Genomic DNA, 83918 nt, shown 5'->3' on the forward strand with positions numbered 1-83918 from the left:
TTCGGGGGGTGGGCGGCCGGGGGGGCGGGGCCCCCGGGCGGACCCCCCCCGGCCGGGGCTCGCCGGGGTGGCGGCCCCCCGCCTGCGGCGGGCCCCGGCGGGCGCGCCCGGCCCCGCGGCCGGTGGAGCACGACCCGCTGGGCTTCGCGGACACCCGCCCGTACGCCGAGCGGCTGCGCGAGGCCCGCGCGGCGACCGGCCTGGACGAGGCCGTCGTCTGCGTGCACGGCACCGTCGAGGGACAGCCGGTCGTGGTCGCCGCGATGGACTTCCGCTTCCTCGGCGGCAGCCTCGGCCTGGGCGTCGGCTCGCTCATCACCCGGGCCGCCCGGAGCAGTCTGCGACGGCGCGTCCCCCTGCTGCTCGTGACCGCCTCCGGCGGCGCCCGTATGCAGGAGGGCGCCCTGTCGCTGATGCAGATGGCCAGGACCGCCCAGGCGCTCACCGAACTCGACGAGGCGGGCGTCCTCGTCGTGTCCCTGGTCACCGACCCCACCTACGGCGGCGTCGCCGCCTCCTACGCGACCCTCGCCGACGTCATCATCGCCGAGCCCGGCGCCCGGATGGGCTTCGCCGGGCCGCGCGTCATCCAGCAGACCACCGGCCAGCGGCTCCCCGAGGGCTTCCAGACCGCGGAGTTCCTCTTCGCGCGCGGCCTCATCGACGACGTCGTCCCCCGCGCCGCGCTCCGCCCGACGCTGGCCCGGCTGCTGCGGCTGCGCTCCGGTGGCGCCGCGGCGGACCGCGGGCCCGCGGTCCGCGTCGTCCGCACGGCGGACGAACTGCCGGAGCGGGACGCCTGGGAGGCGGTACGGCTGGCCCGGCACCCGCTGCGGCCCACGGCGGCCGACTACGCGGCCCATCTGCTCCAGGACTTCCACGAACTGCACGGCGACCGGCTGGCCGCCGACTGCCCGGCCGTCATCGGCGGTCCTGGCCTGCTCCACGGCAGCCCCGTCATGCTGATCGGCCACCACAAGGGCGGCCCCGGGCTGGAGGAGCGCAGGCGGCGGCACTTCGGCATGGCCACCCCGGCCGGCTACCGGAAGGCCGCCCGCCTGATGCGCACCGCCGCCAAGCTGGGCATGCCGGTGGTGACCCTGATCGACACCCCGGGAGCCAACCCGGGTCCGGAGGCGGAGAGCGGCGGCCAGGCCCTGGCCATCGCCGAGAACCTGCGGCTGATGGCCCGGCTGCCCGTGCCGGTCGTCGCCGTGATCACCGGCGAGGGCGGCAGCGGCGGCGCACTGGCGTTCGCCGTCGCCGACCGGGTCCTGGTCAGCGCCAACGGCATCTACTCCGTGATCAGCCCCGAGGGCTGCGCCGCGATCCTGTGGAAGGACGCCGGCGCCGCCCCCGCGGCGGCGGCCGCCCTGCGGCTGCACGCCCGCGATCTGCTCCGGCTCGGCATCGTCGACGGTGTGGTCCCCGAACCGCCCGACGGCGCCCACGGGGACCACGCCCACGCGGCCGCCCTCGTCGGCGGCGCGCTCTCGGCCGCCCTGGACGAACTGCGTCCCTGGACCCCCGACCGGCTGCTGGCCGAGCGCCGCGACCGGTTCCACCGTTTCGGCCGACTGGAGGAGGAGGCAGCACCGTGACACTCCACGGCGACGACAGGACGGCCCGCCCGCCGGGCGCGGGCAAGGCCCTCAACGGAACGTCCCCCGGCAGTGCGCCGGCCGCGCTCCCGGTGCTGGAGGCGGTCTGCCGCAGCGCCACCGAGCTGGCCCGCTCCATGCCCACCCCGCCGCAGCGGATCAGGCTGCGGCACGGGCAGACGGCGGTCGAGATCGAGTGGCCGCAACCGCAGGCGCAGCCCCCCGCGTACACCGCCGCGCACACCCCCGCGCCCGCTCCGGCGGCGGTCCCGGCCGCGGCACCGGCGACCGCTCCCGCGGCGGCTCCCGCTCCGGCACCGGCGTCCTCCGCAGGCCGGGCCCAGGGCGCACCGGAGGCGCAACAGGCGCACGGAGCGCGCGACTCCACGTCGCTCCACTACATCTGCGCCCCCACTGTGGGCACCTTCTACCACGCCCCGGAACCCGGCGAGCGCCCGTGCGTGAGCGTCGGCGACCTCGTCCGCCCCGGCCGGCCCGTGGGCGTCCTGGAGGTCATGAAGATGATGAGCATCGTCGAGGCGGACGTGGCCGGCCGGGTCGTGGAGGTCGTCGTCCCGGACGGGCAGCCCGTCGAGTTCCAGCAGCCGCTGATCGCACTGGAGCCGATACCGGTGGGGGAGTGAGGGCCGGTGTTCTCCACCGTCCTGGTCGCCAACCGTGGCGAGATCGCGCTGCGGGTCGCGCGCGCCTGCCGGGAACTGGGCATCCGGACGGTCGCGGTGTACTCCACCGCCGACCGCGACTCGGCCGTCGTGCGCTTCGCCGACGAGGCCGTGCACATCGGACCGCCCCCGGCGAGGGCGAGCTACCTCAACATCCCCGCCGTCGTCGAGGCCGCCCGCCGCACCGGCGCGCAGGCCGTCCACCCCGGTTACGGCTTCCTGTCCGAGGACCCCGACTTCGCCGAGGTCTGCGAGGCCAACGGCCTCACCTTCATCGGGCCCTCCCCCGAGGTGCTGTCCCGGCTCGGCGACAAGGCCGCCTGCCGCGCGCTGATGGCCGAGGCCGGACTGCCCGTGCTGCCCGGCAGCACGGGCCCGCTGGCCGGGGCCGCCGACGCGAAGGAGGCGGCCCAGCAGACCGGTTACCCGGTGATCCTCAAGGCCGTCGCGGGCGGCGGGGGGCGCGGCATGGCCGTGGTCACCGATCCGGACCGGCTGCCGGACACCTACAAGCGCACCGCGGCGCACGCCCGCGCCGTCTTCGGCGACGACCGGCTCTACCTGGAGCGGTACGTCGAGCGGGCCCGCCACGTGGAGGTGCAGGTGCTCTGCGACCGGCACGGCGCGGTCGTCCACCTCGGCGAGCGCGACTGCTCGGTGCAGCGGCACCACCAGAAGCTGGTCGAGGAGACCCCCGCCCCGGACCTGCCGGCGCGGCTGAGGTCGCAGATGTGCGACGCGGCGGTGCGCGGCGCCCGGGCGGTCGGCTACACCGGCGTCGGCACCTTCGAGTTCGTGCTCACCCCGGAGCGCGACTTCCACCTGATGGAGGTCAACTGCCGGCTCCAGGTGGAGCACCCGGTCACCGAGATGGTCACCGGGATCGACCTGGTCCGTGAGCAGATCCTGGTCGCCGCAGGCCATTCGCTGACCCTGCGCCAGGAGGACGTCGTGCACCGCGGGGTCGCCGTCGAGTGCCGGGTCAACGCCGAGGACCCCGCTAGGAACTTCGCGCCGACCCCGGGTCCGCTCACGGAGTTCGAGGTGCCCGGCGGGCCCTTCGTACGGGTGGACACCCATGCCTTCCCCGGCTGGCGGATCGGCCCCGACTACGACTCCCTGCTCGCCAAGGCCGTCGTCTGGGCCCCGGACCGGGAGCGGGCGCTGGCCCGGATGGACCGGGTCCTGGAGGAACTGCGGGTGCGCGGCGAGGGTGTGTGCACCACGGCCGGCTTCCTGCGGAAGGTGCTGGCCCGCCCGGAGTTCCGGGCGGGCCGGCACACCACCGGTCTGGTGGGGGAGATGACCGGCTAGCGGGTCACCGCGCCCCGCCGACCGTGCTGTGCAGGGCGTGCAGGTAGGCGTTGACCGGGGCCACCTCGCCCACCTGCAGCCCGGCCTCCGTCATCAGCTTCACCATGCTGTCCCGCGTGTGCTTCTGGCCGCCGACGTTCAGCAGCAGGAGCAGGTCCATGGCGGTGGTGAAGCGCATGGACGGCGTGTCGTCGACGAGGTTCTCGATGACGATCACCTTCGCGCCGGCGCCGCCCGCCGCGACGACGTTGCGCAGCGTGCGGCGCGTGCTGTCGTCGTCCCACTCCAGGATGTTCTTGATGATGTACATGTCGGCGGCCACCGGGATGTCCACCCGGCAGTCCCCGGGCACCAGCCGGGCCCGCGCGGCGAGCGGACCGCCCTCGCGCAGCCGCGGGTCGGCGCCGGCCACGACCTTCGGCAGGTCCAGCAGCGTGCCCTGCAGCTCGGGGTGCTTCTCCAGCAGCGCGGCCAGCACATGCCCCTGGCCGCCGCCGATGTCGGCGACCGAGCGGACGCCGGACAGGTCGAGCAGCGCCGCGATGTCCTCGGCGGACTGCCGGCTGGAGGCGGTCATGGCGCGGTCGAAGACCCGGGCGCTCTCGCGGGCGTCGTCGTGGAGGTACTCGAAGAACTCCTTGCCGAAGACCTCCGGGAAGATGTTGCGGCCGCCGCGCACCGCCTCGTCCAGCCGCGGCCAGACCTCCCACGTCCACGGCTCGGTGCACCACAGCGCGATGTAGTGCAGGGTGTTCGGGCTGTCCTTGCGGAGCATCCGGGACATCTCGGTGTGGGCGAAGCGGCCGTCCGCCTGCTGCTCGAAGACCCCGTACGCGGCCAGGGCGAGCAGCAGCCGGCGCAACTGGCGCGGCGCCGTGCCGACCATGGCCGCGAGCTCGTCGACGGTCGAGGGCTCCTTGCCGAGCGCGTCCGGCACGCCGAGCCTGGCCGCGGCCCGTACGGCGGCGGCACAGGCGGCGCCGAAGACGAGCTCGCGCAGGCGCATCGCCGGCGGCGTGGCGGACTCGGCGGGCGCCGCGGTCGCGGTGCCGTCCGCGTTGGTGGCTTCTGTCAAGGTCATTCCTCGCACAACCCCTTCGGTTCGGAGACGCGGCACGTGTTGTCACGGAGGACATTCGCGGTGCCCTGGTCACGGTCGGCCAGATCGGCCGGGCGGTTGCCCAGGGTCGTGTTGCCCCGGACGGTGTTGCCGGTGTCGGGGGCGCCCACCACGCTGCGGAAGAGCACGATCCCGCCGGACATCGGTGAGGTGCCGTGGTTGTCCACGACCCGGTTGCGGACCACCAGGGTCCGCTCTGCCCCCGTCAGCACGATCCCGGCACCCTGGATGAAGGGGAGCCGGGCGTTGGGCGGGCAGTACTTGTTGTTCGCCGCCACGAGGTTGTCGGAGACGGTCAGGCCCCCGGCCCGGGGGACGCCCTCGTCCCCGACGACGAAGACGCCGCCGCAGTTGGCGGTGATGTGGTTGTCGACGACCCCCAGGTTGCGCACCCGGCGCAGCACGACCCCGATCCGGTTGCCCGTCAGCTCGTTGCCGCTGATGCGGGCGCGCTCGGTGTCCAGCGCGCCGCCCTCCGCGTCCGCGGTGTTGGCCAGGAAGATCCCCGACTCGCCGTTCTGCCGGGAGACGTTGTCCCGCAGCAGCGTCCGCACCGAGTGCTGGACGCCGATGCCCTGGTGCCCGTTGTCCTCGGCGGTCACGTCACCGACCTCGAGGCCGTCGGTCCACGAGGCGTCGACGCCGTTCTTGCGGAAGCCGGAGACCGACAGCGACATCAGCCGCACACCGTCCAGCCCGCTCTGCTCCGTTCCGGTGACGCACAGCCCGTGGCCCGCCAGGGCGCAGGCGTTCTGGTCGCTCCTCGCGGCCGGGGTGAGGACGGTGTCGGTGCCGTGGCCGATCAGCGTCAGCCGGGGCTTGGTCACGTTGACGCTGCCCGGGTAGGTCCCGGGGAGGATCTCGATGACGTCGCCCGGCCGGGCCCGGTCCACCGCGGCCTGGACGGACTCCCCGGGCCGGACGACGAGCGCGCCCGGCGCGGCCTCGGCCCGGGGAACGGCGCACAGCCCCAGCGCGCCGACGACCGCGACCACGGCGGCCGCGTGGGGCCGACGAAGTGTCATGACTGCCGTACCTGCTTTCCGGGTGACGTCCCGAGTCACCTGAAATCTGACGCTATGAGTGGTTCTGTCGTATCGCCACTCTGCCGGGGCATCAGAGGCGGCAGCGGACGGAGGGCCGCACGGGCACCACCACCCGGTGACCGAGCACGCCCGCGTCCACCGTTCCGTCGGCCGCCGCGTACCAGCGCCAATGGGCGCCCGGGACATGGCCGACCGTCAGGACCGTCCAGCCGCCGCCCTTCGGGCCCGCCAGCGTCGCCAGCAAGCGGGCCTCCTCGGTGTCCGGCCGGTGCAGCAGCACGACCAGCCCCGCCGGGACCTGCGGCGTCCCCGCGCCGCGCAGCGCGGCGATCTGACGGGCGGTCCGGACCCGGACCACGGCGGGCGGCCCCGGCAGGTCACGGGCGCCGGGACCGACGGCGACCACCACGGTGCGCCCCGCGGGCGCCGCCTCCAACACCCCGTCCACCAGGGCGAGCACCGCGTCCCGCGCGACGGCGGGATCCCCGAGCACGCTGAGGACGCCGCCGATCCGCGCGAGGTTCACCAGCAGCTGCCCCCGGCCGACCGCGCCCAGCCTGGTCAGTTGGGGGAGCGGCCCCGGGCCGGTGGCGGCCGTCTCGGCCGGTACGGGACCCGTGCGCTCCCAGCGGGTCGGGGTCAGCGCCGTCCACGGCGCCGGGGCGGGCCCGCACGCCGAGACCGTGGCCAGCACCCGGCCGGGCTCGGCGAGCACGCCCCGCACCCGGACCGGGCTGCCGGGCCGTCCGGCCAGGGCCAGTTCACGCAGTGCGTGCCGCACCAGCAGCGGGGTTCGGGTGTCCGCGGCGAGCCGTCGGCCGAGCGCCGCCCGCCGGCGCCGTCGCACCGCCCGCAGCAGCGGACGGCGACCCACGGCGAGGCCGGCCAGCAGCACCACCACGCCGGCCCCCGCCGCCGCCGCGCCGTACGGCGGCCGGCCGGCGCCGCCACGGGACGGACGGGACGGGCGGGGCGCACCGGCGGCGGTGGCCGGTCCCTGCGGCACCAGGCGTACGGGGGCGGCGGGGGAGCGGTCCGCGGCGGCGCCGGGGGACGGGGCGACGGCGAACAGCAGGGCGGCCGCCGCCAGCAGGCGGACCGTCCTCATCGCGGGGCTGTACCGCATCGTTCCTCTCCTCCTGTGGACCGGCCGGGCACGCGGGGGCGTGTGACCAGACACGGCCCGCGCCGCCCGGCGGTTCAACGCCGGGCCGCGCGGTGTGAGGCGGCTCACCTGAACCCGCCCCGGGCGGGGGCCGTGTCTGCCTCGAGGCACCGCGGCACGGTCGGTGGGCGGACGGAGTGAGCGGATGGCGGCAACGCGGCCCCGTACCCGGCAGAGCCGGGGCACGAGTGACGAGGCGCTCGTCAGGGCGCTCTACGAAGAACACGGCAGGGCCCTGCTCGCGTACGCGACCCGCCTCACCGGCGACCGCGCCGCGGCCGAGGACGTCGTCCAGGAGACGCTGATCCGCGCCTGGCGCCATCCCGACGCGCTGCTCAACGGCAAGGGCTCGGTGCGGGGATGGCTGCTCACCGTGGCGCGCAACATCATCACCGACCGGCACCGGGCCAGGGCCGCCCGTCCCACCGAGGTGGCCGAGTCGACGGCCACCGGGCCGGTGGAGCGCGACCACGCGGAGGCGGTGGTGGACGCCGTGGTCGTCATGGAGGCCCTGGAACGGCTCTCCGCCGACCACCGCGACGTGCTGTACGCGCTCTACTTCCGTGGGCAGAGCGTCGCAGAGGCGGCCAGGACCCTGGGCATCCCCCCGGGCACGGTGAAGTCCCGGTCGCACTACGCCCTCAAGGCGCTGCGCGACTTCTGCCGGCAGGGGCCCGTCGAGATGGGGGAGGTCGCGGCATGAGCGCGCGGGAGCGGCACGACGGGGAGGCGCTCACCGCCCGTGTCCTGGGGGCGCTGAACGAGGAGGAGGCCCGCGCCGTGGACGAGCACGTCCTGTCCTGCCGGCCCTGCGCGGCCGAACTGGGGGAACTGCGCTCCCTGGCACAGGCCCTGGGCGACGTACCGCCGGAGGCCTTCCTTGACGGCCCGCCCGAGGGCGGGGAGCTGTTGCTGCAGCGGACGTTGCGTCAGGTGCGCGCGGAGCGCGCGGGCGCGCGGCGCCGCCGGTGGGCGGCCGCCGGGGTCGCGGCGGCGGTGGTGGCGGCCGCCCTCCTCCAGGGCGGTGTGCTCATCGGGGAGCACCGGGCCGGGCAGGCGGTCCGGCCGCCGGCCGCGGTCCCGCCGCCGGGGCCCGTCCGCACCGCCTCGGTCACCGATCCGTCCACCGGGGCCCGGTTGACCGTGCGGCTCACCCCGGCCACCGCCTGGGTGCGGCTCCACGCCCGGGTCGGCGGCATCCCGGCGGGGGAGCACTGCCTGCTGGTCGTGGTGGCGCGGGACGGCTCCCGGCAGATCGCCGGCAGCTGGGTGGTGTCGCCGACCGGGGAGGGCCACGGCGTCAGCCTGGACGGCTCGGCGGCGGTGGCCCCGGACGACGTCGCCGCCGTCCTCGTGGAGACCGCCGGCGGCACGGCCTACGTATCGGCCAGGCCCTGACCAGCCCGGGAAACCGGTGGTCGGGCGGCCTGCGATGCGGGCGCTGGAGCCGACGTGAGCGTTCAATCACCCTCGGACAGCGCGTGCGGGTTGAGCGTCGCCAGCATCCGCTGCAGGTCGGCCCGGACCCGCTCGCGCTCGTGCGGGGCGAAGGGGAAGAGGGCCTCCTCCTCCGTGGGGGCGATGGCCCGCTCGGCGTGGAGCGCGAGCTCCTCGCCCTCGGGGGTGACGCTGATCTCGATGATCCGGCCGTGCGTCGGATGTGCCCTGCGTTCGACCAGTCCGCGCTCGGCCAGTCCCTGGACCGCGGTGCCCATGGACTGCGGTGTGACCCCGCAGCGGCGCGCCAGTTCGGCACTCGACATGGCCCCGTAGACGCTCAGTTGCATGAGGGTGCTGAACTGCGCCTGGGTCAGCCGGAGCGGGCGCATCGCCTGCTCGATGCGGATCGCGTAAGCCTGCGAGAGCTGCCAGATCAGGTAGCCGATGTGCTCGCGGGGTTCGCGCAGGGGCATGCCGGGGGCCTCTCTGTTGTCTGTTAACTTATATAAGTCAACTTACATTATAGGAGGGACTCCCCCTGGTGGACACCGTGATCATCACCGATGCGAACCCCCCTGCGGACCCGCCCCCGTCCCACCAGCGGCACCGGCACCGGCACGTCCCGGGACCGCAGACCGACGCACCGCCCGCCCGGGCGGGACTGACCGGCCCGAAGGCCGTGATCACCCCGGTGATCACGGTGCTCGTCGTCGGGCTCTCCTTCGTCAGCGTCTTCCTCGCCGCCTTCCACACGCCCACGGCGCACCGGCTGCCGGTGGCCGTCGTCGCCTCGGACCACTCGGCGGCCCTGTTCGACGTCCGCCTCCAGCGCATCGCGCCCGAGGCCTTCCAGGTCGACCGGTACCCCGACGCGGCCTCCGCCCGGCAGGCCGTGGAGCACCGGCAGGCCTACGCGGCCTACCTGTCCGAGGACGGCGAGCAAAAGGTCGTCTACGCCGGCGCGAACGGTCCCGCGGTGTCCGCCCTGCTCACCCCCCTGGCGTCCGTTCCGCACGGCGAGGGCCACAAGATCCCCGTGGCCGACATCCTGCCGCTGTCGTCCGGTGACAGCAGAGGGCTGTCGGTCTTCTACGCATCCTTCGGGCTGATCCTGGCAGGCTTCCTCTTCGGCCAGCTGACCTACCAGGTCGCGCCACGGCTCTCCTTCTACCAGCGGGTCCTGAGCATCGGCCTCTTCGCCGTCGTCGGCGGCCTGGCCACCACCCTCATCGCCAGTACGGCCTTCGGCGCGATACCCGGCTCCTTCTTCGGGATCTTCGGCGTCGTCACCCTCATGGCCGGCGCGGTCGCCGCCGCCACCGTCGCGCTCATCCGCGTCTTCGGCCCGGCCGGAGTGCTCCTGGGCTCGATCTTCATGCTCATCATCGGGAACGCCACCAGTGGCGGCGTCCTCCCGCCGTACTTCCTGCCGGGCTGGCTGGAGCCACTGGCCTCCGTCATGCCGGCCGGGGTGGGCGTCCGTGCCATGGACGGAATCGCCTACTTCCACCACGACGGCCTGACCCGCGGGATCGTCATCCTCTGCAGCTGGATCGTGGCGAGCGTCGGCACCATGTTCCTGCTCGACCGCATCGCGGCGACCTCGGGGATCGTGCACGCGGCCACCCGCTGAGCGGGAACCACTGCTCCCGGGGACGTATCCGGCCGGCCTCCCCCCGGACGACGACCGCCCATGCCGCCCCCGGCACGCTGGGGCCATGGCGACGACCACCATCCCCACCGCCGGGGCACGGGCGCACGACGGCCCCCGCACGGCCGACCGCCTGTGTCACGCGACCGGCGCCCTGCTGATCCTCTCGGGCCTGTTCCACCTCGCCGTCCTCGCGGTGGACGGCGGCCCGTGGGACGGGCCGGTGTCCTGGCGCAAGCCCGCGACCTTCGGGCTCTCCTTCGGCCTGACCCTCCTCGCGGTCGCCTGGGTCACCTCGTACCTGGACGTCGGCGCGCGCCCGCGCACCGTCCTGCTGGCCGTGTTCGCCGCCGACTGCGTGGTCGAGGTCGGCGGCATCACCGTGCAGGCGTGGCGGCACGTACCCTCGCACCTCGACATGGAGACCGGCTTCGACACCGCCGTCTCCATGACGCTCGCGGCCGGCGGCGCCGTGCTCGTCGCCGTCCTGTCGGCCTTCGCCGTCGCGTCCTTCCGGCACCGCCCCACCGGCCCCGCCGGCATGCCCCTCGCCCTGCGCTCCGGTTTCGTGATCCTGCTCGTCGCCCTGCTCTCCGGCGCCGCCATGATCGCCCGCGGCGTCCAGCTCACCCGCACCGGCCACCAGAGCGCCGCCTACGCCTCCACGGCCCCCCTCAAGCCCCTGCACGGCGTCAGCCTCCACGCCGTCCTCGTCCTCCCCGCCCTCGCCTGGCTGCTGTCCCGCACCCGGCTGGCCGCCCCGGCGAAGACGCGCATCCTCCGCGCCGCCGTCGCCCTCTACGCCCTCGCGGTCGCCGCGACCGGCGTGTGGGCGGTGCTCACGTACCGCTGACGCCCCCCACGGGGGCGCCTTGGGCGATCCGGGGTGGCGTCAGCACTCGATGACGTTGACCGCGAGGCCGCCGCGGGCGGTCTCCTTGTACTTGACCTTCATGTCCGCCCCGGTCTCCTTCATGGTCTTGATGACCTTGTCGAGGGAGACGTGGTGCCGCCCGTCCCCGCGCATCGCCATGCGCGCGGCGGTGACGGCCTTGACCGCGGCCATGCCGTTGCGCTCGATGCAGGGGATCTGGACGAGCCCGCCGACGGGGTCGCAGGTGAGCCCGAGGTTGTGCTCCATGCCGATCTCGGCGGCGTTCTCGACCTTCTCCGGGCCGCCGCCGAGGACCTCGGCGAGGCCGCCCGCGGCCATGGAGCAGGCGGAGCCGACCTCGCCCTGGCAGCCGACCTCGGCGCCGGAGATGGAGGCGTTCTCCTTGAAGAGCATGCCGATCGCGCCCGCCGCGAGGAGGAAGCGGACGACGCCGTCCTCCTTCTCCGCCTCCGTCGACTGCCCGGCCACGAAGTTCACGTAGTAGTGCAGCACGGCCGGGATGATGCCGGCGGCGCCGTTGGTGGGGGCGGTGACGACGCGGCCGCCCGCGGCGTTCTCCTCGTTGACGGCCATGGCGTAGAGGGTCACCCACTCCATGGCGTGCGCCACCGTGTTGCCCTCGGCGCGCAGCTGGCGGGCGGTCGCGGAGGCGCGGCGGCGGACCTTGAGGCCACCGGGGAGGATGCCCTCGCGGGTCATCCCGGCCTTCACGCAGTCCTGCATGACCTGCCAGATCTCCAGCAGGCCCGCGCGGATCTCGGCCTCGGTGCGCCAGGCCTTCTCGTTCTCCAGCATCAGGCCGGAGATGGAAAGACCGGTCTCCCGGGTGAGCCGGAGCAGCTCGTCCCCCGTGCGGAACGGGTACTTCAGCACGGTGTCGTCGAGCTTGATGCGGTCCTCGCCGACCGCGTCCTCGTCGACGACGAAGCCGCCGCCCACCGAGTAGTAGGTCTTCTCCAGCACGGGCGCGCCGGCCTCGTCGTACGCGAAGAGCGTCATGCCGTTGGCGTGGTACGGCAGCGAGCGGCGCCGGTGCAGGATCAGGTCGTCGGCGGCGGAGAACGGGATCTCGTGGGCGCCGAGCAGGCTGATGCGGCCGCCGCTGCGGATGTGCTCGACCCGCTCGTCGGCGGTCTCGACGTCGACGGTGCGGGGGGAGTGGCCCTCCAGGCCCAACAGCACCGCCTTGGGGGTGCCGTGGCCGTGGCCGGTCGCGCCGAGCGAGCCGAACAGTTCGGCGCGCACGGAGGCCACGCCTGCCAGCAGGTCGTCGTTCTTCAGCCGCTGGGCGAACATCCGCGCGGCGCGCATCGGGCCCACGGTGTGGGAGCTGGACGGGCCTATGCCGATCGAGAAGAGGTCGAAGACGGAGATGGCCACGGTGCGATGACTCCTCGGGTTCGCGGACCCCGTTGTCCGCGGGCGGCCGGCGGGGTCGCCGCCGGGGTGGTACGTGGGCGGCGTGGGTGCGCCGCACTTGCTCCAGTGTGCGGGACCGTCCTCGCGGCCGGCCCCGCACACCGGGTGACGCTCGCTACTTCAGGCCGGGGTACAGCGGGTGCTTCTCGGCCAGGGCGGTGACCCGGGCGCCGAGCGCCTTGGCGGCCTCCGCGTCGAAGCCCGGCTTGAGGGCCTCGGCGATGACGTCGGCGACCTCGCGGAAGTCCTCCGTGCCGAAGCCGCGGGTGGCCAGCGCCGGGGTGCCGATGCGCAGACCCGAGGTGACCATCGGCGGACGCGGGTCGTCCGGGACGGCGTTGCGGTTGACCGTGATGCCGATCTCGTGCAGCCGGTCCTCGGCCTGCTGTCCGTCGAGCTCGCTGTGGCGCAGGTCGACCAGGACCAGGTGCACGTCGGTGCCGCCGGACAGCACCGAGACGCCCGCCCCGGTGACGTCGGGCTGCGTCAGCCGCTCGGCCAGGATCTTCGCGCCCTCCAGGGTGCGGACCTGGCGGTCCTTGAACTCCTCGGTCGCCGCGATCTTGAAGGCGACCGCCTTCGCCGCGATGACGTGCTCCAGCGGGCCGCCCTGCTGGCCGGGGAAGACCGCGGAGTTGATCTTCTTGGCGAGCTCGGCCTTGGACAGGATGACGCCGCCGCGCGGGCCGCCCAGCGTCTTGTGCGTGGTCGTGGTGACGACGTCCGCGTACGGCACGGGGGAGGGGTGCAGCCCCGCCGCCACCAGGCCGGCGAAGTGCGCCATGTCGACCATCAGGTACGCGCCGACCTCGTCGGCGATCCGCCGGAAGGCCGCGAAGTCCAGCTGCCGCGGGTACGCCGACCAGCCGGCGATGATCAGCTTCGGCCGGGACTCCTTGGCGAGGCGCTCGACCTCGGCCATGTCGACCTGACCGGTCTCGGCGTCCACGTGGTAGGCGACCACGTCGTAGAGCTTGCCGGAGAAGTTGATCTTCATGCCGTGGGTCAGGTGCCCGCCGTGGGCGAGGTTCAGACCCAGGATCGTGTCGCCGGGGTTCAGCAGCGCGAACATCGCGGCCGCGTTGGCCTGCGCGCCCGAGTGCGGCTGGACGTTGGCGTGCTCGGCGCCGAAGAGCGCCTTGATCCGGTCGATCGCGAGCTGCTCGACGACGTCGACGTGCTCGCAGCCGCCGTAATAGCGGCGGCCGGGGTACCCCTCGGCGTACTTGTTGGTCAGCACCGAGCCCTGGGCCTGGAGCACCGCGACCGGAGCGAAGTTCTCCGAGGCGATCATCTCAAGGGTGGACTGCTGGCGGTGCAGTTCGGCGTCGACGGCGGCGGCGACGTCGGGGTCGAGCTCGTGCAGTGAGCTGTTGAGAAGCGACATCAGGGGGGTCATCCGTCCGGAGGTCGGAGTGGACAGGGCGGAGCGGTCGGGAGGTCCCGAGCGGTCAGTTGCCGGTGAAGGCGGAGTACTCGTCCGCGGAGAGCAGGTCGGCCGGCTCCTCGGAGATCTTCACCTTGAACAGCCAGCCGCCCTCGAAGGCCGCCGAGTTCACCAGCGAGGGGTCGTTGACGACGTCCTCGTTGACCTCGGTGACCTCGCCGGAGACCGGGGCGTACAGGTCGCTGACCGACTTGGTCGACTCCAGCTCACCGCAGGTCTCGCCCGCGGCGACCGTGTCGCCGACCGCCGGGAGCTGGACGTAGACGACATCGCCGAGGGCGTTCGCCGCGTGCTCGGTGATGCCCACCGAGGACACACCGTCCGCGTCGGCGGCCGAGACCCACTCGTGCTCCTTGCTGTACCGCAGCTGCTGAGGGTTGCTCATGGCGTGAATTCTCCTGGATGACGGTATGTGCTGGTGAACGGCTGTCTTGACAGGTGGGACGGCTGTGCCGGATGTGACCGGTGCCTCAGCGCTGCCGCTTGTAGAACGGCAGGGCGACCACCTCGTACGGCTCATGCGTACCGCGGATGTCCACGCCCACGCCGGCGGCGCCCGGGGCGGCGTGCGCGGCGTCCACGTAGGCCATGGCGATCGGCTTGCCCAGGGTCGGGGACGGGGCGCCGGAGGTGACCTCGCCGACCACCTCGCCGCCCGCCACCACCGGGTAGCCCGCGCGGGGGACCCGGCGGCCCTGCGCGACCAGACCGACCAGCTTGCGCGGCGGCGCGGCCTCGGCCTTCGCGGCGGCCGCGGTCAGGGCCTGCCGGCCCACGAAGTCACCCGGCTTGTCGAACTTCACGACCCGGCCGAGCCCGGCGTCGAAGGGGGTGAGCGCGGTGGTCAGCTCGTGCCCGTACAGCGGCATGCCCGCCTCCAGGCGCAGCGTGTCGCGGCAGGACAGGCCGCACGGCACCAGGCCGGCGTCCGCGCCCGCCTCGGTCAGCGCCTGCCACAGCTTCTCCGCGTCGGCCGGGGCGACGAACAGCTCGAAACCGTCCTCGCCGGTGTAGCCCGTGCGGGCGATCAGCGCGGAGACGCCGGCGACGGTGCCGGGCAGGCCCGCGTAGTACTTCAGCCCGTCCAGGTCTGCGTCGGTGACCGACTTCAGGATGCCGGGGGACTCCGGACCCTGGACGGCGATCAGCGCGTACGCGTCCCGGTCGTCGCGGACGGCGGCGTCGAAGCCCGCCGCGCGCTCGGTCACCGCGTCCAGGACGACCTGGGCGTTGGAGGCGTTGGCGACGACCATGTACTCCTGGTCGCCGAGGCGGTAGACGATCAGGTCGTCGAGGATGCCGCCGTCCGGCGCACAGATCATCGTGTAGCGGGCACGGCCCACGGCCAGCGCCGAGATGTGGCCGACCAGCGCGTGGTCCAGGGCCTCGCCCGCGGCCGGACCGGTGACCGTGATCTCGCCCATGTGCGACAGGTCGAAGAGACCGGCCCGGGTCCGCACGGCGGTGTGCTCGTCGCGCTCGCTGGCGTACCGCAGCGGCATGTCCCAGCCCGCGAAGTCGGTCATGGTGGCGCCGAGGGCGCGGTGCAGCGCGTCCAGTGCGGTACGGCGGGGTTCACTCATCGGGCGGGCTCCCAAGGCAAGGAAACGACGGATAGGGCCATGACGGGCAGGCCCTCCCCATCTGTCATCGGAACCTGAGAGGTTCACCTGGACCCTCCGAGCGGAGGAGTCCCGGTTTGCACCTTGGGTGGGACGGCGCCCCGTCGGCCGGGGCGGACTCGTCCGCTTTTCAGATGTGCCTCGGACGCGCGGTATCTGTGCCTGAGAGATTCAAGGGAGGACTTGCTCCTTCGGCGCCCCACCCCGCCGTAGCGGTGCGGAAACTCTCCCGCGCGGCCTCGAACGGCCGGTATGAGATTGAGGCCGCCATCATTGCACGGGCTCCTGCCGTTGTCGCGATCGCGTCCCGGATGTCCCGGTCCGGTTCCGATCCGGTAGTAACCCCGCCGTTTCTCTGGGTAGGAAAAGACACAGGATTTACCATTTCTTGAACGTCGGACCCGGAGGCGAGCTGTGCGGTGGCAGAGTGCGTATGCGACGGCCGGAGGCCCGGCCGTGTCCCGGCCGGTACCGGCGCGGGCCGGGGAAGCGCGCCGCGGGGGCCGGGCCGTGCGGCCGCGCCGGCTCCTCGACCTGCGGCGGGGGCGCCGGCCCGTGCGCACCCTGCGCTACCCGGCGGGCGACGTGTTGATCGTCTCCGGCCTCCCGGGCGGCGGGAAGAGCACCCTCATGCGGCGCGCGACGGGCGGTGCCCGCCTGATCGACTCGCAGGACGTACGGGAACGCTGGCAGGCCCGGGTGCCGCGGCTGCTGCCGTACGCCCTCTACCGCCCCCTGGTGCGAATGGCGCACTACGCGGGGCTGTGGCGGGCGCTGCGCTCGGGCGACAGCGTCGTCCTGCACGACTGCGGCACCCTGCGCTGGGTGCGCGCGTGGGTCGCCCGTCAGGCCCGGCGCCGCGGGCGGGGCATGCACCTGGTGCTGCTGGACGTCCCCTTGCGGACCGCGCTGGACGGCCAGCGTGAACGCGGCCGGGGGGTGTCGACGTACGCCATGGTCCGGCACCGCAATGCCTCCCGCCGCCTGCTGGCGGAGGCGGAGGCCGGCCGGCTGCCCGCGGTGTGCGCCTCGGTGGTCCTGCTGGACCGCGAAGCGGCCCGGAAGCTCGAGGCCATCGACTTCGACGGCTGAGCGGCCGGGCCGCGACGCGTGAGGGACGGTACCGCTACGGAGCCTGCGGTTCCGCCACGCCCTGCGGCGCGAACTGCGCGTCGGGCGACAGCTGCTCCCCTTGGTCGTTCAGGGGGATCGGCAGCGTAATCGGCAGCGGCAGTGCGCCCGTGAGCAGCTTCGGCGCCGCCAGCAGCAGGGCCTGCAGGTCGGCGACGACGGTGGCGACACCGGCCGTCACACCCGCGAGGTCCTTGGCCAGCACCTTGGCCAGCAGGTCCGTGACGTCCTGGACCAGCTTGGTGAGCGCGTTCTTGACGTCGGTGACGGCGTCCGCGGCGCCCTGGTCGCCCGGCCCGCCGATCTGGTCGACGGCGCTCAGGTCACCCGGCTGGCCGGGATCGACCGGCTCCATGCCCGGTTGTGGCGCGCCCGGATCGAACGCCGACGGGTCGGTGACACCGGGAGATACCGCACCAGCCTGGTCGAGGACCGAGGCCAGCTGCTGGCTCGCCTCTTCCAGACCCCTGCGGAGTTCCTCCAGTTTCGCCGAGTCAGGGGCTTCGACCTGGGCTTCCTGCGTGAGCTTGGCGCCGATGGACAGCGTGTCACCCAGCTTGGCGATGAGTTCGGCGTCGCCCGTCCCCGCCGCGCGGGCGGCGAGGTGCTCGACCTCGACGGCCGTGCTCCGGGTGGGGGCGTGGGCACTCGCGACACCGCCGGTGAGGCCCATCGTCAGCGAGGCGCAGACAGCCGCCGCTATGAGGGTGGAGTTGATCCTGGTGATGCGCATGTCGAGATATCTCCCGGTTGAGGGTTTTCTCCTTGCTCGTCCTACCTTCGGAGCCGTCGTGACGCTTCGCAACCGGACGATCGCATCGTGTGACGACCGCGGGATGCGGGGGTCGCGCGCGCCCGCCGCCGGATAGGGTTTCCACGGAGCGCACCACCACAGGAAATTGCGAGGCGAGACGCAGTGAACATCCCGGGGCAGCGGATACCGGACGGCTTCGCCCCGGCGGGCCACGGTGGCGGCGGCTGGCCCGCCAACGAACTCGAGGAAGTGCTCTCCGCGGCACTCGGCGACCCGGGTGCCACGGCCCGCGTCCTGGAGGTGCTCGGGCGCTCGCAGTTGTGGATCCCGCTGCCGAACGGCGGCGGCCCCGACAGCACCGACCTCGACCTGCCGACCCTCGAACTCGAAGGCGGCGTCTACGTCCCGGTCTTCAGCTCCGAACAGCAGTTCCTCGCCGCCGGTTCCGGCATGAGCTTCGCCGTCGCCCCCGCCCGCGAGTTCGCCCGCGGGCTGCCCCCGCAGCTCGGGATCGCCGTGAACCCCGGTGGCGCGGTGGGCATCCCGCTGCCGCCCGCCGCCGTGATGGAGCTGTGCCGCACCGACCGCGAGCCCGGCACCCCGACCGGGGCCCGGGTCCGGCTGTGGGAACCCTCGCCGGACGAGGAGCCGGTCGACTTCCTGGCCGCCGCCGCGGGCGAGTTCGCCGTGCTCCCCGTCGTGCTCTCCGCCCGCCGCGCGCTGGCCAGCGTCGAGGGCGATCCCGCCACGCTCTTCGTCGGCGTCGAGCTCGACCGCTGGCAGGAGGAGGACCGGGCCGCCGCCATGGCCGCCCTCGGGCGCGCGCTCGGCGCCGTACCGCTGCCCTGGCAGGTCAACCTGGTGCTGCTGGACGTCGCACAGGACCCCATCGGCGACTGGATGCTGGAGCGCGTGCGACCCTTCTATGTCGGCACGGGCGCATAACCTGGGTCCGACACGACACCCGAGGCATTCGGCGAAGCAGACGACGCGGACGAGGCAGACGCGGAAGGGCGGGACACGTGAGCGCCGGCGTGGGAGGGGGCGGGGGGCTGGAGCATGCGCTCCGGCAGGTGACGCCCGGTAGGTACGACGCCTACGAGGAAGTGCTGCGGACCCTCGCCGACAGCCAGGTGTGGATGCTGCTCTGGCAGGGCACCCCCGGCGGGTCGGACGCGCAGTACGGCAACATGGAGGTCGCCGGCCACGGCTACGCGCCCTGCGTGACCTCACCGCAGGAGTTCTCCGCCTGCGGCTGGAACCGGGCCCACGAGGTGGTCTCCGGTCGTGAGATCGCGGCCTCGCTCTTCCCCGACCGCTGGGGCCTGTGGCTCAACCCGCACGCCCCCGGCGGCGGCGTCGGCATCCCCTGGCTCGACCTGCGGCGCGTCTGCCTCGGGCTCGACCGCTCCCCGGCCGGACCGCTGCGGATCGGCGAGCCCGCGCTCCAGATCCCCCAGTACTACGCCCTGTTGTCCCAGCAGGCCCATCGCACCCAGGCCGTCCGCTCGCTGCGGCGCGCATGGGTCCAGCCCGCGCTGGGGGAGCCGTACCTCGCGATCGGCGTCGACCTCTACGACGCCGGGCCCCAGGCCGCCGAAACGGTGCGCCTGATGATGCAGTCCGCCCTCGGGGCGGTGCCGCAGGGGCTGCCGGTCGCCACGGTCGCGCTCACGGACGAGTACGACCCGGTGGGCATGTGGATGCGGGCCTCCGCGCAGCCCTTCTACTCCCGCGACGCCCACGGCGCACCGGGTGCGCCGGGTGTCCCCGGCACGACCTACGGCTGGGCCCCCCAGCCCTACTGAGGCCTCCGGCGGTTTCCGGGGGTCGTTGTGCCTGTTCGCCGGCGGCTTGCGCGCCGTCGCGCCTGCGGCGGGCTTTCCCCCCGCCCACGCGTGCGGCGCCCTGGACGGGTGCGGGTGGCCCCTGGGGGTGGTGGCGGTGCGTCGGCGGCTTGTCGCCCGCCCCCGCGTTCAGGCAACGGTGCCGGCGACGGGCGGGCGGGCGGGAGCCGGGCCGCCGCAGGCGCAACGCACCCGCACCCGCACCCGCCCACACACCACACCGACGACGCCGGGCCCGCGGGGGGCCGCCCCTCACAGGACCGAGTCGATGAGCCCCAGCGGCGGGCTCCCCAGCTCCAGCAGCGCCCCGTGGAACCGCTGCAGCGAGAACTCGGGCCCCCAGGCGCGCCGGGCCCGCTCGCGCAGCCGCATGATCTCCAACTTGCCCCAGGTGTAACGGCCGTACGCCGCGTCGAAGGTGCCGCGCCGTGCCTCGGAGGCCGCGCCGGCCCGGGCGAGGTGGGCGTCCCGCATGAAGCGCTGCGTGGCCTCCTCCAGCGTCATCGCCCCCGTGTGCAGCCCGATCGCGCACGCGAGCCGGGTGACGCGCACGAGCGCCTCCAGGGCGACGCCGATCGCGAAGCGGGGGTCGCGGGCCCGGAAGCCCTCCTCGAGGCAGACCTCCTCGACGTAGTGCGCCCAGCCCTCGCAGAAGGACAGCGAGTGCAGGACCCGCCGCACCTGCGTGGGTGCGTGCCGCAATGCCCTGCCGTGGGCGAAATGGCCGGGCGCCACCTCGTGGACGGTGATCGCCGGCAGGCTCGTACGGCTGAAGACCGAGAGCCACTCCTCGCGTTCCTCCTCCGGCCAGTCCGGCTCCGGCGGGGTGACGTGGTACCAGGAGGCGGAATCGGCCTCCTCCGGGGCGGCCCAGGTCATCATCGCCATGGACCAGCGGCGCGACGGCGGTGCCGGCCCGACGAGGCAGTCGCCGTCGAGCCAGGGCACGAGCCCCCGCTGCCGGGTGAACTCGATGACCTCGTCCGTGAGCCGGGCGGCCTCGGGGATGACCCCGTCCGCGTCCGGATGGTCGGCGAGCAGCCGGGGGATGAGCTCGTCCACGGTGGCCTTGGGGTCCAGCCGTCCGCAGGACTCCGTGAGGAGCCCGGTGAGCCGGTCCCGCTCGCGCTCGGCCTCGTCGGCGAGCGCCGAGAGGTCGACCCGCAGGCCTTCCTGACTGCCCATCAGGAGCGCCAGCGCCTCCCCGCCGAGCCGCGGGTCGGGGTCGCCGGTCTCCGCGGCACGGGCGATGTGGTCGACCAGCCGGGCGTGCGCGGCGAGCGCGGGACCGGCCTCCGGCTCCCGGTCCGGGTCGAGGCCGGCGGCCAGGCCGCGGACCGCCCCGAGGAGTGCCCCGGCGACCGGCGCGCTCACCCGGTCGAGCGACGCGATGGCCGCGTCGACGGCGTCCGGCCACTGCTGGAGGTGGCGGCCGCGGGCCTCGGCCAGCTCCTGGCGGGGCGCGTACTCGCGGTCGTACGCGGTGAGTTCGAGGTTGGACAAATGCGGATATGGGTCACGCCGGTGCAGTTCCAGCTCGCCGTACTGGACCTTGAGGGTGTCCTCGAAGACCGCCAGGTGCCGCTCGTCGTGGGGGTCGGGAAGGGCCGGTTCGCGGAGCCGGGCGTGGGTGAGCGAGGACAGTCCGCGGCGGACGCCGTCGGGTGACAGGTCCTGCACCTGGCCGTCGTACTCGTGGAGTCCCGCCATCTCCCTGACCACGGGGACCATCAGGTCGCACACCGAGCGAAGCCGATCATTCATGGCGTCGAAGGTAGCGACTCCCATCGCATCGCGGCGATCTGTCAACGCGCGTAACACTGCGGTAATAACGGACGAAGGCTCACCACATCACGGTTGCGCATCGCTTCCCTGTGGGGTCTGGCGCGTGATCCACGCCCCATGAAGACTCGCGCACCAAGGCGGCTCACACGTCGCCTTAACGATTCATCACAAGCCAAACACACAGCCCAGCGCCACCGCACCACCATCAAGAGCTGCGCCCGACATGGTCGGTCCGCTCCGTCGACCCGGGCGGACGGCCAGGCGAAGCCGGCCACCGCCGGCAGGGGGATGCACGAGGAGACATGACAGCACCGCTGCACGACACCGCCGAGACGGCCGTCGCCGACGTCGCCGCCGACATACCCGCGAAGGCCATCGAGGGGCGTTCGCCCGGGCGTATCGCATGGATGCGCCTCAAGCGCGACAAAGTGGCGCTGGCAGGCGGCGTGATCGTCGTCTTCCTCATCCTGGTCGCGATCTTCGCCCCCCTCATCGTCAGCGCCCTCGGTCATCCGCCGAACGACTTCCACGAGAACAAGATCGACCCGCTCTTCGGCACCCCCACCGGCAAGTGGGGCGGCATCAGCGGGGATTACCTCTTCGGTGTGGAGCCGGTCAACGGCCGCGACGTCTTCAGCCGCATCGTCTACGGGACGCGGATCTCCCTGCTGGTGGCCTTCCTGTCGGCGATCGTCGCGGTGGTCCTCGGCACCTTCTTCGGCATCATGGCCGGTTACTTCGGCGGCTGGGTCGACGCCGCCATCGGCCGCGTGATGGACGTCCTCCTGGCCTTCCCCCAGCTGCTCTTCATCATGTCCCTGGTCTCGGTCATGCCGAACTCGCTGCTGGGCTTCAGCGGCACCGGCGTTCGCATGGGCGTCCTGGTCGTCGTCATCGGGTTCTTCGGCTGGCCGTACGTCGGGCGCATCGTCCGCGGCCAGACCCTGAGCCTGAGGGAACGCGAGTACGTCGACGCGGCCCGCAGCCTCGGCGCCGGCCGCGGCTACATCCTCTTCCGGGAACTGCTGCCCAACCTCGTCGCCCCGATCACCGTCTACGCGACGCTGATGATCCCGACGAACATCCTCACCGAGGCCGCCCTGAGCTTCCTCGGGGTCGGCGTGAAGCCGCCCACCTCGTCGTGGGGACAGATGCTGTTCAAGGCGCTGTCCTTCTACGAGACGGACCCGATCTTCATGCTGATCCCGGGCCTGGCGATCTTCATCACCGTGCTCGCCTTCAACCTCTTCGGTGACGGCGTACGGGATGCGCTGGACCCGAAGGGCTCCCGCTAGCCCTCGCACACCGCCCCTGCCATTCCCGTCAGGTGGCTTCTCACCGAGAAGGACCGCAGGTCCGCCGAAAGTCGCGGACCGCGAATCACGGAGGTTACGAAAAAGTGACATCCCCACGCTCATCGAGGCGCAGGCTGGCCGCAGGGACGGCCGTCGTGGTCGCCGCACTGCTGTCCACCGCCGCTTGCGGCGGAGGCGGCGGTGGCGGCAAGTCCGACGGCAACGCCAAGGCCCCCGGATTCAACGCCGCCGTCAACAAGGTGGCGAACGCGTCCGACAAGAAGGGCGGCACGCTCAAGTTCATCGGGACGCAGGACGCCGACTCCTGGGACCCGCAGCGTGGCTACTACGGCTTCATGTGGGACTTCGCCCGGTACTACACCCGCCAGCTGGTCTCCTTCACCCCGGAGCCGGGTCTCGGCAGCACCACGCTGAAGCCGGACCTCGCCAGCGGCCTCGCGAAGGTCAGCGACGGCGGCAAGACCTACACGTACACCCTGAAGGACGGCTTGAAGTGGGAGGACGGCTCCCCGCTGACCTCCAAGGACATCAAGTACGGCATCGAGCGCATCTGGGCGCAGGACGTCATCTCCGGCGGCCCGATCTACCTGCAGCAGGTGCTCGACCCCAAGGGTGAGTACAAGGGCCCGTACAAGGACACCTCGCCCGACAAGCTCGGTCTGAAGGCCGTCGAGACGCCGGACGACAAGACCATCACCTTCCACCTGGCGACGCCGAACAGCGACTTCGAGCAGATGCTCGCGATGCCGTCCGGCTCCCCGGTCCCCGCGGCCAAGGACACCGGCGCGAAGTACGGCCTCAAGCCGTTCTCCAGCGGCCCGTACAAGTTCGAGTCGTACACGCCGAACAAGTCGATGGTCCTGGTCCGGAACACCAACTGGAGCGCGTCCACCGACGACCTCCGCAAGGCGCTGCCGGACAAGATCACGGTCACCCTGACCACCAACGCCGACGACATGGACAAGCGCCTGATCAACGGCGACTACGACCTGGACCTCAACGCCACCGGCGTCGGCCAGGCCGCGCGCGCCGAGGTGCTCGGCAAGAACAAGGGCAACGCCGACAACCCGGACACCGGCTTCATCCGTTACGCGGTCTTCCCGACCACGGTCAAGCCGATGGACAACATCCACTGCCGCAAGGCGGTCATCCTCGCCGCCGACCACAAGTCGCTGCAGACCGCCCGTGGCGGCCCGCAGGCCGGCGGCGCCATCGCCCCGAACATGCTCCCGCTGGGCATCAAGGGCGCCGACGGCAACTACGACCCGTACAACGTCCTGAAGGACACCTCGGGCAACGTCGAAGAGGCCAAGAAGGAGCTCAAGGCCTGCGGCCAGCCCAACGGCTTCAAGACCACGATCGCGGTCCGCAACAACAAGCCGATCGAGATCGCCACGGCCGAGTCGCTGCAGGAGTCGCTGAAGAAGGTCGGCATCACCACCGAGCTCGACGAGTTCGACGGTGCGCAGACCTCCGGCATCATCGGTGCCCCGAAGACGGTCAAGTCCAAGAACTACGGCATCATCATCATGGGCTGGGGCGCCGACTTCCCGTCGGGCCAGGGCTTCCTCCAGCCGCTGGTCGACAGCCGGTTCATCCTGGAGAGCGGCAACAACAACTTCGCCGAGATCAAGGACAAGTCGATCGACGGCCTGTTCGACCAGGCGCTGCAGCAGACCGACGCGAACGCCGCGGCCGAGCTGTACAAGCAGATCAACCAGAAGGTCTCCGAGGGCGCGTACTACCTGCCCTTCACCTTCGAGAAGAACATCATCTGGCGCAGCTCCCGCCTGACCAACGTCTACACGGCCGACGCGTACAACGGCCGCTACGACTACGCCTCGCTGGGCGTGCAGTAACAACCCTCGAATCGATCGAGTGCCACACCCGCTAGGCACGAAGGGCAGGTGATGGCCGCGTGCGGCGGCCCGGGGAACCCCCGGGCCGCCGCCGGGCCGAGCACAGTGCTTGCATACATCATCCGGCGACTGTTCGCTGTCGTCGTCATGTTGCTGGTCATCACGTTGGTGACCTTCGGGATCTTCTTCCTGATCCCCAAATGGGTCGGAGTCGACCCCGCCACCTACTTCATCGGGAAGCAGGCGGATCCGGCCTCCCTCGAGGGCATTCGGAAGAAGATGGGCCTCGACGATCCCATCCTCGTGCAGTTCGGCAAGTTCCTGTGGGGGCTGTTCGCCGGGCGTGACTACGCCAACGGCGCGGACGTCACGCACTGCCCCGCCCCTTGCTTCGGCTACTCCTTCCGCAACGAGCAGGCGATCTGGCCGGTCCTGACGGACCGTCTCCCGGTGACCCTGCAGCTGGCCGCCGGCGCCTGCGTCATCTGGGTGATCGTCGGCGTCGGCACCGGTGTCGTCTCCGCCCTCAAGCGCGGCTCCGTACTGGACCGCTCCCTGATGACGGTGGCGCTCGCCGGCGTCTCGCTCCCCATCTACTTCACCGGCATGATCGCCCTCGCGGTGGTCGTCTACGGGCTCGGATGGATCGACGGCCAATACGTGCCGTTCGGTGATTCACCATCCGGCTGGTTCGGCGGCATGCTCCTGCCCTGGGTCTCGCTCGCCTTCCTCTACGCCGCCATGTACGCCCGGATGACCCGGGCCACCATGCTCGAGATCATGGGCGAGGACTACATCCGCACCGCGCGTGCCAAGGGCCTGCGCGAGCCGGTCGTCATCGGCAAGCACGCCATGCGCTCGACGATGACCCCGGTGCTCACCATCCTCGGCATGGACCTCGGCGCCCTCGTCGGCGGCGCGATCCTCACCGAGACGACGTTCAGCCTGCCGGGCATCGGCCAGGCGGCGGTGAAGGCGATCTCGGACAAGGACTTCCCGCTGATCCTCGGCGTCACGCTGATCGCGGCCGTCGCCGTGGTGGTGGCCAACCTCCTCGTAGACCTGCTGTACGCCGTCGTCGACCCGCGCGTGAGGCTGTCATGACCGACCTCCCCATCCAGAAGTCCGGCACCGGGGCGGATGCCGCGCCGAACGAGCCGGTGGCCGGGAAGGCGGGGCAGCCCACGGCGTTCCTGGAGGTCCGCGACCTCAAGGTGCACTTCCCGACCGACGACGGTCTGGTGAAGTCCGTCGACGGCCTCTCCTTCCAGCTGGAGAAGGGCAAGACCCTCGGCATCGTCGGCGAGTCCGGCTCCGGCAAGTCGGTGACGTCCCTGGCGATCATGGGTCTGCACCGGGCCGGCCAGTACGGCCGCAGCAGGGCGCAGATGTCCGGCGAGATCTGGCTCGACGGCAAGGAGCTGCTCTCGGCCGACCCGGACGAGGTCCGGCGGTTGCGCGGCAAGGACGCCGCGATGATCTTCCAGGACCCGCTGTCCGCGATGCACCCCTACTTCACCGTCGGCGCGCAGATCGTCGAGGCGTACCGGGTGCACCACGACGTGTCCAAGGCCGTGGCCCGCAAGCGCGCGATCGAGATGCTCGACCGCGTCGGCATCCCGCAGCCCGACAAGCGGGTCGACGACTACCCGCACCAGTTCTCCGGCGGCATGCGGCAGCGCGCGATGATCGCCATGGCGCTGTCCAACAACCCCGACCTGCTCATCGCGGACGAGCCGACCACCGCGCTCGACGTGACCGTGCAGGCGCAGATCCTGGACCTCATCCGGGACCTGCAGAAGGAGTTCGGCTCCGCGGTCATCATCATCACCCACGACCTCGGCGTCGTCGCCGAGCTCGCGGACGACATCCTGGTGATGTACGGCGGACGCTGCGTGGAGCGCGGACCGGCCGACAAGGTCTTCTACGAGCCGCAACACCCCTACACCTGGGGCCTGCTGGGCTCGATGCCCCGCCTGGACCGTGAGCGCACCGAACGGCTCAACCCGGTCAAGGGCTCGCCGCCGAGCCTCATCAACATTCCGTCCGGCTGCGCCTTCCACCCGCGCTGCCCGTACGCGGAGCTCACCGGCGGCGCCAGCACCACCGTCGTTCCGGAACTGCGCGAGGTCGGCAGCCGGCACCACGCCGCGTGCCACCTGGGCGCGGCGGACCGGGAGCGCATCTGGACCGAAGAGATTGCGCCGAAGCTGTGAAAGGCCAGGAGATGACGATCCCCCAGCAGTCGACCGCCGACGGGTCGGATGCGCTGCTCAAGGTGAGCGGCCTGGTCAAGCACTTCCCGATCACCAAGGGTCTGCTGCGGCGCCAGGTCGGCGCGGTCAAGGCCGTCGACGGCATCGACTTCCACGTCAATCCCGGGGAGACCCTCGGCGTGGTCGGCGAGTCCGGCTGCGGCAAGTCCACCATGGGCCGGCTGATCACCCGGCTGCTCGAACCGACCGGCGGGAAGATCGAGTTCGAGGGCCGGGACATCACGCACCTGGGCACCTCGGGCATGCGCCCGCTCCGCCGCGACGTGCAGATGATCTTCCAGGACCCGTACTCCTCCCTCAACCCGCGGCACACCGTCGGCACCATCGTCGGCGCGCCGTTCCGGCTGCAGAAGGTGCAGACGGAGAACGGGGTGAAGAAGGAGGTGCAGAACCTCCTGGAGCTGGTCGGACTCAACCCCGAGCACTACAACCGCTACCCGCACGAGTTCTCCGGCGGCCAGCGGCAGCGCATCGGCATCGCCCGCGCGCTGGCGCTCAAGCCCAAGCTCGTGGTCGCGGACGAGCCGGTGTCGGCGCTCGACGTGTCCATCCAGGCCCAGGTGGTCAACCTCCTGGACGACCTGCAGAGCGAGCTCGGCCTGACCTACGTGATCATCGCGCACGACCTGTCGGTCATCCGGCACGTGTCGGACCGCATCGCGGTCATGTACCTCGGCAAGATCGTCGAGGTCGCCGACCGCGAGGACCTGTACACCAAGCCGATGCACCCGTACACCAACGCGCTGCTCTCCGCGGTGCCGGTGCCGGACCCGAAGCGGCGCGCCAAGCGCGAGCGGATCCTGCTGACCGGCGACGTCCCGTCGCCGATCGCCCCGCCGCCCGGCTGCCGCTTCCACACCCGCTGCTGGAAGGCGACCGAGGTCTGCAAGACCACGGAGCCCCCGCTGGCCCTCCTGGCCACCGGGCACCAGGTGGCCTGCCACCACCCGGAGAACACCGGCGACTCCGGCAGCGGCACGGCCGGGAAGACGGCCGAGAAGGCCTAGCCACCCACCCGGCACAATGAGGCCGGTGCAAACCGAACTGTTCAGCCACTCCGTCCAGCACGTGCTCGACCTCGTCGGAATCTTCGTCTTCGCGATCTCCGGCGCGCTGCTCGCCGTACGCAAGAACTACGACGTCTTCGGCATGGCGGTCCTCGCCGAGGTCACCGCGCTGGGCGGAGGGCTGATCAGGGACCTGATCATCGGGGCGGTCCCGCCGGCCGCCTTCACCGACCTCGGCTACTTCCTGACCCCGCTGATCGCCACCACGGTGGTGTTCTTCCTGCACCCCCAGGTCGAGCGGATCAACACCACCATCAACATCTTCGACGCCGCCGGCCTCGGCCTCTTCTGCGTCGCCGGCACCACCAAGGCCTACGACTACGGCCTCAACCTCACCGCCTCCGCCACCCTCGGGCTCGCCACCGCCGTCGGCGGCGGCGTCCTGCGCGACCTGCTCGGCAACGAGGTCCCCTCCCTGCTGCGCTGGGACCGCGACCTGTACGCGGTGCCGGCCATCGTGGGGGCCACCGTCGTGGTGGTGCTCATCAAATTCCAGGCCCTGACCCCCGGCACCGGGGTGCTCGCCGTCATCAGCGCCTTCGTCCTCAGGCTGCTGGCCATGCGCTTCCACTGGCGCGCCCCCCGCGCCTGGCACCGGCGCACCACCGCGGCGGAGGAGCTCCACCTGTAGCGGGGCACCACCCGGCGCGGTGGGCCCCGGGGCGGGCCTCGGTCCGGGAGGGGGCCGCGGCGCCCGTAGAATCACGCTCATCATGGCCTACCTCGACCACGCCGCCACGACCCCGATGCTGCCGGAGGCCGTCGAGGCGATGACCGCGCACCTCGCCGTCACGGGCAACGCATCCTCCCTCCACGCGGCCGGCCGCCGGGCCAGGCGCACGGTGGAGGAGTCCCGGGAGTCCCTGGCCGCCGCGCTCGGCGCCCGCCCCAGCGAGATCGTCTTCACCGCGGGCGGCACCGAGGCCGACAACCTGGCGGTCAAGGGTCTGTACTGGGCCCGCCGCGACGCCGACCCCCGGCGCACCCGGGTCCTCGCCAGCCCCGTCGAGCACCACGCCGTCCTCGACGCCGTCGACTGGCTCGCCACGCACGAGGGCGCCCGGGTCGAATGGCTCCCGGTCGACGCCTACGGGCGCGTCCACCCCGAGGCCCTGCGCGAGGCCATCGCCCGCGACCCGGGCGATGTGGCCCTCGCCACGGTGATGTGGGCCAACAACGAGGTCGGCACGATCTTCCCGGTCACGGAACTCAGCGCGGTGGCCCGGGAGTTCGAGGTGCCGCTGCACTCCGACGCCGTCCAGGCCCTCGGGCAGGTCGAGGTCGACTTCGCGGCGTCCGGGCTCGACGCGATGACCGTCACCGGACACAAGGTCGGCGGCCCGTACGGCGTCGGGGCCCTGGTGCTCCGGCGCGAGATCGGCCCGGTCCCCGTCCTCCACGGCGGCGGCCAGGAGCGCGGCGTACGCTCCGGCACGCTCGACGTCCCCGCGGTCGCCGCGTTCGCCGTCGCCGGGACGCTCGCCGCGCAGCGGCGCGAGGACTTCGCCCGCGAGATCGGCGCCCTGCGCGACGACCTGGTCGCCAAGGTCCGCGAGGCCGTCCCCGAGGCCATCCTCAACGGCGACCCCGGCCCCGGCGGCCGTCTCCCCGCCAGCGCCCACTTCTCCTTCCCCGGGTGCGAGGGGGACTCCCTGCTGATGCTGCTCGACGCCCAGGGCATCGAGTGCTCCACCGGGTCGGCGTGCACCGCCGGCGTCCCCCAGCCCAGCCACGTCCTCCTCGCCATGGGCGCCGACCCCGACCTCGCGCGGGGCTCCCTGCGCTTCTCCCTCGGGCACACCTCGACGGCGGAGGACGTCGCGGTCCTCGGCGAGGCGATCGCCCCCGCCGTGGCCCGCGCCCGCAGCGCGGGGCTGATGTAGCGCCTGCGGCGGTGGGGGGCAGCCCGCCGCCGGCGCAACGCCCGCACCCGCCCGGCACCGCACCCACCACCACCCGCCCCGCCCACGCACCGCGTTCCCGACGACCGGCCCCGCAGGACGCCCCGGGGGCGCCGTACCCTAGGAGGCGCTATGACTGACTTCCCCGGTGCACCCACAGGCCCTGGCGACGGCCGTCGCCTCCGCGTGCTCGCCGCGATGAGCGGTGGCGTCGACTCGGCCGTGGCGGCCGCCCGCGCCGCCGAAGCGGGGCACGACGTCACGGGCGTGCACCTCGCCCTCTCCGCGAACCCGCAGTCGTTCCGCACCGGAGCCCGCGGCTGCTGCACGATCGAGGACAGCCACGACGCCCGCCGCGCCGCGGACGTCATCGGCATCCCCTTCTACATCTGGGACCTCGCCGACCGCTTCCGCGCGGATGTCGTCGACGACTTCGTCGCCGAGTACGCCGCGGGCCGTACGCCCAACCCCTGCCTGCGCTGCAACGAGAAGATCAAGTTCGCCGCGCTGCTCGACAAGGCGATCGCCCTCGGCTTCGACGCCGTGTGCACCGGCCACTACGCCACCGTCGTGGCCAACCCCGACGGCTCCCGCGAGCTGCACCGCGCCTCCGACGCGGCCAAGGACCAGTCGTACGTCCTCGGTGTCCTCGACGAGCGGCAGCTGGCGCACGCCATGTTCCCGCTCGGCGACACCCTCACCACCAAGGACGAGATCCGGGCGGAGGCGGCCCGCCGCGGCCTGTCCGTGGCGAAGAAGCCGGACAGCCACGACATCTGCTTCATCGCCGACGGCGACACCCAGGGCTTCCTCGCGCGGCGCCTCGGCACCGCCGACGGCGACATCCTCGACGAGGACGGCAACCGCCTGGGCACCCACTCCGGCGCCTACGGCTACACCGTGGGCCAGCGCAAGGGGCTGCGCCTGGGCGTGCCGGCCGCCGACGGCAAGCCGCGCTACGTGCTCGACATCTCGCCGGTGGACAACACGGTGACCGTCGGCCCGGCCGAGGCCCTGGACGTCACGGCCCTGACCGCCATCCGCCCGCGCTGGTGCGGCACCGCGCCCGACGGTGCCGGGCAGCGCGCGTACACCGCGCAGCTGCGCGCCCACGGCGACGACGTGCCCGTCACCGCCGAGCTGGCCGGCGGCGAACTGCGCGTCCGCTTCACCGGCGGAGCCGTCCGCGGCGTCGCGCCGGGCCAGGCGGTCGTGCTCTACGACGGCACGCGCGTCGTCGGCTCGGCGACGATCGCCACGACGGAGCGCAGCCGGCCGGCAGCCGCGAGCGCCTGAGCGGCCCCGGCACCGGGCGCGGGGTACGGAACGAGCCGGGCGGCCCCCTGCCCGGCGCCGCCCGGCGCCATGCGCGAGACTGGCCCGCATGAACATCTGCGTCTTCCTCTCCGCCGCCGACCTCGAGCCCCGCTACACCGAACCCGCCCGCGAGTTCGCCGAGTTGATCGGCAAGGGCGGGCACACCCTGGTGTGGGGCGGCTCGGACGTGGGCCTGATGAAGGTGATGGCGGACGGGGTGCAGGAGCACGGCGGGCGCCTGGTCGGGGTCTCGGTGGACTTCCTCGCGGCCAAGGCCCGCAAGGGCGCCGACGAGATGGTGATCGCGGCCGACCTCGCCGAGCGCAAGGCGGAGCTGCTGGCCCGCGCGGACGCCGTGGTGGTCATGGTGGGCGGCACCGGCACGCTGGACGAGGCGACCGAGATCCTGGAGCTGAAGAAGCACGGGCTGCACACCAAGCCGGTCGTCCTGCTCAACACGGCGGGCTTCTACGACGGGCTCAAGGAGCAGTTCCAGCGCATGGACGAGGAGGGCTTCCTGCCGCTGCCCCTCACCGACCTGGTGTTCTTCGCCGAGGACGGCGTCTCGGCGCTCGCCTATCTGGAGGAGAACGCGGGCATCGTGTGAGCCGCGGGGGATGACAGCATGGAGCCCATGTCGATTCACCTGATCACCGGCGCCGGCTCCGGCATCGGCGCCGTCGTGGCGCAGCGCCTCCTCGACCGCGGCGACGAACTGTGGCTGCTGGCCCGCAACGCCGGACGCGCCAAGGAGCTGGCCGACCGCTTCCCGGGCGCGCGCACCCTCGTCGGTGACCTCGCGGAGCCGGAGCGGCTGTCCTGGGCGCTGGGCCACCAGTCGCCGCCGGACCGGCTGGACTCCCTGCTGCACATCGCGGGCGTCGTGGACCTGGGGCAGGTCGGCGAGCTGACCCCGAAGACCTGGAACCGGACGCTCGCCGCCAACCTCGTGGGCCCGGCCGAGCTGACCCGCCTCGTCCTGCCCCAACTGCGGCTCTCCCGCGGGCACGTGGTCTTCGTCAACTCCGGCGCCGGGCTCAACGCGCACGCGGAGTGGGGCGCCTACGCGGCCAGCAAGCACGGCCTCAAGGCGCTCGCCGACTCCCTGCGCCACGAGGAGCACGCGAACGGGGTGCGGGTCACCTCCGTCTACCCGGGCCGCACCGCCACGCCGATGCAGGCCAAGGTGCACCAGCAGGAGGGCAAGACGTACGACCCCTCGCGCTGGATCGCCCCCGAGTCGGTGGCGACGGCGATCCTGACGGCGGTCGACCTGCCGCGGGACGCCGAGATCAACGACCTGACGATCCGGCCGGGAGCCTGACCGGCGCGCCGACGTAGGCTGCACCGGTGAGCACGGAAGCAACCGAAGCGAAGTTCCGGCTGCCCGAAGGGGCGGCCACCGGTGTGGGTTCGATGCCGGGAGGTGACGCGCGCGAGGCGGCGCGGACGGCGACCGGCGCGCTGGAGGCGCTGCCGTTCCTGCCGGAGCTGCCCGCGCGCGGCCCGGGCGCGGACATGATCGGCCGCACGCTCGGGATGCTCGTCGAGCTGTACGCGCGCGTGGAGCCCAGCGGATGGCGGTTCGGCGACCGGCCGGGCCGGGACACCCGCCGGGCCGGGGCGTGGCTGGGGGAGGACCTGGACGCCCTGGAGGAGTTCACCCAGGGCTACGAGGGCCCCCTGAAGCTCCAGGCGGTCGGGCCGTGGACGCTCGCGGCCTCCGTCGAGCTGAAGAACGGCGAGGCGGCGCTCTCCGACCCGGGCGCCTGCCGTGACCTGGCCGCCTCGCTCGGGGAGGGACTGCGACTGCACCTGGAGGACGTGCGCCGGCGTGTGCCCGGCGCGAGGCCCGTGCTGCAGCTGGACGAGCCCTCGCTCACCGCCGTGCTCCAGGGCCGGGTCAGGAGCGCCAGCGGCTACCGCACGCACCGCGCGGTGGACCGCGGTGTCGTCGAGGGTGCGCTGCGGGACGTCATGGCGGCCGTGGGCGGTGTGGACGGCGTGCCGGTGATCGCGCACTCCTGCGCGCCGGAGGTGCCCTTCGCGCTGCTGCGGCGGGCCGGGGTGGCGGGGGTGTCGTTCGATTTCTCGCTGCTCACGGAGAGTGACTGGGACGCCTTCGGTGAGGCGGCCGAGGCGGGAACCGCGCTCTTCACCGGTGTCGTCCCGGGGACCGACGCCCCATTGTCGGACCCTGCGGGTAGCGTCAGTGGTGTTCGGGCGCTGTGGCGCAGGCTGGGGCTGTCCCCGGGAGATCTGGGCACCTCCGTGGCGGTGACCCCGTCCTGTGGTCTGGCGGGGGCCTCGCCGGCCTATGCCCGTGCCGCCCTGGTGCACTGCGCGAAGGCGGCACGCTCGCTCGTCGACAACCCTGAGTGAGGATGGGATGAGGAAGGACGTGGACGTGGAGGACTCCGTGATCCCCGAGGGCGCCAGGAACGAGGACGTGCCGGCGAAGGCGCGCGAGCTGCACGCCTCCCTGGCCGAGCAGGTCGAGGAGCACCGCTTCCGCTACTACGTCAAGGACCAGCCGGTCGTCAGCGACGCCGACTTCGACAAGCTGCTGCGGCGGCTGGAGGCGCTGGAGGACGAGCACCCCTCGCTGCGCACGCCGGACTCGCCGACCCAGAAGGTCGCCGGCGCGTACGCGACGGAGTTCACCTCCGTCGAGCACCGCGAGCGCATGCTCTCCCTCGACAACGCCTTCACCGAGGAGGAGCTGGACGCCTGGGCCGAACGCCTCGCCGCGGAGCTGGGCCCCCCGGCGGGCGAGGGCGGCACCTACCACTTCCTGTGCGAGCTGAAGGTCGACGGACTCGCCGTCAACCTCACGTACGAGAACGGCCGTCTGGTGCGCGGCGCCACGCGCGGTGACGGCCGCACCGGCGAGGACATCACGCCCAACGTCCGCACGATCGCCGAGATCCCGGACCGGCTGTCGGGGGAGCGCGTCCCCGCGCTGGTCGAGATCCGCGGCGAGGTCTTCTTCCCGATGGAGAAGTTCGAGGAGCTCAACGCCCGTCTGGTCGAGGCCGGCGACAAGCCCTTCGCCAACCCGCGCAACGCCGCCGCCGGCTCCCTGCGGCAGAAGGACCCCCGGGTCACCGCGAGCCGCCCGCTGCACATGGTGGTGCACGGCATCGGCGCCCGTGAGGGCTTCACCATCGACTGCCAGTCGCACGCCTACGAGCTGCTGCACGAGTGGGGCCTGCCCACCACCAGGTACGCCCGCGTGGTCGGCACGCTCGCCGAGGTCAAGGAGGCCATCGCCTACTACGGCGAGCACCGCCACGACGTCGAGCACGAGATCGACGGCATCGTCGTCAAGGTCGACGAGATCCCGCTGCAGGGCCGGCTCGGCTCCACCGCCCGCGCGCCGCGCTGGGCCATCGCGTGGAAGTACGCGCCGGAGGAGGTCAACACCAAGCTGGTCGACATCCGGGTCGGCGTCGGCCGCACGGGCCGGGTGACCCCGTACGCGGTGGTCGAGCCGGTCACGGTCGCCGGCTCGGAGGTCGAGTTCGCCACCCTGCACAACCAGGACGTGGTCAAGGCCAAGGGCGTGCTGATCGGCGACACCGTCGTGCTGCGCAAGGCCGGTGACGTCATCCCCGAGATCCTCGGCCCGGTCGTCGACCTGCGGGACGGCGACGAGCGCGAGTTCGTGATGCCCGCCCAGTGCCCCGAGTGCGGCACCCCGCTGCGCCCCATGAAGGAGGGCGACATCGACCTGCGCTGCCCCAACGCGCGGGGCTGCCCGGCGCAGATCCGGGAACGGCTGTTCTACCTGGGCGGCCGCAAGTGCCTGGACATCGAGAACTTCGGCTACGTCGCCGCGGCCGCACTCACCCGGCCGCTGGAGCCCGCCGAGCCGCCGCTGCGCGACGAGGGCGACCTGTTCGGCCTCACCGCCGAGGATCTGCTGCCCATCCGCGCCCACGTCCTCGACCAGAACAGCGGCCTGCCCAAGCGCGACCCGGAGACCGGTGAGGAGAAGGTCGTCTCGGTCTTCGCCAACCAGCAGGGCGAGCTGAAGAAGAACGCGGTGGCCATGCTGGAGAACATCCAGCAGGCCAAGGAGCGGCCGCTGGCCCGGATCATCGCGGGCCTGTCGATCCGTCACGTCGGCCCGGTCGCCGCCGAGGCCCTGGCCCGCGAGTTCCGCGACCTGGACGCCGTCTTCGCCGCCGACGAGGAGCGCCTGGCAGGTGTCGACGGCGTCGGCGGGATCATCGCGGCCTCCCTCAAGCAGTGGTACGAGGAGGAGTGGCACCGCGAGATCCTCCGCAAGTGGAAGGCCGCAGGGGTCCGGTTCACCGAGGAGGGCTCCGACGAGGGGCCGCGCCCGCTGGAGGGCCTCACCGTCGTCGTCACCGGCACCCTCGCCACCCACACCCGGGACGGCGCGAAGGAGGCGCTCGTGAGCCGCGGGGCCAAGGTCACCGGATCGGTCTCCAAGAAGACCGACTTCGTGGTCGTCGGCGACAGCCCGGGCTCCAAGTACGACAAGGCGGTGCAGCTGAAGGTGCCGATCCTGGACGAGGACGGCTTCGCCGTCCTGCTCGGACAGGGCGCCGACGCGGCCCGGGAGGCCGCCGTGAACCCGGAGGGCTGACAGCCCATCATCACCCTTTCGGCCCATAGTGGAACGATCCGGGAGGGTGGGATCCATTCGGGCAACAGCAGCCGATCGGTGCCCGTGACAGCCTTTATCGGCCTACTGTTGAGAGGCGCGCCTTCCGGGCATGGGCCCTCCAGCAGCCCGGTGGTCAATCCCGCGGGCACGGGCGTGTGGTGGAACGGCACACGCGGCTGCGAGAGGGTACGGGCATGGAACCGACGGACAGCGCCGGACCGGCGCAGCGGCTGCTCGGGCCGGCCGCGCCGGTGCTGCCCGCGGCGGCACTCAGGTACTCGGTCGTGGGCGCTGCGGCGGCGGCCCTGGTCGTGGGCGTCGTCCGGATACTCGTGGACGGCAACGCCTTCTTCCCCGGCGGGGACGTCGGCTGGGCGTTCGCCGTGCTCACCGGCATCATCGTCGGCCACCTGGTCGCCATGGGCCGGGACCGCTGGTGGGGCGGCACCGGCTCCGGCGCCGCCCTGACCCTCGCCATGCTGCTGCTCTACGGCTGGGTGCCCGCGGTGCTGGTCAGCCTGGCCGTCGTCGTCCTGGTCGGCGCGGCCCGCCGGCACCGCTGGCGGGAGGCGCTGCTGCACGGCGCCGTGGACATCCTCGGCATCGGCGCGGCCTCGCTCGCGCTGTCCGCCTTCGGGACCCACCCGTCCGTCGAACAGCCCTGGCAACCCGCCACTTGGGGGATGGCCGCCGTTCCCTCGGTGCTCGCCGCCGCACTCGGCTACCTGGCTGCGACCCGCACGCTCCTGTGGTACGCGATCGTGCCGCGCGCCGGAGCCCTGCCCACCGTGGCCCGCACCGCCCTGATACGCCAGGGCTTCGTCGGCGTCGCACTGCTCGGCATCTCACCGCTGATCATCATCGTCGCGGCCGATCTGCCCCTGCTGCTGCCGCTGTTCGCCGTGCCCCTGATCGCGCTCGACTCCACCCTCTGGATCGCCCACGCCCGCGCCGAGGAACAACTGCGCGACCCCCTCACCGGACTGCCCAACCGCCAGTGGCTGCTGGAGCGCACCTGGACCGCGCTCGACGACGCCGCCCGCAGCGGCGAGCGCGCCGCCCTGGTCCTGATCGACCTGGACAAGTTCCGCTCCGTCAACGACACCCTGGGCCACATGGCCGGCGACCGGCTCCTGGTGCAGATCGCGGACCGTCTGCGGCTGGCCCTGCCGCGCGGCGCCGAGGTCGCCCGGCTCGGCGGCGACGAGTTCGCCGTCCTGCTCCCCACCTGCGACGCGCCGACCCGCGCCCAGCGCATCGCCAGGGCCCTGGTCGCCGCGCTGAGCTCGCCGTTAAGTCTCGACGGCCTGACCCTGGTGCTCGAGGCCAGCGCCGGGGTTGCCGTCTACCCCGATCACGCCGGTGACGCCGAGGGCCTGCTGCGCCGCGCCGACGTCGCGATGTACCAGGCGAAACGTGACCGCAGCGGGGTCGAGGTCTACGAGTCCTCCCGCGACGGCAACACGCCCGACCGGCTGGGCCTCCTCGGCGACCTGCGCCGGGCACTGGACCGCGGTGAGGTCGAGCTGCACTACCAGCCGAAGGTCCGCTTCGACGGACAGGTGGCCGGCCTGGAGGCGCTGGTCCGCTGGGTGCACCCCGAGCGCGGCCGGGTGAGCCCCGAGGAGTTCATCGCGATCGCCGAGACCTCCGGGCTCATGCCGCAGCTCACCGAATACGTCCTGGAGACCGCCCTCGGGCAGGTCGCCCGGTGGCGGGCGATGGGCCTCGACGTCCCCGTCGCGGTCAACGTCTCGCCGCGGGACGTCCACTCGCCCGGTTTCGCCGGGGCCGTCGCCGCGCGCCTGGCCCGGCACGGGGTCCCGCCGGGGGCACTGCAGTTGGAGATCACCGAGCACGTGCTGCTGGAGGACCCGCAGCGCGCCGCCGACACCATGGCCGGGCTGACCGGGCACGGGGTGAAGATGTCGCTGGACGACTTCGGCACCGGGTACTCCTCGCTGGTCCACCTGCGGCGGCTGCCGGTGAGCGAGCTGAAGATCGACCGCTCGTTCGTCGCGCGGCTGTCCGTCGACGCCGAGGACGCGGAGATCGTGCGCTGCACGGTCGACCTCGCCCACTCCCTCGGCCTCCTCGTCGTGGCGGAGGGCGTCGAGGACGACGAGACGTGGGAGCGCCTGCGGGACCTCGGCTGCGACGCGATCCAGGGCTGGCTGGTCGCCGCCGCGATGCCCCCGGAGGAGACCACGGCCTGGCTGCGGCTGCGCGGCCGTTCCGGATGGCGCCGCCCGGCGGAGCTGGAGGCCGCGAAGGAGCGGGCCGCCGTCCCCGACGCGCAGTAACGTTTGCGGGCCCTCGACCAGCGGGCCCGCACCCGCCGCGCGGCGTCGCGGGCGCCCCGTGGACCCCATCCGCCCCGGCGGCACCATGGGCCCGGCCGGCCCCTCCCGGCGCACCCCGGCCGGGCGAAGCGCAAACCGTTTCGCCCCCGGGGCGCCCGCGCCCATAGGATTGGGCGCGAAAAGACCGAACTCACCCCCAGAGGATCGCTGCATGCCAGGCATCACGCGCGAGGAGGTCGCCCACCTCGGCCGGCTGTCGCGTCTGGAGCTGAAGGACGAAGAGCTCGACCACTTCGCCGGACAGCTCGACGCCATCATCGGCGCGGTCGCCCGCGTCTCCGAGGTAGCCGGCGAGGACGTACCGCCGACCTCCCACCCGCTGCCGCTGACGAACGTCATGCGCCGTGACGAGGTCAGGCCCAGCCTGACCCCGGCGGAGGCGCTGTCCGGCGCGCCCGCCCAGGAGCAGCAGCGCTTCAAGGTGCCGCAGATCCTGGGGGAGGACTGATCACGATGACCGATCTGACCAGGCTCACCGCCGCACAGACCGCGGCCGCCGTCGCCTCCGGCGAGACGTCCGCCGTCGAGGTCGCCCGGGCCCACCTCGACCGCATCGGCGCGGTCGACGAGAAGGTCCACGCCTTCCTGCACGTCGACACCGAGGGCGCCCTGAAGGCCGCCAAGGCCGTCGACGACAAGCGCGCCGCGGGCGAGGAGCTCGGCCCGCTCGCGGGCGTCCCGCTGGCGCTGAAGGACATCTTCACCACCAAGGGGATCCCGACGACCGTCGGCTCCAAGATCCTCGAAGGCTGGATCCCGCCGTACGACGCGACGCTGACCGCCCGCCTCAAGCAGGCCGGCATCGTCATCCTCGGCAAGACCAACATGGACGAGTTCGCCATGGGGTCCTCCACCGAGAACAGCGCCTACGGCCCCACCGGCAACCCGTGGGACCTCACCCGCATCCCCGGCGGCTCGGGCGGCGGTTCCTCCGCGGCCCTGGCCTCCTTCCAGGCGCCGCTGGCCATCGGCACGGACACCGGCGGCTCCATCCGCCAGCCGGCCGCCGTCACCGGCACGGTCGGCGTCAAGCCGACCTACGGCGGGGTCTCCCGCTACGGCATGGTCGCCTTCAGCTCCTCCCTGGACCAGGGCGGGCCCTGTGCCCGCACGGTGCTGGACGCCGCGCTGCTGCACGAGGTCATCGCGGGCTACGACCCGATGGACTCCACCTCCATCGACGCCCCCGTCCCTCCGGTCGTCGAGGCCGCGCGCAACGGCGACGTCAAGGGTCTGCGGGTCGGCGTCATCAAGGAGTTCGCGGGCGAGGGCTACCAGGCCGGCGTCATGGAGCGGTTCAACGAGTCGGTCGAGCTGCTGCGCGAGCTCGGCGCCGAGGTCGTCGAGCTGTCCTGCCCGTCCTTCGAGTACGCGCTCGCCGCGTACTACCTGATCGCCCCGTCCGAGTGCTCGTCCAACCTGGCCCGGTTCGACGGCCTGCGCTACGGCCTGCGGGTCGGCGACGACGGCACCCGCAGCGCCGAGGACGTCACCGCCCTCACCCGCGAGGCCGGCTTCGGCCCCGAGGTCAAGCGCCGCATCATGCTCGGCACGTACGCGCTCAGCTCCGGCTACTACGACGCGTACTACGGCAGCGCCCAGAAGGTCCGCACCCTGATCTCCCGGGACTTCGAGCGCTCCTTCCAGCAGGTCGACGTGGTGATCTCGCCGACCACCCCCACCACCGCGTTCCCGATCGGCGAGCGCGCGGACGACCCGATGGCGATGTACCTCGCCGACCTGTGCACCATCCCGGCCAACCTGGCGGGCAACGCCGCCATGTCCGTGCCCTGCGGCCTCGCTTCCGAGGACGGGCTCCCGGTCGGTCTGCAGATCATCGCCCCGGCCATGGCCGACGACCGCCTCTACCGTGTCGGTGCGGCCGTCGAAGCGGCGTTCACCGCACGCTGGGGGCACCCGCTGCTGGAGGAGGCACCGATCCTGTGAGCAAGCTCGAGAAGGCCAAGGGCTTCAAGAAGAGCAAGTCCGGCACCTACCTGTCGATCGGCACGACGCTCTTCGGCGCGGTCGGTGTGGCACGGCAGATGAAGCGCGGCCGGGCCGACAGCGACACGCTGCTGCTGATCGATGCCGTCGTGAGCGCCGCCGCCATCGCCACCGGTGTGGCCCTGCTGGTCCGCCAGCTCCGGCGGCTCGGCGACGATGACGTGCTGTCATCCTGACGGGGAACTGAGAGGTATCGGAACTGTGACCGTCACGGACCTGGTGTCGTACGAGGACGCGCTCGCGTCCTATGACCCGGTGATGGGCCTCGAGGTCCACGTCGAGCTCGGCACCAAGACAAAGATGTTCTGCGGCTGCTCGACGGCACTCGGCGCCGAGCCCAACAGCCAGGTGTGCCCGGTGTGCCTGGGCATGCCCGGCGCGCTGCCGGCCGTCAACGCGACCGGCGTCGAGTCCGCCATCAAGATCGGCCTCGCGCTCAACTGCGAGATCGCGCAGTGGTGCCGCTTCGCCCGGAAGAACTACTTCTACCCGGACATGCCGAAGAACTTCCAGACCTCCCAGTACGACGAGCCGATCGCCTTCAACGGCTACCTCGACGTGCAGCTGGAGGACGGCGAGGTCTTCCGCGTGGAGATCGAGCGCGCCCACATGGAGGAGGACACCGGCAAGTCGACCCACGTGGGCGGCGCCACCGGCCGCATCCACGGCGCCTCGCACTCGCTGCTGGACTACAACCGGGCCGGCATCCCGCTGATCGAGATCGTCACCAAGCCGATCGAGGGCGCCGGCGAGCGCGCGCCCGAGGTCGCCAAGGCGTACGTGACCGAACTGCGCGAGCTGATCAAGGCGCTGGGCGTCTCCGAGGCCCGCATGGAGATGGGCCAGATGCGCTGCGACGTCAACCTGTCGCTGCGCCCCATCGGCCGGGAGAAGTTCGGCACCCGCAGCGAGACCAAGAACGTCAACTCGCTGCGCAGCGTCGAGCGGGCCGTCCGCTTCGAGATCCAGCGGCACGCTGCCGTGCTCTCCTCCGGCGGCACGATCGTCCAGGAGACCCGGCACTTCCACGAGGAGACCGGCTCCACCACCTCCGGCCGCATCAAGGAGGAGGCGGAGGACTACCGGTACTTCCCGGAGCCCGACCTCGTCCCCGTCGCCCCGGCCCGTGAGTGGGTCGAGGAGCTGCGGGCGGGCCTGCCCGAGCTCCCGCGGGTGCGCCGCGCGCGCCTGCAGGAGGACTGGGGCATCTCCGACCACGAGATGCAGTCGGTGCTCAACGCCGGTGCAATCGACCCGATCGTCGCCACCATGGAGGCGGGCGCCGACGCGGCCGCCGCGCGCAAGTGGTGGATGGGCGAGCTGGCCCGCCGCTCCAACGAGGACGGCGTGGAACTGACCGCCCTGCCCATCACCCCGGCCCAGGTGGCCCGGGTGGCGGCCCTGGTGGCCGAGGGCTCGCTCAACGACAAGCTGGCCCGCCAGGTCATCGAGGGCGTGCTGGACGGCGAGGGCGAGCCGGACGAGGTCGTCGAGAAGCGCGGTCTGAAGGTCGTCTCGGACGAGGGCGCGCTCGGCGCGGCCGTCGACGAGGCCATCGCGGCCAACGCCGCCGTCGCGGACAAGATCCGTGGCGGCAATCTGGCGGCGGCGGGCGCGCTCATCGGCGCCGTCATGAAGATCACCCGCGGTCAGGCCGACGCCAAGCGCGTGCGCGAGCTCGTGCTGGAGAAGCTGGGCGTCCAGGGCTGATCCCACGCGGCCGGCAGGCGCACGGCGCACAAGGGGCGGGCTCCCGGTCAGGGGGGCCCGCCCCTTCCGCGTTGTCGCAGGTCCGCCGCTTGTAAGGGCGACATAAATTCCCCGCACGGTATGTGATTAACCGCACGAAAGCGGCCAACGATCTCTTCTTCCTGCTTCAGTCGGGGACGTACGTGGTGTCTTCTTTGCGGGCTCTTCCCCGGCCTGAAAGATCCGCGCAACCCCAGGGAGAGCAATGGCTGCACTCGCCCGCTGGTGCCTCAACCGCCGTCTCGCCGTCGTCCTGCTGTGGCTCGTCGCCCTCCTCGGTCTGTCCACGGCCGCCCTGCTCGCCGGATCCGCCTACTCCAACGACTACGACATCAAGGGCACCGACTCCAGCAAGGCCACCGCCCTGCTGAAGGAGGCCTTCCCCGGCTCGGCCGGGGACAGCGACACGATCGTCTGGCACACCGACAAGGGCACCGTGGGCGTCGCGTCCGTCAGGGAGCGGCTGACCGGCGCGCTGGACGAGGTGGCCGCACTCCCCGGGGTCGCCTCGGTGACCAGCCCCTACAGCGCCGAGGGCGCCCCGCAGATCAGCGAGGACGGGCACACCGCCTACGCGACCGTGATGTTCGACAGGCCCTCGGACGACCTGCACGCCGACCAGGTGCAGAAGGTCGTCGACACGGCCAGGGCGGCGGCCGACGGCAACACCCGGGTCGCCCTCGGCGGTGGCGCCATCGCGCTCACCGAGGGCGGCGGCGGGCACATGAGCGAGGTCGTGGGCGTCGCCGTCGCCGCCGTGGTCCTGCTGGTGGCCTTCGGTTCGCTGTTCGCGATGTTCATGCCGATCATCACCGCGCTGGTCAGCGTGGGCACCGCGTACATGGCGATCGAACTGCTCGGCCACCTGATCAGAGTGGCCGACTTCGCGCCGATGCTCGGCCTGCTCATCGGCCTGGGCGTCGGCATCGACTACGCCCTGTTCATCGTCACCCGCCACCGCAGGGGCCTGAAACAGGGCCTGCCGGTACGGGAAGCCGCCGAGAAGGCGGTCGCCACGACCGGCAGGGCGGTGGTCTTCGCCGGCGGCACGGTCTGCGTGGCCCTGCTCGGCATGCTGATCCTGCGGCTGTCCTTCCTCAACGGCGTCGCCATCGCCGCCTCCCTCACCGTGATCCTCACCGTCGCCGCCTCGGTGACGCTGCTGCCCGCGCTGCTGGGCACCATCGGCATGAAGGCGCTCAGCCGCCGGGAGCGGCGCCGGCTCGTCGAGCACGGGCCGTCGCCCGAGCTGCCGACCGGGTTCGCGGCCCGCTGGTCCGCGTTCGTCGAACGGCACCCCAAGGTCCTCGGCGCGGTCGCCGCCGTCGTCATGCTCGTCCTGGCGCTGCCCACGACCTCCCTCCACCTGGGCGCCTCCGACCAGGGCAACAGCGCCGCGGGCACCACCACCCGCCAGGCGTACGACATGCTCTCCGAGGGCTTCGGGCCCGGTTTCAACGGCCCGCTGCAACTGGTCGCCAAGTCGGGCGACGCCGCCGACCGCGCGGCCCTGGAGCAGCTCACCGTCGTCCTGGGGCGCACCGAGGGCGTCGCGGCGGTGCACATGGAGCAGGCGCAGCACGGCAGCGGGCTGGACGTCATCGACGTCGTCCCCACCACCTCCCCGCAGGACCAGGCCACCGACCGGCTCGTCACCCACCTGCGCGAGGACGTCATCCCCGAGGCCACCGAGGGCACCTCCCTGGAGGTGTACGTCGGCGGAGTCACCGCGGGCTACGCGGACTTCGCCTCGGTGATCGTCGGCAAGCTGCCGCTCTTCGTGGGCTCCGTCATCGGCCTGGGCTGCCTGCTCCTGCTGCTGGCCTTCCGCAGCTTCGGCATCCCGCTCAAGGCCGCGGTCATGAACGTCGTCGCCGTCGCCTCGTCCTTCGGCATCGTGGTCGCGATCTTCCAGTGGGGCTGGGGGAGCGAGCTGCTGGGGCTGGGGGCGGCCGGCCCGATCGAGCCCTTCCTGCCGGTGATCATGGTCTCGGTGCTCTTCGGGCTCTCCATGGACTACCAGGTCTTCCTCGTCAGCCGCATGTACGAGGAGTGGCGCGAGACCGGTGACAACCGCCGGGCGGTCCGGGTCGGCCTCGCCGAGACCAGCCGTGTGATCAACTCCGCCGCGGTCATCATGATCTCCGTCTTCCTGGCCTTCGTGCTCAGCGGCGACCGCGTGATCGCGATGTTCGGCATCGGCCTGGCGGCCGCCGTCGCGCTCGACGCCTTCGTCCTGCGGACGTTGCTCGTACCGGCGCTGATGCACATGCTGGGCGACCGGAACTGGTGGCTGCCCCGGTGGCTGGAGCGCCGGCTGCCGCGGATCTGCATCGAGGGCCCGGCGGAGCCCGCGGCGACGGCCGTGGACGAGCCCGGTTCTCAGACGGCTCTCAGAATCTGACCGTACGGTTGCCGCCCATGGAGACCACCAAGACCCACGGGGCGGCAGCCGACGATCGCGCCGCGGACGCCGAGCTCGACCGGGCCGAGGACGACGGCGCGACGTCCGCGACCGCGACCGACGCCGGACCGCCCGCGCCCGACGAGCCGCGGGCCCTCGACGCGACCGACGACCTTGACACGCCCGACGACCTCGACGAGCCGGACACCCTTGACACACCGGACGCCCCCCGCCCCGCCGGGGTCGTGCCGGGCGCCGCGGCGGTCGTCGGCGCCGCCCTCGGCCTCGCGTCCCTCACCGGCACCTGGCTGGGCACCGTCCTGGCCGAGCGGCGGCAGCTGGTCGGTCAGATCAACACCTCCTCCGGCAGCGCCGCCCAGCAGATCGAGCAGATATACGGCGGCCCCTGGCACACCACGGCCGCCGTCAACGGCGTCTGCGCGCTGATCGCCCTCGTCGTCCTCGGCGCGGTGCTGCTCGCCGGACGGAACGCCGCACCGTGGGTGCGCGCCGTCGCCTGGGGCGGTCTCGCCCTCGGCGCGCTCGGGCTGTGCGTCGCGCTCGGGACGTGGTTCGACCTCTTCGGAGGGCTGCCGAGCGTGGCCGAGGCCCCGGTCTCCTCCGGCGGCTGAGACCTCTGAGGAGGCAGGCCGCGCGGCCCCCGAGGACCTGAGCGGTCCGCCGCGCGGCCTAAGGCATCCTCACCCCCGAAGCCTGGGCGGTTGCCCGATGTGCCCCACCCCCCTTGGGGACGAGGCTGATGGCACGGAGAACGACTCCGGAACATCGGTCCCGAACCCGAGGAGCACGAGATGTACACCCACGAACTGCTGGGCCGCGAACGCACGGAGCAACTGCTGCGCGAGGCCGCCGAGTACCGCCTGGCGCACCAGGCCCGCAAGGCCGCCCGCGAGGCCGCCCGCACCGCAGGCGGCCGGCGCGTGGCCGCCGCCGACCAGGACGAGGGAAGGCGGCACGGAAGGAGGGCCGGCCGGCTCTCCCGGCGGCTGAGGGCCGCCGGATGAGCACCGTGGTGCCGGTGCAAACCGGTACCGCGCCGTCAGGGCCCCGTGCGATGCTCGGGACCGTGCAGAACCAGTCGGTCAGCCCGGTGTTCGTCGGCCGCACCCGCGAACTGACCCGCCTCACCTCCGCGCTCGCCCGCGCTCACGCGGGCGAGCCGCAGGCGTTGGTGATCGGCGGTGAGGCCGGCGTCGGCAAGACCCGGCTCGTCGAGGAGTTCCTCGCCGCGGCGCAGGACGGACCGGGGACCGTGACCGCCGTCGGCGCCTGCGTGGAGATCGGCGCGGACGGACTGCCGTTCGCCCCCGTCGCGACGATCCTGCGCGCCCTGCACCGCAGGTTCGGCGACGAACTGGTCGCCGCGGCCGCCGGCAGCGAGGGCGAACTCGCCCGCCTGCTGCCCGGCCTGGGCGGGACGGACGGCCCCGACCCCCTCGCCGACCAGCGCGACGAGCACGGCCGCGCCCGGCTCTTCGAGCTCACCTCCCGGCTGCTGGAACGGCTGTCGGAGGAGCGCACGCTCGTCGTCGCCCTCGAGGACCTGCACTGGGCCGACCGCTCGACCCGCGAACTCCTCGGCTACCTGCTGCGCTCGCTCTCCCGCGGCCGGCTCGTCGTCCTGGCCACCTACCGCTCCGACGACATCCACCGCCGCCACCCGCTGCGGCCCTTCCTCGCCGAGCTCGACCGGATGCGATCCGTGGTGCGCCTGGAGCTGTCCCGGTTCAACCGCGGTGAGGTCCGCGCCCAGGTGGCCGGCATCCTCGACTCCGAGCCCTCCCCGAGCATGGTCGACCGGGTCTTCGGCCGTTCCGACGGCAACCCCTTCTTCGTCGAGGAACTCGCCTGCAGCATCACCCAGGGCTGCCGCACCGGCCTCAGCGACAGCCTGCGCGACCTGCTGCTCGTCCGGGTCGAGACCCTGCCCGAGACCGCGCAGCGCGTCGCCCGCGTCGTCGCCGAGGGCGGCTCCGCCGTCGAGTACCGGCTGCTGGAGGCCGTCGCGGGGCTCGGTGAGGACGAACTCATCGAAGCCCTGCGCTCCGCCGTGGGCGCCAAGATCCTGCTCCCCACCGACGACGGCGACGGCTACCGCTTCCGGCACTCGCTGGTCCGTGAGGCCGTCGGCGACGATCTGCTGCCCGGGGAGCGCAGCCGTATCAACCGCCGCTACGCGCAGGCCCTGGAGGCCGACGCCGGGCTGGTGCCCGCCGACGAACTCCCGGCCCGGCTGGCCAGTTACTGGTACCACGCCCACGAGCCCGCCAAGGCGCTGCCCGCCGTGCTGCGGGCCTCCGTCGAGGCGCGGCGCCGGCACGCCTACGCCGAACAGCACCGGCTGCTCGAACGCGCCCTGGAGCTGTGGGACGACACCCCCGGAGAGGTCCGTGAGGAACTGCGGCCCGTCGACTACGTCGAGGTGTTCCCTCCTTGCGGCTGCGACCCGGGCAGCAAGCCCCTGCAGTACATGGACCTGCTCGCCGAGACGACCGTGGCCGCACGCCTCAGTGCCGACCGCGAGGGCGCCTACGAGGTCACCAAGCGGGCGCTGCGCCTGCTGGAGCGTTCCGGCGACCCGCTGCGCGCCGCCTGGTTCTGGATCCAGCGCTCCCGGCTGATGGTCGCGATGGGCCGCGGCGACGGCTGGGCGGAGATCGCCGAGGCCCAGGAACTCGTCCGCGGGCTGCCGCCGTCCCCGGTCCACGCCGAGGTGCTGGAGAGCGTGGCCGGGTGGGCGATGATGCACGACCCGGGGCCGGACGGCATCACCACGGCGGAGCGTGCCATCGAACTGGCCCGGCTCGTCGGTGCCGAGGAGACGGAGCTCCACGCACGGGTCACCCTGGGCATCCTGCTCGCCGACACCGGTGACGCCGACGCCGGCATCGCCGCGCTGGAGGCCGCCCGCGAACGGGCCGCCGCCGCCCGGTACGGCAACCTCACGGTGAACGTCGACGCCAACCTCGCCGCCCTGCTGGAGGCCGTGGGCCGCTCGGAGGAGGCGATCGCGGTGGCCCGCCGGGGAGTGGAGGGCGCCACCCGCCACGGGCTGCGCGACGGCGCCACCTTCGCCTCCGCCAACCAGGCGGAGTCCCTGCTCGCCCTCGGCCGCTGGGACGAGGCGGCCGAGGTCGCCGTCCGCGGCCGGGAGAACACCAACCACGCCCTGTACCTCGGCTGGGCCGCGACGCTGCTGGCCCATCTCGCCGTGCTGCGCGGGGAGTACGACCGCGCCGAGGCCGAGGTCGCCGCCGCCCGGGACCACCTGGGCCCCCGGGACCACCAGCCGCAGAACACCCTTCCGCTGCGTCATCTGACCATCGCCGTCGCCGCCGGGCGCGGACGCTTCCTGGAGGCGCGGGCCGCGGTGCGCGCCGCTCTGGAGGCGGGGTTCCCGTCCGCGTTCCACCGCTACGTCTGGCCCATGCTGCACACCGCGGCCGCCGTGGAGGCGGACGCGCTGGGGCTGCCCGGGGCGGAGGCCGGCCGCCCCGAGATGCTCGCCCTCATCCGCAAGGCGGCGGGCCGGCTGCCCCGGCTGTCCCCGGTGTGGGCCGCCCACGCCCTGCTGGTCGAGGCCGAACTGCTGCGCGCCGACGGGAGCACCGACCCCGGGCCCTGGGCCGCCGCGGAGGAGGCCTTCGCCGCCCTCGACCGCCCGTACCCGCTCGCCCTGGTACGGCTCCGGCACGCCGAGGCCCTGCTCACCCTGCACGATCCCGGCGCCCGCGACCGCGCGGCCGCCATGCTGCGCGGGGCGTGCGAGGTCGCCGACTGCCTGGGGGCCGTCCCGCTGCGCGACGCCGTCCGGCTGCTCGCCCGGCGGGGCCGGCTGGTGCTCGAGGAACCGGAGGAGGCCGCGCCCGAAACCGCCGGGGAACCGGAGCCCTTCGGCCTGACCGCGCGCGAGCGCGAGGTGCTGCGCCGGGTCGCCGCCGGCTACACCAACCGCCGCATCGCCGAGGAGCTGTTCATCTCGCCGAAGACCGCGAGCGTGCACGTCTCCAACATCCTCGCCAAGCTCGGTGTCTCGGGCCGCGGCGAGGCGGCCGCGCTCGCCCACCGGCTGCGGCTGTTCGCCGGGCAGCCGGGCTGAACCGGCCGCCGCGGCCGGTCGGCGGACGGCTCGTGGGCGGCTAGCCGCCGGCCCGCGGCGGACGTATCAGCACGGTGCCCGAGTCCAGGTCGACGGGGCCCCGGCCCGGATCCGCGTCGCCCTCCTCGTCGCGCACCAGCTCCAGGCGGTTGCGCTCGTCCTCGGCGTGCCTGCGGCCCGGCGCGAACAGCTCGTCCAGCGCGTTGAACATCGCACCCCCCAAGGTGTCGTGGGTCAGCTCACCCGCAGCCGCAGGATCCGGTCGTCGCCCTTGCGGGGCTCGCCGCGGCCGTCGGTGTTGCTGGTGGTCAGCAGCAGACCGCCGTCCGGATCGGCGACGACGGTGCGCAGCCGGCCGTACTCCCCGACGAAGAACGCCTGCGGGTCGGCCGCGGCCTTCGTACCGGCCAGCGGGATCCGCCACAGGCGGGCGCCGCGCAGCGAGGCCATCCAGATCGAGCCGTCCGCGTAGGCGATGCCGCTGGGCGAGGCGTCGTCGGTGCGCCACTGCGCGATCGGGTCCGCGTAGCCGTCGCGGTGGGCGAGGCCCTCCACGACCGGCCAGCCGTAGTTCTTCCCCGGCTCGATCAGATTCAGCTCGTCCCAGGTGTCCTGCCCGAACTCCGCGGCCCACAGCCGCCCCTGGCCGTCCCAGGCCAGGCCCTGCACATTGCGGTGCCCGTAGGAGTAGACGACGGAGTCCGCCTCGGGATTGCCGTGCGCCGGCTCGCCGTCGGGGGTCATCCGCAGGATCTTGCCGCCCAGGGACTTCTTGTCCTGCGCCAGGCCCCGGTCGCCGCTCTCGCCCGTGCCCGCGTAGAGCATGCCGTCGGGGCCGAAGGCGATCCGCCCGCCGTTGTGGATGGCCCCGTGCGGGATGCCGCGCAGGATCGTGTCCGGAGCGCCCAACTGCTCCCCGGCCGGCTTCGCCGGGTCGTAGAGCATGCGCGCGATGCGGTTGTCCGAGGCGGTGGTGAAGTAGGCGTACACCAGGTGGTCGGTCGCGAAGTCCCGCGAGACGGCGAGCCCCAGGAGGCCGCCCTCGCCGCCCGAGGAGACCCCGGGCACCGTGCCGACCTGCGTCGTGCGGCCGCTGCCGGCGGCCACCCGGACGACCCGGCCGGTGTCCCGGGAGGCCACCAGCAGATCGCCCTCGGCCAGCACGGCCACGCCCCACGGGGTGGTGAGCCCGGTCGCGACGGTGCCGGTCACCTCGGCCGTGCCCTTCGCCGGCGCCGGGGGTTCGTCGCCGCCCCCGGAGGCCGGCGCCGACGAACCGGCGGTGGCGGAGGCGGAGCCCGGGGGTGCCTGGGCGGAGCCACCGTCCGAGGAGCATCCGGTGGCGAGCAGCGCGGCACCTGCCAGCGCGGCGGTCACGACGGCGGCACGGCGTCGCACGCTTCCCTCCCGGGGGTTCTCCGGCTCGGACTCCAAGAACATCACATCCCTCACTACACCGCCCGGCCGTTCGCGGTTCCCGTCGTATGCCGTGGGTTTCCCGTCGCCCTCCCCGCCGGTCCCTCGGGTCCTTCCGGCCCCGGTGGTCCCGGCGGCGCCCTCAGTCCCAGGAACCCCGCGCCGGCGGCAGCGCCGCGATCTCGGCGAAGTCCTCGTCGGACAGACGCAGTTCCGCGGCGCCGGCGTTCTCCACCGTCCACCGCTCCCGCTTCGCGCCGGGGATCGGCACGACCTGCGGTCCCTGGGCCAGCACCCAGGCCAGCGCGACCTGCGCGGGCGTCGCGCCGTGCACCTCGGCGACCCGGCGCAGTCCTGCGACGATCGGCTGGTTGGCGGCCATCATCTCGGCCGTGAACCGGGGATGGCGGGCCCGTACGTCGTCCGGCTCGAAGCCCTGTCCGGGGGTGAGCGTGCCCGTCAGGAAGCCGTTGCCGAGCGGCATCGCGGCCATGAACCCGACCCCGCGCTGCGTGCACCAGGGCAGCAGCTGCGCCAGCGCCTCGGGCGACCACACCGACAGCTCGGCCTGCACGCAGCTGACCGGGAAGACCTGTTGGGCGCGGCGCAACTGCCGCAGTGTCTCGTCGTATATGCCCGCCCCCGGGCGCCGGGCCGCCCGCGCGCCCACCGCGCACCACCCCAGCGCGCGCACCTTGCCGGCCGCGACCAGCTCCGCCATCGCGCCCCACGTCTCCTCGACGGGGACCTCCGGATCGGCCCGGTGCAACTGGTAGAGGTCGATCACGTCCGTCTGCAGCCGCCGCAGCGACGCGTCGCAGGCCCGCTTCACGTACGAGGGACGGCCGTTGGCCACCAGGTGCTGCTCACCGACGAGCAGTCCGCACTTGGTGGAGACAAAGACCTCCCGGCGACGCTCCCTCAGCACCCGCCCCAGCAGCAGCTCGTTGGTGAACGGCCCGTACATGTCGGCGGTGTCCAGCAGCGTCGTGCCGTGGTCGACCGCCGTGTGCACGGCCCGCAGTGACGATTCGCCGTCCTGCCGGGACGCCGTGTACGCCCAGCTCATCGGCATGCATCCCAGGCCGACGGCGCCCACCTCCAGAGCCGCCGATCCGACCGTCCTGCACTCCACCTGGCTGACCTCCGCTGACCTCTCGCGCCGCCCCACTGTGCCATAGCCTCCTGACCATGGCTGACATCACCCGGAACCACCGCCCCACGGTCTGGCTCCCGATCCCCGCAGCGGACGTCGAAGGGCTCCCCTCAGAGCTCGACTACCTCTTCTGGGACGGTGCCGAGGAGTTCCCGGCCGACCCGGCCGACGCCGCGTTCTACGTGGTGCCCTACATGAAGGGCCCCGAGGTCGCCGGCCGCCCGCTGCCCCGCATGTCCGGGGTCGGCGTGGTGCAGACCCTCAGCGCGGGTGTCGACCACGTCCTGCCCTACCTCCGGCAGCTCCCGCCGGGTGTGCGGCTGTGCAACGCCCGCGGGGTGCACGAGGCCAGCACCGCCGAGCTGGCCGTCACCCTCACCCTTGCGGCCCTGCGCGGCATCCCCCGCTTCGTACGCGGCCAGGACGCCGAGGAATGGCACGCCGGCTTCTACCCGGCGCTCGCCGACAAGCACGTGCTCATCGTCGGCTACGGAGCGATCGGCGCGGCCATCGAGGACCGGCTCACCCCCTTCGAATGCCACGTCACCCGGGTCGCGCGGCTGGCCCGGCGCTCCCCGCGCGGCCCCGTGCACGCCCTGGGGGACCTGCCGCGGCTGCTGCCGGAGGCGGACGTGGTCGTCCTGTCGACCCCGCTCACCGCGGACACCCGCCATCTGGCCGACGCGCGGTTCCTGGCCGGGATGAAGGACGGGGCCCTGCTGGTGAACGTCGCCCGCGGACCCGTGGTGGACACCAAGGCGCTCCTCGGGGAGCTGGAGGCCGGCCGCCTCCAGGCGGCACTCGATGTCACCGATCCCGAGCCGCTGCCTCCGGGGCACCCGCTGTGGCACGCCCCGGGCCTCCTGGTCAGCCCGCACGTCGGCGGCAGCACCTCCGCGTTCCTGCCCAGGGCCAAGCGGCTGCTCCGCGAGCAACTCCGCCGGTTCGCGGCCGGCCAGGACCTCGCGAACGTCGTCATGACCACCTGACCGCGCCTTGGCACCGGGTGCCCCACGCGTGGGGCAGGACGCTACGCGTGGTCACGCTGTGTAGAGGAACTATGTCCCTGAGTGACTGAACTGGTGTATCGTCCCGCACTGGGGGAACACGACCGGCGTGGCTCGGCGAGCTGCGAACGGGCGTGGGACGACTCAGGACTTGATGGGGGGCGACGGGCGATGTACGGCCAATGGAGAGAGCATCCGACGCTGGACCACAGCACACCGTGCCGGGGACGCTCACGGCGTCACGGGACGACACCGTGAGCACGCCCGGTGCGGTCCTCTCGCAGGCGTCCGCGCCGGGCAACCGGACCGGCCTGCTGCCCCAGATGCTGCTGGCCGTGCTCTGCGGCGGCTACGCCATCGGATCGGCCTTCGGCTGGGGATCCACCGGGCTGGCCCTGGTCATGGGCGACTTCGGGCTCTCCGTGGCCGCGCTGGCCGCGGCCGTCTCCTGCCTGGTCTACGTCCACAGGGCCCCCGCCGACCGGTACCGCCCCGCGTGGGCGCTGTTCGCCGTCTCCTCCGCCATGGTGGCGCTCGGCAACGGCATCTGGGGCTGGTACGAGGTCGTGCTGCGCGACGACGTGCCGCGCACCTCGGTCGCCGACTTCTGCTTCCTGCTCTTCGCGCCTCCCGCGATCATCGGGCTGCTGGTGCTCGCCAAGCGGCCGGTCACCCGGGCCGGCTGGGTCTGCCTCGGACTGGACGCCTGGCTCATCGGCGGCTCCCTGCTGACCCTCTCGTGGACCCTCGCCCTGGCCCAGACGGCCCTGTGGGAGGGCCGCAGCACCGCGCGCATCGCCCTGTCCCTGGCGTACCCGCTGCTGGACATCATGCTCGTCAGCATGGTGCTGGCGCTGCACTTCCGGCGCTCCTCGGCCAACCGGGCGGCGGTGAACACCGCCATCGCCTCCCTCGCCCTGACCGTGCTGTGCGACGCGCTGTTCACCTCGCCCCTGTTGCGCGAGCACTACACCTCCGGCCAGATCCTGGACGCCGGATGGTTCGCCGGCAGCATGCTGCTCGCCTACGCCCCCTGGGTCGGCGAGCGGGTCGCGGCGGAGCGGGCGACGGCGGAACGGCAACAGGAGCAGGGCCGCCGGGTGAGCGGCTCGCTGGCGGCGCTGACCCCGTACCTGGCCGCCGCGGTCTGCGTGCTCGGCATCCTCTACAACGTCATCGACGGCCGCAAGAGCGACCGGGTGGTGCTCCTCACCGGCTGCACCGTGGTGCTCGCCCTGGTCGTGCGCCAAGGGATCATGCTGCTGGACAACATGGCCCTCACCCAGGAGCTGGCCCAGAAGGAGAACCACTTCCGGTCGCTCGTGCAGGGCTCCAGCGACGTCATCATGATCGCCTCGCCGACCGGCGTGCTGCGCTACGTGAGCCCCGCCGCCAAGGGTGTGTACGGCTGCGATCCCGAGGAGTGGGTCGGCACCGAGTTCGCCACCCACATCCATCCCGAGGACCTGGGCCGGGTGGTGCACGAGGTGCGCCGCTTCCTGGCCGCCCACGCGGCCGAGGAGCCCGCCACCCGCATCGAATGCCGCATACGGCACGGTGACGGCAGCTGGCTCAACGTCGAGTCGATCGTCAACCGCCACCAGGGCGGCCTGATCTTCAACAGCCGGGATGTCACCGAGCGCGTCCGGCTCCAGGCCCAGCTGCAGCACAACGCCTCGCACGACCCGCTCACCGACCTGCCCAACCGGGCCCTGTTCACCGAACGGATCCGCCAGGCGATCGGCGGCCGCCGGGCCGGCGACGGCGACACCGGCACCACGGCGGTGCTCTTCATCGACCTCGACGGCTTCAAGGCGGTCAACGACACCGTCGGCCACCAGGCCGGCGACGAACTCCTCGTCCAGGCGGCGCGGCGCCTGCGGGACTCGGTGCGCGCCGGCGACACCGCCGCACGCCTGGGCGGCGACGAGTTCGCCGCCCTCATCTGCGGCACCAGCGCCGACCGCCATCTGCGCGAGTACCAGGTCCACGAGGTCGCCGACCGGCTCCGCGCCGCCCTCTCCGAGCCGTACCGGGTGGACGGCACCGAGGTCCGGGTGGCCGCCAGCATCGGCGTGGCCTTCGCCGACCCCGGGGTCAGCGCCGGCGAGCTGCTGCGCAACGCCGACCTGGCGATGTACCGGGCCAAGCAGGCCGGCAAGGGCCGGGTCGAGATGTACGCGCCCGCCATGCAGGCCGAGGTGGTGCGCAGGGCCGAGCTCGCGGGGCGGCTGCGCACGGCCCTGCGGGACGGCGAGTTCGCCCTGCTCCACCAGCCCGTGGTCGACCTCGGCACCGGCGAGGTGACGGCGGTCGAGGCCCAGGCCCGCTGGCGCTCCGCGCAGGGCATCCTCTTCACCCCCGCGGAGTTCCTGCGGGTCGCGGAGGACACCGACCGCACCGCGCAGCTGGCCCGCTGGCTGCTGGAGGAGGCGGTCGGCCAGGCCGCGCTGCGCCGCGCCGCGGGCTGCCCGGTCCCCGTCGCCGTACGGCTGTCCACCCGGCGCCTGATGCACCGCGAGCTGCCCACCAAGGACGTCGAGGCCCTGCTCGAACGGCACGGGCTGCCACCGGACTCCCTCGTCCTGCAGATCGGCGACCAGGACCCGCGGATCTCCCTGGACGAGCTGGAGCGACGGCTGACCGCGCTGAGCCGGCTCGGGGTGCGCATCTCCCTGGAGGGATTCGGCAGCGGCTACGCGCCCATGAACGCGCTGCGGCGGCTCCCCGTCGACGTGCTCAAGCTGGACCGGGGGCTCACCGAGGGCGTCGTGGAGTCACCACGGCTGCGGAAGATCACCGCGGGGCTGCTGCGCATCGCCGAGGACCTCGGGATCCGCTCGGTGGCCGAGGGCGTGGACCGTCCCGAGCAGGTGCTGGTCCTGCGTGAGATGAGCTGCACCCACGGTCAGGGCATGGCATTCTCGGGGCCGCTGGACGAGCACCGGCTGCGCTCCTCGCTGACCCGCGGGGGCTACCCGGTGCCCGATGGGCCGGTCCCGCTCGGCAGCAGCCGGATCTCCGTGCGCGGCACACGCAAGGCGGACGAGCTACGCTCAAATAATGAGACGCCCGTCCCACCCGCTTGACACTCCCCGCTCGCGAGGAGGAAGGTCAGTCCCATGCGCACCCGAATTCTCGTACTTGGAAAGCGCGTCGGCTGACCCGGGGCCCCTGACCGCCTCGTGGAACGCACCGACGCGCTCCCCTCGCTTGCCTGCCGGCACGAGGGGTTTTTTGTTGCCTGGGATCCAGACATACCGCCCTCTCCACCCTCAAACTCCTGAGAGATGAGAACCAGATGACCGAGCAGGCCACCGGGGCCCACCACCCGCAGCCGCGGGCCCGCGGCGCCGCGCCGCAGCCCACTCCCGCCGAGCGCGTCACGGGCGCCCAGTCCCTCATTCGTTCTCTTGAGGCGGTCGGTGCCGACACGGTGTTCGGCATCCCGGGTGGTGCGATCCTTCCCGCGTACGACCCGCTCATGGATTCCTCGAAGGTGCGCCACGTCCTGGTCCGGCACGAGCAGGGGGCGGGCCACGCCGCCACCGGCTACGCGCAGGCCACCGGCAAGGTCGGCGTCTGCATGGCGACCTCGGGCCCGGGCGCGACCAACCTGGTCACCCCGATCGCCGACGCCCACATGGACTCGGTCCCCATCGTCGCGATCACCGGCCAGGTGGCCTCCAAGGCGATCGGCACCGACGCCTTCCAGGAGGCGGACATCTGCGGCATCACGATGCCGATCACCAAGCACAACTTCCTCGTCACCGACGCGGACGACATCCCGCGCACCATCGCCGAGGCCTTCCACATCGCCTCCACCGGCCGCCCCGGCCCGGTCCTGGTCGACATCGCCAAGGACGCCCTGCAGTCGCAGACCACGTTCTCCTGGCCGCCCACCGCCGACCTGCCCGGCTACCGCCCGGTCACCAAGCCGCACGCCAAGCAGATCCGTGAAGCCGCCCGGCTGATCAACGAGGCCAAGCGCCCCGTGCTGTACGTCGGCGGCGGCGTCCTCAAGGCCCGCGCCACGGGCGAGCTGCGCATCCTGGCCGAGCTGACCGGCGCCCCGGTCACCACCACCCTCATGGCGCTGGGCGCGTTCCCCGACAGCCACGCCCAGCACGTCGGCATGCCCGGCATGCACGGCTCGGTCTCCGCCGTCGCGGCCCTGCAGAAGGCCGACCTGATCGTCGCCCTCGGCGCCCGCTTCGACGACCGCGTCACCGGCAAGCTCGACTCCTTCGCCCCGTACGCCAAGATCGTGCACGCCGACATCGACCCGGCCGAGATCTCCAAGAACCGCGTCGCCGACGTGCCGATCGTGGGTGACGCCCGTGAGGTCATCGCCGACCTGATCGTCGCCGTCCAGGCCGACCACGAGGCGGGCCGCCGCGGCGACTACGCCGACTGGTGGAAGCTGCTGAGCGGGCTGCGCGACACCTACCCGCTCGGCTACGACCTGCCCGCCGACGGCAGCCTGTCCCCGCAGCAGGTCATCCAGCGGATCGGCGAGCTGGCCCCCGAGGGCACCCTCTTCGCGGCCGGCGTCGGCCAGCACCAGATGTGGGCCTCGCAGTTCATCTCCTTCGAGCGGCCCAACACCTGGTTCAACTCCGGCGGCGCCGGGACGATGGGCTACGCCGTCCCCGCGGCCATGGGCGCCAAGGCCGGCCGGCCCGGCGCCACGGTGTGGGCGGTCGACGGCGACGGCTGCTTCCAGATGACCAACCAGGAGCTGGTCACCTGCGCGCTGAACAACATCCCGATCAAGGTCGCCATCATCAACAACGGCGCCCTGGGCATGGTCCGGCAGTGGCAGTCGCTCTTCTACAACGAGCGCTACTCCAACACCGTCCTGCACGCCGGCGAGACCAACGCCGGCCGCGGCTCCCACCAGGGCGTCAGCCAGACCCCGCCGACCGGTACCCGCGTCCCGGACTTCGTCAAGCTGTCGGAGGCCATGGGCTGCGTCGGCCTGCGCTGCGAGTCCCCCGACGAGCTGGACGAGGTCATCGAGAAGGCCAACGCCATCAACGACCGCCCGGTCGTCGTGGACTTCATCGTCCACGAGGACGCCATGGTGTGGCCGATGGTCGCCGCCGGCACCTCCAACGACGAGATCATGGCCGCCCGTGACGTCCGCCCCGACTTCGGCGACGCCGCGGACGACTGAGGACCGAGAGAGAAGCAGAGGAACGACGCGACATGTCCAAGCACACGCTCTCCGTCCTGGTGGAGAACAAGCCCGGCGTCCTGGCCAGGATCACCGCCCTGTTCTCCCGGCGCGGCTTCAACATCGACTCCCTCGCCGTCGGCACCACCGAGCACGCCGACATCTCCCGCATCACCATCGTGGTGAACGTGATCGAGGACCTCCCGCTGGAGCAGGTCACCAAGCAGCTGAACAAGCTGGTCAACGTCCTGAAGATCGTCGAGCTGGAGCCGTCCGCCGCCGTCCAGCGCGAACTCGTCCTGGTGAAGGTGCGCGCCGACAACGAGTCCCGCTCCCAGATCGTGGAGATCGTCCAGCTGTTCCGCGCCAAGACCGTGGACGTCTCGCCCGAGGCGGTCACCATCGAGGCCACCGGCGGCGCCGACAAGCTCGAGGCCATGCTGAAGATGCTGGAGCCCTTCGGCATCAAGGAGCTCGTCCAGTCCGGCACGATCGCGATCGGCCGCGGCGCCCGCTCGATCACCGACCGCTCCCTGCGCGCCCTCGACCGGACCGCATAGCGAGACCGTAAAACTTGATTCCGCCCGCGGACGTAGTGTGTGGGCAACCCCCAGATCACCAAGGAGAGACCCGAAGTGGCCGAGCTGTTCTACGACGACGATGCCGACCTGTCCATCATCCAGGGCCGCAAGGTCGCGGTCATCGGCTACGGGAGCCAGGGGCACGCGCACGCGCTGTCGCTGCGCGACTCGGGTGTGGACGTGCGGGTCGGCCTGCACGAGGGCTCCAAGTCCAAGGCGAAGGCCGAGGAGCAGGGCCTGCGCGTGGTGACCCCCGCCGAGGCCGCGGCCGAGGCCGACGTCATCATGATCCTGGTCCCGGACCCGATCCAGGCGCGGGTCTACGAGGAGTCCGTCAAGGACAACCTGAAGGACGGCGACGCGCTGTTCTTCGGTCACGGCCTGAACATCCGCTACGGCTTCATCAAGCCCCCGGCCGGTGTCGACGTGTGCATGGTCGCGCCCAAGGGCCCGGGTCACCTGGTGCGCCGTCAGTACGAGGAGGGCCGCGGCGTGCCGTGCATCGCGGCCGTCGAGCAGGACGCGACCGGGAACGGCTTCGCGCTGGCGCTGTCCTACGCCAAGGCGATCGGCGGCACCCGTGCGGGCGTCATCAAGACGACGTTCACCGAGGAGACCGAGACCGACCTGTTCGGTGAGCAGGCGGTGCTCTGCGGTGGTACGGCGGCGCTGGTCAAGGCCGGTTTCGAGACGCTGACCGAGGCGGGTTACCAGCCGGAGATCGCGTACTTCGAGTGCCTGCACGAGCTGAAGCTCATCGTGGACCTGATGTACGAGGGCGGCCTGGAGAAGATGCGCTGGTCGATCTCGGAGACCGCCGAGTGGGGTGACTACGTCACCGGTCCCCGCATCATCACCGACGCCACCAAGGCGGAGATGAAGAAGATCCTCGGTGAGATCCAGGACGGCTCCTTCGCCAACAACTGGATCGCCGAGTACAACGCGGGCCTGCCCCGGTACAACGAGTACAAGAAGGCCGACGAGAACCACCTGCTGGAGACCACCGGCAAGAAGCTCCGCAAGCTCATGAGCTGGGTGGACGAGGAGGCGTAAGTCCTCCGCACCGCGGTCGGAACGGTCCCGGGGGCGCCGCGCCCCCGGGACCGGCGGCTTTGGCCACCCCGTACACCCTCGTGCGGGTGATCCTTCCACGTTGGCGCAGGATGCCGGGCCCGCCGCCGATACACTCCATTAACAAGCGCGTCAGGCTCACAGCGTCGTGCGTCTTCCACGCGGCATGCCATCCCTCTCCACCGCCTTCGGCCGTCGGGACGCGGCCGTAGACCAGGGACTAGTGAGGACTCACGTGAGCAACCCCGTCGTACTCATCGCTGAAGAGCTGTCGCCCGCCACCGTTGACGCCCTCGGGCCGGACTTCGAGATCCGGCACTGCAACGGCGCCGACCGGGGAGAACTGCTGAGCGCGATCGCCGACGCCGACGCCATCCTGATCCGCAGCGCCACCAAGGTGGACGCCGAGGCCATCGCCGCAGCCTCCAAGCTCAAGGTCGTGGCCCGCGCGGGCGTCGGCCTGGACAACGTGGACGTCTCCGCGGCCACCAAGGCCGGCGTGATGGTCGTCAACGCCCCGACCTCCAACATCGTCACCGCCGCCGAGCTGGCGTGCGGCCTGCTGATCGCCGTGGCCCGCAACATCGCCCCGGCGAACGCGGCCCTGAAGCAGGGCGAGTGGAAGCGCAACAAGTACACCGGCGTCGAGCTCGCCGAGAAGACCCTCGGCGTGGTCGGCCTCGGCCGCATCGGCGCCCTGGTGGCCCAGCGCATGTCGGCCTTCGGGATGAAGATCGTCGCGTACGACCCCTACATCCAGCCCGCGCGCGCCGCCCAGATGGGCGTGAAGATCCTCAGCCTCGACGAACTGCTGCAGGTCTCCGACTTCATCACCGTGCACCTCCCCAAGACCCCGGAGACCGTGGGCCTGATCGGCGAGGAGGCGCTGCGCAAGGTCAAGCCGCACGTCCGCATCGTCAACGCCGCCCGCGGCGGCATCGTGGACGAGGAGGCGCTGTCCGCCGCGCTCAAGGAGGGCCGGGTCGGCGGCGCCGGCCTGGACGTGTACGCCAAGGAACCGTGCACGGACTCGCCGCTCTTCCAGTTCGACAACGTCGTGGCCACCCCGCACCTGGGCGCATCCACCGACGAGGCCCAGGAGAAGGCGGGCATCTCCGTCGCCCGCTCCGTGCGCCTGGCGCTCGCCGGTGAGCTGGTGCCGGACGCGGTCAACGTCCAGGGCGGTGTCATCGCCGAGGACGTCCGCCCGGGCCTGCCGCTCGCCGAGAAGCTCGGCCGGATCTTCACCGCCCTCGCGGGCGAGGTCGCGGTCCGCCTCGACGTCGAGGTGCGCGGCGAGATCACCCAGCACGACGTGAAGGTGCTGGAGCTCTCCGCCCTCAAGGGCGTCTTCGAGGACGTGGTCGACGAGACCGTCAGCTACGTCAACGCCCCGCTCTTCGCGCAGGAGCGCGGGGTCGAGGTCCGCCTCACCACCAGCAGCGAGTCGCCCGACCACCGCAACCTGGTCACCGTGCGGGGCACCCTCTCCGACGGCACCGAGGTGGCCGTCTCCGGCACGCTGGCGGGCCCCAAGCACATCCAGAAGATCGTCGCCGTCGGCGACGACGACGTGGACCTGGTCTTCGCCGACCACATGGGCTTCCTGCGCTACACCGACCGTCCCGGCGTCGTCGGCACCATCGGCCGCATCCTGGGCGACGCCGGCGTCAACATCGCGGGCATGCAGGTCGCCCGTGACCAGGCCGGCGGCGAGGCGCTGGTCGCGCTGACCGTCGACACCGCCATCCCGGCGCCGGTGCTGGCCGAGATCGCCGAGGAGATCGGCGCGAGCTCGGCCCGCGCGGTCAATCTCGAGGACTGACGGCCGGTTCGCTCCGCTGGGGGCGGCCGACCCGGGCGATCCGGGACGGCCGCCCCTTCGCCGTCAGCGCCGCCATCGCGGGGGAGCCGGGCCGGAAGCGCAGCGCCACCGCCGCCAGGAAGACCAGACCCAGCACGGGGTACGGGGAGGCGAAGGGCTGCAGCCACCACGCCAGGTGCAGATCGAGGTCACCGGCCTTCGGCACGATCCACAGCGTGCGCGCCAGGAAGGCCACCGCGGCCACCCGCAGCGCCCAGCGGGGCGCTTCGGCGGCGAGCAGGATCAGCATCGGCACGCACCACACCCAGTGGTGCGACCAGCTGATCGGCGTGATGAGCAGTGCCGTCACCGCGCAGCACACCACGCCCCAGGCCTCCCGGCCCAGCCGGCCCATCCGCACCGAGACCGCGAGCCCCGCGCAGGCCACCACGAACGCGGCGACCGCCCACACGGCGCCAGGGTGGGCGGTGTGCAGCATCCGGGCGACCAGGCCCTGCAGGGACTGGTTGTCGACGATCCAGACCTTGCCGATCCGGCTGGTGTCGAACAGGCAGCGGGTCCAGTAGTCGACCGTCGCGCCGGGCAGCGCGAGCGCACCCAGCAGCGTGGTGCCGGCGAAGGCGGCTGCGGCGACCGCGGCCTCCTTGCGCCGGCCGGTCAGCAGCAGGTAGACGGCGAAGATCGCCGGGGTGAGCTTGATGCCGGCCGCCACGCCGATCGCGATGCCCTTGCCGCGTGCGCCGTCCGGCCTGCTCAGGTCCCACAGCACCAGCACCGTGAGCAGCAGGTTGATCTGGCCGTACAGCATCGTCTGGAAGACCGGCTCGAGCCACAGCCCGAGGGCCATCGCCAGGACCACCACCACCCAGCGCGAGCCGCGGGCGCGCGGCCAGCCCGTCGCCCGGCAGGACAGGTGCGCCAGCAGCCCGAGCAGCAGCAGGTTGCCGCCCATGAAGGCCACCTTCAGCAGCGGTACGGGCAGCCACGTCGTCGGTACGAACAGCAGCGCGGCGAAGGGCGGATAGGTCGCGGGGAGCTTCCACTCGGTGACGGTGAAGCCGTACAGGTCGGTGCCGTCGACGGCGGCCGCGCCCTCGGCACGGTAGACCTGCATGTCGGCCATGGGCACGGGCATCGACAGGCACAGCGCGGTGAAGGCGGCCAGCGACACGACCAACAGCAGCCCGGCCAGGAGCAGTCTGCGGTCGGGGCGCGGTCTGCCGGGGACGGCCGGCGGTGTCCTCCACAGCGCTGGGCGTTCGCGTCCGTGGGCCTCCGTGGAATGAGTCACCGGCTCCTGATCCCCTTGTTTCGCTCCGCGGTGTCCGCGCGGGACGCGCGGGTCACCCGCGTCCAGTGCGTGTTGATCAAGCCCCCCAACGGCCTCGCGCCACGTTACTTGTGCCCCCTCGGGTCGGCAACAGTCCCATCAGCCCCCGAGCCCGGCCGTCTTGAGGGCTATGTGGAGCAGCAGCCGGTCCTCCCCGTCGTCGAGGTCGAGGCCGGTCAGCCGCTCGACGCGGGACAGCCGGTAGTAGAGCGTCTGGCGGTGTATCCGCAGTTCCGCGGCGGCGCGCCCGGCCTGCCCCGCACGGTCGAGGTACACCTCGGCGGTACGTGCGAGGTCGGCGTGCGAGGGGTCCAGCAGCGGGCGCACCGCCGGGTCCACCGCCCCGGTGGGCAGTGCGGCCAGCATCCGGTAGGGGCCGATCGCCTGCCACTCCGCCGTGCGTCCGAGCCTGGGCTGGGCACGGGCGGCGCGGGCCGCGGAGACGGCCTCGTGCCATGCCTCGGGCAGCTCGGCGAGTCCCTGGCGCGGGGCGCTGATCCCGGCCCGCGCGTCCGGCTCCGCCGCCTGGCCGTTGCCCTCCATCAGCCGCGCGGCCGCCGTGAGCGCGGGCCCCGACATCGTCGTCGAGCGCAGCCGTACCAGGGCGGCGAGCGCCGCGACCGGGGGCTCCCGGTGCGTCTCACCCGCGGTCTCCTGCGGCGGCACCACGCACAGCGCGGCGGCGCCCGGCACACCGCGCGGTCCCGGGGCGTCGCCGTCCTCGCCGCCCGGCCAGGGCAGGACGCACACCACCGCGTGGGCCTCGTCCGCGTCCGGGCCGAGCGCGGCCCGCAACGCCTCGCGGGCGGCCGTGCGGCCGGGCCCGGGGACGGAGCCGAGGAGATCGCCCAGCGCCCGGCCGGCGTCGGCGCCCGCGCGGGACTCGGCGGCCAGCAGCGCGCCGATGCGGGCGGCGACCGCCATGGCGGCGGCCAGTTGGGCGTCGGTGTGCCCGCTGGTGTCCAGCAGCCACACGTAGCCGTGGACGACGCCGCCGTGCCGCACCGGCAGGCACAGCCGGGGCCGGAACACCCCGGCGTCGGGGGCGGCGGGGATGCGGACCGGGGCCGTGGCGCGGGCGATGCCGAAGCGCTCGAACCAGGAGCGGACCTCGGCGGTGGAGCGGCGGGTGAGGATCGACCGGGTCCGCACCGGGTCCATGGCACTGTCGTCGTCGCTGTCGTGCGCGCCGAAGGCGATCAGCCGGAAGTCGCGGTCCTCCAGGGTCGCGGGGGCGCCGAGCAGCGCCGAGACCTCGTCGACCAGCTCCTGGTAGTCACCGCGCACGCCGCCATTGTCCCTCATACATCTGTATGAGGGATGCCGATCGGATGCGTGACAGCTGTCGATGGCGGGCGGGGTAGGTGGATCCTAGATTTCACGGCGACGCTGCCTGCCCCCTGGGCAGCCCTTCCTCCAGGAGGAGACCGTGCTGGGTCCCGTGCTGCTCGCCGCCTCGCGCAGCGACCGTATGCGCCGCGTCGTCGCGGGCGCGCCGATCACCCGCCCCGTGGTGAACCGCTTCATCGCGGGTGACGAACTGGCGCCCGCGATGGAGACCGTGCGGTCGCTGACCGCCTCCGGCCTGGAGGTCACGCTCGACCACCTGGGTGAGGACGTCACCGACAAGGCGACCGCGCTCGCGACCCGCGACGCCTACCTGCGGCTGCTGGAGGCCCTGAAGGCCGAGGGCCTGGGCACCCGCGCCGAGGTCTCCGTCAAGCTGTCGGCCTTCGGGCAGGCCCTGCCGGCCGGCGGCCACGACATCGCGCTGGAGAACGTCCGTCCCGTCGCCGACCTGGCGAGCGAGATCGGCACCACCGTCACGCTCGACATGGAGGACCACACCACGGTCGACTCCACCCTCGCGATCCTCGCCGACCTGCGCCTGCGCCACCCCGGCACCGGCGCCGTCCTGCAGTCGTACCTCTTCCGCACCGAGGAGGACGCCCGCAACCTCGCCGTCGCCGGCTCCCGCGTGCGCCTGGTCAAGGGCGCCTACAAGGAGCCCGCCACCGTCGCCCACCAGGACAAGGCCGAGGTCGACCGCGCCTACGTGCGCTGCCTGAAGATCCTGATGGCGGGCGAGGGCTACCCGATGATCGGCTCCCACGACCCGCGGCTGATCTCCATCGCCCAGGAGCTCGCCCACCGGCACGGCCGCAAGCAGGGCTCGTACGAGTTCCAGATGCTGTACGGGATCCGCACCGCCGAGCAGCGGCGCCTGGCCGACGAGGGCGAGCGCATGCGCATCTACGTCCCGTACGGCGCAGACTGGTACGGGTACTTCATGCGGCGCCTCGCGGAGCGGCCGGCGAACCTGGCCTTCTTCCTGCGGTCCTTCCTCCCCACCCGCTGAGCCCACGACCCCACAAGGACACAAGGAGATGTCTTCCATGGACGCTGTGACCCAGGTCCCCGCCCCGGTGAACGAGCCGGTGCACTCCTACGCCCCGGGGAGCCCGGAGCGGGCCCGGCTGGAGGCGAAGCTGAAGGAGCTGGCCGGGAACCCGGTGGAGCTGCCGATGACCATCGGCGGCGTGCGGCGGATGGGCGGCGGCGAGCGCTTCGACGTCGTGCAGCCGCACAACCACGGCGCCCGCCTCGGCACCTACGCCAACGCCACGCAGGACGACGCCCGCGACGCGATCGACGCCGCGCTGACCGCCGCCCCGGCCTGGCGCGCCATGTCCTTCGACGACCGCGCCGCCATCATCCTGCGCGCCGCCGACCTGCTGGCCGGCCCCTGGCGCGAGACGATCGCCGCCTCCACGATGCTCGGCCAGTCCAAGACCGCCCAGCAGGCCGAGATCGACAGCCCCTGCGAGCTGGTCGACTTCTGGCGCTTCAACGTGCACTTCGCCCGCCAGATCCTGGCCGAGCAGCCGATCGCCAACTCCCCGGGTGTGTGGAACCGCCTCGACCACCGCCCGCTCGAGGGCTTCGTCTACGCGATCACGCCCTTCAACTTCACCGCGATCGCCGGCAACCTGCCGACCGCCCCGGCCCTCATGGGCAACGTCGTGGTGTGGAAGCCCTCCCCGACCCAGACGCACGCGGCCGTGCTGCTGATGGAGCTGCTGGAGGAGGCCGGGCTGCCCAAGGGCGTCATCAACCTGGTCACCGGCGACGGCATCGCCGTCTCCGAGGTCGCCCTGGAGCACCCGGACCTGGCCGGCATCCACTTCACCGGTTCCACCCGGACCTTCCAGCACCTGTGGCGGACGGTCGGCAACAACATCGACAAGTACCGCTCCTACCCGCGGATCGTCGGCGAGACCGGCGGCAAGGACTTCGTCGTCGCCCACCCCTCGGCCGACCCGGCGGTGCTGAAGACCGCGCTGACCCGCGGCTCCTTCGAGTACCAGGGCCAGAAGTGCTCCGCCACCTCCCGCGCCTACATCCCGCGCTCCCTGTGGGAGAACGGCTTCAAGGAGGAGTTCGCGGCCGAGGTCGACGGCCTCACCATGGGTGACGTCACCGACCTGTCGAACTTCATCGGCGCCGTGATCGACGAGCGCGCCTTCGCCAAGAACAAGGCCGCCATCGACCGCGCCAAGGCCGACCCGACCGTCGAGGTCGTCGCCGGCGGCACCTACGACGACAGCGTCGGCTACTTCGTCCGGCCGACCGTGCTGGCCTCCTCCGACCCGGAGAACGAGATCTTCCGCGAGGAGTACTTCGGCCCGGTCCTGGGCGTCCACGTCTACGACGACGCCGACGAGGGCGCCTTCGAGGCGATGCTGACCCAGATGGAATCGGTCGCCGCGTACGCGCTGACCGGCTCGGTCGTCGCCCGTGACCGCGCCGCGGTCGCCCACGTCATGGAGCGGCTGCGCTTCGCCGCGGGCAACTTCTACATCAACGACAAGTCCACCGGCGCCGTGGTCGGCCAGCAGCCGTTCGGCGGCGGCCGCGCCTCCGGCACCAACGACAAGGCGGGTGCGGCGCAGAACCTCATGCGCTGGACGTCGACCCGGTCGATCAAGGAGGCCCTGGTGCCCCCGACCGACTACCGCTACCCGCACATGGGCTGACCTCCGCGTCACCCGGACGAGCCCGCAAGGGGCAGGGCCCGGTACCCCCGATTCCGTGGGGTGCCGGGCCTTCGCCGTCTCAGATAGTAGGAAGTCCGAGTAATTGTGGAGACAGATCGGCGGAGCTGTCCTAGCTTTGTAGGAGCCGAACGTCTCGCTCCACCAGCGACCGGCGGACAGCCGCGCGCCTGTGGCAGGTCACCCCCTGCAGCGCCGCTCCCCGCCCCGTTCTATGGCGACACAACCCTCTCTTCTTCTCCGGGAGCTGTTCACCATGGACGAGACCGCCCGCAAGAACGCCGCCGAAGCCCTCCAGCGCGCCCTGGACCGCCGTGACAACGGCGGATCGACGGGACACGAGCCGCGTTGACCGGCCACTCCGTTCCCCATCCCCTCCGCCGTCTGCGACGCCTGGCCTACCTGGCCGTCCGCGCGATGGTGAAGTGATCGATCCGTCTGCCGTTCTCGGCGAGCGCCGAGACGACCAGCCGCGCCGTCCCACCGGGCGGCGCGGGCTGCGACTCCACGGCCAGGAACGAGTGGCCGGTGTAGCGGACGCGTGACCACTCCACCGTCTCCGTGGCCTTGTGGGCACCCTTCACCCAGCGGTAGGTCTCCACGCTGTCCAGGTCCTTGACGTGCCCTTCGTGGCTGTCCGGCACCGGGAAGGCGTACAGGCTCTTCCCGGCGCCGCCCGCCGTGACGTAGACGATGCCGTCCCGCTCGGGGTGTGTGGTCGCCCCGATGGGGACGTCCTTGCCCACGGCGTCGCGGCGCACCGCGTCGGTGCGCTCGTAGACGTGGTTGTGCCCGTTCACCACCAGGTCGACCCGGTGCTTCTCGAAGAGCGGCACCCAGGCCTCGCGCACCCCGCCCTCGGAGGCGTGCGCGCTGGTGGTCGAGTAGGCGCAGTGGTGGAAGAAGACGACGACGAAGTCGACGCCGCGCCGCGCCCGCAGCTCGCCCAGCCGCCGGTCCAGCCAGGCGGTCTGCCGGCCGCCGCTGATCCCGTGGTTGGCCGGGATCTCGTACGACACGTCGTTGGCGTCCAGCGCCACGACCGCCACGTTGCCGTAGCCGAAGGAGTAGACGCCGGGGAGCCGTGCCGGGTCCGGGCCGTTGCCCGGCAGCGACCAGCGGGCCTCCTGGCCGCCGTAGCCGTTGGGGGAGTACCAGGCCTCCATGTCGTGGTTGCCGAGCGCGACCATCCACGGGACGCGTGAGGCGACGCTCTCGGTCTGGGCGAGGAACTGGTCCCACACACGCGCGTCGTAGGTGTCGCCCTCCTCGCCCCGGCCCGAGTCGTCGGCGTAGCAGATGTCGCCCGCGTGCAGGTGGAACGCGGGGTTCTGAGCCAGGATCAGACTGTCGTTGGCCAGGGCGTGGTAGCTGACACCCTGGTCGCCGAAGGCCGTGAACACGAACGACCGGCGCTGCCCGGGGTCCGGGGCGGTGGCGAAGGAGCCGATCGTGGCGTAGGCGGGCGCCGACGCGGGGTCGAAGCCCCGGTGTCCCACGCCGTAGTAGTACGTGGTGCCGGGGCGCAGCCCGTCGAGCGCCGCGTGTAGGTAGTACTGCTCCACCGCGGGCAGTTCCTTGCCGAGGGCCGCCGTGTGCAGCGGGCGCACCTCGGCCTCGATCCGCTGCCCGAGGTCCCAGGGCCGCAACCCCACCCGGACGAACGGCCCCCGCACCGGCAGCGGCACCTGCCAGGAGACGCGCATCTGGGTCCCGGGGTCGGCGCCGAAGGCCAGGTGCCGCCCGAACGGGGCCACCAGCGCACCGTCCACGTGGACCGCGGCCGGCTCCCTCCCGGCGTACGCGGACGCGCCCAGCACACCGGCCCCGGCGACGATCCCGGTGGCCGCGACACCGCCCCGGATCACCCGTCTGCGGGAGTGCCGCTCCCGCAGCCAGGCGTGCTGCTCCGCCATGCTCAGACGGCCGGCGAGGTCCTCGTCGATGCCCATGCGTGGAGTGTCCATGGACAGGGAATTCCCTTCCGCCGCCAACTCAGCACGGTCATACGGGTGAACAGCACCCGGCGGGTACAGGAGGCGTCCGCCATGCGGACATCATGTGTCATTCCATGGACGGCAGAGTAGGGTTCTCGCCATGTCTCGCAGCATCAGTCTCGCAGTGATCCCCGGCGACGGAATCGGCCAGGAGGTGGTGGCCGAGGGCCTGAAGGTCCTGTCCGCCGTGCTTCCGCAGGACGTGAAGCTGGAGACCAAGGAGTACAGCCTCGGCGCCAAGCGCTGGCACGAGACCGGCGAGACCCTGCCGGACGCGGAGCTGGAACAGCTCAAGGCCCACGACGCGATCCTGCTCGGCGCCGTCGGCGACCCGTCGGTGCCCTCCGGCGTCCTGGAGCGCGGGCTGCTGCTGAAGCTCCGCTTCGCCTTCGACCACCACGTCAACCTGCGGCCCTCCCGGCTCTTCCCGGGTGTGAAGGGTCCGCTGGCCGGCGAGCCCAGCATCGACTTCGTCGTCGTCCGCGAGGGCACCGAGGGCCCGTACGTCGGCAACGGCGGCTCCCTGCGCACCGGTACGCCGCAGGAGGTGGCCACCGAGGTCAGCCTCAACACGGCGTTCGGCATCGAGCGCGTGGTGCGCGACGCCTACGCCCGCGCCCAGGCGCGCCCCCGCAGGAAGCTGACGCTGGTCCACAAGAACAACGTCCTCGTGCACGCCGGCCACCTGTGGAAGAACATCTTCGACAAGGTCGGCGAGGAGTACCCCGAGGTCACCACCGACTACCTGCACGTGGACGCGGCGACGATCTTCTTCGTCACCCAGCCCGAGCGCTTCGACGTGATCGTCACCGACAACCTCTTCGGTGACATCCTCACCGACCTGGCCGCCGCCGTGACCGGTGGCATCGGCCTCGCCGCCAGCGGCAACATCAACCCGGGCGGCGCGTTCCCGTCGATGTTCGAGCCGGTCCACGGCTCCGCCCCGGACATCGCCGGCCAGGGCAAGGCCGACCCGACCGCCACCGTGCTCTCGGTCGGCATGCTGCTGCGGCACCTCGGTTACACCGCCGAGGCCGAGCGGATCGAGGCCGCCGTCGCCGCGGACCTCGCCGAGCGCTCCGGGACGCGCAGCACCTCCGAGATCGGCGACGCGCTCGCCGCGCGAGTAGCCGGCTGACCGCCGGGTTAGCCTCCGCCAGTCGGCCCGGCCGGTCAGTGACCGCTCCACGACTGACCATGACCTCTCGGGCCGCGCATGTATGTCCCCGGCCCCGCCGCTGCGATAATCAGCGGTGGGGCCGCTGTGCGAGGGGGAACTCGGACGTCCTAGCACCTCGGGACGGCGGGTGCGGTCCGCCCTGACCCTGACGCGAAGGACACGACAGATGACGACGCCCACGATCGAGCTCAAGCCCTCCTCGCGCCCGCTGCCCGACGCGCAGCGCGAGGCGATCCTCGCCAGCCCCGGCTTCGGCCGCCACTTCACCGACCACATGGTGACGATCCGGTGGACCGAGGGCCGTGGCTGGCACGACGCGGAGCTCGTCCCGTACGCGCCGCTCTCCATCGACCCGGCGAACATGACGCTGCACTACGCGCAGACGATCTTCGAGGGTCTCAAGGCCTACCGTCAGCCCGACGGGTCCGTCGCCACCTTCCGTCCCGAGGCCAACGCCGAGCGCTTCCAGGCCTCCGCCCGCCGCCTGGCCATGCCCGAGCTGCCCGTCGAGACCTTCCTCGCCGCCGTCGACGCGCTCGTCACCCAGGACGAGGCGTGGGTGCCCAGCCAGGGCGAGCAGTCGCTGTACCTGCGTCCCTTCATGTTCGCCACCGAGGTCGGCCTCGGCGTCAAGCCGGCCAACGAGTACCTGTTCATGGTCATCGCCTCCCCGGCCGGGGCCTACTTCCCCGGTGGCGTCAAGCCGGTCTCCGTCTGGCTCTCCGAGGAGTACGTCCGTGCCGCGCCCGGCGGCACCGGCGCCGCGAAGGCCGGCGGCAACTACGCCGCGTCGCTGGTCGCCCAGGCCCAGGCCATCGAGCACGGCTGCGACCAGGTCGTGTGGCTCGACGCGATCGAGCGCCGCTGGATCGAGGAGATGGGCGGCATGAACCTGTACTTCGTGTACGGGAACACGATCGTCACCCCCGAGCTCACCGGCTCCCTCCTCCCCGGCATCACCCGCGCCTCGCTGCTGCGCATCGCCGCCGACCTCGGCTACGAGGTCCGCGAGGGCCGCATCTGCGTGGACGACTGGAAGAACGGCAACGCGGACGGATCGCTGACCGAGGTCTTCGCCTGCGGCACCGCGGCCGTCATCACACCGGTCGGTTCCGTGAAGTCCACCCGCGCGGACTGGACCGTCGGTGACGGCAAGCCGGGCGAGGTGACCATGAAGCTGCGCAAGGCGCTGCTCGACATCCAGACCGGCCAGTCCCCCGACACCCACGGCTGGATGCACCCTCTGGGCCGCTGACCGCCCGCCGCCCCCGTACGGCGCCGCGCCGGGCAGGACCCGGGCGGCGCCGTACACCTGTCGGCGCGACGGCGGGGCCGGGCGGGGGAGCCGCCCCGCCTCACACGGTGACCGCGACCCGTTCCGGGGTCCGCGCCGGCGGCACGGGGTGCGGGCGGCCCGCGTTGAGCACGAGGTACACCGCGGCCGTGACGGCACCCGATATCAGGAAGCTGAGGTCGATCCCGCCGGTCATGGACAGCAGGGGCCCGCTGTACGCCGGGGTGTCGACGGCGAGCAGCCCGATGCCGGACCCCGCCGCCCAGGCGAGTGTGGCCTGCACGTTCCAGCCGCCGCGGTACCAGTACAGACCGCCGCGGCTGCGCCGGTTGTAGACCTGGAGGGCGTCGGCGTCGTAGCGGCCCCGGCTCCGGGCGAATCCGATGAGGGTGACGACCGCCCACGGGGTGCCCACGGCGGTGAGCAGCAGGACGAACGAGGTCATCGCGTCCTGCGCGGCCCAGGCGAAGTGCCCGAAGTAGACCAGTGCGGTGGAGACCGCGGCCACCACGTAGGTCGCCTGCGTGCGCGTCGCCCGCGGCAGGATCGCGTCCAGGTCCAGGCCCATGCTGTAGAGCATCAACCCCGCGTTGCCCACCGAGCCCGCCGACGCGTTGGCCAGCAGCAGCACCAGGTACCAGGCGGGCGCCGCCGCGACGAGGGGCCCCGCGTAGTCCTCGCCGGCCCCCACCGCGAGCGCGGTGAAGGTGCCGAAGAGCTGGGGCACGAGCAGTCCGGCGACGAGCCCGGCGCAGGTGGCCCGGAAGACCCGCGGCTGGGAGAAGCGGCGCGGCGATATGTAGCGCGTGTAGTCGCCCAGCAGCGTGATGAACGCGATCGGCCCGCTCAGGCCCGCCGAGACCGTGGCGAGCAGCCAGGTCGGCCAGAAGCCGCCGAGCAGGTACTCCGTGCCGGCGGGCGCGGCCGTCGTGAAGTCCCCCGCGTACGCGAGGACCCCGATGACCAGCAGTACCGTCAGCCCTATGGACAGGGCACGGCTGAGCCGCAGCAGCATCCGGTAGCCGAAGACGGCGGACGTGGCGGTGCAGGCCGCGAGCAGGGCGTAGACCACGGCGTAGCTCCAGCCGCCGGCCGGCAGCCCGACGAGCCGGCCGAGGCAGCCGACGACGGCGTCGCCGCCGACCCACAGGGTCAGCGCGGTGTAGCCGAGCGACAGGAGCAGGCCGATGACCGAGCCGAGCAGCCGGCCGCGCACGCCGAAGTGGGCACCGCTGCTCGTGGAGAGGTTGGTGGCGGTGCGCAGCGAGACCAGCGCGAGCGGGGCGACCAGCACCGTGCCGACCGCGGTGCCCAGGATCAGGGACGTGACGGAGGCCCACCAGCCGAGGCCGAACGAGACCGGGAGCCAGCCGAAGACGATCACGCCCAGCGCGAGGTTGGAGCCCAGCAGGATGCTGACCAGGTCGCGGGGGCGACTGGTCCGTTCCTCATCGGGGACGGTGTCCACTCCGCGTTGTTCGATCTGCATGGCGGGCTCCCTTGCCGTGCCGGGAAAGTTTGAACGCCACTCAATTTCCTCCGACCCCGGGCCGAGGTCAATACTTCCCCCGGGTGGCTTTCAGGTTTAGAGTGGTGCTCTAATCGGTGATCGATGTGGGAGGTGCGGAGGCGTGAGGCTCACCCCGACCGAACGCGACCGGCTGCTGCTGTTCGGCGCCGCGGAGCTGGCCCGGGCCCGCCGGGCGCGCGGGCTGCGGCTCAACGTGCCCGAGGCCACCGCCCTGATCGCCGACACGGTCTGCGAGGCCGCGCGGGACGGCGCACGCCTCGCGGAGGCCGTCGAGGCCGGCCGTGCCGTGCTCGGCCCCGGCGACGTGCTGCCCGGCGTGGCGGACGTCGTCACCGAGGTCCACGTGGAGGCCGTCTTCGACGACGGGTCCCGGCTGGCCGTGGTCACGGACCCGATCGGCGGGGGCTCGCTGGGGGCGGACGCCCCCGGCGCCGTGCTGCCCGGCCCGGCCCACCCCGAGCGGCCCCCGGAGGTGGTGGTGGCCGTGCTCAACACCGCCTCCGTACCGGTCAGCGTGACCTCGCACTTCCACTTCTTCGAGGCCAACCCCCGGCTGGACTTCGACCGTTCGGCGGCGTACGGCATGCGGCTGGACGTGCCGGCCGGTTCCTCCGTGCGCTTCGGGCCGGGGGAGGCGCGGGAGGTCGGGCTGATCCCGGTCGGCGGCGACCGTGTGGTGATCGGTTTCGCCGGACTCGTCGACGGTCCGCTCGACGCGCCCGGCGCGAAGGCGGAGGCGCTGCGGCGGGCCGCCGCCTGCGGATACCTGGGAGCGCGGTCATGAGCATCGACCCGTACGAGTACGCCGCCGTGCACGGGCCGCGTGCCGGGGACCGGGTCCGGCTGGGCGACTCGGGCCTGGTGGTCCGCGTCGAGTCGGACTCCCAGCGGCCCGGGGACGAGTTCCTCGCCGGGTTCGGCAAGACCGCCCGCGACGGGCTGGCGCTCAAGGCCGCCGCCGTCCGCGAGACCTGCGACGTGGTGATCAGCAACGTGCTGGTCATCGACGCGGCCGTCGGCATCCGCAAGGTGTCCATCGGCATCCGCGAGGGCCGCATCCACGCCATCGGCCGGGCCGGCAACCCCGACACCCTCGACGGGGTGGACGTCGTGGTCGGCACGGGCACCTCCATCGTGTCCGGCGAGGGGCTGATCGCCACCGCCGGAGCCGTGGACACCCATGTCCACCTGCTGTCCCCGCGCATCATGGAGGCCTCGCTCGCCTCCGGGGTCACCACGATCATCGGCCAGGAGTTCGGGCCCGTGTGGGGCGTCGGCGTCAACTCGCCCTGGGCGCTGCGGCACGCGTTCAACTCCTTCGACGCCTGGCCCGTCAACATCGGCTTCCTCGGCCGCGGTTCGTCCTCCGACCCGGCGCCGCTGGTCGAGGCGCTCGCCGAGGGCGGGGCGTGCGGCTTCAAGGTCCACGAGGACATGGGCGCCCACACCCGCGCCCTGGACACCGCGCTGCGCGTGGCCGAGGAGTACGACGTCCAGGTCGCCCTGCACAGCGACGGCCTGAACGAGTGCCTGTCCGTGGAGGACACCCTGCGCGTGCTGGAGGGCCGCACGATCCACGCCTTCCACATCGAGGGCTGCGGCGGCGGGCACGTCCCCAACGTCCTGAAGATGGCCGGCGTGCCCAACGTCATCGGCTCCTCCACCAACCCCACTTTGCCCTTCGGCCGCGACGCGGTCGGCGAGCACTACGGGATGATCGTCTCCGTCCACGACCTCAAGCCCGACCTGCCGGGCGACGCCGCGATGGCCCGCGACCGCATCCGCGCCGGGACGATGGGCGCCGAGGACGTGCTGCACGACCTGGGGGCGATCGGCATCACCTCCTCCGACGCCCAGGGCATGGGCCGGGCCGGTGAGACCGTACGCCGCACCTTCGCCATGGCCGGCAAGATGAAGTCCGAGCGCGGCCCCCTGGAGGGGGACGGCCCGGACGACGACAACGCCCGCGTGCTGCGCTACATCGCCAAACTCACCATCAACCCCGCGATCGCCCACGGCCTCGCCCACGAGATCGGCTCGATCGAGGTCGGCAAGCTCGCCGACATCGTGCTGTGGCGGCCGCAGTACTTCGGCGCGAAGCCGCAGATGGTGCTCAAGTCCGGCTTCCCCGCGTACGGGGTCACCGGCGACCCGGGCGCCGCCACCGACACCTGCGAACCGCTCGTCCTCGGCCCGCTGTTCGGGGCCCACGGCGCGACCGCCGCCGACCTGTCCGTGGCGTTCGTCGCCCGGCCCGCCCTGGAGCTGGAGCACGACCGGATGCCCACCCGGCGCCGCCGCGTGGCCGTGCGCGGCACCCGCGGCATCGGCCCGGCCGACCTCGTCCTCAACTCCCGCACCGGGCAGGTCGACGTGGACGGCGGGACGGGCCTGGTGACGCTCGACGGCGACCCGCTGCGCTCCGAGCCCGCGGAACAGGTGTCGCTCAGCCGTCTCTACTTCTTGTGACAAGGACCAGCACCATGCCCACCACCCCCGCCGCCGACGGCTACGCGATGCCGCCCGAGTGGGCTCCGCACACCCGCACCTGGATGGCGTGGCCGTCCCCCAGCGTCACCTTCGACGGCGCCGAGGACCTGGCCGTGTCCCGCGCGGCCTGGGCCGCCGTGGCCCGGACGGTCGCCCGCTTCGAGCCGGTGACCGTCGTGGCGCGGCCCGAGGACGCCGCCGGCGCCCGGGAGCTGCTCGGCTCCGGCGGCGCGCAGGTCACGGTCGCGGAGGCGCCGCTGGACGACGCCTGGATGCGCGACATGGGCCCGACCTTCCTGACCGGTGCCGGACGCCTCGCGGCCGCCGACTGGACGTTCAACGGCTGGGGCGCCCAGGAGTGGGCGGCCTGGGGGCACGACGCGGAGATCGGCGCCTTCGTCGCCGGACGCGCGGGCGCGGCCCGCTACGCCACGTCCTTCGTGAACGAGGGCGGCGGCATCCACGTCGACGGCGAGGGCACCGTGCTGCTCACCGAGACCGTGCAGCTCGACCCGGGCCGCAACCCGGGCTGGACCAGGGAGCGGGTGGAGGCCGAGGTCCACGCCTTCCTCGGCACCCGCAAGGCGATCTGGCTGCCCCGCGGTCTCACCGCCGACTACGGCCGCTTCGGCACCCGCGGGCACGTCGACATCGTGGCGGCCTTCGTCCGTCCCGGCGTGGTCGTCGTCCACAGCCAGCAGGACCCGGCCCACCCCGACCACGCCGTCTCCCGGGAGGTCGCGTCCCTGCTGCGGGCCGCCACCGACGCCAAGGGCCGGCCGCTGGAGGTCGTGGAGCTGCCCGCGCCCCAGGTCCAGGAGGTGGACGGCGAGCTGGTCGACTACTCCTACGTCAACCACTACCTCTGCAACGGCGCCGTGATCCTGTGCGGCTTCGACGACCCCGCCGACGAGGTCAACAAGGCCGTCTTCGAGCGGCTCCTCCCGCAGCGGCAGGTCGTGCTGGTGGACGCTCGTACGATCTTCGCCCACGGTGGTGGTATTCATTGCATCACCCAGCAGCAGCCCCAGGTGTGACCGCCCCGGAGGAACAGTGACCGGACCCGCCCGCCCGCGGCGGCGGCTCAAGCAGCCCCGCGAGGACGTGATGGCCGCCGCCATGGCGACCATCGCCGAGCGCGGGCTGGCCGAGCTGACCATCGCGGGCCTCGGCCGGCAGGTCGGCATGAGCAGCGGCCACGTCCTCTACTACTTCGGCAGCAAGGACGAGCTGCTGCTGCAGACCCTCGAATGGAGCGAGGAGCAGCTCGCCGCCGAGCGCCGGCGGGTGCTGGGCAGCCCCACCGCTCCCCGGGAACGGCTCGACGCCGTCATCGACCTGTACCTGCCCGACGGGCGCCGCGACCCGCGCTGGACGCTCTGGTCCGAGATCTGGAACAGGACGACGGCCGCCGAGGAGGTGCTCCACCGCCAGCTCGATCTCGAACTGGTCTGGCACCGCGACCTGGTCGCCCTGCTCGCCGAGGGCATCTCGCGCGGCGACTTCCGGCCCCTGGATCCCGAGCGCTTCACCGTACGGCTGAGGGCGCTGCTGGACGGCTTCGGCGTGCCCCTGGTCATCGGGCTGCCCGGGTTGGACCGCGAGCAGGCCCTGGAGCACGTCAAGGAGTTCCTGGACGACGCCCTCACCCCGGCGCCCGCCGCCTGACGGCCGGCCCGCCGCCGACCGGGTGCCCGCATCCTGAGACCGTGTCCCACGCCCGCGGGTCCTGTGGCAGACTGCCGATGTGCCCTCGTTCGCCATGATTATCGGCAGCAGGCGCGCCGGTCCTCAGTGATCGCCGAACCGCAGACCACCGCGGAAGCGACCACCGTGTCCCAGACCCGCGCGCAGACCTCTCGCACCCGCGAGGGGTCTTTTCGTTTCCCGGCCCACCCGTGCCGGAGGCGGTGCAGCGCGAGGGAAGATGGGGGCAAGTGGAGCCCGGTCTTCCGGAACCACTCACCCGACAGGAGTTGGAACGAACCATGACGGCCGTACTGGACGACAGCTTCCACGTCTTCGACACCACGCTGCGCGACGGCGCGCAGCGCGAGGGCATCAACCTCACCGTCGCCGACAAGCTGACGATCGCCCGGCACCTGGACGACTTCGGGGTGGGCTTCATCGAGGGCGGCTGGCCCGGCGCCAACCCGCGCGACACCGAGTTCTTCGCCCGCGCCGCCGCCGAGCTGGACCTGTCGCACGCCCAGCTGGTGGCCTTCGGCGCCACGCGCCGCGCCGGCGGCAATGCGGCGGAGGACCCGCAGGTCAGGGCGCTTCTGGAGTCGGGCGCACCGGTCATCACCCTGGTCGCCAAGTCCCATGACCGGCACGTCGAGCTGGCCCTGCGGACCACGCTGGAGGAGAACCTGGAGATGGTCCGGGACACCGTCTCCCACCTGCGCTCCCAGGGTCGCCGGGTCTTCGTCGACTGCGAGCACTTCTTCGACGGCTACAAGGCCAACCCGGCGTACGCCAAGGAGGTCGTGCGCGCCGCCCACGAGGCCGGTGCCGACGTCGTCGTCCTGTGCGACACCAACGGCGGGATGCTCCCCGCCCAGATCACCGCCGTCGTCCGCACCGTGCTCGCCGACACCGGCGCCCGTCTGGGGATCCACGCCCAGGACGACACCGGCTGCGCCGTCGCCAACACCCTCGCCGCCGTCGACGCGGGCGCCACGCACGTCCAGTGCACCGCCAACGGCTACGGCGAGCGGGTCGGCAACGCCAACCTCTTCCCGGTCGTGGCGGCGCTGGAGCTCAAGTACGGCCGCAAGGTCCTTCCCGCAGGCGCCCTCGTCGAGATGACGCGCATCTCGCACGCCATCGCCGAGGTCGTCAACCTCACGCCCTCCACCCACCAGCCGTACGTGGGAATCTCGGCCTTCGCCCACAAAGCCGGGCTGCACGCCTCGGCGATCAAGGTCGATCCCGACCTCTACCAGCACATCGACCCGGAACTGGTCGGCAACACCATGCGCATGCTCGTCTCCGACATGGCGGGCCGTGCCTCGGTGGAGCTCAAGGGCAAGGAACTCGGCATCGACCTCGGTGACGACCGCGAGCTGATCGGCCGGGTCGTGGCGCGCGTCAAGGAGCGCGAACTGGCGGGCTACACCTACGAGGCCGCCGACGCCTCCTTCGAACTCCTGCTGCGCGAGGAGGTCGAGGGCCGCCCGCTGCACTACTTCCGGGTCGAGTCCTGGCGCGCCATCGTCGAGGACCGCCCCGACGGCACCCACGCCAACGAGGCGACGGTCAAGGTGTGGGCCGACGGGCAGCGCATCGTCGCCACCGCCGAGGGGAACGGCCCGGTCAACGCGCTGGACCGCGCGCTGCGCGTGGCGCTGGAGCGGACCTACCCGCAGCTGGCGAAGCTGGAGCTGGTGGACTACAAGGTCCGCATCCTGGAGGGCAAGCACGGCACGGAGTCCATCACCCGGGTACTGGTCTCCACCTCCGACGGCATCTCCGAGTGGTCCACCGTCGGTGTAGGCGAGAACGTCATCGCCGCCTCCTGGCAGGCCCTGGAGGACGCGTACGCGTACGGGCTGCTGCGCGCCGGCGTGGAGCCGCGCCGGAACGACTGACGGCCGCCGGCCGATGAGCGACGCGGACGCGGACGCGGACACGGCACCGACCGCGTCCGCGTCCCCGTCCAAGGCGGCCCAACTGCCGTGCATACGCGCGTAGAACGCCGGGCACACTCCTCCTGCTCCACCTGCTCCAGCTGCACAGCCGCCCCACCGGAAGCACGGTCACCAGCAGGAGGAATCCCCATGAAGCTCCGCTCCGTCCTGAGCGCACTCGTCCTCGCGCTCGGAGTGCTGTTCGCCCCCGGCGTCGGTCTCGCCGCGTCCCACGACGCCTACGCCGTCACCAAACTGACGCACGCTCAGGCCACGACGATGTTCCGCAACGCCGGGATCACCTGGTCCTCGTCAGGTGGCTGTTCCAACCGCAACAACGCGACCTGCACGTCCTTCGACCAGCTCAACCAGGCGACCGCCCAGGGCGCGGTCACCCTGAAGGGTGCCACTGGCTGCGCCCTGAACATCACCGGCGGCACCGAGACCGGCCACGCGAGCGGCACCTACTCGCACTGGAACGGCTACAAGCTCGACTACGGCAAGAACAGCTGCGTCACCAACTACATCCACAGCGCCTTCACCTACATCGGCCTGCGCGGTGACGGCGCCCCCCAGTACCGCTCCGGCTCGGGCAACATCTACGCCGACGAGGGCAACCACTGGGACGTCCTGTACTACAACTGCGGCGGCTGCTGACCCTCGCCGGATGAGCCGCCCGCGGCCCGGTCCCGGCCGAGCCGCGGGCGGTCCCACGGCCGGCTTCCGTGCGGCCGACCGGGAGGGCGGTCACGCCCAGGCCCGCACCTCCACCGGGTCGCCCACCGCGATCGTGCCCGGCCGGAGCACCGCCGCCTTCATCGCGAAGCTCACCTTGTTGCCGTACTCCGGCTCCCGCCGGTAGCCGGCCAGGGTGCGCACCGGCTCCGGGCCGGCCGTACGGCCGGTCCCCTGGTCGACCAGCGGCACGGAGCAGCGCATCGCGCGGACGGAGTAGCCGAGCCGGGTGGTGCCGACGTCCATGAGCCGCACCCGGTCCTCGGTGTGGGGCTCGCTCCAGCCGGCGACCACGATGTTGGGGCGGAAGCGGTCCATGGGCACGGGTGTGCCGCCACGCTCGGTGATGCGCCGGTTGAGGTCGTCGAGCGAGGCCAGCGAGGCCACCGAGAGGGCGTGGGCGTCGGCGAAGTTGACCTTGCCGGGGTGCTCCCCCCAGCCGTCCCGGTCGAAGCCCGGGCGCACGCGCACCAGGCGGGAGGGCGCCCCCAGCGCCTCGGAGAACCAGCGCGCGGCCTCCTCGCCCTGGTCCACCGCCGGTCCCAGCGGCCGGTCGAACAGGACGACCTCACGCGGCGGCCCCGCGTACGCCACCTCCAGCGTGAGTTCCCCGGCGCCGGGCGCCGACAGCGCCAGGTGCTTGCCGTCGTCGGTGACGTCCGCGCGCAGCACGGCCATCCGCGGCAGCGTCCGCTGGCTGCGGAAGGACCCGTCGGCGGCGTCGACCACCATGAACGTACGGTCGTGGGCCAGACCGGTCGCGCCGACGGCGACGCCGTCCAGGGGCACGCCGGCACAGCCCTTGACGGGGTAGCAGGTCAGCGAATGCACGGTCGCGGCGGTCATGGGGCTCGTCCTTCCCGGGGCGGAGAAACCCATTCGATCACGCTCCCGCTCCCGGCGTACGGTCATCGCGTGACCGATGACACAGCGATACGGATCAGGCCCGGACAGGCCGCGGACGCGGACGCGATCACCGCGGTCTTCCTCGCCTCCCGGGCGGCCGCCATGCCCTGGCTGCCCCGGCTGCACACCGATGAGCAGACCCGGTGGTGGGTCGCGAACGTCGTCCTGGAGCAGTGCCGGGTGTGGGTCGCGGAGCAGACCGCGACCGGTGCCGCGACCGGCTTCGCGGCGCTCGACGGCGACTGGCTGGAGCACCTCTACCTGCGGCCCGACGCACGCGGACGCGGCATCGGCTCGCGGCTGCTCGACGAGGTCGTGCGCCACCACCCGGACGGCCCACTGTCGTTGCACGTCTTCCGGCGCAACGCCGCGGCACGCGCGTTCTACGAACGGCACGGCTTCCGGGCCGTCCCCGGCAGCGAGAGCACCGCGAACGAGGAGGGCGAGCCGGACCTGACCTACCGTCTGCCGTCCGTGGCCGACCGGTGACCAACGGCACACGTACCGACCAGTAACGCGAGGGTCCCGCGGATCATAAGGTGAGCGCCGTACGCTCCCCACCCTCGAACCCCGGGAGACCGCATGCGTTCCGCGAAGGACTTCTTCCGACCGCTGGCCGTGGGGGCCCCGGCCCCCGTACGGGAAGTACCGTTCCGGCCGTCGCGGATGATCCACTTCTTCGATCCGAGCAACGAGAAGATGGCCGCGAAGGTCCCCTCCATCGCCCCCAAGGTGGACGTCCTGCTGGGCAACCTGGAGGACGCCGTCTCGGCCGACCGCAAGGAGGCCGCCCGCGCCGGGCTGGTCGCCACGGCCAAGGCCCACGACTTCGGCGACACCCAGCTGTGGACCCGGATCAACAGCCTCGACTCGCCGTGGGCGCTGGACGACCTGCTGACCCTGGTCACCGAGATCGGCCACAAGCTCGACGTCGTGATGGTGCCCAAGGTGGAGGGCGCCGAGGACATCCACTACGTCGACCGGCTGCTCGCCCAACTGGAGGCCAAGGCGGGCATCGAGCGGCCGATCCTCGTCCACGCGATCCTGGAGACCGCCACGGGCGTGGCGAACGTCGAGGAGATCGCCGGGGCCAGCCCCCGGATGCAGGGCATCTCCCTCGGCCCGGCCGACCTCGCGGCGAGCCGCCGCATGAAGACCACCCGCGTCGGCGGCGGGCACCCCGGGTACCTCGTGCGGGAGGACCCCAAGGACGCGGATATGGAGCTGCCGCGGCTGACCTTCCAGCAGGACCTGTGGCACTACACGATCGCGCGCATGGTCGACGCCTGTGCCGCGCACGGGATCCTGCCGTACTACGGGCCCTTCGGCGACATCAAGGACACCACCGCCTGCGAGGACCAGTTCCGCAACGCCTTCCTGCTCGGCTGCGTCGGGGCGTGGAGCCTGCACCCGGTGCAGATCGACATCGCCAAGCGGGTCTTCTCCCCGGCGCCGACGGACGTCGCCTGGGCGCGCAGGGTCATCGACGCCATGGGTGACGGCACCGGAGCGGTGATGATCGACGGCAAGATGCAGGACGACGCCACGGTGAAGCAGTGCCACGTCGTCGTCGAGCTCGCGGAGGCGCTGGCCGCCCGCGACCCGGAGCTGGCGCAGGCGTACGAGGCCGCTTACAAGGAGCAGGAGCAGAACCGATGACCGATGCGATCCTGCGGCCGCGCCGCTCCGTCCTCTACATGCCCGGCGCGAACGAGCGCGCCCTGGAGAAGGCGAAGACCCTCCCCACCGACGCGCTCATCCTCGACCTGGAGGACTCCGTCGCGCCGGACGCCAAGGCCGACGCCCGCAAGCGGGTAGCCGCGGCGGCGGCCTCGGGGGAGTACGGGTACCGGGAGGTCACCATCCGGGTGAACTCGCCCGGCACCCCCTGGCACGAGGACGACCTGCGGGCCGCCGCGGAGGCGGGCCCCGACGCCGTGGTCGTCCCCAAGGTGGACTCGGCCGCGACCGTGCACGCCATCGAGCGGGCCCTGGAGGCCGCCGGCGCCCCGGACCACACCGCCATCTGGGCGATGGTGGAGACTCCGCGCGCGATGCTGGACGCCCGTGCCATCGCGGCGGCCTCGGAACGGCTCGGCGTCCTGGTGATGGGCACCAACGACCTCGCCAAGGAACTGCACGCCGAGCACGTCCCGGGCCGGGCCCCGCTCCTCACCGGACTCTCCCTCGCCCTTCTGGGTGCGCGCGAGGCCGGCAAGGTGATTTTGGACGGTGTCTACAACGACGTCACGGACGAGACCGGCTTCGAGGCCGAGTGCGTCCAGGGCCGGCAGTTCGGCTTCGACGGCAAGACCCTCATCCACCCCAGGCAGGTGGAGGTCTGCAACAGGGTGTTCGCCCCGTCGCAGGAGGAGGCCGACAGGGCACGGCGCATCATCGAGGCCTTCGAGGAGGCCGTGGCCGAGGGCCGCGGGGTGGTCACGGTGGACGGCCGCATGATCGAGAACCTCCATGTGGATGACGCCCGGCGTGTCCTTGCGCTGGCCGAGGCGGTATCCGGAAGGTAGCGGTCCCGTTGCGTCCGGGTGGACGACCGCTACAAAGAAAGTGTCCCGCACGTGCCGTGCGGGGCCTTTCTTGTGTTGGTTCTGTCCAGATGCTCCATGAAGCGGGTCCGGACACTGTACGAAGTCGACGCCGATTATGACGGCCCTCCGCTCGTATGGTCGATGTCATGAGCGTTTTGGACGAGGTGCCGACCCAGCCCGCCGAGGCCGAAGGGGCCGAAGAGGCCGCGCAGCCGGCGAACGACGCCCGCGGGCGCGTCGCGGAACTGCACGCCATCCGCGAGCAGGTCCGGCTCGGCCCCAGCGAGAAGGCGACCCAGGCCCAGAAGGCCAAGGGCAAGCTCACCGCGCGCGAGCGCATCGAGCTGCTGCTCGACGAGGGCTCCTTCAACGAGGTGGAGCCGCTGCGCCGGCACCGCGCCAGCGGGTTCGGCCTGGAGGCGAAGAAGCCCTACACCGACGGGGTCATCACCGGTTGGGGCACCGTCCACGGGCGGACCGTCTTCGTGTACGCCCACGACTTCCGGATCTTCGGCGGCGCGCTGGGCGAGGCCCACGCCAGCAAGATCCACAAGATCATGGACATGGCCATCTCGGCCGGCGCCCCGCTGGTCTCGCTCAACGACGGTGCCGGCGCCCGCATCCAGGAGGGCGTCTCGGCGCTCGCCGGCTACGGCGGCATCTTCCAGCGCAACACCCGCGCCTCCGGTGTGATCCCGCAGATCTCCGTGATGCTCGGCCCCTGCGCCGGCGGCGCCGCGTACTCCCCGGCCCTGACCGACTTCGTGTTCATGGTCCGCGAGACCTCGCAGATGTTCATCACCGGCCCGGACGTGGTCCAGGCCGTCACCGGCGAGAAGATCTCCCAGAACGGGCTCGGCGGCGCCGACGTCCACTCCGAGGTCTCCGGTGTCTCGCACTTCGCGTACGACGACGAGCAGACCTGCCTGGAGGAGGTCCGCTACCTGCTGTCGATGCTGCCGCAGAACAACCGTGAGAACCCCCCGTCGGTCCCCGCCGCGGACCCGGCCGACCGGCGCGGCGACGTCCTGCTGGACATCGTCCCGGCCGACGGCAACCGCTCGTACGACATGCACCAGGTCATCGAGGAGCTCGTCGACGACGGCGAGTACCTGGAGATCCACGAGCGCTGGGCGACCAACATCATCGTGGCCCTGGCCCGCCTCGACGGCCAGGTCGTCGGCATCATCGCCAACCAGCCCGCCTCGCTCGCCGGCGTCCTCGACATCGAGGCCAGCGAGAAGGCCGCGCGCTTCGTCCAGATGTGCGACGCCTTCAACATCCCGCTCATCACCCTTCTGGACGTCCCCGGCTTCCTGCCCGGCGTCGACCAGGAGCACGGTGGCATCATCCGGCACGGCGCCAAGCTGCTGTACGCGTACTGCAACGCGACCGTGCCGCGGATCTCGCTGATCCTGCGGAAGGCGTACGGAGGTGCCTACATCGTCATGGACAGCCAGTCGATCGGCGCAGACCTCACCTACGCCTGGCCGACCAACGAGATCGCCGTCATGGGCGCCGAAGGCGCCGCCAACGTGATCTTCCGGCGCCAGATCGCCGAGGCCGACGACCCCGACGCCATGCGCGCCCGCATGGTGAAGGAGTACAAGTCCGAGCTGATGCACCCCTACTACGCCGCCGAACGCGGCCTGGTGGACGACGTGATCGACCCCGCCGAGACGCGCGAGGTCCTCATCCGCTCGCTCGCGATGCTGCGCACCAAGCACGCCGACCTGCCGTCCCGCAAGCACGGCAACCCGCCCCAGTAAGGGAGAGACGAACCCCGTGAGCACTCCTGCCGACAGCACCTCCGCCGCGCTCGTGCGCGTGGAGCGCGGCCACGCCAGCGACGAGGAACTGGCCGCACTCACCGCTGTCCTGCTCGCCCGCGCCGCGGCCCAGGGCCAGGACGCGACCGACTACGTCAAGCCCCGCTCCACGGCCGGCTGGCGCCGCCTCGAGCGGCAGTCCGGCTTCAGCGCGCCGCACAGCTGGCGCAGCTGACCCTCCGGCTCCGAACGGCGGCGCGGCACCCCTCCCGGGTGC

At 72.5% G+C, this 83918-nt stretch carries 70 protein-coding genes and 2 riboswitches; of the genes, 52 read left to right on the top strand and 18 right to left on the bottom strand.

The genetic code is table 11. The features are described 5' to 3' along the window. The first annotated feature begins 122 nt into the window (after window positions 1-122). Genes accA through ACFV3E_RS31585 form a run of 3 tightly spaced genes read left to right on the top strand, consistent with a single transcriptional unit; the run spans window position 123 to window position 3598 of the window. The gene (accA, locus tag ACFV3E_RS31575; RefSeq protein WP_500537761.1) at window positions 123-1601 is read left to right on the top strand and encodes a carboxyltransferase subunit alpha; all 1479 of its coding nucleotides are present in this window, start codon (window positions 123-125) and stop codon (window positions 1599-1601) included. Beyond that, window positions 1598-2245: an acetyl-CoA carboxylase biotin carboxyl carrier protein gene (locus ACFV3E_RS31580; protein WP_500537762.1), complete on the top strand. Its 648-nt coding sequence runs from the start codon at window positions 1598-1600 to the stop codon at window positions 2243-2245. The genes accA and ACFV3E_RS31580 overlap by 4 nt, the downstream gene beginning before the upstream one ends. 6 nt (window positions 2246-2251) lie before the next feature. Then, window positions 2252-3598: an acetyl-CoA carboxylase biotin carboxylase subunit gene (locus tag ACFV3E_RS31585; protein WP_500537763.1), complete on the top strand. Its 1347-nt coding sequence runs from the start codon at window positions 2252-2254 to the stop codon at window positions 3596-3598. 4 nt (window positions 3599-3602) lie between these two features. Here the strand turns inward: ACFV3E_RS31585 and ACFV3E_RS31590 are convergent, their stop codons facing one another. From ACFV3E_RS31590 to ACFV3E_RS31600, 3 genes are all read right to left on the bottom strand, one after another. Next, entirely contained in the window at window positions 3603-4679 is a 1077-nt protein-coding gene (locus ACFV3E_RS31590) for a methyltransferase (RefSeq protein WP_500366167.1), read from the bottom strand. Next, window positions 4676-5743, bottom strand: a complete 1068-nt coding sequence (locus ACFV3E_RS31595; RefSeq protein WP_500537764.1) for a right-handed parallel beta-helix repeat-containing protein — start codon at window positions 5741-5743, stop codon at window positions 4676-4678. The genes ACFV3E_RS31590 and ACFV3E_RS31595 overlap by 4 nt, the downstream gene beginning before the upstream one ends. A gap of 91 nt (window positions 5744-5834) precedes the next feature. Beyond that, a complete protein-coding gene (locus tag ACFV3E_RS31600; RefSeq protein ID WP_500537765.1) occupies window positions 5835-6890 on the bottom strand; it encodes a hypothetical protein in 1056 nt (351 codons plus the stop codon). Between the two features lie 184 nt (window positions 6891-7074). On the opposite strand from ACFV3E_RS31600, the gene ACFV3E_RS31605 reads away from it, so the two are divergent. Beyond that, entirely contained in the window at window positions 7075-7632 is a 558-nt protein-coding gene (locus ACFV3E_RS31605) for a sigma-70 family RNA polymerase sigma factor (RefSeq protein WP_500537766.1), read from the top strand. Then, on the top strand, window positions 7629-8327 hold the full coding sequence (locus ACFV3E_RS31610) for an anti-sigma factor family protein (protein WP_500537767.1): 699 nt from the start codon (window positions 7629-7631) through the stop codon (window positions 8325-8327). The genes ACFV3E_RS31605 and ACFV3E_RS31610 overlap by 4 nt, the downstream gene beginning before the upstream one ends. Window positions 8328-8389: 62 nt before the next feature. Here ACFV3E_RS31610 and ACFV3E_RS31615 read toward each other — a convergent pair whose 3' ends face one another. Then, window positions 8390-8842: a MarR family winged helix-turn-helix transcriptional regulator gene (locus ACFV3E_RS31615; protein ID WP_500537768.1), complete on the bottom strand. Its 453-nt coding sequence runs from the start codon at window positions 8840-8842 to the stop codon at window positions 8390-8392. 68 nt (window positions 8843-8910) lie between these two features. Here ACFV3E_RS31615 and ACFV3E_RS31620 point away from each other — a divergent pair, with 68 nt between their 5' ends. Both ACFV3E_RS31620 and ACFV3E_RS31625 read left to right on the top strand, forming a co-directional pair. Then, entirely contained in the window at window positions 8911-10002 is a 1092-nt protein-coding gene (locus tag ACFV3E_RS31620; protein WP_500537769.1) for a YhgE/Pip domain-containing protein, read from the top strand. An 85-nt stretch (window positions 10003-10087) separates the two neighbouring features. Further along, a complete protein-coding gene (locus ACFV3E_RS31625; protein ID WP_500537770.1) occupies window positions 10088-10873 on the top strand; it encodes a hypothetical protein in 786 nt (261 codons plus the stop codon). A gap of 39 nt (window positions 10874-10912) precedes the next feature. On the opposite strand, the gene ACFV3E_RS31630 is transcribed toward ACFV3E_RS31625, so the two are convergent. From ACFV3E_RS31630 to gcvT, 4 genes are all read right to left on the bottom strand, one after another. After that, window positions 10913-12295 (bottom strand): L-serine ammonia-lyase, encoded by a 1383-nt coding sequence (locus ACFV3E_RS31630; RefSeq protein WP_500537771.1) that lies wholly within the window; start codon window positions 12293-12295, stop codon window positions 10913-10915. Between the two features lie 154 nt (window positions 12296-12449). Then, entirely contained in the window at window positions 12450-13721 is a 1272-nt protein-coding gene (glyA, locus tag ACFV3E_RS31635) for a serine hydroxymethyltransferase (RefSeq protein ID WP_500537772.1), read from the bottom strand. 64 nt (window positions 13722-13785) lie between these two features. Next, complete coding sequence (gene gcvH / locus ACFV3E_RS31640; RefSeq protein WP_500366150.1) at window positions 13786-14166, bottom strand: glycine cleavage system protein GcvH; 381 nt, start codon at window positions 14164-14166, stop codon at window positions 13786-13788. Between the two features lie 85 nt (window positions 14167-14251). Next, window positions 14252-15364: a glycine cleavage system aminomethyltransferase GcvT gene (gene gcvT / locus ACFV3E_RS31645; protein WP_500537773.1), complete on the bottom strand. Its 1113-nt coding sequence runs from the start codon at window positions 15362-15364 to the stop codon at window positions 14252-14254. A 51-nt stretch (window positions 15365-15415) separates the two neighbouring features. Then, window positions 15416-15542: riboswitch (glycine riboswitch) on the bottom strand. A gap of 1 nt (window position 15543) precedes the next feature. Continuing rightward, window positions 15544-15645, bottom strand: a riboswitch (glycine riboswitch). Window positions 15646-15817: 172 nt separating this feature from the next. Here gcvT and ACFV3E_RS31650 point away from each other — a divergent pair. After that, on the top strand, window positions 15818-16495 hold the full coding sequence (locus ACFV3E_RS31650) for a P-loop nucleotide/nucleoside kinase family protein (RefSeq protein ID WP_500537774.1): 678 nt from the start codon (window positions 15818-15820) through the stop codon (window positions 16493-16495). 34 nt (window positions 16496-16529) lie between these two features. On the opposite strand, the gene ACFV3E_RS31655 is transcribed toward ACFV3E_RS31650, so the two are convergent. Then, on the bottom strand, window positions 16530-17267 hold the full coding sequence (locus tag ACFV3E_RS31655) for a hypothetical protein (RefSeq protein WP_500537775.1): 738 nt from the start codon (window positions 17265-17267) through the stop codon (window positions 16530-16532). Between the two features lie 183 nt (window positions 17268-17450). On the opposite strand from ACFV3E_RS31655, the gene ACFV3E_RS31660 reads away from it, so the two are divergent. Further along, window positions 17451-18233, top strand: coding sequence for an enhanced serine sensitivity protein SseB (locus tag ACFV3E_RS31660; protein ID WP_500330428.1), 783 nt, complete (start codon window positions 17451-17453; stop codon window positions 18231-18233). A 77-nt stretch (window positions 18234-18310) separates the two neighbouring features. Next, window positions 18311-19096 carry an enhanced serine sensitivity protein SseB C-terminal domain-containing protein gene (locus ACFV3E_RS31665; RefSeq protein WP_500366142.1) on the top strand — a complete coding sequence of 262 codons (786 nt, stop codon included), beginning with the start codon at window positions 18311-18313 and terminating at the stop codon, window positions 19094-19096. 291 nt (window positions 19097-19387) lie between these two features. Here the strand turns inward: ACFV3E_RS31665 and ACFV3E_RS31670 are convergent, their stop codons facing one another. Beyond that, window positions 19388-20899 carry a DUF885 family protein gene (locus tag ACFV3E_RS31670; protein WP_500537776.1) on the bottom strand — a complete coding sequence of 504 codons (1512 nt, stop codon included), beginning with the start codon at window positions 20897-20899 and terminating at the stop codon, window positions 19388-19390. Window positions 20900-21222: 323 nt separating this feature from the next. Between ACFV3E_RS31670 and ACFV3E_RS31675 the strand changes: the two genes are divergently transcribed. The 21 genes from ACFV3E_RS31675 to ACFV3E_RS31775 all read left to right on the top strand — a co-directional run bounded on the left by ACFV3E_RS31675 (window position 21223) and on the right by ACFV3E_RS31775 (window position 47938). Continuing rightward, window positions 21223-22215 carry an ABC transporter permease gene (locus ACFV3E_RS31675; RefSeq protein ID WP_500366138.1) on the top strand — a complete coding sequence of 331 codons (993 nt, stop codon included), beginning with the start codon at window positions 21223-21225 and terminating at the stop codon, window positions 22213-22215. A 104-nt stretch (window positions 22216-22319) separates the two neighbouring features. Then, window positions 22320-24095, top strand: a complete 1776-nt coding sequence (locus tag ACFV3E_RS31680; RefSeq protein ID WP_500537777.1) for an ABC transporter substrate-binding protein — start codon at window positions 22320-22322, stop codon at window positions 24093-24095. A gap of 105 nt (window positions 24096-24200) precedes the next feature. After that, a complete protein-coding gene (locus ACFV3E_RS31685; RefSeq protein ID WP_500537778.1) occupies window positions 24201-25199 on the top strand; it encodes an ABC transporter permease in 999 nt (332 codons plus the stop codon). Beyond that, window positions 25196-26311, top strand: coding sequence for an ABC transporter ATP-binding protein (locus tag ACFV3E_RS31690; protein WP_500537779.1), 1116 nt, complete (start codon window positions 25196-25198; stop codon window positions 26309-26311). The genes ACFV3E_RS31685 and ACFV3E_RS31690 overlap by 4 nt, the downstream gene beginning before the upstream one ends. Before the next feature lie 11 nt (window positions 26312-26322). Further along, window positions 26323-27378 carry an ABC transporter ATP-binding protein gene (locus ACFV3E_RS31695; RefSeq protein ID WP_500366131.1) on the top strand — a complete coding sequence of 352 codons (1056 nt, stop codon included), beginning with the start codon at window positions 26323-26325 and terminating at the stop codon, window positions 27376-27378. Window positions 27379-27403: 25 nt separating this feature from the next. Continuing rightward, entirely contained in the window at window positions 27404-28069 is a 666-nt protein-coding gene (locus ACFV3E_RS31700) for a trimeric intracellular cation channel family protein (RefSeq protein WP_500366129.1), read from the top strand. 82 nt (window positions 28070-28151) lie between these two features. Further along, window positions 28152-29321, top strand: a complete 1170-nt coding sequence (locus ACFV3E_RS31705; RefSeq protein ID WP_500537780.1) for a cysteine desulfurase family protein — start codon at window positions 28152-28154, stop codon at window positions 29319-29321. A gap of 150 nt (window positions 29322-29471) precedes the next feature. Beyond that, entirely contained in the window at window positions 29472-30635 is a 1164-nt protein-coding gene (mnmA, locus tag ACFV3E_RS31710) for a tRNA 2-thiouridine(34) synthase MnmA (protein WP_500537781.1), read from the top strand. A gap of 88 nt (window positions 30636-30723) precedes the next feature. Then, complete coding sequence (locus ACFV3E_RS31715; protein ID WP_500537782.1) at window positions 30724-31263, top strand: LOG family protein; 540 nt, start codon at window positions 30724-30726, stop codon at window positions 31261-31263. Between the two features lie 27 nt (window positions 31264-31290). Then, entirely contained in the window at window positions 31291-31980 is a 690-nt protein-coding gene (locus ACFV3E_RS31720) for an SDR family oxidoreductase (protein WP_500537783.1), read from the top strand. Between the two features lie 92 nt (window positions 31981-32072). Beyond that, window positions 32073-33038: a methionine synthase gene (locus ACFV3E_RS31725; RefSeq protein WP_500537813.1), complete on the top strand. Its 966-nt coding sequence runs from the start codon at window positions 32073-32075 to the stop codon at window positions 33036-33038. Between the two features lie 7 nt (window positions 33039-33045). After that, window positions 33046-35274: an NAD-dependent DNA ligase LigA gene (ligA, locus tag ACFV3E_RS31730; RefSeq protein ID WP_500537784.1), complete on the top strand. Its 2229-nt coding sequence runs from the start codon at window positions 33046-33048 to the stop codon at window positions 35272-35274. 215 nt (window positions 35275-35489) lie between these two features. Next, window positions 35490-37598, top strand: a complete 2109-nt coding sequence (locus ACFV3E_RS31735; protein WP_499514143.1) for a putative bifunctional diguanylate cyclase/phosphodiesterase — start codon at window positions 35490-35492, stop codon at window positions 37596-37598. A gap of 211 nt (window positions 37599-37809) precedes the next feature. After that, the gene (gatC, locus tag ACFV3E_RS31740) at window positions 37810-38106 is read left to right on the top strand and encodes an Asp-tRNA(Asn)/Glu-tRNA(Gln) amidotransferase subunit GatC (protein WP_500537785.1); all 297 of its coding nucleotides are present in this window, start codon (window positions 37810-37812) and stop codon (window positions 38104-38106) included. A 5-nt stretch (window positions 38107-38111) separates the two neighbouring features. Beyond that, complete coding sequence (gene gatA / locus ACFV3E_RS31745; RefSeq protein WP_500537786.1) at window positions 38112-39605, top strand: Asp-tRNA(Asn)/Glu-tRNA(Gln) amidotransferase subunit GatA; 1494 nt, start codon at window positions 38112-38114, stop codon at window positions 39603-39605. After that, window positions 39602-39841, top strand: a complete 240-nt coding sequence (locus ACFV3E_RS31750; RefSeq protein ID WP_326572304.1) for a hypothetical protein — start codon at window positions 39602-39604, stop codon at window positions 39839-39841. The genes gatA and ACFV3E_RS31750 overlap by 4 nt, the downstream gene beginning before the upstream one ends. Beyond that, complete coding sequence (gene gatB, locus ACFV3E_RS31755; protein WP_500537787.1) at window positions 39822-41375, top strand: Asp-tRNA(Asn)/Glu-tRNA(Gln) amidotransferase subunit GatB; 1554 nt, start codon at window positions 39822-39824, stop codon at window positions 41373-41375. Before ACFV3E_RS31750 ends, gatB begins: the two co-directional genes overlap by 20 nt. Window positions 41376-41619: 244 nt before the next feature. Continuing rightward, the gene (locus ACFV3E_RS31760) at window positions 41620-43818 is read left to right on the top strand and encodes an MMPL family transporter (protein WP_500537788.1); all 2199 of its coding nucleotides are present in this window, start codon (window positions 41620-41622) and stop codon (window positions 43816-43818) included. 17 nt (window positions 43819-43835) lie between these two features. Further along, window positions 43836-44450 carry a hypothetical protein gene (locus ACFV3E_RS31765; protein ID WP_500537789.1) on the top strand — a complete coding sequence of 205 codons (615 nt, stop codon included), beginning with the start codon at window positions 43836-43838 and terminating at the stop codon, window positions 44448-44450. 180 nt (window positions 44451-44630) lie between these two features. Beyond that, the gene (locus tag ACFV3E_RS31770) at window positions 44631-44843 is read left to right on the top strand and encodes a hypothetical protein (RefSeq protein WP_500537790.1); all 213 of its coding nucleotides are present in this window, start codon (window positions 44631-44633) and stop codon (window positions 44841-44843) included. 50 nt (window positions 44844-44893) lie between these two features. Then, window positions 44894-47938 (top strand): helix-turn-helix transcriptional regulator, encoded by a 3045-nt coding sequence (locus ACFV3E_RS31775; RefSeq protein ID WP_500537791.1) that lies wholly within the window; start codon window positions 44894-44896, stop codon window positions 47936-47938. Window positions 47939-47978: 40 nt separating this feature from the next. Here the strand turns inward: ACFV3E_RS31775 and ACFV3E_RS31780 are convergent, their stop codons facing one another. The 3 genes from ACFV3E_RS31780 to ACFV3E_RS31790 form a co-directional block, all read right to left on the bottom strand. Next, window positions 47979-48149: a DUF6191 domain-containing protein gene (locus tag ACFV3E_RS31780; RefSeq protein WP_500366106.1), complete on the bottom strand. Its 171-nt coding sequence runs from the start codon at window positions 48147-48149 to the stop codon at window positions 47979-47981. Between the two features lie 23 nt (window positions 48150-48172). Further along, window positions 48173-49315, bottom strand: coding sequence for a PQQ-dependent sugar dehydrogenase (locus tag ACFV3E_RS31785; RefSeq protein WP_500537814.1), 1143 nt, complete (start codon window positions 49313-49315; stop codon window positions 48173-48175). 181 nt (window positions 49316-49496) lie between these two features. After that, the gene (locus ACFV3E_RS31790; RefSeq protein WP_500537792.1) at window positions 49497-50489 is read right to left on the bottom strand and encodes an aldo/keto reductase; all 993 of its coding nucleotides are present in this window, start codon (window positions 50487-50489) and stop codon (window positions 49497-49499) included. Window positions 50490-50545: 56 nt separating this feature from the next. Between ACFV3E_RS31790 and ACFV3E_RS31795 the strand changes: the two genes are divergently transcribed. From ACFV3E_RS31795 to serA, 6 genes are all read left to right on the top strand, one after another. Continuing rightward, on the top strand, window positions 50546-51499 hold the full coding sequence (locus tag ACFV3E_RS31795) for a 2-hydroxyacid dehydrogenase (protein WP_500537793.1): 954 nt from the start codon (window positions 50546-50548) through the stop codon (window positions 51497-51499). A gap of 272 nt (window positions 51500-51771) precedes the next feature. Continuing rightward, window positions 51772-54606: a putative bifunctional diguanylate cyclase/phosphodiesterase gene (locus ACFV3E_RS31800; RefSeq protein ID WP_500537794.1), complete on the top strand. Its 2835-nt coding sequence runs from the start codon at window positions 51772-51774 to the stop codon at window positions 54604-54606. Between the two features lie 212 nt (window positions 54607-54818). Next, window positions 54819-56696: an acetolactate synthase large subunit gene (locus ACFV3E_RS31805; RefSeq protein WP_500537795.1), complete on the top strand. Its 1878-nt coding sequence runs from the start codon at window positions 54819-54821 to the stop codon at window positions 56694-56696. A 32-nt stretch (window positions 56697-56728) separates the two neighbouring features. Next, complete coding sequence (ilvN, locus tag ACFV3E_RS31810; protein ID WP_018563397.1) at window positions 56729-57256, top strand: acetolactate synthase small subunit; 528 nt, start codon at window positions 56729-56731, stop codon at window positions 57254-57256. A 75-nt stretch (window positions 57257-57331) separates the two neighbouring features. Continuing rightward, window positions 57332-58330, top strand: a complete 999-nt coding sequence (ilvC, locus tag ACFV3E_RS31815) for a ketol-acid reductoisomerase (RefSeq protein ID WP_499514158.1) — start codon at window positions 57332-57334, stop codon at window positions 58328-58330. Between the two features lie 253 nt (window positions 58331-58583). Continuing rightward, a complete protein-coding gene (gene serA, locus ACFV3E_RS31820; protein ID WP_499514159.1) occupies window positions 58584-60173 on the top strand; it encodes a phosphoglycerate dehydrogenase in 1590 nt (529 codons plus the stop codon). Here serA and ACFV3E_RS31825 read toward each other — a convergent pair. Together ACFV3E_RS31825 and ACFV3E_RS31830 are read right to left on the bottom strand one after the other, a co-directional pair. Next, window positions 60157-61464 carry a glycosyltransferase 87 family protein gene (locus ACFV3E_RS31825; RefSeq protein WP_500537796.1) on the bottom strand — a complete coding sequence of 436 codons (1308 nt, stop codon included), beginning with the start codon at window positions 61462-61464 and terminating at the stop codon, window positions 60157-60159. The genes serA and ACFV3E_RS31825 overlap by 17 nt on opposite strands. 138 nt (window positions 61465-61602) lie before the next feature. After that, window positions 61603-62790: a PucR family transcriptional regulator gene (locus tag ACFV3E_RS31830; RefSeq protein ID WP_500537797.1), complete on the bottom strand. Its 1188-nt coding sequence runs from the start codon at window positions 62788-62790 to the stop codon at window positions 61603-61605. A gap of 142 nt (window positions 62791-62932) precedes the next feature. On the opposite strand from ACFV3E_RS31830, the gene ACFV3E_RS31835 reads away from it, so the two are divergent. Together ACFV3E_RS31835 and pruA are read left to right on the top strand one after the other, a co-directional pair. Next, window positions 62933-63862 (top strand): proline dehydrogenase family protein, encoded by a 930-nt coding sequence (locus ACFV3E_RS31835; RefSeq protein WP_500366089.1) that lies wholly within the window; start codon window positions 62933-62935, stop codon window positions 63860-63862. A gap of 37 nt (window positions 63863-63899) precedes the next feature. Then, window positions 63900-65540 (top strand): L-glutamate gamma-semialdehyde dehydrogenase, encoded by a 1641-nt coding sequence (pruA, locus tag ACFV3E_RS31840; protein ID WP_500366087.1) that lies wholly within the window; start codon window positions 63900-63902, stop codon window positions 65538-65540. Window positions 65541-65956: 416 nt separating this feature from the next. On the opposite strand, the gene ACFV3E_RS31845 is transcribed toward pruA, so the two are convergent. Beyond that, window positions 65957-67525 (bottom strand): purple acid phosphatase family protein, encoded by a 1569-nt coding sequence (locus tag ACFV3E_RS31845; protein ID WP_500537798.1) that lies wholly within the window; start codon window positions 67523-67525, stop codon window positions 65957-65959. A gap of 130 nt (window positions 67526-67655) precedes the next feature. Here ACFV3E_RS31845 and ACFV3E_RS31850 point away from each other — a divergent pair, with 130 nt between their 5' ends. Together ACFV3E_RS31850 and ACFV3E_RS31855 are read left to right on the top strand one after the other, a co-directional pair. Then, on the top strand, window positions 67656-68693 hold the full coding sequence (locus ACFV3E_RS31850) for a 3-isopropylmalate dehydrogenase (protein WP_499514165.1): 1038 nt from the start codon (window positions 67656-67658) through the stop codon (window positions 68691-68693). Window positions 68694-68901: 208 nt separating this feature from the next. Further along, window positions 68902-69990, top strand: a complete 1089-nt coding sequence (locus tag ACFV3E_RS31855; RefSeq protein ID WP_500366083.1) for a branched-chain amino acid aminotransferase — start codon at window positions 68902-68904, stop codon at window positions 69988-69990. A gap of 100 nt (window positions 69991-70090) precedes the next feature. Here the strand turns inward: ACFV3E_RS31855 and ACFV3E_RS31860 are convergent, their stop codons facing one another. After that, a complete protein-coding gene (locus ACFV3E_RS31860) occupies window positions 70091-71518 on the bottom strand; it encodes a cytosine permease (RefSeq protein ID WP_500537799.1) in 1428 nt (475 codons plus the stop codon). Window positions 71519-71660: 142 nt separating this feature from the next. Between ACFV3E_RS31860 and ureA the strand changes: the two genes are divergently transcribed. The 6 genes from ureA (at window position 71661) to ACFV3E_RS31890 (ending at window position 78339) form a co-directional block, all read left to right on the top strand. Continuing rightward, entirely contained in the window at window positions 71661-72344 is a 684-nt protein-coding gene (gene ureA, locus ACFV3E_RS31865) for an urease subunit gamma (protein WP_500537800.1), read from the top strand. Continuing rightward, window positions 72341-74029, top strand: coding sequence for an urease subunit alpha (locus ACFV3E_RS31870; RefSeq protein ID WP_500537801.1), 1689 nt, complete (start codon window positions 72341-72343; stop codon window positions 74027-74029). Before ureA ends, ACFV3E_RS31870 begins: the two co-directional genes overlap by 4 nt. A gap of 14 nt (window positions 74030-74043) precedes the next feature. Next, window positions 74044-75087, top strand: coding sequence for an agmatine deiminase family protein (locus tag ACFV3E_RS31875; protein WP_500537802.1), 1044 nt, complete (start codon window positions 74044-74046; stop codon window positions 75085-75087). A gap of 16 nt (window positions 75088-75103) precedes the next feature. Beyond that, window positions 75104-75718 carry a TetR/AcrR family transcriptional regulator gene (locus ACFV3E_RS31880; protein ID WP_500537803.1) on the top strand — a complete coding sequence of 205 codons (615 nt, stop codon included), beginning with the start codon at window positions 75104-75106 and terminating at the stop codon, window positions 75716-75718. 320 nt (window positions 75719-76038) lie between these two features. After that, window positions 76039-77643, top strand: a complete 1605-nt coding sequence (cimA, locus tag ACFV3E_RS31885; RefSeq protein ID WP_500537804.1) for a citramalate synthase — start codon at window positions 76039-76041, stop codon at window positions 77641-77643. A gap of 189 nt (window positions 77644-77832) precedes the next feature. After that, entirely contained in the window at window positions 77833-78339 is a 507-nt protein-coding gene (locus tag ACFV3E_RS31890; protein ID WP_500537805.1) for a hypothetical protein, read from the top strand. A gap of 90 nt (window positions 78340-78429) precedes the next feature. Here the strand turns inward: ACFV3E_RS31890 and ACFV3E_RS31895 are convergent, their stop codons facing one another. Next, entirely contained in the window at window positions 78430-79263 is an 834-nt protein-coding gene (locus tag ACFV3E_RS31895; RefSeq protein ID WP_500537806.1) for an MOSC domain-containing protein, read from the bottom strand. A 69-nt stretch (window positions 79264-79332) separates the two neighbouring features. Here ACFV3E_RS31895 and ACFV3E_RS31900 point away from each other — a divergent pair, with 69 nt between their 5' ends. The 5 genes from ACFV3E_RS31900 to ACFV3E_RS31920 all read left to right on the top strand — a co-directional run bounded on the left by ACFV3E_RS31900 (window position 79333) and on the right by ACFV3E_RS31920 (window position 83876). Continuing rightward, on the top strand, window positions 79333-79812 hold the full coding sequence (locus ACFV3E_RS31900) for a GNAT family N-acetyltransferase (RefSeq protein ID WP_500537807.1): 480 nt from the start codon (window positions 79333-79335) through the stop codon (window positions 79810-79812). Window positions 79813-79905: 93 nt separating this feature from the next. Beyond that, window positions 79906-80982: an HpcH/HpaI aldolase/citrate lyase family protein gene (locus ACFV3E_RS31905; RefSeq protein WP_500537808.1), complete on the top strand. Its 1077-nt coding sequence runs from the start codon at window positions 79906-79908 to the stop codon at window positions 80980-80982. Continuing rightward, window positions 80979-81851, top strand: coding sequence for an HpcH/HpaI aldolase/citrate lyase family protein (locus ACFV3E_RS31910; protein WP_500366066.1), 873 nt, complete (start codon window positions 80979-80981; stop codon window positions 81849-81851). Before ACFV3E_RS31905 ends, ACFV3E_RS31910 begins: the two co-directional genes overlap by 4 nt. 167 nt (window positions 81852-82018) lie before the next feature. Further along, window positions 82019-83641 carry an acyl-CoA carboxylase subunit beta gene (locus tag ACFV3E_RS31915; RefSeq protein WP_500366064.1) on the top strand — a complete coding sequence of 541 codons (1623 nt, stop codon included), beginning with the start codon at window positions 82019-82021 and terminating at the stop codon, window positions 83639-83641. 16 nt (window positions 83642-83657) lie between these two features. Further along, entirely contained in the window at window positions 83658-83876 is a 219-nt protein-coding gene (locus ACFV3E_RS31920) for an acyl-CoA carboxylase epsilon subunit (protein ID WP_089224994.1), read from the top strand. Window positions 83877-83918: the final 42 nt, after the last annotated feature.

Source organism: Streptomyces sp. NPDC059718 (assembly GCF_042733315.1).
In the GTDB taxonomy this organism is placed as follows: Bacteria; Actinomycetota; Actinomycetes; order Streptomycetales; family Streptomycetaceae; genus Actinacidiphila.

What these genes read in the sequence shown, in the direction of transcription:
- ACFV3E_RS31675 (WP_500366138.1), top strand. Translation starts at nt 21,223, where the DNA reads ATGACAGCACCGCTGCACGACACCGCCGAGACGGCCGTCGCCGACGTC.
- ACFV3E_RS31715 (WP_500537782.1), top strand. Translation starts at nt 30,724, where the DNA reads ATGAACATCTGCGTCTTCCTCTCCGCCGCCGACCTCGAGCCCCGCTAC.
- ACFV3E_RS31765 (WP_500537789.1), top strand. Translation starts at nt 43,836, where the DNA reads ATGGAGACCACCAAGACCCACGGGGCGGCAGCCGACGATCGCGCCGCG.
- ACFV3E_RS31735 (WP_499514143.1), top strand. Translation starts at nt 35,490, where the DNA reads ATGGAACCGACGGACAGCGCCGGACCGGCGCAGCGGCTGCTCGGGCCG.
- ilvN (WP_018563397.1), top strand. Translation starts at nt 56,729, where the DNA reads ATGTCCAAGCACACGCTCTCCGTCCTGGTGGAGAACAAGCCCGGCGTC.
- pruA (WP_500366087.1), top strand. Translation starts at nt 63,900, where the DNA reads ATGGACGCTGTGACCCAGGTCCCCGCCCCGGTGAACGAGCCGGTGCAC.
- ACFV3E_RS31780 (WP_500366106.1), bottom strand. Translation starts at nt 48,149, where the DNA reads ATGTTCAACGCGCTGGACGAGCTGTTCGCGCCGGGCCGCAGGCACGCC.
- ACFV3E_RS31890 (WP_500537805.1), top strand. Translation starts at nt 77,833, where the DNA reads ATGAAGCTCCGCTCCGTCCTGAGCGCACTCGTCCTCGCGCTCGGAGTG.
- ACFV3E_RS31600 (WP_500537765.1), bottom strand. Translation starts at nt 6,890, where the DNA reads ATGCGGTACAGCCCCGCGATGAGGACGGTCCGCCTGCTGGCGGCGGCC.
- gatA (WP_500537786.1), top strand. Translation starts at nt 38,112, where the DNA reads ATGACCGATCTGACCAGGCTCACCGCCGCACAGACCGCGGCCGCCGTC.
- ACFV3E_RS31605 (WP_500537766.1), top strand. Translation starts at nt 7,075, where the DNA reads ATGGCGGCAACGCGGCCCCGTACCCGGCAGAGCCGGGGCACGAGTGAC.
- ACFV3E_RS31725 (WP_500537813.1), top strand. Translation starts at nt 32,073, where the DNA reads ATGCCGGGAGGTGACGCGCGCGAGGCGGCGCGGACGGCGACCGGCGCG.
- ACFV3E_RS31870 (WP_500537801.1), top strand. Translation starts at nt 72,341, where the DNA reads ATGAGCATCGACCCGTACGAGTACGCCGCCGTGCACGGGCCGCGTGCC.
- ACFV3E_RS31655 (WP_500537775.1), bottom strand. Translation starts at nt 17,267, where the DNA reads ATGCGCATCACCAGGATCAACTCCACCCTCATAGCGGCGGCTGTCTGC.
- cimA (WP_500537804.1), top strand. Translation starts at nt 76,039, where the DNA reads ATGACGGCCGTACTGGACGACAGCTTCCACGTCTTCGACACCACGCTG.
- ACFV3E_RS31615 (WP_500537768.1), bottom strand. Translation starts at nt 8,842, where the DNA reads ATGCCCCTGCGCGAACCCCGCGAGCACATCGGCTACCTGATCTGGCAG.
- ACFV3E_RS31770 (WP_500537790.1), top strand. Translation starts at nt 44,631, where the DNA reads ATGTACACCCACGAACTGCTGGGCCGCGAACGCACGGAGCAACTGCTG.
- ACFV3E_RS31695 (WP_500366131.1), top strand. Translation starts at nt 26,323, where the DNA reads ATGACGATCCCCCAGCAGTCGACCGCCGACGGGTCGGATGCGCTGCTC.
- ACFV3E_RS31775 (WP_500537791.1), top strand. Translation starts at nt 44,894, where the DNA reads ATGCTCGGGACCGTGCAGAACCAGTCGGTCAGCCCGGTGTTCGTCGGC.
- ACFV3E_RS31690 (WP_500537779.1), top strand. Translation starts at nt 25,196, where the DNA reads ATGACCGACCTCCCCATCCAGAAGTCCGGCACCGGGGCGGATGCCGCG.
- ACFV3E_RS31855 (WP_500366083.1), top strand. Translation starts at nt 68,902, where the DNA reads ATGACGACGCCCACGATCGAGCTCAAGCCCTCCTCGCGCCCGCTGCCC.
- ACFV3E_RS31705 (WP_500537780.1), top strand. Translation starts at nt 28,152, where the DNA reads ATGGCCTACCTCGACCACGCCGCCACGACCCCGATGCTGCCGGAGGCC.
- ACFV3E_RS31595 (WP_500537764.1), bottom strand. Translation starts at nt 5,743, where the DNA reads ATGACACTTCGTCGGCCCCACGCGGCCGCCGTGGTCGCGGTCGTCGGC.
- ACFV3E_RS31720 (WP_500537783.1), top strand. Translation starts at nt 31,291, where the DNA reads ATGTCGATTCACCTGATCACCGGCGCCGGCTCCGGCATCGGCGCCGTC.
- ACFV3E_RS31590 (WP_500366167.1), bottom strand. Translation starts at nt 4,679, where the DNA reads ATGACCTTGACAGAAGCCACCAACGCGGACGGCACCGCGACCGCGGCG.
- ACFV3E_RS31915 (WP_500366064.1), top strand. Translation starts at nt 82,019, where the DNA reads ATGAGCGTTTTGGACGAGGTGCCGACCCAGCCCGCCGAGGCCGAAGGG.
- ligA (WP_500537784.1), top strand. Translation starts at nt 33,046, where the DNA reads ATGAGGAAGGACGTGGACGTGGAGGACTCCGTGATCCCCGAGGGCGCC.
- ACFV3E_RS31905 (WP_500537808.1), top strand. Translation starts at nt 79,906, where the DNA reads ATGCGTTCCGCGAAGGACTTCTTCCGACCGCTGGCCGTGGGGGCCCCG.
- ACFV3E_RS31805 (WP_500537795.1), top strand. Translation starts at nt 54,819, where the DNA reads ATGACCGAGCAGGCCACCGGGGCCCACCACCCGCAGCCGCGGGCCCGC.
- gcvT (WP_500537773.1), bottom strand. Translation starts at nt 15,364, where the DNA reads ATGAGTGAACCCCGCCGTACCGCACTGGACGCGCTGCACCGCGCCCTC.
- ACFV3E_RS31895 (WP_500537806.1), bottom strand. Translation starts at nt 79,263, where the DNA reads ATGACCGCCGCGACCGTGCATTCGCTGACCTGCTACCCCGTCAAGGGC.
- mnmA (WP_500537781.1), top strand. Translation starts at nt 29,472, where the DNA reads ATGACTGACTTCCCCGGTGCACCCACAGGCCCTGGCGACGGCCGTCGC.
- glyA (WP_500537772.1), bottom strand. Translation starts at nt 13,721, where the DNA reads ATGTCGCTTCTCAACAGCTCACTGCACGAGCTCGACCCCGACGTCGCC.
- ACFV3E_RS31845 (WP_500537798.1), bottom strand. Translation starts at nt 67,525, where the DNA reads ATGGACACTCCACGCATGGGCATCGACGAGGACCTCGCCGGCCGTCTG.
- gatB (WP_500537787.1), top strand. Translation starts at nt 39,822, where the DNA reads ATGACGTGCTGTCATCCTGACGGGGAACTGAGAGGTATCGGAACTGTG.
- ACFV3E_RS31860 (WP_500537799.1), bottom strand. Translation starts at nt 71,518, where the DNA reads ATGCAGATCGAACAACGCGGAGTGGACACCGTCCCCGATGAGGAACGG.
- ACFV3E_RS31795 (WP_500537793.1), top strand. Translation starts at nt 50,546, where the DNA reads ATGGCTGACATCACCCGGAACCACCGCCCCACGGTCTGGCTCCCGATC.
- gcvH (WP_500366150.1), bottom strand. Translation starts at nt 14,166, where the DNA reads ATGAGCAACCCTCAGCAGCTGCGGTACAGCAAGGAGCACGAGTGGGTC.
- ACFV3E_RS31670 (WP_500537776.1), bottom strand. Translation starts at nt 20,899, where the DNA reads ATGAATGATCGGCTTCGCTCGGTGTGCGACCTGATGGTCCCCGTGGTC.
- ACFV3E_RS31875 (WP_500537802.1), top strand. Translation starts at nt 74,044, where the DNA reads ATGCCCACCACCCCCGCCGCCGACGGCTACGCGATGCCGCCCGAGTGG.
- ACFV3E_RS31850 (WP_499514165.1), top strand. Translation starts at nt 67,656, where the DNA reads ATGTCTCGCAGCATCAGTCTCGCAGTGATCCCCGGCGACGGAATCGGC.
- ACFV3E_RS31610 (WP_500537767.1), top strand. Translation starts at nt 7,629, where the DNA reads ATGAGCGCGCGGGAGCGGCACGACGGGGAGGCGCTCACCGCCCGTGTC.
- ACFV3E_RS31910 (WP_500366066.1), top strand. Translation starts at nt 80,979, where the DNA reads ATGACCGATGCGATCCTGCGGCCGCGCCGCTCCGTCCTCTACATGCCC.
- ACFV3E_RS31760 (WP_500537788.1), top strand. Translation starts at nt 41,620, where the DNA reads ATGGCTGCACTCGCCCGCTGGTGCCTCAACCGCCGTCTCGCCGTCGTC.
- ACFV3E_RS31625 (WP_500537770.1), top strand. Translation starts at nt 10,088, where the DNA reads ATGGCGACGACCACCATCCCCACCGCCGGGGCACGGGCGCACGACGGC.
- gatC (WP_500537785.1), top strand. Translation starts at nt 37,810, where the DNA reads ATGCCAGGCATCACGCGCGAGGAGGTCGCCCACCTCGGCCGGCTGTCG.